91 protein-coding genes and 1 pseudogene (1 of these 92 running past the window's edge) are annotated in these 115,343 nt (G+C 69.1%); 37 read left to right on the top strand and 55 right to left on the bottom strand.

Annotated elements, in window-relative coordinates:
* Positions 1 to 5,301: the 5' portion of an Ig-like domain-containing protein gene (locus tag ACIBTM_RS31435; RefSeq protein WP_395880776.1), read on the bottom strand. 1,071 nt of this gene lie to the left of the window's left edge; 5,301 of the gene's 6,372 nt are visible here — the first part of the coding sequence; it begins with the start codon at positions 5,299 to 5,301; its stop codon lies beyond the left edge, outside the window.
* Positions 5,302 to 5,515: 214 nt separating this feature from the next.
* Here ACIBTM_RS31435 and ACIBTM_RS31430 point away from each other — a divergent pair, with 214 nt between their 5' ends.
* Positions 5,516 to 6,466, top strand: a complete 951-nt coding sequence (locus ACIBTM_RS31430; RefSeq protein ID WP_395880775.1) for a hypothetical protein — start codon at positions 5,516 to 5,518, stop codon at positions 6,464 to 6,466.
* On the opposite strand, the gene ACIBTM_RS31425 is transcribed toward ACIBTM_RS31430, so the two are convergent.
* From ACIBTM_RS31425 to ACIBTM_RS31410, 4 genes are all read right to left on the bottom strand, one after another.
* Positions 6,453 to 7,295 (bottom strand): alpha/beta fold hydrolase, encoded by an 843-nt coding sequence (locus ACIBTM_RS31425; protein ID WP_395880774.1) that lies wholly within the window; start codon positions 7,293 to 7,295, stop codon positions 6,453 to 6,455. The two genes, ACIBTM_RS31430 and ACIBTM_RS31425, sit on opposite strands and share 14 nt — an antisense overlap.
* A 123-nt stretch (positions 7,296 to 7,418) precedes the next feature.
* On the bottom strand, positions 7,419 to 8,957 hold the full coding sequence (locus ACIBTM_RS31420) for a S8 family serine peptidase (RefSeq protein WP_395880773.1): 1,539 nt from the start codon (positions 8,955 to 8,957) through the stop codon (positions 7,419 to 7,421).
* Between the two features lie 27 nt (positions 8,958 to 8,984).
* Positions 8,985 to 10,442 carry a trypsin-like serine protease gene (locus tag ACIBTM_RS31415; protein WP_395880772.1) on the bottom strand — a complete coding sequence of 486 codons (1,458 nt, stop codon included), beginning with the start codon at positions 10,440 to 10,442 and terminating at the stop codon, positions 8,985 to 8,987.
* A 172-nt stretch (positions 10,443 to 10,614) separates the two neighbouring features.
* On the bottom strand, positions 10,615 to 13,443 hold the full coding sequence (locus ACIBTM_RS31410; RefSeq protein ID WP_395880771.1) for a LuxR C-terminal-related transcriptional regulator: 2,829 nt from the start codon (positions 13,441 to 13,443) through the stop codon (positions 10,615 to 10,617).
* A 385-nt stretch (positions 13,444 to 13,828) separates the two neighbouring features.
* On the opposite strand from ACIBTM_RS31410, the gene ACIBTM_RS31405 reads away from it, so the two are divergent.
* Both ACIBTM_RS31405 and ACIBTM_RS31400 read left to right on the top strand, forming a co-directional pair.
* Positions 13,829 to 14,419 carry a papain-like cysteine protease family protein gene (locus tag ACIBTM_RS31405; RefSeq protein ID WP_395880770.1) on the top strand — a complete coding sequence of 197 codons (591 nt, stop codon included), beginning with the start codon at positions 13,829 to 13,831 and terminating at the stop codon, positions 14,417 to 14,419.
* A 4-nt stretch (positions 14,420 to 14,423) separates the two neighbouring features.
* A complete protein-coding gene (locus ACIBTM_RS31400) occupies positions 14,424 to 15,176 on the top strand; it encodes a hypothetical protein (protein ID WP_395880769.1) in 753 nt (250 codons plus the stop codon).
* A 38-nt stretch (positions 15,177 to 15,214) separates the two neighbouring features.
* Here the strand turns inward: ACIBTM_RS31400 and ACIBTM_RS31395 are convergent, their stop codons facing one another.
* Genes ACIBTM_RS31395 through ACIBTM_RS31385 form a run of 3 tightly spaced genes read right to left on the bottom strand, consistent with a single transcriptional unit; the run spans position 15,215 to position 18,485 of the window.
* On the bottom strand, positions 15,215 to 16,696 hold the full coding sequence (locus ACIBTM_RS31395; protein ID WP_395880768.1) for a flavin-containing monooxygenase: 1,482 nt from the start codon (positions 16,694 to 16,696) through the stop codon (positions 15,215 to 15,217).
* Positions 16,693 to 17,541, bottom strand: a complete 849-nt coding sequence (locus ACIBTM_RS31390; RefSeq protein WP_395880767.1) for an SDR family oxidoreductase — start codon at positions 17,539 to 17,541, stop codon at positions 16,693 to 16,695. The genes ACIBTM_RS31395 and ACIBTM_RS31390 overlap by 4 nt, the downstream gene beginning before the upstream one ends.
* Positions 17,538 to 18,485: a patatin-like phospholipase family protein gene (locus tag ACIBTM_RS31385; protein ID WP_395880766.1), complete on the bottom strand. Its 948-nt coding sequence runs from the start codon at positions 18,483 to 18,485 to the stop codon at positions 17,538 to 17,540. The genes ACIBTM_RS31390 and ACIBTM_RS31385 overlap by 4 nt, the downstream gene beginning before the upstream one ends.
* Before the next feature lie 48 nt (positions 18,486 to 18,533).
* Between ACIBTM_RS31385 and ACIBTM_RS31380 the strand changes: the two genes are divergently transcribed.
* Positions 18,534 to 19,166, top strand: a complete 633-nt coding sequence (locus tag ACIBTM_RS31380; protein WP_395880765.1) for a TetR/AcrR family transcriptional regulator — start codon at positions 18,534 to 18,536, stop codon at positions 19,164 to 19,166.
* A gap of 10 nt (positions 19,167 to 19,176) precedes the next feature.
* On the opposite strand, the gene ACIBTM_RS31375 is transcribed toward ACIBTM_RS31380, so the two are convergent.
* The 4 genes from ACIBTM_RS31375 to ACIBTM_RS31360 are packed head-to-tail and all read right to left on the bottom strand — an operon-like array spanning position 19,177 to position 23,100.
* Positions 19,177 to 19,998, bottom strand: coding sequence for an HpcH/HpaI aldolase/citrate lyase family protein (locus tag ACIBTM_RS31375; RefSeq protein ID WP_395880764.1), 822 nt, complete (start codon positions 19,996 to 19,998; stop codon positions 19,177 to 19,179).
* Complete coding sequence (locus tag ACIBTM_RS31370) at positions 19,995 to 20,783, bottom strand: mesaconyl-C4 CoA hydratase (protein WP_395880763.1); 789 nt, start codon at positions 20,781 to 20,783, stop codon at positions 19,995 to 19,997. Before ACIBTM_RS31370 ends, ACIBTM_RS31375 begins: the two co-directional genes overlap by 4 nt.
* Positions 20,780 to 21,934 carry a CaiB/BaiF CoA transferase family protein gene (locus tag ACIBTM_RS31365; RefSeq protein ID WP_395880762.1) on the bottom strand — a complete coding sequence of 385 codons (1,155 nt, stop codon included), beginning with the start codon at positions 21,932 to 21,934 and terminating at the stop codon, positions 20,780 to 20,782. The genes ACIBTM_RS31370 and ACIBTM_RS31365 overlap by 4 nt, the downstream gene beginning before the upstream one ends.
* 17 nt (positions 21,935 to 21,951) lie before the next feature.
* Positions 21,952 to 23,100: an acyl-CoA dehydrogenase family protein gene (locus tag ACIBTM_RS31360; RefSeq protein ID WP_395880761.1), complete on the bottom strand. Its 1,149-nt coding sequence runs from the start codon at positions 23,098 to 23,100 to the stop codon at positions 21,952 to 21,954.
* A gap of 86 nt (positions 23,101 to 23,186) precedes the next feature.
* Here ACIBTM_RS31360 and ACIBTM_RS31355 point away from each other — a divergent pair, with 86 nt between their 5' ends.
* The 4 genes from ACIBTM_RS31355 (at position 23,187) to ACIBTM_RS31340 (ending at position 26,907) form a co-directional block, all read left to right on the top strand.
* A complete protein-coding gene (locus ACIBTM_RS31355; RefSeq protein WP_360122997.1) occupies positions 23,187 to 24,134 on the top strand; it encodes a LysR substrate-binding domain-containing protein in 948 nt (315 codons plus the stop codon).
* Positions 24,131 to 24,913 (top strand): alpha/beta fold hydrolase, encoded by a 783-nt coding sequence (locus tag ACIBTM_RS31350; RefSeq protein WP_395880760.1) that lies wholly within the window; start codon positions 24,131 to 24,133, stop codon positions 24,911 to 24,913. Before ACIBTM_RS31355 ends, ACIBTM_RS31350 begins: the two co-directional genes overlap by 4 nt.
* A 64-nt stretch (positions 24,914 to 24,977) precedes the next feature.
* Positions 24,978 to 26,327 carry an MFS transporter gene (locus ACIBTM_RS31345; RefSeq protein WP_395880759.1) on the top strand — a complete coding sequence of 450 codons (1,350 nt, stop codon included), beginning with the start codon at positions 24,978 to 24,980 and terminating at the stop codon, positions 26,325 to 26,327.
* 70 nt (positions 26,328 to 26,397) lie between these two features.
* Positions 26,398 to 26,907, top strand: a complete 510-nt coding sequence (locus ACIBTM_RS31340; protein WP_395880758.1) for a GNAT family N-acetyltransferase — start codon at positions 26,398 to 26,400, stop codon at positions 26,905 to 26,907.
* 959 nt (positions 26,908 to 27,866) lie between these two features.
* On the opposite strand, the gene ACIBTM_RS31335 is transcribed toward ACIBTM_RS31340, so the two are convergent.
* Positions 27,867 to 29,027 carry a DUF222 domain-containing protein gene (locus tag ACIBTM_RS31335; RefSeq protein ID WP_395880990.1) on the bottom strand — a complete coding sequence of 387 codons (1,161 nt, stop codon included), beginning with the start codon at positions 29,025 to 29,027 and terminating at the stop codon, positions 27,867 to 27,869.
* Between the two features lie 142 nt (positions 29,028 to 29,169).
* Positions 29,170 to 30,228 carry an FAD-dependent oxidoreductase gene (locus ACIBTM_RS31330; RefSeq protein ID WP_395880757.1) on the bottom strand — a complete coding sequence of 353 codons (1,059 nt, stop codon included), beginning with the start codon at positions 30,226 to 30,228 and terminating at the stop codon, positions 29,170 to 29,172.
* A gap of 82 nt (positions 30,229 to 30,310) precedes the next feature.
* Between ACIBTM_RS31330 and ACIBTM_RS31325 the strand changes: the two genes are divergently transcribed.
* Positions 30,311 to 30,874 carry a TetR/AcrR family transcriptional regulator gene (locus ACIBTM_RS31325; RefSeq protein WP_395880756.1) on the top strand — a complete coding sequence of 188 codons (564 nt, stop codon included), beginning with the start codon at positions 30,311 to 30,313 and terminating at the stop codon, positions 30,872 to 30,874.
* Here ACIBTM_RS31325 and ACIBTM_RS31320 read toward each other — a convergent pair.
* From ACIBTM_RS31320 to ACIBTM_RS31295, 6 genes are all read right to left on the bottom strand, one after another.
* Entirely contained in the window at positions 30,871 to 31,866 is a 996-nt protein-coding gene (locus ACIBTM_RS31320; protein WP_395880755.1) for a TerC/Alx family metal homeostasis membrane protein, read from the bottom strand. The genes ACIBTM_RS31325 and ACIBTM_RS31320 overlap by 4 nt on opposite strands.
* A 39-nt stretch (positions 31,867 to 31,905) precedes the next feature.
* On the bottom strand, positions 31,906 to 32,820 hold the full coding sequence (locus tag ACIBTM_RS31315) for a LysR family transcriptional regulator (RefSeq protein WP_395880754.1): 915 nt from the start codon (positions 32,818 to 32,820) through the stop codon (positions 31,906 to 31,908).
* On the bottom strand, positions 32,817 to 33,998 hold the full coding sequence (locus tag ACIBTM_RS31310; protein WP_395880753.1) for a glycine C-acetyltransferase: 1,182 nt from the start codon (positions 33,996 to 33,998) through the stop codon (positions 32,817 to 32,819). The genes ACIBTM_RS31315 and ACIBTM_RS31310 overlap by 4 nt, the downstream gene beginning before the upstream one ends.
* Positions 33,998 to 35,029, bottom strand: coding sequence for an L-threonine 3-dehydrogenase (tdh, locus tag ACIBTM_RS31305; protein WP_395880752.1), 1,032 nt, complete (start codon positions 35,027 to 35,029; stop codon positions 33,998 to 34,000). The genes ACIBTM_RS31310 and tdh overlap by 1 nt, the downstream gene beginning before the upstream one ends.
* A gap of 70 nt (positions 35,030 to 35,099) precedes the next feature.
* Positions 35,100 to 35,780 (bottom strand): GNAT family N-acetyltransferase, encoded by a 681-nt coding sequence (locus tag ACIBTM_RS31300; protein WP_395880751.1) that lies wholly within the window; start codon positions 35,778 to 35,780, stop codon positions 35,100 to 35,102.
* Between the two features lie 55 nt (positions 35,781 to 35,835).
* A complete protein-coding gene (locus ACIBTM_RS31295; protein ID WP_395880750.1) occupies positions 35,836 to 36,519 on the bottom strand; it encodes a TetR/AcrR family transcriptional regulator in 684 nt (227 codons plus the stop codon).
* A 107-nt stretch (positions 36,520 to 36,626) separates the two neighbouring features.
* Between ACIBTM_RS31295 and ACIBTM_RS31290 the strand changes: the two genes are divergently transcribed.
* Positions 36,627 to 37,385, top strand: a complete 759-nt coding sequence (locus ACIBTM_RS31290; RefSeq protein ID WP_395880749.1) for a sigma-70 family RNA polymerase sigma factor — start codon at positions 36,627 to 36,629, stop codon at positions 37,383 to 37,385.
* 6 nt (positions 37,386 to 37,391) lie between these two features.
* On the opposite strand, the gene ACIBTM_RS31285 is transcribed toward ACIBTM_RS31290, so the two are convergent.
* A complete protein-coding gene (locus ACIBTM_RS31285) occupies positions 37,392 to 39,131 on the bottom strand; it encodes an ABC transporter ATP-binding protein (RefSeq protein ID WP_395880748.1) in 1,740 nt (579 codons plus the stop codon).
* 74 nt (positions 39,132 to 39,205) lie between these two features.
* On the opposite strand from ACIBTM_RS31285, the gene ACIBTM_RS31280 reads away from it, so the two are divergent.
* Together ACIBTM_RS31280 and ACIBTM_RS31275 are read left to right on the top strand one after the other, a co-directional pair.
* Positions 39,206 to 39,775: a TetR/AcrR family transcriptional regulator gene (locus ACIBTM_RS31280; RefSeq protein ID WP_395880747.1), complete on the top strand. Its 570-nt coding sequence runs from the start codon at positions 39,206 to 39,208 to the stop codon at positions 39,773 to 39,775.
* A gap of 52 nt (positions 39,776 to 39,827) precedes the next feature.
* Positions 39,828 to 40,709: a lysostaphin resistance A-like protein gene (locus ACIBTM_RS31275; RefSeq protein ID WP_395880746.1), complete on the top strand. Its 882-nt coding sequence runs from the start codon at positions 39,828 to 39,830 to the stop codon at positions 40,707 to 40,709.
* A gap of 64 nt (positions 40,710 to 40,773) precedes the next feature.
* Here ACIBTM_RS31275 and ACIBTM_RS31270 read toward each other — a convergent pair whose 3' ends face one another.
* Complete coding sequence (locus tag ACIBTM_RS31270; protein ID WP_395880745.1) at positions 40,774 to 41,823, bottom strand: NAD(P)-dependent alcohol dehydrogenase; 1,050 nt, start codon at positions 41,821 to 41,823, stop codon at positions 40,774 to 40,776.
* A gap of 89 nt (positions 41,824 to 41,912) precedes the next feature.
* Here ACIBTM_RS31270 and ACIBTM_RS31265 point away from each other — a divergent pair, with 89 nt between their 5' ends.
* Positions 41,913 to 42,515 (top strand): TetR/AcrR family transcriptional regulator, encoded by a 603-nt coding sequence (locus ACIBTM_RS31265; protein WP_395880744.1) that lies wholly within the window; start codon positions 41,913 to 41,915, stop codon positions 42,513 to 42,515.
* A gap of 89 nt (positions 42,516 to 42,604) precedes the next feature.
* Positions 42,605 to 43,960: an MFS transporter gene (locus ACIBTM_RS31260; protein ID WP_395880743.1), complete on the top strand. Its 1,356-nt coding sequence runs from the start codon at positions 42,605 to 42,607 to the stop codon at positions 43,958 to 43,960.
* A 6-nt stretch (positions 43,961 to 43,966) separates the two neighbouring features.
* On the opposite strand, the gene ACIBTM_RS31255 is transcribed toward ACIBTM_RS31260, so the two are convergent.
* The 6 genes from ACIBTM_RS31255 to ACIBTM_RS31230 form a co-directional block, all read right to left on the bottom strand.
* Positions 43,967 to 44,422, bottom strand: coding sequence for an ATP-binding protein (locus ACIBTM_RS31255; RefSeq protein ID WP_395880741.1), 456 nt, complete (start codon positions 44,420 to 44,422; stop codon positions 43,967 to 43,969).
* A gap of 101 nt (positions 44,423 to 44,523) precedes the next feature.
* Complete coding sequence (locus ACIBTM_RS31250; RefSeq protein ID WP_395880740.1) at positions 44,524 to 45,129, bottom strand: TetR/AcrR family transcriptional regulator; 606 nt, start codon at positions 45,127 to 45,129, stop codon at positions 44,524 to 44,526.
* Positions 45,129 to 45,962 (bottom strand): class I SAM-dependent methyltransferase, encoded by an 834-nt coding sequence (locus tag ACIBTM_RS31245; RefSeq protein ID WP_395880739.1) that lies wholly within the window; start codon positions 45,960 to 45,962, stop codon positions 45,129 to 45,131. The genes ACIBTM_RS31250 and ACIBTM_RS31245 overlap by 1 nt, the downstream gene beginning before the upstream one ends.
* Positions 45,963 to 46,034: 72 nt before the next feature.
* The gene (locus ACIBTM_RS31240; protein ID WP_395880738.1) at positions 46,035 to 46,772 is read right to left on the bottom strand and encodes a hypothetical protein; all 738 of its coding nucleotides are present in this window, start codon (positions 46,770 to 46,772) and stop codon (positions 46,035 to 46,037) included.
* A 286-nt stretch (positions 46,773 to 47,058) separates the two neighbouring features.
* On the bottom strand, positions 47,059 to 49,119 hold the full coding sequence (locus tag ACIBTM_RS31235) for a YhgE/Pip family protein (RefSeq protein WP_395880737.1): 2,061 nt from the start codon (positions 49,117 to 49,119) through the stop codon (positions 47,059 to 47,061).
* Positions 49,119 to 51,815: an MMPL family transporter gene (locus ACIBTM_RS31230; protein ID WP_395880736.1), complete on the bottom strand. Its 2,697-nt coding sequence runs from the start codon at positions 51,813 to 51,815 to the stop codon at positions 49,119 to 49,121. The genes ACIBTM_RS31235 and ACIBTM_RS31230 overlap by 1 nt, the downstream gene beginning before the upstream one ends.
* 116 nt (positions 51,816 to 51,931) lie before the next feature.
* Here ACIBTM_RS31230 and ACIBTM_RS31225 point away from each other — a divergent pair, with 116 nt between their 5' ends.
* On the top strand, positions 51,932 to 52,585 hold the full coding sequence (locus ACIBTM_RS31225; RefSeq protein WP_395880735.1) for a TetR/AcrR family transcriptional regulator: 654 nt from the start codon (positions 51,932 to 51,934) through the stop codon (positions 52,583 to 52,585).
* A 4-nt stretch (positions 52,586 to 52,589) separates the two neighbouring features.
* On the opposite strand, the gene ACIBTM_RS31220 is transcribed toward ACIBTM_RS31225, so the two are convergent.
* On the bottom strand, positions 52,590 to 53,060 hold the full coding sequence (locus ACIBTM_RS31220; protein WP_395880734.1) for a hypothetical protein: 471 nt from the start codon (positions 53,058 to 53,060) through the stop codon (positions 52,590 to 52,592).
* A gap of 217 nt (positions 53,061 to 53,277) precedes the next feature.
* Here ACIBTM_RS31220 and ACIBTM_RS31215 point away from each other — a divergent pair, with 217 nt between their 5' ends.
* Together ACIBTM_RS31215 and ACIBTM_RS31210 are read left to right on the top strand one after the other, a co-directional pair.
* Entirely contained in the window at positions 53,278 to 54,018 is a 741-nt protein-coding gene (locus ACIBTM_RS31215; RefSeq protein WP_395880733.1) for a carbonic anhydrase family protein, read from the top strand.
* Positions 54,019 to 54,122: 104 nt separating this feature from the next.
* Positions 54,123 to 54,563 (top strand): hypothetical protein, encoded by a 441-nt coding sequence (locus tag ACIBTM_RS31210; protein WP_395880732.1) that lies wholly within the window; start codon positions 54,123 to 54,125, stop codon positions 54,561 to 54,563.
* Here ACIBTM_RS31210 and ACIBTM_RS31205 read toward each other — a convergent pair.
* The 4 genes from ACIBTM_RS31205 to ACIBTM_RS31190 form a co-directional block, all read right to left on the bottom strand.
* Complete coding sequence (locus ACIBTM_RS31205; protein ID WP_395880731.1) at positions 54,535 to 57,417, bottom strand: BTAD domain-containing putative transcriptional regulator; 2,883 nt, start codon at positions 57,415 to 57,417, stop codon at positions 54,535 to 54,537. The two genes, ACIBTM_RS31210 and ACIBTM_RS31205, sit on opposite strands and share 29 nt — an antisense overlap.
* A 20-nt stretch (positions 57,418 to 57,437) precedes the next feature.
* Entirely contained in the window at positions 57,438 to 58,100 is a 663-nt protein-coding gene (locus ACIBTM_RS31200) for a response regulator (RefSeq protein WP_395880730.1), read from the bottom strand.
* Positions 58,097 to 59,263: a sensor histidine kinase gene (locus ACIBTM_RS31195; RefSeq protein WP_395880729.1), complete on the bottom strand. Its 1,167-nt coding sequence runs from the start codon at positions 59,261 to 59,263 to the stop codon at positions 58,097 to 58,099. Before ACIBTM_RS31195 ends, ACIBTM_RS31200 begins: the two co-directional genes overlap by 4 nt.
* Positions 59,264 to 59,374: 111 nt before the next feature.
* Entirely contained in the window at positions 59,375 to 59,746 is a 372-nt protein-coding gene (locus tag ACIBTM_RS31190) for an MmcQ/YjbR family DNA-binding protein (RefSeq protein ID WP_192741754.1), read from the bottom strand.
* Positions 59,747 to 59,860: 114 nt separating this feature from the next.
* Between ACIBTM_RS31190 and ACIBTM_RS31185 the strand changes: the two genes are divergently transcribed.
* The 3 genes from ACIBTM_RS31185 to ACIBTM_RS31175 are packed head-to-tail and all read left to right on the top strand — an operon-like array spanning position 59,861 to position 63,796.
* Entirely contained in the window at positions 59,861 to 61,075 is a 1,215-nt protein-coding gene (locus tag ACIBTM_RS31185) for an SGNH/GDSL hydrolase family protein (RefSeq protein WP_395880728.1), read from the top strand.
* Positions 61,076 to 61,120: 45 nt separating this feature from the next.
* Complete coding sequence (locus ACIBTM_RS31180) at positions 61,121 to 62,506, top strand: FAD-binding oxidoreductase (protein WP_395880727.1); 1,386 nt, start codon at positions 61,121 to 61,123, stop codon at positions 62,504 to 62,506.
* 27 nt (positions 62,507 to 62,533) lie between these two features.
* The gene (locus tag ACIBTM_RS31175) at positions 62,534 to 63,796 is read left to right on the top strand and encodes a class I SAM-dependent methyltransferase (protein ID WP_395880726.1); all 1,263 of its coding nucleotides are present in this window, start codon (positions 62,534 to 62,536) and stop codon (positions 63,794 to 63,796) included.
* A gap of 5 nt (positions 63,797 to 63,801) precedes the next feature.
* Here the strand turns inward: ACIBTM_RS31175 and ACIBTM_RS31170 are convergent, their stop codons facing one another.
* Complete coding sequence (locus tag ACIBTM_RS31170) at positions 63,802 to 65,412, bottom strand: thiamine pyrophosphate-binding protein (RefSeq protein WP_395880725.1); 1,611 nt, start codon at positions 65,410 to 65,412, stop codon at positions 63,802 to 63,804.
* Positions 65,409 to 66,185, bottom strand: coding sequence for a cyclase family protein (locus tag ACIBTM_RS31165; RefSeq protein ID WP_395880724.1), 777 nt, complete (start codon positions 66,183 to 66,185; stop codon positions 65,409 to 65,411). The genes ACIBTM_RS31170 and ACIBTM_RS31165 overlap by 4 nt, the downstream gene beginning before the upstream one ends.
* Positions 66,186 to 66,285: 100 nt before the next feature.
* Here ACIBTM_RS31165 and ACIBTM_RS31160 point away from each other — a divergent pair, with 100 nt between their 5' ends.
* Together ACIBTM_RS31160 and ACIBTM_RS31155 are read left to right on the top strand one after the other, a co-directional pair.
* Positions 66,286 to 66,762, top strand: coding sequence for a GNAT family N-acetyltransferase (locus ACIBTM_RS31160; protein ID WP_395880723.1), 477 nt, complete (start codon positions 66,286 to 66,288; stop codon positions 66,760 to 66,762).
* A 140-nt stretch (positions 66,763 to 66,902) separates the two neighbouring features.
* The gene (locus tag ACIBTM_RS31155; RefSeq protein ID WP_395880722.1) at positions 66,903 to 68,147 is read left to right on the top strand and encodes a DUF222 domain-containing protein; all 1,245 of its coding nucleotides are present in this window, start codon (positions 66,903 to 66,905) and stop codon (positions 68,145 to 68,147) included.
* Between the two features lie 49 nt (positions 68,148 to 68,196).
* Here the strand turns inward: ACIBTM_RS31155 and ACIBTM_RS31150 are convergent, their stop codons facing one another.
* The 3 genes from ACIBTM_RS31150 to ACIBTM_RS31140 all read right to left on the bottom strand — a co-directional run bounded on the left by ACIBTM_RS31150 (position 68,197) and on the right by ACIBTM_RS31140 (position 71,454).
* On the bottom strand, positions 68,197 to 69,549 hold the full coding sequence (locus ACIBTM_RS31150) for a deoxyguanosinetriphosphate triphosphohydrolase family protein (protein WP_395880721.1): 1,353 nt from the start codon (positions 69,547 to 69,549) through the stop codon (positions 68,197 to 68,199).
* A 117-nt stretch (positions 69,550 to 69,666) separates the two neighbouring features.
* On the bottom strand, positions 69,667 to 70,530 hold the full coding sequence (locus ACIBTM_RS31145; protein ID WP_395880720.1) for a sigma-70 family RNA polymerase sigma factor: 864 nt from the start codon (positions 70,528 to 70,530) through the stop codon (positions 69,667 to 69,669).
* A 9-nt stretch (positions 70,531 to 70,539) separates the two neighbouring features.
* On the bottom strand, positions 70,540 to 71,454 hold the full coding sequence (locus ACIBTM_RS31140; protein ID WP_395880719.1) for a glycoside hydrolase family 16 protein: 915 nt from the start codon (positions 71,452 to 71,454) through the stop codon (positions 70,540 to 70,542).
* Between the two features lie 121 nt (positions 71,455 to 71,575).
* Here ACIBTM_RS31140 and ACIBTM_RS31135 point away from each other — a divergent pair, with 121 nt between their 5' ends.
* Genes ACIBTM_RS31135 through ACIBTM_RS31125 form a run of 3 tightly spaced genes read left to right on the top strand, consistent with a single transcriptional unit; the run spans position 71,576 to position 76,027 of the window.
* Entirely contained in the window at positions 71,576 to 72,286 is a 711-nt protein-coding gene (locus tag ACIBTM_RS31135) for a GntR family transcriptional regulator (protein WP_395880718.1), read from the top strand.
* Positions 72,287 to 72,338: 52 nt separating this feature from the next.
* Positions 72,339 to 75,734 carry a TM0106 family RecB-like putative nuclease gene (locus ACIBTM_RS31130; RefSeq protein WP_395880717.1) on the top strand — a complete coding sequence of 1,132 codons (3,396 nt, stop codon included), beginning with the start codon at positions 72,339 to 72,341 and terminating at the stop codon, positions 75,732 to 75,734.
* On the top strand, positions 75,731 to 76,027 hold the full coding sequence (locus tag ACIBTM_RS31125) for a hypothetical protein (RefSeq protein WP_395880716.1): 297 nt from the start codon (positions 75,731 to 75,733) through the stop codon (positions 76,025 to 76,027). The genes ACIBTM_RS31130 and ACIBTM_RS31125 overlap by 4 nt, the downstream gene beginning before the upstream one ends.
* 1 nt (position 76,028) lies before the next feature.
* Here ACIBTM_RS31125 and ACIBTM_RS31120 read toward each other — a convergent pair whose 3' ends face one another.
* A complete protein-coding gene (locus tag ACIBTM_RS31120; RefSeq protein ID WP_395880715.1) occupies positions 76,029 to 79,109 on the bottom strand; it encodes a BTAD domain-containing putative transcriptional regulator in 3,081 nt (1,026 codons plus the stop codon).
* A gap of 117 nt (positions 79,110 to 79,226) precedes the next feature.
* Between ACIBTM_RS31120 and ACIBTM_RS31115 the strand changes: the two genes are divergently transcribed.
* Positions 79,227 to 80,096 carry an alpha/beta fold hydrolase gene (locus tag ACIBTM_RS31115; RefSeq protein ID WP_395880714.1) on the top strand — a complete coding sequence of 290 codons (870 nt, stop codon included), beginning with the start codon at positions 79,227 to 79,229 and terminating at the stop codon, positions 80,094 to 80,096.
* Here ACIBTM_RS31115 and ACIBTM_RS31110 read toward each other — a convergent pair.
* Positions 80,093 to 81,154, bottom strand: coding sequence for a hypothetical protein (locus ACIBTM_RS31110; RefSeq protein ID WP_395880713.1), 1,062 nt, complete (start codon positions 81,152 to 81,154; stop codon positions 80,093 to 80,095). The two genes, ACIBTM_RS31115 and ACIBTM_RS31110, sit on opposite strands and share 4 nt — an antisense overlap.
* Positions 81,155 to 81,310: 156 nt before the next feature.
* Here ACIBTM_RS31110 and ACIBTM_RS31105 point away from each other — a divergent pair, with 156 nt between their 5' ends.
* The 4 genes from ACIBTM_RS31105 (at position 81,311) to ACIBTM_RS31090 (ending at position 84,852) form a co-directional block, all read left to right on the top strand.
* Positions 81,311 to 81,805 carry a hypothetical protein gene (locus ACIBTM_RS31105; RefSeq protein ID WP_395880712.1) on the top strand — a complete coding sequence of 165 codons (495 nt, stop codon included), beginning with the start codon at positions 81,311 to 81,313 and terminating at the stop codon, positions 81,803 to 81,805.
* 147 nt (positions 81,806 to 81,952) lie between these two features.
* On the top strand, positions 81,953 to 82,642 hold the full coding sequence (locus ACIBTM_RS31100; protein WP_395880711.1) for a sigma-70 family RNA polymerase sigma factor: 690 nt from the start codon (positions 81,953 to 81,955) through the stop codon (positions 82,640 to 82,642).
* A 95-nt stretch (positions 82,643 to 82,737) separates the two neighbouring features.
* Positions 82,738 to 83,508, top strand: coding sequence for an SH3 domain-containing protein (locus ACIBTM_RS31095; RefSeq protein WP_395880710.1), 771 nt, complete (start codon positions 82,738 to 82,740; stop codon positions 83,506 to 83,508).
* A 171-nt stretch (positions 83,509 to 83,679) separates the two neighbouring features.
* Complete coding sequence (locus ACIBTM_RS31090; protein WP_395880709.1) at positions 83,680 to 84,852, top strand: PucR family transcriptional regulator; 1,173 nt, start codon at positions 83,680 to 83,682, stop codon at positions 84,850 to 84,852.
* On the opposite strand, the gene ACIBTM_RS31085 is transcribed toward ACIBTM_RS31090, so the two are convergent.
* Positions 84,849 to 85,232, bottom strand: coding sequence for a hypothetical protein (locus ACIBTM_RS31085; protein WP_395880708.1), 384 nt, complete (start codon positions 85,230 to 85,232; stop codon positions 84,849 to 84,851). The two genes, ACIBTM_RS31090 and ACIBTM_RS31085, sit on opposite strands and share 4 nt — an antisense overlap.
* A gap of 237 nt (positions 85,233 to 85,469) precedes the next feature.
* Here ACIBTM_RS31085 and ACIBTM_RS31080 point away from each other — a divergent pair, with 237 nt between their 5' ends.
* A complete protein-coding gene (locus ACIBTM_RS31080; RefSeq protein WP_395880707.1) occupies positions 85,470 to 86,504 on the top strand; it encodes a DUF3068 domain-containing protein in 1,035 nt (344 codons plus the stop codon).
* Here ACIBTM_RS31080 and ACIBTM_RS31075 read toward each other — a convergent pair.
* The gene (locus tag ACIBTM_RS31075) at positions 86,501 to 87,196 is read right to left on the bottom strand and encodes a methyltransferase domain-containing protein (RefSeq protein ID WP_395880989.1); all 696 of its coding nucleotides are present in this window, start codon (positions 87,194 to 87,196) and stop codon (positions 86,501 to 86,503) included. The genes ACIBTM_RS31080 and ACIBTM_RS31075 overlap by 4 nt on opposite strands.
* 163 nt (positions 87,197 to 87,359) lie before the next feature.
* Here ACIBTM_RS31075 and ACIBTM_RS31070 point away from each other — a divergent pair, with 163 nt between their 5' ends.
* The gene (locus ACIBTM_RS31070) at positions 87,360 to 88,592 is read left to right on the top strand and encodes a glycosyltransferase family 4 protein (protein WP_395880988.1); all 1,233 of its coding nucleotides are present in this window, start codon (positions 87,360 to 87,362) and stop codon (positions 88,590 to 88,592) included.
* A gap of 925 nt (positions 88,593 to 89,517) precedes the next feature.
* Here the strand turns inward: ACIBTM_RS31070 and ACIBTM_RS31065 are convergent.
* Both ACIBTM_RS31065 and ACIBTM_RS31060 read right to left on the bottom strand, forming a co-directional pair.
* Positions 89,518 to 89,697, bottom strand: coding sequence for a hypothetical protein (locus ACIBTM_RS31065; protein ID WP_037348252.1), 180 nt, complete (start codon positions 89,695 to 89,697; stop codon positions 89,518 to 89,520).
* A gap of 3 nt (positions 89,698 to 89,700) precedes the next feature.
* Positions 89,701 to 91,392, bottom strand: a complete 1,692-nt coding sequence (locus ACIBTM_RS31060; protein ID WP_395880706.1) for a hypothetical protein — start codon at positions 91,390 to 91,392, stop codon at positions 89,701 to 89,703.
* Between the two features lie 68 nt (positions 91,393 to 91,460).
* On the opposite strand from ACIBTM_RS31060, the gene ACIBTM_RS31055 reads away from it, so the two are divergent.
* On the top strand, positions 91,461 to 92,657 hold the full coding sequence (locus ACIBTM_RS31055) for a lipopolysaccharide biosynthesis protein (protein WP_395880705.1): 1,197 nt from the start codon (positions 91,461 to 91,463) through the stop codon (positions 92,655 to 92,657).
* Between the two features lie 8 nt (positions 92,658 to 92,665).
* Here ACIBTM_RS31055 and ACIBTM_RS31050 read toward each other — a convergent pair whose 3' ends face one another.
* Together ACIBTM_RS31050 and ACIBTM_RS31045 are read right to left on the bottom strand one after the other, a co-directional pair.
* Complete coding sequence (locus ACIBTM_RS31050) at positions 92,666 to 93,571, bottom strand: hypothetical protein (protein WP_395880704.1); 906 nt, start codon at positions 93,569 to 93,571, stop codon at positions 92,666 to 92,668.
* Between the two features lie 149 nt (positions 93,572 to 93,720).
* On the bottom strand, positions 93,721 to 97,638 hold the full coding sequence (locus ACIBTM_RS31045) for an alpha-(1->3)-arabinofuranosyltransferase (RefSeq protein WP_395880703.1): 3,918 nt from the start codon (positions 97,636 to 97,638) through the stop codon (positions 93,721 to 93,723).
* 40 nt (positions 97,639 to 97,678) lie between these two features.
* Between ACIBTM_RS31045 and ACIBTM_RS31040 the strand changes: the two genes are divergently transcribed.
* Positions 97,679 to 98,383 carry a class I SAM-dependent methyltransferase gene (locus ACIBTM_RS31040; protein WP_395880702.1) on the top strand — a complete coding sequence of 235 codons (705 nt, stop codon included), beginning with the start codon at positions 97,679 to 97,681 and terminating at the stop codon, positions 98,381 to 98,383.
* Here the strand turns inward: ACIBTM_RS31040 and ACIBTM_RS31035 are convergent.
* From ACIBTM_RS31035 to ACIBTM_RS31015, 5 genes are all read right to left on the bottom strand, one after another.
* Positions 98,377 to 100,122 carry a hypothetical protein gene (locus ACIBTM_RS31035; protein ID WP_395880701.1) on the bottom strand — a complete coding sequence of 582 codons (1,746 nt, stop codon included), beginning with the start codon at positions 100,120 to 100,122 and terminating at the stop codon, positions 98,377 to 98,379. The genes ACIBTM_RS31040 and ACIBTM_RS31035 overlap by 7 nt on opposite strands.
* Positions 100,123 to 100,130: 8 nt before the next feature.
* Positions 100,131 to 101,714 (bottom strand): substrate-binding and VWA domain-containing protein, encoded by a 1,584-nt coding sequence (locus tag ACIBTM_RS31030; RefSeq protein WP_395880987.1) that lies wholly within the window; start codon positions 101,712 to 101,714, stop codon positions 100,131 to 100,133.
* Between the two features lie 225 nt (positions 101,715 to 101,939).
* Complete coding sequence (locus tag ACIBTM_RS31025) at positions 101,940 to 104,054, bottom strand: EAL domain-containing protein (RefSeq protein WP_395880700.1); 2,115 nt, start codon at positions 104,052 to 104,054, stop codon at positions 101,940 to 101,942.
* Positions 104,055 to 104,159: 105 nt separating this feature from the next.
* Entirely contained in the window at positions 104,160 to 105,209 is a 1,050-nt protein-coding gene (locus tag ACIBTM_RS31020; protein ID WP_395880699.1) for an alpha/beta hydrolase, read from the bottom strand.
* A 76-nt stretch (positions 105,210 to 105,285) separates the two neighbouring features.
* On the bottom strand, positions 105,286 to 106,629 hold the full coding sequence (locus ACIBTM_RS31015) for a cytochrome P450 (protein WP_395880698.1): 1,344 nt from the start codon (positions 106,627 to 106,629) through the stop codon (positions 105,286 to 105,288).
* A gap of 171 nt (positions 106,630 to 106,800) precedes the next feature.
* On the opposite strand from ACIBTM_RS31015, the gene ACIBTM_RS31010 reads away from it, so the two are divergent.
* Positions 106,801 to 107,613, top strand: coding sequence for an SAM-dependent methyltransferase (locus ACIBTM_RS31010; RefSeq protein WP_395880697.1), 813 nt, complete (start codon positions 106,801 to 106,803; stop codon positions 107,611 to 107,613).
* 83 nt (positions 107,614 to 107,696) lie between these two features.
* Here the strand turns inward: ACIBTM_RS31010 and ACIBTM_RS31005 are convergent, their stop codons facing one another.
* On the bottom strand, positions 107,697 to 108,185 hold the full coding sequence (locus ACIBTM_RS31005; RefSeq protein WP_240593093.1) for a hypothetical protein: 489 nt from the start codon (positions 108,183 to 108,185) through the stop codon (positions 107,697 to 107,699).
* Between the two features lie 124 nt (positions 108,186 to 108,309).
* Between ACIBTM_RS31005 and ACIBTM_RS31000 the strand changes: the two genes are divergently transcribed.
* Positions 108,310 to 111,117 (top strand): BTAD domain-containing putative transcriptional regulator, encoded by a 2,808-nt coding sequence (locus ACIBTM_RS31000; protein ID WP_395880695.1) that lies wholly within the window; start codon positions 108,310 to 108,312, stop codon positions 111,115 to 111,117.
* Positions 111,118 to 111,137: 20 nt separating this feature from the next.
* On the opposite strand, the pseudogene ACIBTM_RS30995 reads toward ACIBTM_RS31000, so the two are convergent.
* Positions 111,138 to 112,031, bottom strand: a pseudogene (locus ACIBTM_RS30995) (MFS transporter); the annotation flags it as partial.
* Positions 112,032 to 112,255: 224 nt separating this feature from the next.
* Between ACIBTM_RS30995 and ACIBTM_RS30990 the strand changes: the two are divergent.
* On the top strand, positions 112,256 to 113,167 hold the full coding sequence (locus tag ACIBTM_RS30990) for a LysR family transcriptional regulator (RefSeq protein WP_395880694.1): 912 nt from the start codon (positions 112,256 to 112,258) through the stop codon (positions 113,165 to 113,167).
* Here the strand turns inward: ACIBTM_RS30990 and ACIBTM_RS30985 are convergent.
* Entirely contained in the window at positions 113,148 to 113,945 is a 798-nt protein-coding gene (locus tag ACIBTM_RS30985; protein ID WP_395880693.1) for an alpha/beta fold hydrolase, read from the bottom strand. The genes ACIBTM_RS30990 and ACIBTM_RS30985 overlap by 20 nt on opposite strands.
* 69 nt (positions 113,946 to 114,014) lie before the next feature.
* A complete protein-coding gene (locus ACIBTM_RS30980; protein ID WP_395880692.1) occupies positions 114,015 to 115,163 on the bottom strand; it encodes an epoxide hydrolase family protein in 1,149 nt (382 codons plus the stop codon).
* Positions 115,164 to 115,343: the final 180 nt, after the last annotated feature.

Here is a 115,343-nt window from a genome sequence, read left to right as displayed (position 1 = left end):
CGTGGTCGTCGCCCCGACCGGGAGATCGCCCACCCACACCAGGTTCGGCGCGGCGAAGGAGAACGTCCCGGCGACCGGGGCCGACGTGGCGTCGTCGGAGTAGTCGGCGTCGTCCAGTACCTCGGACAGGTCGTCCGTGACCCGTGCGGCGTCCTCGCCGACCAGGGGCACCTTGCCGGTGTTGGTGACGGTCACGGTGTAGGTGACGACGTCGCCCGGGTTCGCGGTCTGCTTGTCCGACGTCTTCTTGACCGTCAGTTCGCGGGACGGCACGTCCGCGACACAGTTCGGATCGGTCGAATCCGGCGGGCAGTTGTTGCCCGGCGTGTCCGAAGTGACCACATTGGACAGTTTCTTGTCGCCGGGGTTCGGGTTCTTGATCTTGACCGTGTAGGTGATGGTCGAGGTCTGCCCGATACCGAGGTCACCGGTCCACGTCAGCTTCGGCGCCGCGTAGGTGACGCCGCCGATGGTCGCCGCGCCGTCGTTCTGGTAGTCGGCGTCGTCCAGGACCTCGGTCATGTCGTCGGTGAACGTGGCGCCGGCCTGTACGGTCTGCCCCGTGTTGGTGACGGTGATCGTGTACTTCACCGTGTCACCGGGGTCGACCGACTTCTTGTCGGCGGTCTTCTTGATGAGCAGCCCGGAGACCGGGGTCGTCGTGCCGCAGTCCGGATCGGTCGACCCCGGCGGGCAGTTCCCGCCCGGTGTCTCCGAAGTGACCACATTGGACAGTTTCTTGTCACCGTCGCCCGGGTTCTTCACCTGGACCGTGTAGGTCACCGTGGCGGTGGCGCCGATTTCGAGATCGCCGGTCCAGGTCAGCTTCGGCGCCGCATAGGTGACACCGCCGATGGTCGCCGCGCCGTCGTTCCGGTAAACGGCGTCGTCGAGAACCTGCGTGAGATCGTCGGTGAACGTGGCACCGGTCAGCTTCGTCTGGCCGGTGTTGGTGACCGTGACCGTGTACTTCACGACGTCACCAGGGTTCGCGGACTGCTTGTCGACCGTCTTCTTGATCTCCAGGCCCGAGACCGGGGTCTCCGTGCCGCAGTCCGGATCGGTCGACCCCGGCGGACAGTTCCCGCCCGGCGTCTCCGACGTCACCGCGTTCTTGAGCCGGTTGTCGCCGGTGTTCGGGCTCTTCACCTTGACCGTGTAGGTCACCGTGGCGGTGACACCGACTTCGAGATCGCCGGTCCAGGTCAGCTTCGGCGCCGCATACGTGACACCGCCGATCGTCGCCGCACCATCGTTCTGGTAGTCAGCGTCGTCGAGAACCTGCGTGAGATCGTCGGTGAACGTCGCACCGGAGATCTTCGTCTGGCCGGTGTTCGTCACGGTCACCGTGTACTTCACGACATCGCCGGGATTCGCCGACTGCTTGTCCACCGACTTCTCGATCTTCAAGCCGGACACCGGCGTCGTGGTGCCACACTTCGGATCCGTCGACCCCGGCGGACAGTTCCCGCCCGGCGTCTCGGAAGTGACCGTGTTGATGAGCTTCTTGTCGCCCGGGACAGGATTCTTGACCTTCACCGTGTACGTGACCGTCGATGTGGCGCCGACTTCGAGGTCTCCCGTCCACGTCAGCTTCGGCGCCGCATACGTGACACCACCGACCGTCGCCGCACCATCGTTCTGATAATCCGCGTCATCGAGAACCTGCGTCAGATCATCGGTGAACGTCGCGCCGGTCAGCTTCGTCTGCCCGGTGTTCGTCACGGTCACCGTGTACTTCACAACATCGCCGGGATTCGCCGACTGCTTGTCCACCGCCTTCTCGATCGTCAGCCCCGACACCGGCGTGGTGGTGCCGCACTTCGGATCCGTCGAACCCGGCGGACAGTTCCCACCCGGCGTCTCCGACGACACCGCGTTCTTCAGCACGTTGTCACCCGTGTTGGGGTTCTTCACCTTCACCGTATACGTGACCGTCGACGTGGCGCCGACTTCGAGGTCTCCCGTCCACGTCAGCTTCGGCGCCGCATACGTGACACCACCGACCGTCGCCGCACCATCGTTCTGGTAATCCGCGTCGTCGAGAACCTGCGTCAGGTCATCAGTAAAGGTCGCGCCGGTCAGCTTCGTCTGCCCGGTGTTCGTCACGGTCACCGTGTACTTCACGACATCGCCAGGGTTCGCCGACTGCTTGTCCACCGACTTCTCGATCAGCAACCCCGAAACCGGCGTGGTGGTGCCGCACTTCGGATCCGTGGACCCTGGAGGACAGTTCCCACCCGGCGTCTCCGAAGTGACCACATTGGACAACTTCTTGTCACCGGTGTTGGGATTCTTGACCTTCACCGTGTACGTGACCGTGGACGTGGCGCCGATCTCCAGATCGCCGGTCCACGTCAGCTTCGGCGCCGCGTACGTGACACCGCCGATCGTCGCCGCACCATCGTTCTGGTAATCCGCGTCGTCGAGAACCTGCGTGAGATCATCGGTGAACGTCGCACCGGAAATCTTTGTCTGGCCGGTGTTCCGCACTGTGACCGTGTACTTCACCACGTCGCCAGGGTTCGCGGACTGCTTGTCGACCGACTTCTCGATCAGCAACCCCGACACCGGCGTCGTCGTACCGCACTTCGGATCCGTCGAACCCGGCGGACAGTTCCCACCCGGCGTCTCCGACGACACCGCGTTCTTCAGCACATCGTCGCCCGGGTTGGGATTCTTCACCTTGACCGTGTACGTGACCGTCGACGTGGCACCGACTTCGAGATCGCCCGTCCACGTCAGCTTCGGCGCCGCGTACGTGACACCGCCGATCGTCGCCGCACCATCGTTCTGATAATCCGCGTCGTCGAGAACCTGCGTCAGATCATCGGTGAACGTCGCACCGGTCAGCTTCGTCTGGCCCGTGTTCCGCACCGTGACCGTGTACTTCACGACATCGCCGGGATTCGCCGACTGCTTGTCCACCGACTTCTCGATCAGCAACCCCGACACCGGCGTCGTCGTACCGCACTTCGGATCCGTCGAACCCGGCGGACAGTTCCCACCCGGCGTCTCCGACGTCACCACGTTCTTGAGCCGGTTGTCACCGGTGTTCGGGCTCTTCACCTTGACCGAGTAGGTGAACTCCGCGCTCTGCCCGGCGGCGAGCGTGCCGGTCCAGGTCAGCTTCGGTTCCACATAGGACACCGAGCCGGGCGACGCGGTGGCGTCGTTCTGGTAGACCGCGTCGTCCAGCACCCCGGCCAGATCGTCCACGACCTTGAGGTCCGCCGCGGTCACCTTGCCGGTGTTGGCGACGACGACCTTGTAGCGCACGGTGTCGCCGGGGTCGGCGGACTCCTTGTCCGCGGTCTTCGTCACCGTGTACGACGGCGACGGCACCTTGGTGTTCACACACGCGGCCGCGGGATCGTCCGGGCAGCGGTTGTCCGGCGGGACGACCGGCGGCGGCCCGGTCGGGACATTCGCGCGGTTCACCAGTTCCTTGCCGATGGCGGCTTCCTCGACCTTCACGCGCAAGGTCAGCGTGGCGGTCTCCCCGACCGCGAGACCGTTCACGGCCCAGTCGATCGGCCCGGTTCCCGACGCGGTGCCCTTCGAGGGACTGGACGACACGTAGGTCGTTCCCGGCGGCAGCGTGTCGCGCACCGTGAGCGCGGGGACAGGGATGACACCGGTGTTCCGCAGGGTCACCTGGTAGGTCAGGGTGTCGCCGGGGATCGCCTCGGCGAGGTCGACCGTCTTCGTCAGCTGGTACCCGGGCGAGGCGACCGTGTTCCGCACCGTGTTCGACGTGCGGTCCTGCGGCCGTCCGGTGTCCTCGCCGCGGAAGGTCAGCTCGCCGGTGTTGTCGAGTTTGGTGCCATCCGGCACATCGAGCCCGACCTTGACCTTGAAGGCGACCTTCTGTGACTCCCCGGGCTTCAGATTCCGCAGGTTGCAGGTGACCACCTGGCCGGCGGCCGAACAGTCCGGGTTGGACCCGGCCACGAACGTGACGCCGTCGGGCAGGGTGTCGGTGAGCACGACGTTCGTCGCGGTGTCGAGGTCGGTGACGGAGCCGTCGGCGTGCCGGTTGGCGACATCGAAGGTGTACGTGACCTCGCCGCCCTTGGTGACGTAGCCCGGCGGGTTGTCGTCGGTGTTGCCGACCGGGTCGTTGGCCTTGGTGATCTGCAGGTCCGGTTCGAGCGCGTCGGTGACGAGCCAGATCGTCTGCGGGTACAGCGCGTCGCCGACGGTGCCGATCTTCACCTCCAGCCCGGTGGTCCCCGCGGGGACCTTGCCGGTGATGTCGATACTGCGGGCGTCGTACCCGACGTTGTTGACCGGATTGGGAGTCCGCGACGTGACGTTCGTGCCCGAACCGGTGGCCGTGACCCGGTCGATACGGCTGCTGAAGGCGTTGTTGGTCGCCACCCCGCCGGGGGCGGGCATGGCGATCGTCTGCAGACTGGAGGCGTTCGGGCCGACCTGGAGGTAGTCGCCGGCGATGGGCGCGTCGCCGTCGCCCGCGACGATGCCGAGCTCGACGTTGGGCTGACGCGAGGTCGGGGCCTTGATGCCGCTCAACACGATGGTGGCCGAACTCGGCGTGTTGCCGCCCGCGACCACCTGCATCCCGTCCCAGACCTGCAGGTACCGCAGCGGCTCGCTGGGCAGTTCGTAGGCCACCACCAGCGACCAGCCACCCCAGCAGCCGAGGTTCGTCCGGCTGATCGACTGACCCTGGCAGGCCTGGATGTCGGCGACCGTGTACTCCCCGGTGCCGGCGTTCGTCACGAGCGACGTGACGTCGGCCGCGCCGCCGTAGGCGTACAACGTCGGGGATCCGCCCGTGGTGGTGGCGGGGAACCAGTCATAGGTTTCGGCGGTGATGCGCTGGTACGCGCCGGAACCCGGGACCTTGACGGAGACCTGGTTGCCCCGGCTGCCGTCGCCGGAGGTCCCGCTGCTGGCGACCGGGTTGAACTGCCAGTACAGCCGTGCGTTGAGCACCTTCGCGCCGGCAGGGACGTTCAGGTTCGCCGCGGACGCGGTGTTGCCGGGCGCGGCCGGGTCGGTCTTGATCCACGACACCGGGCTCGCGTTGCTCGTGGACTCGTTGCAGACGACGCCGACGCCGCACTGCACGACGGAGTTGGCCGCCATCGTGATGCCGCCGTGCGCCAGCCCGGAGTACACCGGCTCCGGCCCGATCGGCCGCTCGGTGCCCGCTCCACGCGGCTGGATCCGGGCGCTCGCGGGCAGCGGGGCGCCCATCAGCAGGGCCACGACGACCACTGTGAGCAGTGCCACGCCCCGGCGCCACCGATTCCGCCCACGACGCTCCGCCATGCCGCCTCCGCCTCACCCCTCGCTCCCGTCGGCCCAGGTCGGGACGACGGGGACAGCGAGCCCGATTCACGGGTCATCCTGGGTCGGCAAGATCGTCGGCGGCAAGCGGGAACTGCGGTGTCTCCTGGATAAAACCCGTTAAGTGGCCCCGAAACCCCCGGACGGGTGATGAAAGACCGTCCACAACGGACAAAGGTCGAGGTGGCGTTTCGGCGTGAAATCCGGCATTGTCGAACGCGTGATCGAAACCCCTTATCGTGGCTCCGGCCCCTATTGCTATACCCATTCCCTCGCGATGCTGCTCGGTGCGGAGGCTCCGGGTGCCGACGTGCTCGAAACCGTGACCGGCAGTCCCTTCGGCATTCAGCTGATAGGCGGAACGCTGCCGTTCTTCGACGCCTTCGGCTGGGATCCCGATCTCGGTATCGGAGAAGCACTCGACGTCCTCGGCTGGAGCGCGGAAACGACGAGCGAGCCGGATCCGGACGCCGCGTTCGCCCGGCTCGCCGAGAGCCTTTCGGACGGGCCGGTCCTGATCGGCCCGGTCGAAATGGGACATCTGCGCCATCAGCCGGGAATGACCGGCCCGATCGGCGCCGACCATTTCCTGGTCGCGCTCGCCGCGGACGACGAGTCCGTCACCGTCCACGATCCGCAGGGATATCCGTACGCGCGGATCCCCCGGAAGGATTTCGCCGCCGCCTGGCTCGCCGAAACCGTCGCCTACGGCGAACCGCACACGATGCGGACGAATTTCGTGCGGCACACCGTCGTCGGGGAAGAAGCCGCGATCGTCGCGGCGCTCCCCCGGGCGATCAGGCGGCTCAGCGGCGAAAAGGACACCGGACTCCCGCCCGGCACCGTGGGCAACGGCGACGCCGCCCTCGCGCTCGCCGACCGGATCGGCAACGGCTGCGACCCGGAGCTGCGCGGCCTGCTCGTCCATTTCGTGGTGCGCCTCGGCGCGCGGCGAACGAACGACGCCGCGACGTGCCTGCGCCGGGTCGGCCACGAAGACGCCGCCGCCGTCCTCACCACGCAGGCGCGGCTGATCGGCTCCCTGCAATACGACCTCGTCGTCGAGGACGACGCACGTGCCGCCGCGACCCTCCGGACGCTCGCCCCGACCTATGAAGACCTGCGGCTGGCGCTCACGTCATCCTGACGATCTCGCGGACGATCACCTCGGGCTCGGTCTTCGGGACGTAGTGGCCGGACCGCTCCGCGATCACGTGCCTGCCGACCGGCGAAAGGGTCACCCGGTGGGCGTGGGACGCGTTCGCCCGCACTCTCATCCCGCCTCGGCCGAGCCCGCCGGACACGACCGTGAGCGGAATGTCGCCGAGCACCGGCGGATCGTGCCGCCAGCGAGCCAGTTCGTCGAGGAAGGTGCGGGCCTGCTCTCGCTGGGTCCGCACCGTCCCGGTGGTGAACGCCTCCCGTTCGAGATCACGGCGGACGTCGTCCGGGATGTCCCGCAGCAGACCACGGAAGACGACCTTGAGCAGGCCCAGCCGTGCGAGCACGGCACCGGCCCCGAGCATGACGCGTTCACCGGTGCGGAAAGCCCGGCCGAAGAGCAGTTCGGCCGCTTCGTCGGTCGGGTCGACCAGCACCAGCCCGGCGATCCGCTCCGGACGGCGGGCGGCGGCCTGCCGCACGATCGGCCCGCCCGCGCTGTGCCCGGCGAGGACATACGGTCCCGGGCCGAAATGGTCGAGGACGTCGTTGAGATCGTCGGCCATCCGGCGCAGCGTGCGACCGCCGGGATCGGGGGCGCTGCGGCCGAGCCCGGAGCGGTCGTAGGCGATCGCGCGGGTGTGGCGGCCGACCTCCGGCTGGACCGCCGCCCAGGACGACCGGGTGGCGGCCGCGCCGGCTTCGAACACGACCGTCGGCCCGGTGAAGCCCTCGGGCCCCGGATGCACCATCGCGTAGAGCCGTCTGCCGTCACGGGTGACGACCCATTCGGGCTCGCCTTGGGTGTGGGTCATCAGTGGGAAACTAAGGGTAGGCTTACCTCGTGTCAAGGCGTGTCGAACGGACACCGGCGGGGCCGCCGAAAGCGGCCCCGCCGGTGCTTTCCCTCCCCGCCCTGCCGGCGAGTCTCGGTGATTTCAGAACGTCACGGTGAACCCGTCGATGCTGCCGGTGTCGAACCGGTAGACGTCCTGGGCGCTCAGCTTCCAGGTGCCGTTGGCCGTTTCGGCGGAGGCGTCGACGGTGAAGGTCTCGTGCACGCCACCGGCCGAGCCGACACCGCCGGAGTTCTTGAGGCGGTAGGCCTTGCCGCTCGGTCCGATCAGGTCGAGGACGAGGTCGGCGCTGTAGGTGTGCGAAACGTCCACCTTGACCGACAAGGAAGCGGAAGCCTTGCCGTCACAGCCTTCCTGGGTCACGGAACTGGTCACGGCCGCCCCGGCGTCCGGAATGGACACCGGCGTGGTGTTCGCTTTGGCCCCGCAGTTCGGGCCGGGGCCGCCGCTGCCGATGAACGACACGTTCAGCAGCTTGTTCGGCGAACCACTGCCCGCGTTCTTGATGACGCCCGCGGTCGCGCCGTTCACCAGCGCGTCCCGCACCTGCTGCGGGGTGGCTCCCGGATTGGCCGACAGGTAGAGCGCGGCCGCCCCGACGACGTGCGGCGTCGCCATCGACGTTCCGTTCATCACCGCCGAACCGCCACTGCTCGGGCTCAGCGACGTGATGTTCGACCCTGGCGCGAAGATGTCGGTGCAGCTTCCGTAGTTGGAGAACGAAGACCGGTTGTCGGCGGAGTCCGAGGCGTTGACCGTGATCGCCTCGGGCACCCGCGCCGGGCTCGTGTCGCACGCGTCGGTGGAGGCGTTGCCCGCCGCCACCCCGTACACGACGCCCGACGCGATCGACCGCTTCACCGCGTCGTCCCCGACACCGGGGGCGTCCATGGTGAGGCTCATGTTCGCGACGGCGGGTTTCCGCGCGTTGGCGGTCACCCAGTCGACGGCGTCGATGATGCCCGAGTCCGGTCCGGAGTTGTTACAGCCCAGTACTTTCAGTCCGACGATCTTGACCTTCTTCGCGACACCGTAGGTCTTGCTGCCGATCGTGCCCGCGGTGTGGCTGCCGTGCCCGTGGCAGTCCGAGCCGTCCCCGCCCATGAAGTCCTTGCCGAGGCTGGCGCGGCCTTCGTATTCCGGGTTCGAGGGGTTGATGCCGCTGTCGAGGTCGTACGCGGTGACACCCGAGCCTTCGTTGGGATAGGTGTAGGCCTTGTCGAGCGGAAGACTCTTCTGGTCGACCCGGTCCAGCCCCCAGGTCGGGTTCTGCTGGGTGCCGGTGCCACGTGCGGTGCCGTCTTCGTACACCGCCTTGACCGACGGATCCGCGGCCAGCCGGCGCGCCTCGGCCGGGGTCATGCTCTTGGCCGAGAACCCGCGGAGAGCCGCCGTCCACACCGAACGGACCTCCCCGCCGTATCGCTTGGCCAGCTCGGCGGAAGCCGTCTGCCCGGCCGCCGCGACGTCGTGGAGGACGACGATGTACTGGTCGCCGTAGTGCTCCTTGGCGGGGATCACCGTGCCTTCGGCTTCGGCGGCGACGGCCGATCCGGCGCCGAGCGCGAGCAGCGGGCTCAGCAGACCGAGCGCCAGCAGCGTTTTCGTCTTGTCACGCATGGGAGATCACCTCTGTTTCGGCGAAGGTCACTGGACGGTGAGGGTGTACGTGGTGGTCGCGGTCTTGCCGCCGCCGTCCTTGGCGGTCACCGTGACCGGATACGTGCCGGGCTGGAACGGCGCGAAGACCTGCATGGTCGAACTGCCGCCACTCGATACGGTCTGCGGTGAGAAGAACGGGTTGACCGGCAGCCCGGAACCACTGGCGGACAACGTGATCGAACCCGTGCCGCCGGTCGCGGTGACGGTGGCGCTCACGAGCGAGCCCGCGCGGCCGGATCCGGACGACGGGTTCACCGTCACCTTCAGGTCACCGACGGGAGGTTCGCCCGCGCCGACGGTGAGCGAGAGCCCCGCGGTGGCCGTGTCGGTGGTTCCCTTCCCGGAAATAGTGACCTGGTAGGTCTTTTCCGGGGTTCCGGCGGCGGTCTCGATGGTCAGCTTGGCGACCTCGCCCGCCTTGATCGTCGCGGGCTGGAACGTGGCCTTGGCACCTTCGGGCAATCCCGACGCGGAAAGCGTGACACTCTCGGCGCCGTTCTTGCCCGGTTTGCTCGTGACACTCGCCGACACGTACTTGCCCGGCAGGACCTTCACCGACGACGGCGAAGCCGCGAGCGTGAAGACGTCACCCGGCTGCTCGCCGCCGATCTGTTGGGCGACCCAGTCCCCCATGTCGTTGTTGAGCCTGCTGTAGACGCTGTACCAGCGGAAATCGCTGCGGCTCCAGGAAGCGAGTCCGGTGACCTTCCCATTGACGACGAACGGGCCACCGCTGTCACCGGGGAGGATGGTTTTGCGGCCGTCGGAGTAGCCGGCGCAGATCATCGTCTTCGGGTCGACGCCGTTCTCCACGCCGGTGCACTGGCTCGCGTTCACGATCGGCAGGGTCAGCTTGTGCAGTGTGACGTCCTGCGTGGTGTCGTTGATGTCCTTCTTGCCGTAGCCGAGGCTGAACCCGTCCTTGCCGGGTGTCTCCAGTCCGGTGTCGGCGGAGGTGGCGACCTTCGCGTAGCCGCCGGGCGGCACCGGGATGTCACCATCGACGGTGATCACCGCGACGTCGTAGCCGTACCAGGGCTGGGTGAACTTGGGGTGGACCTGGTAGTCGACGGCCTTCAGCTGCGTGCCGCCCGCGCTCTTCAGGTCGTCGAGTCCATAAAGGACACTCTTCTCGCCGGCCAGCTCCTTGCAGTGGGCCGCGACCAGGACCTTCCTCGGGGCGATGACGGAGCCGGAGCAGCTCTGCCCCCTCGGCCTCGAACCGCCTTCCCGCAGGGCGGCGATGGCATACGGGTAGTCCTTGACCGACACGGGCGAGCCGCCGATGCTCTGCCCGTGGACGCCGCCGGTCGGCAAGGGCGCGGCGTCGGTCGGGGCGATGGCGCGAAGAGAGTCGGCCGGTTCGGCACCGGCGAGGCCCGCCGCCGGTGCCAGCGCGGCCATGGTCAGGGCGACCACGCCGAAGATCCGTTTTCTGCTCACGGTGATTCCTTTCCGGGAAATCGCGACTGCCCGACAACTGTCGATCGGCGGCGAAAGCGGAACAATAGTGGAATACGGCGGCCGCTCCACTATTTAAAGAAACCCCGTTTGACCTGTGGTTTCTCGCGTCGTACCCATCGGATCGACGAATACGTACCCTTAGGGAATGGCGTCAGGCGGTTTGGGAACCGTCGCCGATCAGGTCCTCGGTCAGGACGGTGCGCGAAGGCAACCCCAATTTGCGCAGTGCTCGTCCGATGTGGATCTCGACCGTCCTCGGCGAAAGGAACAACCGCTCCCCGATCTCCCGGTTCGTCAGGTTCTGGGCGGCGAGCCTGGCGACTTCGAGTTCCCTCGGGGACAACGCTTCGCCGTAACCCTTGCGGCCGCGCCGGGGCATCTCCGGATCGCATCGGCGCAACGAACGTCGGCAGCGGAGCGCGTCCACAGCGGCGCTGAGGCTCGCGTACGTCGTCTCCGCGGTGGTGAAGGAAGCGACGGCACGCTCCCGCGCCCCGGCTTCGGAGAAGCACCCGGCCGCGAGTTCGTCGGCGTAGGCCGCGAAATACGGGAGAGGCAGCGCGCTGTAGGCCTGCGCGGCACCCAACAGCAGCTCGCCGGCGGCCAGTGTCTCGCCACGCGCCTGCGTGAGCATGCCCCGGCACAACAGTGCCGAAGCGTTGGCGACCGGCGCGTCCTTCCCGTCGATGCCCTGCCGGTACTCCGCGAGCAGCTCTCGCGCCTCGACGTGCTGTCCCAGCCCGAGCATGGTGCGCACGGCGAACGGCATCAGCTCCGCCGCCCAGACCCAGTTGTTCTTGCGGCGCACCGTTTCCAGGCCGAATTCGGCCAGGCGCCGGGCGGCCTGCAGGTCCTTGCCCGCCTGATGGACGGCCACCCGCCCCGCGTACGCCGAAGCCTGCACCGGGACACTGCCCGCGGAAAGCGCGAACGCGGCGTCGAAACTGCGCAAGGCCGCCGTCGGCCGGTGCTGCCCGTACTCGTACCAGCCGAGCACCAGCAGCGGCTCGGCCGCCAGCGAACTGTCCTTGTCGACCCGCGTCAGCATCGCGCGCGCCTTCTCCGCGACGCTCGCCCATTCCCCCATCGCGAGGTCCAAGCGCAGCTCCGTACCGTCGGCGAGCGCGTCGAGATAGGGCTGGTGGTCGTCGCGGATCAGCCGCCGCGCGGTGGCGAGATAGGCGCGCGCCACCGGATAGTGCCCGTTCCACGCCACCGCGTCGGCCAGGTTGATGTAGGTGCGGGCCACCTGACGGCAGACCTCGGCCGACTCCGGAGCCCGCGGCAGATCGGCGATCTCGTGCCAGGCTTCCGGATCGGCGATCTGCATCCGCGCCGAAAGCCGGTTGGCGGTGATCGCGGCGAGCAGCCCGGCGTCGTGTTCCCCCTTGCTCACCTGCTCGGCCTCGTCGAGCCAGCGGAAGTTCTCCTCGACCGGGACCGTCCCGATATGCGGCAGCGCCAGGGTGACCAGCCCCCTGGCGAGCAGCGCCTGGCGCCTGCCGAGGTCGGCCGCGCCCAGTTCGATCTCCAGCCTGCCCGCTTCGACCTTGCCCACCTGATTGATCAGCACCTGCCCGAGGTGGACCCGGATCTCGCCCCGCGCGGCCTTGCTCAGCGGCCATTCACGAAGGATCTCTCGCAGCAGCCGCACCGTGCCGGCGTGCGCGATACTGCGCGGCAGTTCCCTCCCCAGCCGGACGGCGAACGATTCGCGCGCGGTGCGCGGCAGATCCGTGTCCCGCAAGGCCGCTTCGAGCAGACGGCCGGCTTCCTCGGTCCGGCCGTCCTCGATGGCGTTGTCGACCGCGACACCGGTCCATTGAGTCCACGCGGCGATGTCACCCGCCAGCCGTGCGTGACGGGCGATGAGCGACGCGAAGGGTTCGGCGCTCGCGGACAGCCGGGCGGCGGCGCGTCCGTGCATCGCGCACCGCTGAGGCCCGGGGAGCAACGCGTAGACCGCCTCGGCGATCAACGGGCTCCCCGAGACATAGCGGCCGCGGTCGAGATCCCGCAGCAGTCCCGTTTCCACGGCTTCGGTGACCGCGCCGTCGATCTCCGCGGACGGCGCCGCCGCGACCGCGCACAGATCCGGCTCCCCGGCGGGCGAACCCAGCACCGCGGCCGCGCGGACGACGTCCCGGGCGGCGGGTCCGATGGCCGCCATCAGCCCGGAAACCCGGCTCCGCACGATCGGTGGCACCGTCGCCGATGCCAGCCTGTCGGCCGAAAGCGCTTCGGCCGTGTCGCCGAGGCTCTGGACCAACGCCGTCAGGTCGACGGCGATCCCCGATGTCCGCCGGTGCGCCGCTTCGGCGAAATCCGGCGCGCAGCGGCCGAAGGAGGCGTCCAGCAACGTCCCCACCTGGACGGCGGTGAACGCCGTGAGCGAGATCTGCGCGGCGGTCTCGCGCAACGGCGGGAAACGCCGCGGCCCGCACCCGGCCGCGCTGACCACCACGCTCAGCGCCGCTGTGGGGGAAGCCGCGAGCCCGCGCAGGAACTCCCACGTGTCGTCGTCCGCGCAGTGGACGTCGTCGAGTATCAGCACCGCCGGACCACAGCCCGTCAATACCTCCCGCACGGCACGGAACTCCTGCTGCCGGACGGTCTCCGCGTCCGCGTTCTCCGGGAACGGTGGCAGCCACGGCGACCATTCGGGGACGAGCCGCCGCAGGACACCGGTCACCGGGGAGAAGCCCGCCGCGTGGGCGGCGGCCACGGCGCTCTTCCCGAGCAGCGCGTCGACCAATGGCGCCAGCCGGCAAGGCCGCGAGAAGGAACCGCACCGGGCGGACCAGACCACCCGGGACGCGATCGCGGGATGGGCGGCCAGTTCTTCGAGCAGACGGCTCCGGCCCACCCCCGGTTCGCCCTCGACGACGGCGACCGACGGCGGGCGTGAGGCGACGCGCACCAGTTCGGCCAGTTCGGTGTCGCGGGCCACGAACACCGGTGCCGTACCGATCGTCGGCATGTTCGGGACCATACCGAGCGGACACCCGCCGAAAGGTGGGAACACGAACAGTGACCACGAGCCGCGCGCTTTCCGCTGGTCCACACCAACGGAGTCACGACTTCGCCGCGCCGTTAACTCGATCGGCCGACGACGACCTGCGGTGACACCGGCTCCCGCGGCGGCAATACGGACCCTTAGGTATTGCCGCGAACCTTGCCATGAGTCCACCGGAGGGTGAATCTCAGACTGTTCGCAGTGCCCCTCCGTTATCTCACCACAGCGCAAGTCCCCCTGCTCGCGCCGGTCCGCCACCCATTCGGGTAGCCGAAGTCCCCACCTGTCCCTTTCGGGTAGCCGCCGCGCCTGCTTCGCGTTCGACCATCCAGTTAGGAGTGTTCCGACGGTGAAGACCTCGTTCAGGCGCGGGCTGGCCACGGCCTGCGCCGGTATCGCCGCGCTGGTCGCCTTGCAGGCGCCCGCCGCCGCGGAGCCCGCCGTCACGGCGGCCACCACGATCCCGATCAAGATGCAGGCCCAGGAGAAGAGCAACTGGTGCTGGGACGCCAGTGGCAACACCATCGCCGCCTGGTGGGGGCACTCCCTCACGCAGACGAAGTTCTGCCAGATCGCGCACAACGAGTCCGGTTCGGACTGCGCGAACAACCAGGGCTACCTGAGCGATCAGCAGCGCGTGTTCCGCTGGCTCGGGTTCAGCAACGTCGGCACCTACAGCTCCTCCGGCCAGACGTTGAGCTTCGCCTCCATCAAGAGCCAGGTCGACGCGCGGCAGCCGATCGGCACCCGGATCGGCTGGCGCAACGGCGGCGGGCATATGCACGTGCTCTACGGCTACGACAACACCAACGGCGCGACGACGGTGTACTTCGGCGACCCGTGGGGCTCGAACCCCCGCTACAACCAGATGAGCTACAGCGCCTACCGGTCCAACAACTCGTTCACCTGGACCCACACCGTCTACGGGATCAAGGACTGAAACCATGAAGCGAACCTTCCTCGGCGCCACGATCCTCGCCATCGGACTGTCACTGGCGCTCGGCGGGCAGTCCTCCGCCGCCGACGCCCCCAGCGGCGCGCCCACCGCCGCCGACCTCGCCGCGGTGTCCACAGTGGTCACCAGTGACGCGACCACCCAGCGGCTCGCCACGGCGCAGTTCCCCGGCGCGGCCAAGGCGGACACGGCCCTCGCGGCCAAAACCGCCAAGGCCGATCCGCGGACACCGGTGGCGGTCTACCAGCCGACCGCCGCCTTCATCGCCGGCACCTCCACCGTCCCGGCCGAACTCGCCTACGTCGCCACACCGGCGACCCTGGGCAACGGTGACGCCGCGACCGTGTGGTCGCAGCGTGAAGGCTCGGGCTGGTCGGTCTACAACGTCGCCTCGGGTGACGTCGAAAAGCGCCTCGCAGCGCAGGTCGGCAAGGGCTACCTCCTGAGCGAACCTCAGGCGGGCGCCTGGTACGCCGTCGACGGCGACACCGTGACCGTCCTCGACGGCTCGTCGGTGGTGAAGACCGGCGAGAAGATGTCGCTCGCCGCCTACCGCGAAGCCCTGCAGAGCCGCTACGGCGACAAACTGCCCGGCTCGACCTACGACCGCACCGGTGCCGCCGGCGGTTACGGTGCCGCCCCGGTGGGCGACACCGAAGTGCCGTGGTGGCCGTACGCGCTCGGCGCGGTCTTCCTCGCCGCCGCGGGCACGGCCGTCACACTGCGGCTCCGCAAGCAGTAAGCGCCAAGGGTGCCGGGACCACGCGGGGTCCCGGCACCCTACGCGAACGTGTAGTCCTCGATGGGGAAGCTCCGCGCCTCCTTGATGGCGTTCAGCGTGGAGGACGGCCGCAGCAGGGTCGCCTCCCCGTGCGGGTTGAAGTAGTAGCTGTTCGCCGGGGCACAGTTCCCGAGCGTGAAGATCGAGTCGCCGAGGCGTTCGGTCATCCGGTCGAGGAACGCGTCGTTGGCCTCCTGGGTGACCTCGAACTCCGTCGCACCACGCCGCCGCATCGCGCCGAAGAGCCGGTCCATATGCCGCATCTGCGTCTCGATGGTGGTGAAGTAGGACAATCCCGAGTAGGAATACGGGCTGTTGAGCGAGATGAAGTTGGGGAACTTCGGGATGGCGACGCCCTCGTAGGCCTGGAAACGGTTCTCCCGCCACCACTTCCCGAGATCCCGGCCGCCGCGCCCGATGATCTCGATCGCCGGGAAGTTCGCCTCCCACAGGTCGAATCCGGTCGCCAGCACCAGGACGTCGATCTCCCGCCGCCGCCCGTCCGCGGTCTCGATCCCGGTCTCGTCGATCTTCGCGATGGACGTCGTCTCCAGGTGCACGTGGTCCTTGGTGAAGGCCGGGTAGTACTCGTTGGAGAACGTCGGACGCTTGCAGCCGAACGAATAGCGCGGCGTCAGTTCCGCGCGCAGCCCCGGATCCCGCACCTGACGGCGCAGATGCGCCTGGCACCACAGCTTGCCGAGCCGGTTCGCCATCGGCAGCTGCTTGTAGTGCAGGACACCGGACACCATCATCAGTTCCAGCAGCGCGGTCCCGGTCAGCCGGGCGGCCCGCTGGGTGAACGGGAGCGCGGCGAACGCCCGCCGGACGGCCTTGGGCACGGGGAAGTCCAGTTTGGGGCTCACCCAGATCGGGGTCCGCTGGTACACGGTGAGTTCCCGCGCGACCTTGGCGATCTCGGGGATCAGCTGGACCGCGGTCGCGCCGGTGCCGATCACCGCGACCCGCTTGCCCGCGAGGTCGTAGTCGTCGTCCCAGGCGGTGGTGTGGATGACCTTGCCGCCGAAGGTGCCGATCCCGGCGATGTCGGGTTTCTTCGGCTGGGAAAGGAATCCCGTGGCGGTGAGGAGATACTTGGCGGTGACGGGGTCGCCGTCGGCGAGCGAGACCTTCCAATGCGCGTCCGCCTCGTCCCAGACCGCGCCGGTGACCACCGAGCCGAAACGCATGTAGCGCCGCAGCCGGTACTTGTCCGCGACGTGCTCCGCGTACCGCTTCAGTTCCGCGCCCGGCGCGAAGAGCCGCGACCAGTGCGGATTCGGCTCGAACGAGTACGAGTAGGTGGCCGACGGGATGTCGACGGCCAGCCCGGGATAGCGGTTCACATGCCAGGTGCCGCCGAGGTCGGATTCGCGTTCGAGGATGAGCAGGTTGTCGTAGCCGAGCCGGTTGAGCTGGATCGCCGCGCCCATCCCGCCGAAACCGGCGCCCACGACGACGGCGTCGTACTGCGTGGTCATGCGTTTTCCTCCCGGTGGGTGTCCTGGTCGAGGCGGGCGCGGTAGCCGTCCCGCTCGGGTGAATCGGGGCGCAGGGCCCGGTCGTCCCGCACCAGCCGGCGGAACGCGTTGAGCGCCGGTTCGGGGGTCACGGCCGCGAGGGTCGCGAGCGCGCCGACATAGCCGGGTACGGCGATCTCCGCGGCGCGGGTCCGGACGGAATCCACGACCGCGTCGGCGATCCGGCCCGGTTTCACCTTCGGGATCGGCCGCATGTCGAGCCCGGAAGCGAGCGCGGTGTCGACCGCCGACGGCAGCACGGCGGAGACGCTCACTCCGTGCGGCGCGTACTCCAGCCGGGTCGCCGCGGTCAGCCCGACGACGGCGAACTTGCTGGCGTTGTAGATCGCCAGGCCTTTCACCGGGAACTTCCCGGCCAGCGACGCGACGTTGACGATATGCCCGCGCCCGCGTTCCAGCATGCCGGGCAGGGCCAGCCGCATGCCGTGGACGACGCCGAAGACGTTGACCTCCATGGTCGCCCGGTTCAGCGCGTCGGAGAGGTCGAGGAAGCCACCGTTCGGCATGATCCCGGCGTTGTTGACGAGCACCGCGAGCGGCCCGTTCGCCTGTTCGGCCTCGCCGAGGAACGCGGCGAACGACGCCGGATCGGCGACGTCCAGGTGATGTGCGGTGCCGCCGATTTCGGCGGCGGTCCGTTTCGCGGCTTCGAGGTCGAGGTCGCCGATGGAGACACGCGCGCCGAGAGCGGCCATGCGTTCCGCGGTCGCACGGCCGATGCCCTGGCCCGCGCCGGTGATCGCCACGTGCGCGTGAGCGAGATCGAGGTCCGGGTACTTGGTCATGCGCGTACTCCTTCTCGTTCGAAGGCCGCGGCGACCAGGCCGGGCGCCGTCCTCGACGCCGTGGCGAGCACGTGCTCCCGCCGCCGTCCGTCCATGAAGTTCGCGCCCATGGCGGCGAGATCGGCAGGGCCGGGCTCGATCCGCACCACCCGGACACCGGCCGCGCGCAACCGCCGCGCCTCGTCGTCGACCCGCCTGGTCATCGCCGTCCGCAACGGCCGTTCCAGCCGGGCCGCACCACGCGCCGGAGCGCCGCCTTCGCTGCTCATCGGCGCGATCAGCACGACCTCGCCGACGTCGTGACCGAGCAGGAGATCGGCCGACGTCGGGGAGACCGTGCCGCCGTCGAGCAGGGGCCGTCCGTCCACAACGGACGGTGGGAACCAGCCGGGGATCGCCCACGACGCGGCGATCGCCTCGCCGAGGCGGGCGGGCGGCGCGTCCGGGGAGCCGAGCGCGACCCGCTTCCCCATCGGGTCCGCGGCCATCAGCCAGGTCGCGGGATGCGGAACCCAGCCGCCGGGCGCCAGTGCGTCCCCGAGCTCGCGAAGCCAGCCCGCGTCACCCCTGCCCCGGGGCAGGAGGCCCGCGAGACCGGCGAGCGTGTCGACGTCACGGCGCAGCGCCGCCCGGACCAATCCGGCCGCCGGCCAGCGCGGATACGGCACCGGCGGAAACCTGTCCGGAATCCGCCGGACGTGCGCGGCGACGACGGCGTCACCGCCAGGCGCGCTCGCCACCGCGTCGAGGATCGCCTTCGCCGGGATGCCCGCCCCGAGCATGGCCACCGCCTCGGCCCCCGCCGACGTGCCGACCAGGACATCCGCCTCCCGCGGGTCCCAGCCGGCCTTGGTGTGCAGCGCGTCGAGAACCGCGGCCGTCCAGGCGAACCCCAAGGTCCCGCCGCAGCCGAGCACCAGCGCCCTCGCGGAATGACGTGTCATTTCCGGAACGGTATGTCATTTGAACGCGTCAGGCAATAAGCTGGTGGGATGACGACGGAGATCCCGGTCAGCAGGGCCGCACGGAAGAAGCAGGAACTACGGCGCGAGATCGTGGAGACCGCGTTCGACTGCTTCGCCGAGCGGGGCTACCACGCGACCGGGATCGCCGACATCGCCGCCCGGCTGGGCATCGGGCACGGCACCTTCTACCGGTACTTCCAGAACAAACGGGACATCGTCGACCACGTCATCACGGACCTGGTCGAGAAGGTGGTCGGCGCGCTGGCCGCGGACAACGCGCCGGACGCGGTCAACAGCCTGGCCGAGTACCGCAAGCAGAGCGCGCGGATCGGCGACGCGCTCGCCCGGATCTTCGGCAGCGACCCGCGGATGGCCCGGTTCCTCCTGCTCGAAGCGGCGGGCATCGACGCCGAGATGCGGGAACGGGTGCTGGACTTCTACGAGACCGCCGCCGAGCTGACCGCCGGCTATCTGCACCACGGCGTCCGCCTCGGGTATCTGCACGAAGACCTGGACGTGGACTCCACCGCCCGCGCGATCAACGGGATGATCCTCGCGTCGGTGCTGTCCGAACTGCGCGATCCCGCACCGGAACGGCAGGCCGCGATGAGCCGGGCGGTCCGCCGGGTCATGTACGACGGGATCGCGACGCGCCAGTAGGCGGGGTCCGTCAGCCGGCCGGCCGGAATGGCTCACCCGCGCGATCGAGGATCGCCCTGGCCCGGGCTTCGACCGGCTTGTCGATCATCTGGCCGCCCGCCACCGCCACCGAGCCGTCTCCCACGAGCGCCGCCACTCCCCTCGCCCACTCGATTTCGCTCTCCGATGGGGCCAGCCCACGATCGGCGACCGCGACCTGGCGCGGGTGCACGCAGAGTTTTCCGGTGAAGCCAAGGGTTCTGGCGTGTTCGAGGTCGGCGGTGAGCGCGGCTTCGTCGTCGAGCGCCGTGGTGACGCCGTCGATCGGGGCCGCCCGGCCCGCGGCCGCCGCGGCGACGACGAGCGCGGACCGCGCGTACCGCAACGCCTCGTGCGACCGGTGATCGACACCGAGCTGCGCGGCCAGATCGACGCTGCCGAAAGCGGGCCGCACCACCGCGTCCGCACGGCAGACCGCCACCGCGTTCGCGATCCCGGCCGCCGTTTCCACCAGCGGCACGATCGGGATCCCGGGGAGCCGTCCGGCGAGGGCATCGATCTCGGCGGGATCCTCGGCCTTGGGCAGCATCACCGCGAGCGCGCGGCCGATACTCGCGACATCCTCGTGGTACCAAGCGGTTCCGGCGGCGTTGAGCCGGACGACCGCCGGATGGCCTTCTCCCAGCCACGCCCGGACGTGCTCCCGGGCGGCCTCCTTCCGCTCGGGCGCGACGGCGTCCTCCAGATCGAGGATGACGACGTCGGCGCCACTGGCCGCGGCCTTGGCGAACCGGTCCGGCCGATGACCGGGGACGAACAGGAAGGTCTTCGCGCTGGTCAGGATCTCGTTCATCGGTCGAGGCTCCGCACGGTCCCGGTCGCCGTCCGCCGTCCGTGCCGATCACGCACGGCGGTGCCGCTCTCGTCGGCCCGGACGATCATGCCCTGATGATCGAACAGGGGCGAGACGAGGCGGTAGTCGAAGGCCAGTCTCCCGCCGCACCCCCGCCGCCGGGCGGCTTCGGCCATCGCGAGCGCCTGCAACGGGCCGTGGGTGAGCAGCCCCGGATAGCCCTCGACGTCGCGGGCGTAGTCGCGGTCGTAATGGATGCGGTGAGCGTTGTAGGTCAGCGCGGAGAAGCGGAACAGCAGCGTCGGTGAGACGTCGATCGCCCATTCGTCCTCGGCCACCGGCACCTCCGGCTCCTCGGTGGCCGCCTCGGCCTGGCCGGAGGCGGCGTCGCGGTAGACGATGTCCTGCTCCTCTTCGACCACGATCTCGCCGCCCTGGACGATCTTGTGGCCGGTCACGACGAACGTCAGCCGTCCGGTGCGGCCCTGCTTTTCCCGGGTGGAAAGCACTTCCGTCCGCCGTTCGGCCGGCAGCCCGCACCGCAACGGTCCGAGCGTCCGCACTCGCCCGCCCGCCCACATCCGGCGGCGTCCCGGCTCCGGCGGCGCGGGGATCGCGCCACGGATCGGATGGCCGTCCGGGCCCAGATCGGCCTGCGCCGGCCGATCCAGCAGGTAGAACCAGTGCCACAGCAGGGGCAGTCCGTCGCGGTCCAGATCCGGCAGGTCTACGTCGAGCAGCGAGGCCAGCGCCTCCGCGGGGCCGGGCTGCAGGATTTCCTTCACGTTCGCACCTCCTGCCGGGCACCGAACTCGGCCCGGATCGACTCGTTGTGCGCGCCCAGCGCGGGCACCGGTCCCATGACCGGTTCGCGGCCGTCGACCTCGACCGGCGGGAGCAGCGCCTCCAGCGGGCCCGCCGGAGTTTCCACCGCGCGCCAACGGTTTCGCGCGACCAGCTGCGGATGCCGGGTGAACTGCTCCGGCGTCCGCAACCGGGCATTGGCTATCCCGGCCCGCTCCAGCAGATCTCCGACCTCGTCCGCGGTCAGGCCGGTGAAGGTCTCTTCCAGGATCGCGGTGAGCTCGCCGTCGTCGCGGACGCGGTCGTCGTTGGTCCGGAAGCGCGGGTCTTCAGTGAGTTCGGGGCGGGCAAGGACATCCCGGCAGAGCACGACCCACTCCCGTTCACTTTGGACACTCAGGAAGACCTTGTCGTCACCGGTGCGGTACGGCCCGTACGGTGAGATCGACGGATGCGCCGCCGCCGTGCGCCTCGGCGGTTCCTGGCCGTAGCGGGAGAAATAGGCGGGCTGACTCATCCATTCACCGAGCGAGTCGATCATCGCGACATGCAGGCCCGCCCCCTCGCCGGTGCGCTCGCGGTCGTACAGCGCGGTGAGGATGCCGCTGTAGGCGTACATCCCGGTGGCGATGTCGGCGATCGAGATTCCCGCCTTGGCCGGGGTCTCCGGCGTTCCGGTGGACATCACGAGCCCGGTTTCGCACTGCACCAGCAGATCGTAGGCCTTCTTCGTCCGATATGGACCTTCCGGACCGTAGCCCGAGATCGAACAGTGGATCAGCTCCGGACGTTCCGCGCGCAACGTCCCGGCGTCGAGACCGAGCCGTTCCACCGCTCCGGGGGCGAGGTTCTGCAGGAAGACGTCCGCCCGGCCGATCATCGCGCCGAGCAGCGCCCGGTCCGCCCGGTCCTTGATGTCGAGCTCGACGCTTTCCTTGCCCCGGTTGAGCCAGACGAAGTAGCTCGACTGTCCGTGCACGGTCCGGTCGTAGTCGCGGGCGAAGTCGCCGACGCCGCGGCGTTCGATCTTGATCACGCGCGCGCCGAGGTCGGCGAGCTGACGTGAGGCGAAGGGCGCGGCGACGGCCTGTTCCAGCGCGACGACGGTGATTCCCTCAAGTGGTTGGCGCATGAAGCCTTCCTCAGGGTTCAGGACGGGATGCGGTGCCGTTCGATCAGCTGGCGCGCGATCACGCCCCGCTGGATCTCGTTGGTGCCCTCGCCGACGATCATCAGTGGCGCGTCGCGGAAATACCGCTCGACGTCGTACTCCGTCGAGTAGCCGTAGCCGCCGTGGATGCGGACCGCGTCGAGCGCGATCTCCATCGCGGCCTCGGAGGCGAACAGTTTCGCCATCCCGGCCTCCAGATCCGCGCGTTCGCCCGAGTCGTAGCGGCGCGCCGCGTGGTGCACCAACTGGCGCGCGGCCTCGAGTTTCGTCGCCATGTCCGCGAGATGATCGCCGACCGACTGGTGCTGCCAGATCGGTTTGCCGAAGCTCTCGCGCTCCTGGGCGTAGCGCAGGGAATCCTCCAGCGCGGCCCGGCCGACGCCGAGTGCCCTGGCGGCGACCTGGATCCGGCCGATCTCCAGGCCCCGCATCATCTGAGCGAAGCCGCGCCCCTCCACGCCACCGAGCAGCGCCGTCGCCGGTGCGCGGAAATCGGCGAAGGAAAGTTCGCAGCTCTCGACGCCCTTGTAGCCGAGCTTGGGCAGATCCCGCGAGACCTCGAAACCAGGCCCTTTCTCCACCAGCAGGACGGAGATCCCCTTGTGGGCGGGTTCGGCGGCGGGGTCGGTCTTGCACAGCAGCGCGACCAGCTGGGACCGGCGCGCGTTGGTGATCCACGTCTTGCTGCCGTTGATCACGTACTCGTCGCCCTCGCGGCGTGCGGTGGTGCGGAGCGCCTGCAGGTCCGAGCCGCCGCCGGGTTCGGTGAGCGCCATCGTCGCCCGGATCTCCCCCGTCGCCATCTTCGGCAGGTAGGTGTCCTTCTGCTCCTGTGTGCCATACGTGACAAGGAGTTTCGCGACAACGGTGTGGCCGCCCATCGCGCCGGCGAGGCTCATCCAGCCGCGCGCGAGCTCCTCCGTCACCGACGCGTAGCACTGGGCGGAAACGTGGGTCTCGCCCCACGGCCCGGGTACGGCCAGCCCGAAGACGCCCATCGTCTTCATCTGGTCGATGAGTTCGCCGGGATAGGTGTTCGTGTGGTCGAGCTCCCGCGCGACGGGCCGGACCTCGCGATCCACGAACTCGGCCACGAGCGCGACGATCTCGGTCTCTTCCTCGGTCATGTGGTTATCATGGGCGATGATGAGACGGTATGTGAAATACCGAATCATGATAGCCGCATACCGGTCCGCGATGCGAAGGGACGACGGTGGACTTCAAGCAGCTCAAGGCGTTGGTGACGGTCGCCGAGGTCGGCAGCGTGACCCGTGCGGCCGAGCTGCTGCACCTGGTCCAGCCCGCGGTCACCCGCCAGATCCGCACCCTGGAGCAGGAACTCGGGGTGCCGTTGTTCGAGCGGACCCGCCACGGGATGCGCCCGACCGAGGCGGGCGCGACGCTCGTCGAACGGGCGCGCCGGGCACTCACGGAACTCGACCGGGCCCGTGCCGAATTGGCCCCGAAGCCCGGAGTGGTCACCGGGATCGTCACGGTCGGCCTGCTGGAGAGCGCCGCCGAACGGCTCGCCGCGCCGTTGACGACGGCCGTGCTGCGCGAGCATCCGGGGATCGAACTGCGGTTGCTCACCGCGTACTCCGGACATCTCCAGCGGTGGATCGACGACGGCGATGTCGACCTGAGCCTGCTCTACAACCTGACCAGCACGCCGTCGCTCAACGTCCGTCCGCTGGTCCGCGAACGGCTCTGGGCGGTCGCTCCCCCGTCGGCCGGACTCGATCCCGCGCGGCCCGTCCCGTTCGCCGAGGTCGCCGCGCATCCGCTGGTCATGCCGTCCGAGGGGCACGCACTGCGCACCCTCATCGACGGCGCGGCCCGTGAGGCGGGCGCCGAGGCGGAGGTCACCGTGCAGACCAACGCCATGACCCTGCAGAAACGCCTCGTACTCGGCGGGCACGGCTGGACGATCCTCCCCGGCATCGGTATCGCGGCGGACGTCGCGGACGGCACCCTGAGCGCGGCTCCGGTATGCGAGCCGGAGGTCTGGCGGACCGTCGTCCTCGGCACGCCCAGGACCGGGCGCGTCACGCCCGCCGTCGACGCCGTCGCCCGGGCATTGGTCCGGCAGATCCACCGGACCGTGCGCGAGGGCGAATGGCCCTCGGCGCGGCTCTGGGAAGACCGAACAGGAGAAGAATGAGCACGATCCCCCGCACCGGCCACGCCGTCGCCGCCGACGGCACCCGGCTGGCCTACCAGTGGCACGGCACGGGCAGGCCGCTCGTACTGCTGGCCGGGCAGGCGAACGACCACACGTGGTGGGACCGCACGCGCGAGGACTTCCCGAGCACGATCACCATGGACTATCGCGGCACCGGCGCCAGTGACGCACCCGATTCCGCATACTCCACAACGGGTTTCGCGGACGACGTGATCGCCGTGCTCGACGGACTCGGAGTCGGCGAAGCCGATGTCTACGGCACTTCCATGGGTGGGCGCGTCGCACAGTGGGTCGCCGCGAGGTATCCCGATCGGGTGCGGCGGCTGGTCCTCGGCTGCACCACGCCGGGCGGCACGCACGGTGTCGAGCGCTCGAACGACGTGCGGCTGGCCCTGGCGCGGCGATCCTCGGTGGAAGCGCGCGAGACGCTGGAAGACTTGATGTACACGCCGGCCTGGCGAGCGGCCAACCCCGGTCCGTACCGGGTGCTGGGCGCGCATGGCATGCCACCGCACGCGGTGCGCGGGCATCTCGTCGCGAGCAATACCCACGACGCCTGGGACGTGCTCCCGGAGATCACCGCGCCCACCCTCGTCCTGCACGGCGACGACGATCTGCTCGCGCCGGTGGCCAACGCGCCGTTGCTGACGGACCGGATTCCCGACGCGCGGATGCATCTCTTCGCCGGGGCGCGGCACGCCTACTTCGACGAGTGCCGCCCCGAGTCGAGCGATCTGGTGAGCGACTTCCTCGGGTAGACCATGCCGACCGGGTATGTGCCCATCGAGGATTTCTATTTCTCAACCGCAGGGATCACAGCTCATGATGGGCGGCATTCCCGGAGCAAAGGAGCTTCCCTTGCCGCACAAGACACCCGGCGTCGTCGCGAACGTGGTCCGCGGCTGCCTTGGAAACCTGGTCGAGTGGTACGACTGGTTCGTCTACGCCTCGTTCAGCATCTACTTCGCGGCCAGCTTCTTCCCCGAGGGAAACCTGACGGCGCAGTTGCTCTCGACGGCCGTCGTCTTCGCCGTCGGGTTCCTGATGCGCCCGCTCGGCGGCTGGCTCCTCGGCCTCTACGCGGACAGGTTCGGCCGCCGGGCCGCGCTGACCCTGTCCGTGACGCTGATGAGCTTCGGCTCACTGGCCATCGCGCTCACGCCCGGCTATTCGACGATCGGCATCCTCGCGCCCGTGATCCTGGTGGTCGCCAGGCTCGCGCAAGGCCTTTCGGTGGGCGGCGAGTTCGGTTCGAGCGCGACCTACCTGTCCGAGATCGCCACTCCGCGGCGACGCGGGTTCTACTCGAGCTTCCAGTACGTTTCGATCACCGTCGGGCAGCTCTCGGCCCTGCTGGTGATGATCGTGATGCAGTCGCTGCTCACCGAGGCTCAGATGTACGCGTGGGGCTGGCGGATCCCGTTCGTGCTCGGCGCGATCGCCGGACTCGTGGTGATGTACCTCCGCCGGAGCATGGTGGAATCGGAACACTTCCGGCGCTCTTCGGCCGCCGGTTCGCCTCCGCGCGGCGGCTTGAGGATTCTGCTGCGCGAGCACCGCCGCCAGGTCCTGGCCGTCCTCGGTCTCGCCATCGGCGGCACGGTGGCGTTCTACACCTTCACCAGCTACCTGCAGAAGTACATGGTGAACACCGCCGGTATCCCGAAGCCGACCGCTTCGCTGATCGGTTTCGCCGCCCTGTTCCTGTTCATCTTCATGCAGCCCGTCGCCGGCGCCCTTTCCGACCGCTGGGGCCGCCGCCCGGTCATGTTCGGCTTCTCCGTCGGCGGCATGCTGCTGACCGTGCCGATCATGACGCTCGTGGGGCGGACGGGGAATCCGTGGATCGCCTTCCTGCTCATGATCACCGCCATGGTCTTCCTCAGCGGCTACACCGCTTTGTCGGCCATCATCAAGGCGGAAATGTTCCCCACCAACGTCCGAGCGCTCGGCGTCGGCCTGCCGCACGCCCTGGCGACCGCGGTGTTCGGCGGGCTTTCGGAACCCATCGCGCTGGCTTTGAAGCAGGCTGGGCACGAGAGCGTGTTCTTCTGGTGGGTCACCGGGTGTATCGCGCTGACTTTCGTCGCGACTTTGGTGGTGCGGGAGCCTTCTCGGGGGTCTTCTTTGGAGGCCGGGGCGCTGCCTGTTCGGGATTCTGTTGTGAGGTAGCCTGACGGGTGATGTTCCGGGTGCGATACTGGCCTTCATGACTCCAGCGAACCGCCCGGACAAAGTCCACTTGAGGGCGTTCACCGAGGCCGACCTTGCCTTTCTCGACCGCCTCTGCACGGATCCCGATGCGCTCGGCGAGTTCGAGTGGCCCGGATTCGGTGATCCGAGGGCACGCCGCAAGCGATGGGAGACCGACGGGTACATCTCCGCCGAGTCCGCGGCGGTTGCGATCGCGCGGGCCGACGACACGGTTATCGGCATCGCCTCCTGGAAGCCCCGCGGCTTCCCCTCGGGTGTCACCTACGAGATCGGCGTGGGGGTGCTACCCGAGCATCGTGGACAGGGAGTGGGCACGGTGGCGCAGAGACTGCTCGTGGACTACCTGTTCGGCCGCACGACCGCGAACAGAATCGAAGCCCTCACCAATGGCGGTAACCTCGGCGAGCAGAAAGCCCTCGAACGCCTGGGGTTCCGCCGGGAAGGGGTCATGCGCGGCAGGTCCTTCTACCACGGCGAGTATGTCGATGTGCTCGTCTACGGTCTGCTCCGCTCAGAGCATCGTCCCGGAACGCCATGAGCCGCGAAATGGTGCCATGGCAGCGATATTCACCGTCGCGAACCCGTTGAGCTGTCGCCGGATTTCGGCGACGGGGTCAGAACGGTGGTGGTTCCTCGGCACGGGGTTCATGCAGCAGCGGATTGGAGTCCAGGGCGCTGCCTGTTCGGGATTCTGTTGTGGGGTAGGGCCTGTGTCGCGCGGGCTGTGGTGTGTGATCACGATCGCCGTCGAATTTCGGCTACGAGGGAAGAGTTATGCAGGACGTTTAGAGCCGTTGCCACATTTCGGCAAGGGCAGGCGGCGGTGATCACCGTTGCCCGGGCCAGCTTTGGAGACCCCGTCCGCCCCGGGCGGAGGCCCTGTCGCACAGAAGACCACGTGACGACCATCTCAGAGCTGAGCCGTGGCCGTATTCCGGCAACAACTCAGAACGGTGGTGGTTCCTCGGCACGGGGTTCGTGCAGCGGCGGATTGGAGGCCGGGGCGCTGCCTGTTCGGGATTCTGTTGTGGGGTAAGACCTGTGTCGCGCGCGCTGGTGCTGTGTGATCACGACCGCCGTCGAATTCCGGCCACGAGGGGGCGGCGGGACAAGGGACAGGCGGCGGCGATCACCGTTGCCCGGGCCAGCTTGGAGACCCCGTCCGCCCCGGGGCGGAGGCCCTGTCGCACAGAAGACCACGTGACGACCATCTCAGAGCTGAGCCGTGGCCGTTTCCGGCAACCACTCAAAACGGCGGCGGTTCCACGGCACGGGATTCACGCAGCGGCGGACTGGAGACCGGGGCGCTGCCCGTTCGGGATTCCATTGTGGGGTAGTTCGACAACGGGGGCCGGCGGGACAAGGGGCAAGCGGCGGCGATCACCCTTGCCCGAGCCAGCATGGAGACCCCCTCCGCCCCAGACGGAGGCCCTGTCGCACAGAAGACCACGTGACGATCTTCTCAGAGCTGAGCCGTGGTCGTTTTCCGGCAACAACTCAGAACGGTGGTGGTTCCTCCGCGCGGGGTTCGTGCAGCGGAGGAGGCGAACTGTCGTAACTCCGCCCGGTGGGCGTGGTGATGGTGAGGGTCCCATCCGACGCCAACCGGTAGTTCCAGCCGGGCTCGTCCTTCAACCGATGGTCCCGGCGGCACAGATCGACCAGCTCGGTATCCGCGGTATGGCCACCGTGCTGCCACGGCACCGAATGATCGAGATCGCACGCCTGCGCCACCCGGTGACACCCCGGTCTTCGGCACTCACGATCCCGCACCCGCACGAACTCGTCCAACCCCGCCGTCGGCCGGTACCGGTCCCGGCCTAGATCGAGGACTTGCCCGGAGAGTGGGTCGGTGATGATCCGCCGCAACACCGTATTCGAACCACCAGCGATGTGCCGGGCCAGCGACGCCGGAATATGCCCGTGCCCAGCCAACTCCGCCGGATCATCGTTCAACCCGAGATAAGTGTGGAGGTCCATATAGAGAAACACCTCCGACCGTTCACTCTTCCCACCCTGACCACCCAGCAGAAGATCAAGCGCGACATCCGCCCGCAACTGATCCAGCGTGCGGGTCTCCCCACCAGCCCGCAGAGCCCGTGCCTCACGGTCGATGCGCGTGTAGGCGGCGGCGACCTTCTCCACCGGGCCATCCTCGACCTCGATCGAGGCCACCCCGGTCTCTCCCTGCCGGATCGACAGCCGACGTCCGGCGCGAGTGCGTTCAGTCCGCCGAGCCGCACCCTCACGATCGGCCATCATCGCCGCATGATTCGCCGCCTTCCGGATCTGATCCGAGTTCCGATCCGGCAACCGATCCTCCAACACCGCATCCACCGCGCGGGCGTCCTCGTCGGAGAGCCACGCGGTGGCCGCGGCGACCTTCATCGCCCCAAAGCCACCCACCTTGCCTTGATCCAGCAGCCCCAGCGTGCGGGGCAGGCGAGACACCAACGCCTGAGCCGTCGACACCAACCCAGCCGCGTGACCATCCACAACAGACAGTTCGAACGCGACCTCCTGCACCACACTGGCGGCATCGTCACGATGACGACCCAGCTGCCTCAACGCACGAAACCGGACCGCCTCCAACCGCGCGATCCCCTCCGACGCCGCCACCGCAGCAGCGATAGCGTCCTTGTCCCCCAACGAATCCAACGAAGCATTAACCTCCCCAAACGCATCCGACTCGGTGATTTCCTTCAACAGCGCCACAGTGGCGTTAAGAGTGTCCACACCCAGAACCTACAACCGACCACCGACAATTTCCGGAAACCGTTACGTGGCAACAAAAGTGACGCTAATCGACCTCAAGCAACCCCTGGGCACCGTTCTCCAGCCGTCGCGCACAGTCCGCGGACCGCGGCAGCATCGTCGCCTCGTAGACTCGGACAGCCTCGCCGACAGTGGCCGAACCGGCCAGCGCGAGGGCGAGTTCGCAAGCGTCGAGCATGGCCAGATTGACACCGACACCCAGCGGTGGCATCAGGTGGGCGGCGTCGCCGAGGAGGGTCCCCCACGGCCTGTGCTCCCAGGCGTGCGGGACGGGCAGGACGAACAACGGCCGATCGACGTACGGCCCGTCGTTGTCGGTGATCATCCGCAACAGCGACGGCGACCAGCCGGAGAACGCGTCGAGCAGCCGGGCACGGATCTCCGAAGTGCCACCGCCGTCGACCCAGTCCGCGGGCATCCGCTGGATGATGTAGACCCGGATGTGATCCCCGCTGTTGCGCTGGGCGAACAGGCACCGCTCGCCGTCGGCCGCCATCGCGCTGCCCTGGCCGACGAGTTCGGCGAGTTCGGGGTGCGCGTTCCGGACATCGTCGAACCATGCCTCCAGGAAGGTGATTCCGGTGTATTCGGGCACGGCCGCCGACAGCGCCGGGCGGACCCTCGACCACGCGCCGTCGGCGCCGATGACCAGATCCGTCTCGACGGTCCCACCATCCGTGAACCGAAGACGCCCGGGAGCCTCGACCCGATCCAGGGTCCGTCCCCAGTGGACGGTGTCCGGCTTCAGCGAGTCGAGAAGCAGGCCACGCAGCTGACCGCGGTCGATCTCCGGTTTGAACAGCTCCCCCTCGGCCGGGACATGGTGCTCCAGAAGCCGTCCGGCGGGATCCAGTTTGCGCATCTCCTGCCCTTCCGGACGGGCGAGCGCGAAGAACTCGTCGAGGAGGCCGGCTTCGCGCAGGGCCACCTGTCCGTCGTCCGCGTGGAGGTCGAGGGTGCCGCCCTGATTGCGAGCACCGGGATGGGGGTCGCGGTCGTAGACCGTCACCGGGACGCCGTGTTGCTGCAGGATCCGGGCACAGGTCAGGCCGCCGGGACCCGCTCCGATGATGCTGATCGTCATGAACATCAGAAAAGCAGAACGAGTTAAAAAGTGCAACGAGTCAACTTAGTGACTGTGACAACTCATGGGGTAGAGTGCGCCCATGGAGACACCGGGACGGCGTGAACGCAAGAAGGCGGCCACCCGCCAGGCACTCGCGGACGCCGCGCTGAACCTGTTCCTGGAGCGAGGCTACGACCAGGTCAGCATCCGCGACATCGCCGAGGCGGCCGACGTCTCGACGACGACGTTGTTCAAGCACTTCCCCGGCAAGGAAGCGCTGGTCTTCGACGAGTCGCAGGACCGCGAGGCACGCCTGATCGCCGCCGTCCGGGAGCGCGAAAAGGACCAGGGCATCGTCGAGGCGTTGCGCGAATACGTGCTCGCCACCTGGCTTCCGCTCACGACACACCCCCAGTACGCCGAGTTCACCGCGCTCGTGAGCGGCACCCCCGCGCTTCAGGAGTACGGCGAGCGCATGTGGACCCGGCACGCCGCGGCCCTCGGCGCCGCCATCGCCGAAGAGACCGGCGTGGGCTCCGAAGACATCGCTTGCCGCGCGCTCGCCCGCTTCGTGCTGGACATTCCGGCCCTCACCCGTGGCCGCCCGGATCCACGGGAGGACGTCGAGAGGATCTTCGATCTCCTCGAACGCGGCTGGCGCTAGTCCTCTTCCGGACGGGAGCCGCGCAGCGAGCCAGGATGCGCCTTGGCGGTCGGATCCTTGCGGGTCTTGAGCAGGCTCGCCACCGTCACCACCACGAGGATGCCGATGATCACCGACAGGCTGACCGGCGTCGAGATCTCCGGAACGCTCTCGTCGATGTCCACGTGGGCCCAGTGCAGGATCAGCTTGATCCCGATGAAGCCGAGGATCACCGCGAGCCCGGCGGACAGGTACACCAGGCGATCGAGCAGGCCCTTCACGAGGAAGTACAGCGCCCGCAGGCCCAGCAGGGCGAACGCGTTGGCCGCGAAGACCAGATACGGCTCGTCGGTGACGCCGAAGACCGCGGGGATCGAGTCCAGCGCGAACAGCAGATCGATCCCGCCGATCGCGAGCAGCACCACCACCAGCGGCGTGCCGACGCGCTTTCCCGCCACACGAGTGACCAGCTTGCCGCCGTCGTACTCGGTCGACAGCGGCAGCAGACGGCGCGCGGTCCGCACCACCACGTTGTTCTCGACGTCCGGATCCTCGTCGCGATGCCGGAACAGCTGGATGCCGGTGTAGATCAGCAGCAGCCCGAACAGCAGGAACATAAAGGAGAACAAGGAAAGCAGCGTCGCACCGAGCGCGATGAAGATCGCGCGCATGATCAGCGCGACGACGATGCCGAACGTGAGCACCTTGTGCTGGTGTTCCTCGGGTACCGCGAAGGTACTCATGATGATCACGAAGACGAAGAGGTTGTCGACCGACAGGCTCTTCTCGACGATGTAACCCGCGAAATACTGCTGCCCGAAGTCGCCGCCGTGCGCCAGCGTCAGCCAGACACCGAACGCCACCGCGACCAGGATGTAGCCGATCGACCAGGCCACCGCCTCGCCGAAGCCGACCTTGTGCGGACGCACGGCCGCGAGGACGAGGTCGAGTGCCAGTAGCCCGAGCACCAGTCCGATCGTGACGATCCAGGTGAGGGCATCGATCTGGAGCATCCGGACCCTGTCTTTCCGTAGACGGCAGGTGCCAAGATCCTAAGCGGGACTTCCCCTGTCCGCATTCGCATGACCCGGCGCCGCGTCCAGCAACGCGGCGAGCACGGACTTGAGCAACGGGTGGTCCGCGCTCCCCCGCCGGACGGCGGCGAACACCCGGCGCAGCGGCGGTTCGCCGCGCAACGGGACGGCGACCGCACCGGGAACGGCGGCGAAAGCGTTGCGCGGCACCAAGGCCACGCCCTCGTCGGCGGCGACCAGGGTGGTGATCGCGTGGAAATCGTCGGAGACGTGCCGGATCTCCGGATTGGCGCAGACGATCATCAGCACGTCGCGGCAGGGATTCCCGGGTTTCGGCGCGATCCACTCGTCGTCGGCGAGTTCGTCGATGTCCACTTCGGACGCCCGGGCGAGCCGGTGCGTGGTGGGCAGCACGACGTCGAAGGGCTCCACGTACAACGGGAACCGGGTGAGCCTGCTTTCATCCGTCCGTGGCGAGAGCCGGTACTCCTCGGTGATCGCCAGGTCGACCTCTCCGTCGAGCAGCAGCGGGATGCTCGCGTGCCCTTCGACGTCCTGCACCTGCATGGTGACCCCGGGCGACCCGGCGCGCAGCGAGGCGATCGCCGGCGCCACGACCATCGTGATGGCGGAGGCGAAACTCGCCAGCCGCACCATGCCCTGTACGCCGGAATCGAGCGCGGCCAGGGTGGCCCGCGCCCGTTCCAGTTCGGCGGCGACGGCGTTGGCGTGCACCACCATCAGTTCACCCGCCGGGGTCAGCGAAACCCGCCTGCCCCGGCGGCGGAGCAGCTGCTGGCCGCACTCGGCTTCGAGGGCGGCCAGCTGCTGGGAGACCGCGGACGGCGTCAGGTGCAGCGCCTGCCCCGCCGCCGTCACGGTGCCGTGGTCGGCGAGGGCGCGCAGCACGCGCAGCCGTCGCGGATCGATCATTCGTCCATCATGGACCTTGCTGTCACGAACGCGTCGACGGCCCGGTTGACGTCCTCGGTCGAATGCGCCGCCGACATCTGCGTCCGGATCCGGGCCTTGCCATGCGGGACCACCGGATACGAGAAGCCGATCACGTAGATGCCCTGCTCGAGCAGCAGATCCGCCATCTTGCCCGCCTTGGCGGCGTCACCGATCATCACCGGGATGATGGGGTGCTCACCCGGGAGCAGATCGAAACCCGCCTCGGTCATCCGGCGCCGGAACAGCTCGGTGTTGGCGCGCAGCTTGCCCAGCAGGTCGCTCGAAGAGTCCAGCAGTTCCAGCGTGGCGAGCGCGGCCGCGGTGATCGACGGCGCCAGCGAGTTCGAGAACAGGTACGGCCGCGAACGCTGCCGCAGCATCTCGACGATCTCCGCGCGGCCGGAGGTGTAGCCACCGCTCGCACCGCCCAGCGCCTTGCCGAGCGTGCCGGTCAGCACGTCGACCTTGTCCTGCACGCCGAACAGCTCCGGCGTACCGCGACCGGTCGGACCGGTGAAGCCGACGGCGTGCGAGTCGTCCACCATCACCAGCGCGTCGTAGCGCTCGGCCAGCTCGCAGATCTCGTCGAGCGGGGCGAGGTAGCCGTCCATCGAGAACACGCCGTCGGTGGCGATCATCCGGTACCGCGCGCCGGACGCCTCCTTGAGCCTGGCCTCCAGATCCGCGACGTCGCGGTTGCGGTAGCGCATCCGCTTCGCCTTGCACAGCCGGACGCCGTCGATGATCGACGCGTGGTTGAGCTCGTCGGAGATGATGACGTCCTGGTCGGTCAGCAGCGTCTCGAACAGCCCGGCGTTGGCGTCGAAACAGGAGCTGTAGAGGATCGTGTCCTCGGTGCCGAGGAACTCCGACAGCTTCGCCTCGAGTTCCTTGTGCGGCTGCTGGGTCCCGCAGATGAACCGCACTGACGCCATGCCGAAGCCCCAGCGGTCCAGCGCCTCTTGCGCGGCCTTGATCAGCTTGGGGTGGTCGGCGAGGCCGAGGTAGTTGTTGGCGCAGAAGTTGAGGACGTCGCCGTCGCCGACGCTGACCGAAGCCCGTTGCGGTCCCTGGATCACCCGCTCGCCTTTGTACAGTCCGGCTTCCCGGATCTCGGCGAGCCCGGCCTTGAGGTCGTCGCGCATCGCGCCGTACATCAGTTCTCCGTCCAGTCCAGAATGACCTTGCCGCAGCGGCCTTCCCTGGCCGTCGCGAACGCCTTCTCGTATTCGGTGTAGCCGAACCGGTGGGTGATCACCGGCGAGATGTCCAGCCCGGCCTGCAGCAGGACGGACATCGAGTACCACGTCTCGAACATCTCACGCCCGTAGATCCCCTTGATCTGGATCATCTTGAGCACCACGGACGCGATGTCGACCGACACGTCGGAAGCGGGAAGGCCGAGCAGCGCGACCCGCCCGCCGTGCGACATGTTCGCGATCATCTCGCGCAGCGCCTCGGGCCGCCCGCTCATCTCCATGCCGACGTCGAAGCCCTCGGCCATGCCGAGTTTGTGCTGGGCGTCGGCGATGGTCGCGGAGGAGACGTCCAGCGCGAGGTCGACGCCGACCTTGCGGGCCAGTTCGAGGCGGTGCTCGCTGACGTCGGTGACGACGACATTGCGCGCGCCCGCGTGGCGCGCGATGGCGGCGGCCATGATGCCGATCGGGCCGGCACCGGTGACCAGCACGTCCTCGCCGATGACGGGGAAGGAGAGCGCGGTGTGCACGGCGTTGCCGAGCGGGTCGAAGATCGCGGCGATGTCGAGGTCGACCTTGGTGCGGTGCACCCAGGCGTTCATCTCGGGCAGCACGGCGTACTGCGCGAAGGCACCATCGGTGTGCACACCGAGGCCCTTGGTCCTGGCGCACAGATGACGCCGTCCGGCCTTGCAGTTGCGGCAGCTCCCGCAGACGAGGTGGCCCTCGCCGCTGACCAGGTCACCCACTTTGACCGTGGTCACCGACCGGCCGATCTCGACCACCTCGCCGACGAACTCGTGGCCGATGACCAGCGGCGCGGCGATGGTGCGCGCCGCCCAGTCGTCCCAGGAGTCGATGTGCAGATCGGTGCCGCAGATCCCGGCGCGCAGCACGCGGACGGCGACGTCGCCGGGACCGACGGCGGGATCCGGCACGTCGGTGAGTTCCAGCCCGGGTGCTCGGTCGGCTTTGACCAATGCCTTCATGGCGCGAAGTCTGGCCCGCCCGTGCTGTTCAGTCCATCGCGAGTTTCTGAAATCCCTCGTTAGCGTGTCTTCACAAGGAGCCCGGAACCCGGACCGACACGAAGTCCGGCCGCGGCACCACCTCGAACCCGATCGACCGGTACAGCCTGATGGCCGAGGTGTTCGCCGCCGCCGCGTGCATCATCGGGCGTTCGCCGCGGGCCCGGATCCCCGCCGCCACCGCGCGGATGAGCCGGGTCGCCAGTCCTTGGCCGCGATACGCCGGGTCGGTGCAGACGGCGCTGATCTCGGTCCAGCCGGGCGGGTGCATCCGCTCCCCCGCCATCGCGATCAGCTCGCCGTCGCGCCGGATTCCCAGATATGTCCCCAATTCGATGGTCCGCTTCCGGAACGGTCCCGGTTTGGTCCGCTCGACGAGGTCCAGCATCTCCGGGACGTCGTCGGGCCCCAGCAGGACCGCTTCGGGATCTTCGGCGGCTTCGAGCGCGACGTCGACCAGCCGGACTCCGGCGATCCTGCCGAGGACTTCCCAGCCGGGCGGGACGGGCAGCGCGTTGTGGACGGTGACCGTCTGGCCGGGACCCGCCAGCGCGGCGACGTCGGCCCACACGCTCTCGTCCGGTTCCGGCGGCAGGGCGAAGAACGGGGCGACGTCGACCTGGTAGCGCAGCACCCGGCCGGCGCGTTCGGCGAAGTGGGCGTGCGGCCCGGTCAGCGAAGCCCAGGCCGGGTCGTCGAAAGGGGTGACCATGACCGCTCCGACACCGGCGGGCGGGCTTTCATTCCCGCTCCCACATCCTGAGCGTTCAGCCGCCCGGCACGAGCAGCGGCGAATGCGGATCGAGTTCGATCCCGCGTTCCCGGAGCGTGTCGTCGATGACCCGCCAGATCCACCGCACGAGCTGGCTCGCGAGCTCCGGGAGCTCAAGGCCGCCTGGATTCTCCAGCCAGCGCGCGGCACTCGTGTCGACGAGGCCGACCAGCCCGAAGGCGAGCGGTTCGGCGATACGGTCGTCGAGGTCGAAGGTGTCGAGATAGTGCTCGAACAGGACGGAGAGCTGCCGGGCGATCGCCGTCTTGACGTCGGTGATGGCGTCGCCGCCGCGTCGCCCGGCTTGGGAGTGCCTGGCGAGATAGCGGTAGAGGTTCCCGTGTTCGGCGAGCCAGCCGGTGTGCGCGCCCACCGCCATGGTGATCAGCTGCATCGGTGTCCCGCTCGGATCCCACAGCGGGGCCAGTTCGGCGGTGATGAGGCGGACGGCGCGGTCGGCGATCGCGCGCTGCAGGTCGGCGGCGTCGTCGAAATGCTTGTACACCCGGGTTCTCGCCACCCCGGCCTCGTCGGCGATCTGTTCGGTGGAAACCTCCGGACCATGCTCGGCGATCGCGCGCAGCGCCGCGTCGACGAACTCCCGTCGACGGCGCTCCCGCTGTCCCGCCCAGCGCGCCGCCCGGCCGTCCGGCCGCGGCGCGTCGGCTTCAGACGTCATCCCCCGGAGTTTATCCCCGGCCGGTTAGCGGGTACACTGCCGTACCCGTTACTTTTGACAGCGAATGTCACTGAGGGTATTCAGATTGGCCCGTCCGGGAGACCGCGATGAGGGATGACGTCGACGCCGACACAGCGGACGCCACGCTGCTCGACGCCTTCCGCGCCGGTGACATCGCCGCGGGCGAGACGCTGTTCCGGCGGCACGCCGAGCCGCTCCGCCGGATCGCCGCGGGCTGGGTCGCCGAGCCCGCCGAGCGGGACGACCTCGTGGCCGAAGCCTTCGTTCGGGTCCTGAGCGTCATCCGCGACGGCGGCGGGCCGCGCGAGAACCTCCGCCCCTATCTCGCGGTCACCATCCGGAATCTCGCCGCCAAATGGAGCCGGCACCACCAACGGGTCGAGCTGTACGGCACGACCCCGGCGGTCGAAGAGGCCACTGGAGTCGTGGGCGCGGAAGAACTCCTCATCCTCCGCGCGAACGCCCATCTGGCGTGGACCGCCTATTGCGCGCTCCCCGGCCGCTGGCGGACCGTGCTGTGGCGGACCGAAGCCGAGGGCGATTCCCCGAAGGTGGTGGCGCCGCTGCTCGGCCTCTCGCCCAACGGCACCTCCGTCCTCGCCTTGCGGGCCCGTGAAGGGCTGCGCCAGGCCTTCCTGCAGGCGCAGGTCCCCGAGACGGGCACGCCGTGCTGCCGGGAAGCGCGGCGCCGGATGGGCGCATGGCTCCGCGGCGGCGTACCGGGCCGCCGCGCGGATCTGATCACCGCACATCTGGCGGGCTGCGAACCCTGCCGGACCGTCGCCACCCGGCTCGACGAGGTCAACCGCGAGATGCCGCCGGGTGTCCGCGCCGTCCCCGCCTGAAGAGGATCAACCCGGTACCGGAGCGGCTTCCCCCGCGATCCTCAGCGCCTCCACCAGTTCCCGGTACAGCGTGTCGGTCGCGAGCAGGTGCTCGTGACTTCCGCTCGCCCGGACGCGGCCCTCCTCCATCACCACGATGGTGTCCGCGTCGATCACGGTGGACAGCCGGTGCGCCACGGTGACCACGGCTCCGTCGCGGGCCAGCCGCCGGATGCAGTCGTGGATCGCGCTCTCGGTCCGGCCGTCGACCTGCGCGGTCGCCTCGTCCAGCAGCACCACGTCCGGCGTGCGCAGGATCGCCCTGGCCAGCGCGATCCGCTGGCGTTCCCCACCGGACACCGACGTCGACGAAAGCGGCGTGTCCAGTCCGTCGTCGAGTGCGGCGATCTTCTCGGTCAGCCGGACTTCGGCGAGCGCCCGCCGTACTTCTTCCTCTGTCGCGTCCGGATGGGTGAAGAGCAGGTTCTCCCGGATCGTCCCCGGCACGATCGGCGTCTCCTGCTCGACGTAGGCCAGCCGGGACCGCACGTCCGCGTACGGCAGGTCCGCGTACTCGCGTCCGTCCAGCAGCAGTGAACCCGATCGCGGCCGCACGAACCGCATGATCAGCGACAGCATCGTGGTCTTGCCCGCGCCGGACGGCCCGACGATCGCGGTGTGCCCGCGCCTCGGGATCTCCAGCGAAACGTCGCGCAGCGCGGGGTCGCCGCCGTAGCCCGCGGTCACGCCGCGCAGTTCCAGCACCGGGCCGTCCTGGTCACCTGCGGACGCCGCCCTGGCGGGCACCTGGTCCTCTTCCACCTCCAGCGCGTCCATCTCCCGGATCCGCCCGGCCGCGGCGACCCCCGCCTGCAGGGCGGTCATGTTCTGGCTCAGTTCGGTGATCGGCTCCATCAACGCGAACGCGTACAGCAGGAACGCGATGAGGCTCGACACCTCCAGCAGGCCCGCACCGACCCGCCAGGCGCCCAGACCGAGGATCACCAGGGTCGCGGCTTGGATACCCGTCCAGGCCACCACCCAGGCGACGGCCTCCCGGCGCACCGCGCGGACGCCGTGCACCGTGGCGGCTTCCGCGTCGACCAGGATCCGGTCGGCCTGCCGGGTTTCGGCGCGGCTGGCCTTCACCGTGCGGATCGCCCGCAGCGCGCCTTCGAGCACGCCGCCGAGCCGGCCGACGCGATCCTGCGCCTTCTCCTGTTCCTTCGCGATGGCGGGCATGAGCCAGGCGAACAACGCGATCACCACGAGCACTGCCGCCACCGTCGTCGCCAGCAGCACCAGGTCGAGCACGCTCATCAGCACCAGGGTGCCGACGAGCATCACCACACCGTTGATCAAGCCGATCACGCTGGACGACGCCGCCTCACGCAGCAGCACCGTGTCGGAGGTGACGCGGGTGACCAGCTCCCCCGTCGGGCGCTTCGTGATCGCCGGGATCGTCGCGCGGAAGAACCGCCGCACCATGGATTCCCGCGCCTTCAGCACCACCCGCTCGCCGACCGTGCCGAGCAGGATCCACTGCGCCAGCCAGATCATCGCGCCGACCACCATCAGGCCGGACAACGCCAGCACTGGGCCCGCCAGGGACGCCGACGAGCCGAGCGAGTCGAGCACCCATTTCGTGACCATGGGCGTGGCGAGACCGGTCGCCGAACCGAGCAGGGCGAGTACCAGGCCGATCGCGAGTGCCCCCTTGTGTGGTCGCGCGAAGGACCACAGCACCTTCAATCGTGGAGTCTTCATGGTTCTCAATGGAACATGCGTGTTCTAAAATCGTCAAGCGAGTTCCATATCGGGAGCGAGGTACGGTACCGGCCATGAGTGAGGGTGTGGTCACCGAGACGGGTGTCCGGGCGAGGACCCGGCGCGCGATCCTGGACGCGGCCATCGAGACGTTTACCAAGCAACCGAGCGCCACGCTGGCCGATATAGCGGCGGCGGCGAACGTCGGGCGCACCACGGTGCACCGGTACTTCGCGGAGCGTTCGGACCTCATCGAGGCCATCAGCCACGACGCCCTCGACAAGATCTCCCAGAGCACCCAGCGGGCCAGGATCGACGACGGCCCGGTCCCGGCCGTGCTGGCTCGGTTGTGCCAGGAGTACTTCGAACACGCCGACGTCTTCCAGCTCCTGTTCACCATGCCGGAGCTGATGACCCGGCCCGAATGGGAGGAGGAGAGCGACGACGACCGTCTCCTGTTGCGGCTCATCGAACGCGGGCACGCCGAGGGTTCGATCGATCCGGCGATGACGAAGGAATGGTTGCTGCAACTGCTCTGGAGCCTGCTCTACACGGCCTGGGAGCTGACGCGCGACAAGACGCCGAAGCACGAGGCGCTCACGTTGTGCCTGCGCAGCCTGGAAAAGGTCATCGCGGTCGGCTGAAGTCCTCCGAAGTGATGACGCGGACTGGCGCCGCTTCGAAGATCCTGGCCGGGTGACTGAAAAAACCGGCACCCGCCCGGGTGCCGCCTGGGGAATCCTCTTCGGCGGGCTCGCGGTGTTCGCGGCCGCACCCGCGCTGCTGCTGACCACCGGGCACGACGCGATCAAACCGTCCGCGGATTCGGCCAAGGAGCTTTCCCTCGCGGGCGCCCTGATCCCCGCGCTCGCCGGGATCCTGCTGATCCACGGGATCCCGCTCCACGCACCGAAGCTGCTCCCCCCAGTGACCGACCGGCGCGGACTGGGCAGACAGGCGACGGCCTTGGCGCTCATCGCGTTCCTGTGGCCGTTGGCGTTGTACCTGGTTTCGGCCGCGGGACAGCAGGCGCTGGTCCGCGACATCTGGGCGCTCGCCAAACCGCTGGTGTTCTTGGCGCTGCCGTTGATCCTGCTTAGAATCCTGCCCGCGCGGGATTCCTTCCGGCTCACCTGGCGGCCCCGGCAGACCTGGCAATGGCTCGCGCCGATCCCGGCGGTGCTCGTGTTCGGCTGGCTCTACGTCCTCGGCCCGCTCGCGCCGCCGCTTCCCGCCGCGGAGGACTACCCGGACCCGGTGTACCTGGCGGTCGGCGCGACACTGACCTTCTTCACCGCGAACGTCCTCGAAGAGGTCTTCTTCCGCGGCATGTTGCAGACCCGGCTGGAGGCGCTTTTCGGGCGGTGGCCGGGAATCCTGCTGTCGGCGCTGCTGTTCGCGTGGCTGCATCTGCCGACGCACGGACAGGGATCACTGCCGCTCACCCTGGGCGCGATCGTGGCGTTCCAAGGGTTCTTCGGCCTGTTCACCGGCTATCTGTGGTCGCGCTACCGCAATCTGTGGGCGCCGATCGCCGCGCACACCGCGATGAACACGCTGCCGCTGCTGCTGATGTAGCCGTCCGTGAAGGCCTCCTTCACTACCTTCAGGGTAGGCAAGGAGGCCTTCACGGACAGGGAAGTCAGGCGCCGATGGTCGCCGCGTCGATGACGAACCGGTACCGGACGTCGCTGTTCTCGACCCGGTCGTAGGCCACGTTCACCTGGTCGGCAGAGATCGTCTCGATCTCCGCGCCGATCCCGTGCTCGGCGCAGAAGTCGAGCATCTCCTGGGTCTCGGCGATCCCGCCGATCATCGAGCCGGCGAGCACCCTGTTCCCGCCGAGCAGCGAGAAGGCGTTGTAGGACAGCGGTTCGCCGGGCGCGCCGACGTTCACCATCGCGCCGCCGACCCGCAGCATGCCGAGGTAGGAGTCGACGGGCAGCGTCGCCGAAACGGTGTTGAGGATCAGGTCGAAGCGGCCGCGCAGCGCCTTGAACGTCGACGCGTCACCGGTCGCGAAGTAGTCCTTCGCGCCCAGTTTCAGGCCGTCCTCCTGCTTCTTCAGGCTCTGGCTGAGCACGGTGACGTCGGCGCCCATGGCGACCGCGATCTTGACCGCCATATGCCCGAGCCCGCCGAGACCGACGACGGCGACCTTCTTGCCCGGCCCGGCGCCCCAGCGGTTCAGCGGGGAGTAGGTGGTGATACCCGCGCACAGCAGCGGGGCAGCGACGTCGAGGCCGATCCCTTCCGGGATCCGGCAAACGAAAGCGTCCTTCACGACGATCTGACGGCTGTAACCGCCGTAGGTGTTCTCGCCGTCGAAACCGACTCCGTTGTACGTCTGGATGTTGCCCTTGAGGCAGAACTGTTCGGTGCCCGCGAGGCAGTATTCGCACTCACCACAGGAATCGACCATGCAGCCGACCCCGACGCGGTCCCCCACCTGGTACTTCGTCACGTCGGAGCCGACCGCGGCGACGACGCCGGCGATCTCGTGACCGGGCACCATCGGGAAGATCGCGCTGCCCCAGTCCTCCTTCACCTGGTGGATGTCGCTGTGGCAGATCCCCGCGTACGCGATGTCGATCAACACGTCGTCCGGACGCAGGTCGCGACGCTCGATCGTCGTCGGCGACAGGGCGGCGCCCGGGGACGGCGCGGCGATGGCGTGCGTGGTCGTCGTCATGAAACCCTCCGCTGAAACAGTGAGACCATGTAAGAGGTCACTTACAACTAGCGTAAGAGGCCTCTTACATATTCCGCGACCGGGACGGTGTGATCCACGACATGGGCGGCAAGTACCATCACGGCGACCTTCGCGCCGAACTCGTGCGGGTCTCGCTCGATCTGATCGCCGAACAGGGGCTCGGCGCGTTCTCCGTCGCCGAGGTCGCCAGGCGCGCGAAGGTCAGCCCCGGCGCGCCCTACCGCCACTTCCCGGACAAGGAAAGCCTGCTGGCCGCGATCGCCGCCAAGGTCGCCTGCCAGCTGGCGGACAGGGTGCACGACGCCATCGAGGCCGAGAGCGAACCGGTCGCCGCACTCGCCGCGGCCGCCGGCGCGTACACGGAATACCTGATCGAACGCCGGGCCGGGATGAACATCATCTACTCGGACGGCTTGCAGGGCCCCGAGCACGCCGCGCTGCACGAGCAGACCCGCCGCCTGACCGACCAGTTCGTCATGCTCTGCCTCACCGTCGCCGACCGGCCGGAGGACGGGCTCGAACTGATGGAGCAGTTGTTCACCCAGGCGCACGGTTACGGCACGTTCTACCTCGACGGAGTGTTCAAGAAACAGGGCTACTCCACGGAAGTCGTCGTCCGTAAATCGGTCGAGGCCGCTCGCGCCGCCATCGAAGGACGCACGAAAATGTGACGTGATTCACGTCTGTTTTGTCCGATTACCGGGGCTCCCCGCGCCGACAGGATGCGAAGCGCAATCCTTTCGACAGCGAGGAGAAACGCGTGAGCATCGGGCAAGACGTCGGGTCGTGGCGGGAACTGGGCCGCCATACGAGCACCGCGGCGGTATTGGCGGGTGGCGTGCTCGTCGGCGCGATCACCATCTACGTGGCGGCGAGCCTGCTGCCGACGGCGATCCAGGACATCGGCGGACGATCGTTGTACGCCTGGACCATGACGGCGTTCCTGGTCGCCCAGGTCGTCGCGACCATGCTGGTGGGCCAGGCGCTTTCACGCTTCGGCGGCAAGGGTTCCTATCTGCTCGGTTTCGGCGTCTTCGCCGCGGGCTCGGTGCTGTGCGCGGCGAGCCCGTCGATGCCGGTCCTTCTGCTCGGCCGCGGGACGCAGGGCCTCGGCGCCGGTCTGCTGACCGGGCTGGGCTTCGCCCTGATCCATTCGGCGCTGCCGCCTCGGTTGTGGAGCCGGGGCAGCGCCCTGATCTCCGCGATGTTCGGGGTCGGCAACTTCGCAGGCCCGGCGCTCGGCGGGTTCTCGGCACAGTTCGGTTCGTGGCGCTCCGCCTTCGCGGTCCTCGCTGTGGTGGCGGCCGCGCTGGCGGTCTTCGTGCCCCGGGCGCTCCGCGGCGGCGAACGCCCGGAGCAGGCACCGCCGGTCCCGGTCGTTTCACTGTCCCTGATCGTCGGCGCCGCCGGAGCGGTGAGCGTGGCCGGGATCCTGTCCGACGCCCTCGCGATGGCCGCCCTCATCGCGGCGGGTCTCGTACTCGTGGGCGCGTTCCTGGTGACGGAGAACCGTTCGGCGGCGAGTGTGCTGCCTGCTTCGGTCTACCGCCGGGGTTCGCGGTCGCGGTGGATCTACTTGACCATCATGGTGCTGGCGTCCGGCGTCGCGGTGGAGACGTTCCTGCCGCTGTTCGGGCAGCGACTGGGCGGGCTTCCGCCCGCGGCGGCGGGATTCTTCGCCGCCGCGCTGTCCTTGGGCTGGTCGGTAAGCCAGCTCGTGAGCGCTTCGGCAGGCAGGACACGACGGCTCGTGCTCGCCGGGCCCGCCTGTCTCGCCATCGGGTTCGCCGTGCTGGGACTGCTGCAGACCGAACAGCCGCCACTGCCCGTCGTGCTCGCCTGGCTGCCGGTGCTCTTCTTCGGCGGCACGGGAATCGGCATCGCGATGCCCCATCTGTCCGTCGCTGCGATGACCTCCGCCCCGGACGGCGAAGGCGGGCAGGCGGCCGCCGCGATCGCGACGGTGCTGACGATGTCGACCGCGTTCGGCGCGGCGGTCGCCGGCCTGCTGGTCAACCTCGGCGGTGCTTCGGTGGTCACGTCGGCGAGGTGGCTGTTGTTCGGCTTCGCCGCCATCTCTGCCCTCGGCCTGCTCACCGCACGCCGCGCCGTCTGAGGCCGGTCAGTTCCGGGAGCGCTTCACGCGCGGGAGCGCTTCCGGGCAGCCGCCGTCGCACCGTATGTGCGCCCAGACGATCTTCCCGCCACGCACCGGATCGCGCCGGACGCCCCATTGCACGGCCACCCCGTCGACGACGAGGAGACCGCGCCCGCGGGGATCCTCGATCTGCGAACAACGCGCCCGTGGCTGTTCGACACTGACATCCGCCACTTCGATGCGGACAGCGCACGGCGACACGCCGCGCCACAGCTGGATGTGGCGTGCCCCACCACCGTGCACATAGGCGTTGGCGACGAGCTCCGTCGCCGCCAGCAGGACGTCGTCGCGATGTCCCTCGCCGAGATCGGGAAGGCATCTGACCACCCAGGCGCGCATGTCCGGCAACGCCCGCGGCGTCGTGGCCCGCAGGTCGAGCACCCAGGTTCCCGGCACCGGATGCTCCGCGACGTTGATCATGGAGCCACCCTTCCCCTCGCGCGCGACCTCCCTGCTGAAGTCGCACAACCGGGTTACCCAGAACACCCGCTGATCAACCCGTGTCGAACCCGACACGGAGATCACCGGACCGCGATACCCTCCAGCACCGTCTTGACCACGGCTTCCGTGGCAGGCGAGGTGGTCACCTCCGGGCCGTGCGGGAGCAGCGCGGTGAGCACCGATTCGTGGCAGACACCGACCAGCATCGCCGTCGCGGCGTCGACATCGCCGCCCAGCCTGCCGAGCTCCTTTTCCGCGCGCAGATATCCGGCGAGGCGATCCCGCCAGGTCTCACCGGCCAGTTCCCCGAACCGCGCGAGCACGGCGGGACGGGCGAGCAGCCCGGCGAACGCGGGCAGGATCTCCTTGTGCAGAGCCAGCCCGTAGGCCAGCTGAGCACGGAGATTGCTCTCGACCGTGGCCGAACCTGGTACGGGAAGCTCGCCGAGCCCGGCCTCGACCCGCCGCACGTGTTCCGCCAGCGCGTCGGCCAGCAACTCCTCCTTGTCGGTGAAGTGGTTGTACAGCACGCCGTCGGCGACCCCGGCCGCCCGCGCGATGGCCCGTACCGTGAGTTCCGCGGTGCCGTTGGCGGAAATCAGGTCCGCGGCCGTCCCGATCAGATGCTCGCGCAGGCTCCGGCCGTCTTCGGTGTCGCGCAGCGCCGCCGCTTTCCTCGGTGCCATCAGGATTTCGCCCTGACCAGCCACGCCGCACCACGCAGCCGCACACCGCCGGGCCCGTCAAAGGGCTGGAGCGCGACCGAAAGCGCTTGTCGCGCGCTGTTCGCCGCTTCTTCGCCGGCCAGACCGAGGTGATACTTGACCGGCCCCCAGTCCGCGATGAACCCGGCGGCGTCGGCCACGTCGCTTCCCCAGACCTGATCGGCCTCGACTCGGGTGGCCGTGACCTCGCGGAATCCGGCGTCCGTCAGCACCGAGCGAGCCCGTTCGGGGTCGGCGAACGCCGTCGGCCCGGTGCCGTCCTCGCCGGTCGGGGTCGGCAAGAACGGTGCCAGTGCACCGAAAACGGTACCGAGATCGGTGCCGGCGAGTGCGGTCATGCACAGGAACGCGAGCCTGCCGCCCGGCTTCAGCGCCCGGCGCACGTTCGCGAAGGCGGCGACCGGATCCGCGAAGAACGTCACCGCGAACCGGCTGAGCGCGACGTCGAAAACGCCTTCCCCGAACGGGAAGACCTGGACGTCGCCCTGTTCGAACCCGACGTTCGCCACGCCTTCCGCCTCCGCGCGGGCCCGGGCCGTGGCGAGCATCGGCGCGGACAGGTCGATCCCGGTCGCGCCCCCGAGCGGGGCGCGACCGGCGGCGAGCCGGGTGACCTGTCCGTTGCCACAGCCGATGTCGAGCACCCGATCCCGCTCGCCGATCCCGGCGGCGTCGAACAGGAACTCGTTGAACCCGCTGTTCACCGCGTCGTAGCGCCCGTCGTGCTCGGCCCAGTGCCGCCCCTCGTAGCCGTTCCACGCCTCCGACTGGGCGGTGTTGACGATGCCGGGCATCCCAGAACCTCCTTCGTTATGAACCCACGTTCATGAACACGTGTTCATACTGAGCGAGACCCGGGTTCGCCGTCAAGCGGTGACGGTGAATTCGGCGGTGCGGACCTTGCCTTCGTGCTGGAAGTCGAGGAACAGCCGATAGGTTCCCGCCGTCGGGAACCCGGCGAAGAACGTCACCTCGGGCCCCGCCGCGGTCCGGCCGTCCCCGGGTTCGCCGTCGGGATGGACGTGCAGATACGCGAGGTCGCCACCGCGCAGCGCGACCAAATGCCCGTAGGCACCCAAGTACGGCTGGAGATCGGTGACCGCACGGCCGTCCTTCGTGACGGTGAGGGTCACCTTCGACGGCATTCCCGGCATGAGTTCGCCGTCGAGGTGGACCTGGTAGCCGTCGACCTCCGCGACACGCGAGGTCCGGTATTCGACGGGGCGGAAATCCCCACCGGCGAAGAGGTCGGCCCCCAAGGTGACCGCCTCGCCGCCACTGGGCCTGAAGTCGGCGAACACGCGGTAGACCCCGGCGTCGCCGACGATCAGCGGAACCGACCAGGTGCCGTCGTCACCGAGTTCGGGGTGGATGTGCTGGAAGCCCGCGGTGTCGCGGCGGACGACGATGAGGTGCATCCGCTTTTCGTGTTCGGCGTCGTAGGCGGTCACCGGCAAGCCGTCGGCGTCGAGGATCCGGAAGGTGAAGGGAGCCGCCTTTCCGGGGATGAGCGTCGTGGTGGTGGGCGCGAGGGTGTAGCCACCCTTGGTCGACGCGAGCCCGGCGGGTTCGTGGCCATGCATGCCATGCACTGCTGTGTTCATGACCCCAACATACATACCCCCAGGGGGTACCGGAAGGCGACGCTCGTCACTTGGTGCCCCGAGCCAGAAGTTCGCGTCGTAAGTCTCGGCATCCGGCCGTTGTGCGCCTGGGTCGTGAGTGCCAAAGAGCGTTCTAGTGAGGGGTGAGGCGAACGTGGCGTACGGAGTCACCCCGACGGCGAGGTGGTCGCCGCGGGTCAGCGGCCCGCCCGCGACCACGACACCTTTGACTTACCCCTCAATAACCCGCATTACCACTCAAGACGCGAACTAACGACGCTCGTCACTACGCCAGCCGCAGTTCCCGTCCCGGCAAGGACCGTCGCCGGTCCGTCACCACGATCATCGCCAGGGTCCCGATTCCCAGCCACACCACCAGCTGCACGATCCCCGGCGTCAGCCCGTCGGTCCCGGTCAGCAGCGACCGCAACGCCACCAAGGCGCCGTTGGTCGGCAGGATCCCCAGCACGGTCCCGAAAAAGCCAGGCACGGTCGAAACCAGCGAAGCACCGACAGTGAGCACGAGGATCGCCAGGGCGGCGAAGCGGCCAGGACGTTTGAAGATCGCCACCAGCGCTTGGTTGACGACGGTGAACGTCCCCGCCGCGAGCACGAGCACCACCAGCAGGGTCACCGCCTTGCCGAAGCTCAGGCCGAGGAACGCCCAGAACACCCCGGTCAGGATCAGGGCGGTGAGCACCGCCAGCGTCGCGCCGGGGACGGCCGCGGCGAGGATGATCCGCCAGCTCGGTTCGCGGGTGGTGAGCACGCTCGGTGGCACCGCCTGGATCACCTGATACGTCGCCAGCGCGCATACCCACAACGCCAGGACGAGGATCAGCGCCACCGCGCCTTCGCCGAACGATCCCGAGCCCGCCGTGTCGGCGATCGCGGGGGTGGCGGCGACCTGTTTGAGGTGGTCGCGTTCGGCCTGGGTGTAGTCGGGCACCTTCCCCCGGCCTTCGTTGAGCCCCTTGGCCAGCTCCGAGGCACCGGATTCGGCGCGCTCGGCGCCATCGGCGGCGGAGCGGGCGCCGGTGGCGAGTTCGCCGGCACCGGTGGACAGGGTCGTCGCGCCGCCGGCGAGCTGCCCGGAGCCATCGGCGAGCTGCCGTGCCCCGGAGTCGGCGGCCTTGACCCCGGCGTCGAGTTTCCGCGCGCCGTCGGCCGCCGTGCCGATGCCGCCCGCGAGCTCCTTCGACTTGTCCGCGAGCTGCTTGTTCCCGTCGGCGACCTTCTGCGAGCCCGCCGAAAGGTCTTGCACCGCCTTCTTCGTCTGTACGACGGCGTCGCGGATTTCGGCGCGTTTGCCGTCGAGGATCGCGGCGTCGGCCGTCAACTTCTCCGAAGCGGCCTTGAGATCGGCGCAGAACTTCGTGTCCTGATCGCATTTCCCGGCGAGTTCGGCGAACTTCCGCGCCGAGTCGCCCGCCGAGGGCAGCGCGTCGATGATCCGCACGACCTTGTCCGCGAGCGGCGCGATCTGGTCGGCCAGCTGCTTGTTGCCGTTCGCGACCTGCTGTGCCCCGTCGGCCAGTTCCCTGGTCAGCCGGGGCAGCTGCGCGGTGTCCTTCTCCGCCTGCGTCAGCCCGGAGGACAACTGGCCGGAACCGGTGGCGAGCTGTCCGGTACCGTTCGCGAGCTCGCGCGCGCCGTCCGCCAGTTGTCCCGCGGCGCCGCTGAGCTTTCCCGCCCCACCGGCGAGTTCGCCCGCGCCCGCGGCCAGTTTCCCGGTCCCGTCGGACAACTGCCGCAGTCCGACGACGAGTTGGTCGCTGCCGTCGGCCGCCTGCACCAATTGCTGGTGGATCGAGGAGAACCCGACGTACAGATTGTCCACATAGGTCTCGACGATCTGCCGGTTCAGCGCGGTGAGCGTCGCGTTCGCGACCTCCCGGCTCGCCACCGGGTCGACCAGGCCGGTGCGCTGCGACGTCTCGACGCGCATGATCGCCTGCTTCGCGTCGAGCGGCTTCCCCGACGTCGACGTGGCCTGCGCGGAGAAGTCCCGCGGAATCGTCACGACAGCCGAGTACGTGCCGTCGGAGATGCCCTCCTTCGCGTCCTCCGCGTCGGTGAGCACCCACGTGTACGCGGAATCCTCGCCGTGCACGAGGTTTCCGGCCAGTTCCCGCCCGAGCGGGATCAGCTGCCCGTTCACCGTCACCGGCTCGTCGTCGTTGACCACGGCGGCCTTCGCCGCACCGTGGTTGTCATCGGGCGACCAGAACGCCCACGCCAGCCCGAGCGCGACGATCACCGGGACGAGCACGATCCCGAGCCAGGTCTTCCAGGTCAGCGGGCCGAAGGCGGTCGCGCGGGCGGAACCGGTGAAGAAGCGGGACATCAGCGGACCTCGGCGGGAACTGGGGCGGGCGTCATGTCGAGACCCGCGACGGCGGTGGTGGGCAGCAGATCCCGCACGATGGCGAGGCTCTGGCAGGACACGGCGAACGTCGCGGCCCTGCTCGCGAACGCGGCTCGCAACCCCGCGCGCTGCGCGGTGGCGACGACGGTGTCCAGATCGTCGACGAAGACGAGTCCGACGCCGTCGTCGAGCGCGCGGCGGACCTCGCCCGCCGGATCGTCGGTCTCCTTGCAGGCGACGAAGGCGACGTTCCGCCGGACGGCGTGCGCGTGCTGCGGCAGCACCCGGCCGAGGACCTTCAGATCACCGCGGACGTTCGGCACCCGACCGGCGAGCGCGTAGAGCAGGGCGCTCTTGCCCGCCGGGCCGGAACCGTGCACGGCAAGGATCTCCCCTGGGCCGAGATGCAGTTCGACGTCGCGGAAGATCGTGCGGCCCCGGTCGTCGTCGACGCGGAGACCGGCGGCGCTGATCACTTCGGCCGAGCCGGGCGCGGGCCAGTCGGCGAGCCGGAGTTCGTGGACGAGACCGTCGCCCTCGGCGTCGAACACCGGGAGTTTTCGGTCCAGCCACGGCGGCAGCCCCCAGGCGCGCGGGCCCAGCAGCGCGAGGATCGCCGGGACGAGCGTCATCCGCACCAGGAAGGCGTCCACGAACACCCCGACCGCGAGGCTGAAGGCGATCGGTTTGATCGTGGCACTCCCATCGGGCACGAAGGCGGCGAACACGCCCAGCATGATCACCGCGGCCGCGGTCACGACCCTCGACGCGGACACGAAGCCCGTCTCGATCGCCTTGTGCGCGTCGCCGTGATGGACGTAGTCCTCCCGGATCCGGGACACGAGGAACACCTCGTAGTCCATGGCGAGTCCGAAAAGGACACCCATCAGGATGATCGGCAGGAAGCTGATCACGCTGCCGGTGCGGGTGACGCCCAGCGCCTCGGCCAGATGTCCCTGCCCGAACACGAACGACGTCGCGCCGAACGCCGCACCGATCGAAAGCAGGTAGCCGAAGGTGGCTTTGAGCGGGACGAGGATCGAGCGGAACACCATCGCCAGCAGCACGAGAGAGAGCCCGACGACCAGGATGCCGAACGGCAGCAGCGCGTCGCCGAGTTGCGTGGACACGTCGATGCCGACGGCGGTGAACCCGGTGACCGCGGTCTGCACGCCGTACCGGTCCTTGAACTGCCCTTCCATCGACCGCAGCCGTTCGACGAGGTCGTCGGTCGCCTCGTCGAAGGCACCGGTCGTCGGCACGACCTGGATGATCGCGGTGTCGCCCTTGGGGTTCGGCGTGGCGAGCGGGACGACGGCGACGCCGGGCACCTTGCGGATGTCGTCGGCGATACCGTTGGTGATCCCGACCGGGTCGGTGGTCGAAAGGATGTCCGCGGTGACCACGAGCGGACCGTTGAAGCCGGGCCCGAAATGCTCGGCGACGGCGTCGTAGGCGACCCGCGCCGGGGTGCCGTCCTCGTCGGTTCCGTTGTCCGGCAAGGCGAGCCGGAGATCCAGCGCGGGCACCGACGCCACCGCGAGCACCCCGACGATCAGCGCGATCGTGACCCACGGCGATTTCGTGGCGAGCCGGACCCAGCGGAGGCTGAACCGCGTCTTCTTCTTGGTCTTGCGGGTCTTTCGCGGCTTCTTGGGCCGCAGCCGCTCGCCGGCGAAGGCCAGCAGGGCGGGGATGAGGGTGATGGCCACGATCACCGCGACCGCGACGCCGCCCGCCGCCGCGATACCCATCGTCGTCAGGAACGGGATCCCGGCGACGAACAGGCCCAGCAGGGCGATCACCACGGTGAGCCCGGCGAAGATGACCGCGGATCCCGCGGTGGCGGTCGCCCTCGCGATGGACTCCTCGACGTCCAGTCCTTCGGCGAGCTGATCCCTGTGTCGCGAAAGGAGGAAGAGCGCGTAGTCGATGCCGACGGCGAGCCCGAGCATGACGGCGAGCATCGGCGCCGTGGAGGACACCGTCGCCACCGACGTCGCCGCGTAGACCAGCGCCACCGAGACCCCGACGCCGAGGATCGCCGTCAGCAAAGGCATTCCGGCCGCGATGAACGAACCGAACACCATCAGCAGCACCACGAGCGCGATGACGAGGCCGATCCCCTCGGTGGGGCTGAGCTTCGGCACCTTGTCCGAGAACGCGTCGCCGCCGGTGAGCACCTCGGTGCCGTGGCCGATCCGGTGCTCCAGGTCCTGCGCGATCCCGGCGAGCGCGGTCCGGGTCGACGGCTGGATGTCGGCCAGCCCGACGTCGAGCTGCACGGTGACCAACGCGGCGCGGCCGTCCTTCGACACCGCGTCGTGCACGGCCGGATCGAAGGGATTGACCACCGTCGAGACCTGCGGGGCCCCGGTCAGCTCCGGGACCACGGCGGCGACGGAGTCGCGCACTACGGCGGAGTCGGCCCGCTGCCCGTCGGGTACAAGCACCACCAACTGCGCCGAAGTCCCGCTCACCTGCGGGAAGACCCGACCGAGGTGATCGAGCGCCTCCTGTGACTCCGAGCCGGGGATCGCGAACGTGTCGTCGGTGCCCTGGCCGAACAGCAGCGCCGCGCCGCCGGAGACACACAACACGACCAGCCACAACGCGGTGACCAGCACGCGTCCGCGAGCGGCGAGCCTGCCGAGGCGGTAGAGGAATGACGACACGATCGGCTCCCGGCACTCGTTGGATACATGGCGTATCGTAATACACGCTGTATCCGATTCACGATGTATCCTGTCCCACAGCCGGGTGAACCGGGCCGATGCGAAAGAATGGCGAGATGACCGAGGAGCGGGGCGCCACCATGACCAGGCGCCGGGCGGACACCCGCCGACGGCTGATCGACGCGGCGTACGAGGCCTTCTCCGAACGCGGCATCCGGGACACCCCGGTCGAACTGATCTGCGAGCGCGCCGGCTTCACCCGCGGCGCCTTCTACTCGAACTTCAGCTCGAAGGAGGACCTCTTCCTGGCCTTGTTCCAGGAGGAGAACGCGATCCGGCTCGATCGGTTCCGCGAGGCCACCGAGAGCGTGCTCGGCGACACCGTCGTCGGCGCGCACGAAGACCTCTCCCCGACGCTCGGGCGGATCGCCGAACTGTTCATGGTCGCGCTCAACGCGGACAAGGACTGGTACCTGCTGTGCGCGGAATTCCGCACCCAGGGCCTGCGACAGCCGGAGATCCGCGACCGGATCGGCGCCGCGTTCCGGTATTTCCACACCGAACTGGGGACGATCCTGGTCGGCACCCTCGACCGGATCGGCCGGAAGCTGACGATCTCGGCGGACGACGCGGTGCTCGTCCTGGTCGCCTTGTACGAACAGGGACTACAGAACTACCTGCTGGAAGGCGGCGAGCTCCCCGCCGACGGCCGGTTCGTCAGCGAACTGATCCCCAAGGTGATGGCGTCGCTCATCGTCCCGGCGAACTGATCCGTCAGCACCGGGGCGGAAGCCACCCGGGCGTGGTCACGACCCGCTCGGGCGCCACGGGCATCTGCGCGGTCTCCGGCCCGAAGACGAAACCGACGAGCCCGCCAGGGCAGACACGCACGGCGCCCGGCCCGTCCCGGGTCCCGGATTCGCGCCAGGCCACCGGATCCAGCCCGACGCGCCACACCTTCCAGAACGACGCTCCGGCTCGATGACCGGTGCAGGGATCATCATCGGGCAGACCCTCGACGCGGCAGACGTAGCGGGAATCCCCGTACGGCCCCGATCCGCTCCCCAGCCGCACCGCGAGCCCGGAGCGTTCGAGCGCGGTCCGCGCGTCACCCGGTGAGCCGGGCACGCATCGCACGAGCCCTTCGACCGCGACGGTCACCCCTTCCGCTCCCTCGCAGGCACCCGTTCGTGAAACGGGGTCCACGGCGGGAAAGAGGGCCACCAGGCTGAGGAGCACAGTCAAGATCGACACCTTCGAATACTAGGGGTGCCTGCCCGGCTGCGCACAGTGAATCTTTACGAAATATCAACGCGGGCCACGCTCCGTTTCGCACCAAACGGGAGAATATGTCGGAAATTGCCCTGTTCAGGGGACTTGCGCATTCTTCGGCACAGGAAAAAGATGTGTTCTTCTCGCGCGCACCACTCCATCGGGTGCGGCTCTTCGAAAGGTTCAGAGCGTGACGCGCAGGCGCCTTGTCGCATTCGTCGTTCCCCTCGCCCTCGCCGGATTCCTGCTCACCGCGGGCGGTACCGCCCACTCGCGGCAGCCGGCACAGAGCCCGGTCGACATCTCCCCCGGCGCGATCAGGTTCGATCCGACCCTGCCGAGGCTCGACATCTCCTACGGTCACTCGGATCTGGACCTCGAATACATCCGAAAGGACGCTTCGGACGCCGACGGCTGCGGTACGAGGAATCACGAAGAAACCGAAGAGGCCGTGGTCAGGCCGGGCACCGGGCACGTCACACTCACCGGGGTCCGCTACGAACTCGAACAGTTCCATTTCCACACCCCGTCCGAACACCGTTTCCGGGGCCGCTCCGATCCGCTGGAAATGCATTTCGTGCACCGCAGCGCGGCCGGGAAACTCCTGGTGATCGGTGTGCCCCTGCGCTCGGGCGCCGAGTCGGCGGTGGATCGGGTCCTGGCGAAGCTCGCCCCGGAATGCGGCGAAACGGTGGCGTTGGAGGACTTCGACCTCGCCACGCTCCTGCCCCGCGACCGGAGCACGCTGCGGTACGACGGCTCGCTCACGACGGCCCCGTTCACCGAAGGCGTGCAGTGGTTCCTGATGTCCGAGCAGACCGTCTCACCGTCGACGATCGCGCGATTCCAGGGCCTGTTCGGTACGGGCAACGCCCGCGCTCCCCAGCCGCTCAACGGTCGGCGGCTGACCGTGGTACCGCAGATCTCGTGAGCTGACGCGGGGCATTCCTCGTTTCATCGGGATTTCATGGCTCCGCCCTACGGTTCCGGGCACGGATCCGCGGCCGCGGACCGGTGGTCCACGAGGAGACGTGCATGAGCCCGGCGAGCCGGACCCCGTACAACATGGTGTCGCCCCGGGACGACGCGCCGAGTCCTGGGCAACGGGACGGGATCGTCGGACCAGGCTGGAGCTGGGCGGCGTTCTTCACGCCGTGGGCCGACGGCCGCCCGTCGCCGAGGTACCGGTGGACGCTGTTCGACACCGCCGCCGACGCCGTCGAAGACCTCCGTCGCTGCCTCGAGGACAGCACCGTCGGCAGGCGCGGCGCCCTCTGCGCTTCCGTGCTCGGCAAGCGCGGGGCACCAAGGGAATTGGTGCTGTGCGACGCCGCGGAGTGGGCTTACGCCGTGCACGAGGTCCGTGCCGGGGTGCACTTGGCCGACGCCGCCGACACCTACTTCGCGCGCTGGCGGACGAGCATGGCGGGACACCGTTTCACGATCGTCAACGCCGGAGTACCGACTGTCTGGTGAGCTCCAGGCCTTCCAGCGCGAGGGTGCGCTGCTGGGGATCGCCGTCGGGTCCGATGGTGGTGAGCACCCACTCGAAGTGCTCCCTGGCGGCCACCGGATCGCCCGCCGCGAGATGGGTACGGCCGAGCCGGTTGCGGATCTCGGACTCCATCCCGACGATGGTCTCCTCGGTGACCGCCGTCAGCGCCCGCCGCTGGAGTTCGAAGGCCGCGTCGAGATTCCCCAGTTCCAGTTCCGCGGCGCCCAGCCGGGCCAGGCTGGACGCGATCAGCAGGCCGTCCGTGGTCTCCTCGGCGAGTTCGACGGAACGCCGGAGATCCAGCACCGCTTCGGCGAACCTGCCGGTTTCGAGGCGGACGGTGCCGCTGTGGCAGAGCACCCTGGCCAGCATCCCGGGGCTGCCGATCTCCTCGCTCAGCTCACGTGCGCGGCCGAGGTGGCCTAGCGCTTCTTCGTGCTCGCCCTTCAGATAGGCGAGATAGCCGAGCGCGGACAACGCTCTCTCGGCGAGCCAGCGGTCCCCCACCTCCTCGGCAAGGACCATCACCCGCCGCATGCCGGGGATGGCGAGATCGTGCCGTCCGGCGATCAGGTCCACCATGGTGAGCCCGCCCAGCGCCCGCGCCTCCAAGCCGCGGTCTCCGGAGGCTTGGCCCGCCTGCAGCGCGTCGTCGAACCAGCCACGCGCCCGGTCCAACTGCCCTTGCATGCCGTAGGCGTAGCCGAGGCAGAACCGCAGCGACGAGACGAGACGTTCGTCCCCGGCCCGTTCGGCCAGCGGCAGCGCGATCTGCAACGCCGTCCGGCATTCGTGGTACCGCTGCTGGCGCGCGAGGTAGTCGACCAGGCCCTCGGCGACAGAGCACGCGAGGTCGTCCAACCCGGCTTCGGCCGCCTGGCTCACCACCTCCGGCAGATCGCCGACCGCGTCGAGCCACGCGGAAGCGTCGCGCTGGCCGGTGAAAGGACCGCCCTTCTCCAGCGGGAACCGCGCGACACCCCATTCGCTCGCCCGCCGAGCGGCGCCGAGGTACAACCCGTACACCCGTTTCCGTGCCGTTTCGGCGGCCTTTTCGGGCATCTCCCCGGCGAGCCGCCGGGCGTAGACCGCCACCAGGTCGTGCAGCCGGTAGCGGCCGCTCGCCGGCTCCTGCACGAGGCTGGCGTCGACCAGGCTCTCCAGCCGCCGCTCGGCTTCGGCGGGCGAGCAGTCCAGCAGGGCGGAGACCGAGAGCCGGTCGAACTCGGCCGTCGGTGACAGGCCGAGCACGCTGAACGCGTCCTGCTCGGCGGGGCGCAGCTGTTCGTACGACAGGCGCAGCGCCACCTCGACGCTGCGGTCCTCGGCGGTCAGTTCGCCGAGCCTGCGCTCGTCGTCCGACATCCGGTCCACCAGGTCCTTGAACGTCCACATCGGACGGTTCTGCAACCGGGCGCCCGCGATCCGCAGCGCGAGCGGCAGCCGTCCGCACAGCCCGGCGAGCGCGCGCACGGCGAACCGTTCCCCCTCCGCCCTCGGCGCGCCGACGATACGGCCGAGCAGCCGTTCCGCCGCTTCGAGGCCGAGCGCACCGAGGGAAACGCGGCGGTCGGCGTCCAAACCGGACAGACGACGGCGGCTGGTCACCAGCACCCGGCTGCCCGGCCCGGACGGCAGCAACGGCCGCACCTGCCCGGCGGACTCGGCGTTGTCGAGCACCAGCAGCAACCGCAGTTGCGCGGTCGCCGCCCGCCACGACGCGGACAGCTCGTCGAGATCGTCCGGCATGAGCCCGTCTTCGACCCCGACCGCGCGCAGCAGCCGCCGCAGCGCGCGCTCCGGCGTCACCGGCTCACGGCCTTCGGTGTAGCCGTGGAGATCCACGAACAACGCACCGTCCGGATAGGACTCGCGGAGCCGGTGGGCCGCGCGTACCGCGAGCGTGGTCTTCCCCGCGCCCGGGACACCGTCGACGGCGTCGACCGAGACCGACTCCGGATCGCCGTCCTCCACGAGCAGCGCGAGTTCCCGGTCCCTGCCGACGAGTTCGCCGTTGGTGGCGGGCAGTTCGTTGCGGATCCGGCGGGCGGGCTCCCGGCGCGGAGAGACACCGAGCAGCGCTTCGTCCCCGCGCAGCACCGCCTCCTGCACCTGCCGCAGCTCCTCACCCGGCTCGACGCCGAGCTGCTCCACCAGCCGCTCGCGGACGTCGCTGAACACCTCCAGCGCCTCCGCCTGCCGCCCGCCGCCGTAGAGCGCCCGCATCAGCAACGCGGCCAGCGGCTCGCTCGGCGGATCGGCGGACACCAGCGCCGAGAGCTCGCCGATCACCTCGTCGAACCGTCCGAGTTTCAGCTGGGCCCGCAGTTTCCGGCTCAGCAACAGCAGTTTGCGTTCCTCCAGCCGTCGCCGCTCGCCCTGGACGAACGCGCCGGGCAGTCCCGTCAGCGGCTCGCCGTGGAACAGCCGGAGCGCGTCGGCGAAGGTGTCCACCGCGGCGACGAGGTCGCCCGATTCCTCGGCGGAAGCCGCGACGGCGGCGACCTCTTCCAGCCGGGCCACGTCGAGACGCACCCCACCGCTGGCGAACCGGTAACCGCCGCGGTCGGACACGATCACCGAGTCCCGCGGCTTCTCCCCCGAGGTGTCCAGGCATTGCCGCAGCCGCCGGACGTACACCGGCAGCACGTTCGACTCCGGCGGCTTCTCCCAGAGCCCGTCGGTGAGTTCGTAGTGGCTGACGGTCACGTCCGGGCGCAGCAGCAGCGCGGCGAGAACGGCCTGCTGGCGAACCGGACCGAGGTCCAGCCGGGTCTCGCCGTGCCAGGCCCGCAACGGGCCGAGCACCTCGAACCGCAGCTTCGAATCCGACATGATCCCCCCTTCGTTCCGCACTAGCCCGGCACCACGATCCCGTGATCGAACGCGTACACGATCGCCGCCGCCCGGTCCCGCAACTGGAGTTTGGTGAAGATCCGGCCGATATGGCTTTTCACGGTCACCTCCGAAATCACGAGGGTCGCGGCGATCTCCGCGTTGGTCAGCCCTCGGCCGATCGCCCTGAGCACGTCCTGTTCCCTCGGTGTCAGCAGTTCCGGTGAGCGCCCGCCGCTGCCGTTCCCGGCGGCCTGCCGATAGGCGGCGAGCACCCGCCCGGTGACCCCAGGGTCCAGCCAGGCGTCGCCCGCGGCGACCGCCCGCACGGCCCGGATCAGGTCTTCGGCGGGAGAATCCTTGAGCACGTAACCTGCCGCGCCCGCCCGCAGCGCGTCGGCCAAGAGGTTGTCGTCGTCGAAGGTGGTCAGCGCGAGCACGGGCGGATGCCCGCCGGTCCGCCGCAGCCGCCTGGTGGCCTCCACCCCGCCGACGTTCTTCATCCGCAGGTCCATCACGATGACGTCGACCTCGTGCGCGGCCACCGCCGCGGGCACCTCCGAGCCGTCGCCGCATTCACCCGCGATGACGAACCCGTCGCGCCGCCGCAGGATGCGCCGCAGCCCGGACCGGACCAGCTCCTGGTCGTCGACCAGCAGCACCTGGATCTCGGCGGCGGTCACGGTTTGACTCCCGGCACGGTGACCCGCACGATCCACTGCCTGCCGCTGGGCCCGGCACTGAGGTCGGCGCCGAGCTGGGCCGCCCGGACGGCCATCCCGGCCAGGCCCGAGCCGTCCTCGGCCGCGCGCCGGACGGTCGCGGGGAGGGTGTTGCTGACGACGAGGTGCAAACCCGAACGGCCGGCGTTCAGCCGGACCTCCGCTGTCGCGCCCGGGGCATGCTTGACGACGTTGACAAGTGATTCCTGCACGATCCGGTAGAGGCCCAATCCTTCCGAGGCGCCTACCCGGCCGAGGTCGCCTTCCTGTGTATAGCGCACCGCCAGACCGGCGCTGCGGGTGCGTTCCACCAGCGTCGCGATGTCCTCCACGCCCGGCAGCGGGGCGCTGCCCGACGGGGAGTCGGCGAGCAGGCCGACCGTGCGGCGGATGTCGGCCATCGCGGCCCGTCCCACCTGCTCGGCTTCGGTCAGCGCTTCGATCGCCTCGTCGACGTCGCGGTCCTGCTGCAGCGCGTGCCGGGCACCGGTCAGGTGCAGCAGGGTGATGCTGAGCGAATGGCCGACGACGTCGTGCACCTCACGCGCGATGCGCTGGCGTTCGGCGAGCAGGGCCTTGTCACGGGAGGCGTCGCGGTTGTCGCGTTCGGCCTCCAGCGCCCGGGTGTACCAGCGGCTCACGAGCCCGGCGCTGAGGCCGAGCAGGACCGCGACCATGTACACCGGCCCGCCGATCAGCCCGCCCCAGATTCCCGCCACGAGCAAGACCGCCTCGCCCACGACCGTGACGACGGCGATTCCCCACGTCGTGCGCAGGACGCTGCCCGCTTCGGTGGCCGCGACCAGCAACAGCAGCGGCGCGAAATCCGGGAGCGCGGGCTCGGTGAGCAGGACCGCGGCGGCGGCGATCAACGCCGCCACCCGCGCCCACGGCACGACCCAGCCGGTGACCGCCCAGGCCAGCGGTGTGGCGATCACGAGCAGCCCGCCCAGCGCGACCGGCTGCGGCGGCGCCACGGCATCCCGCTGTGCCACCGCGATCACGGCGAACACCACGCTCACGAAGGTGGAGGTCACCGGAGCCCACCAGGGCAGGCCGAGCCCGGCACGGGTCAGGCTCGCCTGCGCCCGTGCCCGGAACCGGTCCCGCAAGATCTCCAGCACGGACATCAGCCTAGGAAGTCACGGTGAGCGAGTCATCGTGCGGCGGGCGGCACTCGTCTCCGCCCACGGTAGGAGGCAGGGACCGATGAAATCCGGATGAAACCCGCGCGCTCATTCCTGGCTGAGCGCGACCCAGTTCAGCTTCTCCTGTTCTCGTTTCGGCAGGCCGGCGACGACGAGGTCGTAGGAGTCCTCGATCATCTCCCGGACGAAGTCGTCGGTCAGCGAACCGTCCAGCTCGACGGTGTTCCAGTGTCGTTTGTTCAGGTGGTAGCCGGGGATGATCGCCGGATGCTCGGCGCGCAACCGGACGGCCAGGTCGGGCTCGCATTTGAGGCTGATCCGCAGCGGTTTCGCCTTCAACGGACCGAGCGCGAACACCTTGCCCGCGACCTTGAACACGTTGATGTCCTCGCCGAACGGGAACTCCTCCCGGGCACCGGGAAGGCCGAGGCAGAGCTTCGCGAGCGCGGCTGGCTTCATGGCGTTCAGGCTAACGGCGCCCACCGACAAAAACGTGTCCCGTCCGGGACGTTGACCGGCTGTCGGTGATTCACTGACGATGGGTGGAGCCGACTGGGTGGAGGCGAAACCGACATGCGCGTGAAGCATCTCGCCGTAGCGGGAATCCTGTTCCTGGGAGTTGTTCCGGGGGTCGCCGCGGCGGCCCCGCCGTCTCAAGTGGAAAGCGCCGCCCCGAGCGGCTGGGTGGGCACCTGGGCGGCGGCTCCCGCGGCCGGGGTGGCCGGTACCGACAACGGCTACCCGAACTTCTCGATCCGCAACATCGTGCACACCAGCGTCGGCGGGCACGAGGTGCGTGTGCGGCTGTCCAACGCCTTCGGCCGGACTCCGGTGCTGTTCGGCCGGGTGACCGTCGCGGTCGCCGCCGGCCCGGACACCCCGCAGGCCGTGCCCGGCTCGATGCGCACGCTGACCTTCGGCGGAGATCGCGAGGTCACCGTGCCGCCGGGCGCCGATGTCGTCAGCGACGGCGCGGCGCTGACGGTACCGAGGGACGGCGATCTCCTGATCACCACGTACACGCCGACGCCGTCGGGTCCGGTCACCTACCACCCGCTGGCGATGCAGAACTCCTACTTCACCCGGAACGGCGACAAAGCGGCCGATGAGTCGGCGGCGGCGTTCCCGGAGAAGACCGCGGTCTGGCACTACGTGTCCGGAGTGGATGTGCGGGGCCGTGGGCTGCGGGGCAGCGTCGTGGCGATCGGCGACTCGATCACCGACGGGGCGAATTCGACCTGGGGCGCGAACCTGCGCTGGCCCGATCAGCTCGCCGACAAGATCAGCGCGCGGACGGGCGTCCTCAACGCCGGGATCAGCGGAAACCGGCTGCTGCTAGACGGCGGAAACTACGGCGTCAACGCGCTGGCCCGGCTGGACCGGGACGTGCTCGGCCAGTCCGGCGTGCGGACGGCGATCGTGTTCGAGGGCATCAACGACATCCAGCAGACGCCGCACCAGGCCGATCCGGACAAGATCATCTCGGCGCTGAAACAGATCGCGGGCCGGGCGCACGACCGCGGTCTGCGGGTGCTGGGCGCGACGATCACGCCGTGGAAGGGCTGGGGTTCGTACACGCCGCAGCTCGAGGAGACCCGGCAGGCGGTGAACCGGTTCATCCGGACGAGCCGGCTCTTCGACGGCTACATCGACTTCGACGCGGTGATCCGCGACCCCGCCGACCCACAGCGGATGAAACCCGAGTCCGACTCCGGCGATCACCTCCACCCCGGTGACAAGGGCTTCACCGCCATGGCGGACGCCGTCCCGCTGGCCGGGCTCGGGTAGGAAGCAAGGGCTGCGCCAGGCGGTTTCGTGGGGCACGATGAACTGATGGCGAGCAGCGACAGCGGTATCCGGGAGACGGCGCGGCTGGTCCGGTTCGCCGAACACGAGGCGCGTGCCGAAACCCTCCGGGCGCAGCTCGCCGGTCTCCACGGCACCATCAGGCTGGCGAAGCGGACATCGAACCTGTTCCGGGCACGGAAGGCGACCAGCACTCCGGGGCTGGACGTCTCGGGATTCACGCACGTGCTCGACGTCGATCCCTTGGCGCGCACGGCCGACGTCGAAGGCATGGTCACCTACGAGCAACTGGTGGACGCGACCCTGCCCCACGGGCTGATGCCGCTGGTCGTGCCGCAGCTCAAGACGATCACGCTCGGCGGCGCGGTCACCGGCCTCGGCATCGAGTCGTCCTCGTTCCGCAACGGGCTCGTGCACGAGTCGGTGCTGGAGATGGAGCTGCTCACCGGCGACGGCAGGATCGTCGTCGCCCGGCCGGACAACGAGCACAGCGATCTCTTCCACGGCTTCCCGAACTCGTACGGGACGCTCGGTTACGCGCTGCGGTTGAAGATCGAGCTGGAGCCGGTCAAACCGTACGTTCGGCTCGACCACGTCCGGTACGAAGACACCGGGGAGTACTTCGCGGCGCTCGGCGAGGCCTGCCGGAGCGGATCGGCGGACTTCGTGGACGGAACGATCTTCGGACCTGGCGAGCAGTACTTGACGCTGGGCACGTTCACCTCGTCGGTGCCGGTGACCAGCGACTACACCTGGCTCGACATCTACTACAAGTCGATCCGCTCCCGCCAGACCGATCACCTCAGCGTCCGCGACTACCTGTGGCGCTGGGACACGGACTGGTTCTGGTGCTCGCGGGCGTTCGGCGTGCAGCACCGGCTCCCCCGGCTGCTGCTGGGCAGGCGGCTGCTGCGGTCGTCGGTCTACTGGAAGGCGGTGGCGCTCGACCGCCGGTTCGGGATCGCCGCGAAACTGCTCAAGCTGCGCCGTCTTCCGCCGGAGGAGACCGTGGTCCAGGACATCGAAGTGCCGCTGTCGCGGGCCGCGGAATTCCTGGACTTCTTCCGCCGCGAGATCCCGATCAGCCCGGTGTGGGTCTGCCCGCTGAAGCAGCGGCCGGGCGGCGTGAACTCGCCGCTGTACGAAATGGCCCCCGAAACGCTCTACGTCAACTTCGGGTTCTGGTCCGCCGTACCACTGGCCCCCGGCGAGGCGCCGGATACGCACAATCGGCTGATCGAGGCCGAAGTGACCCGGCTCGGCGGGCGGAAATCGCTGTACTCCGACAGTTTCTATGCCGAAGAGGAGTTCTGGCGGCTGTACAACGGCGACGCCTACCGGAAACTGAAGACGGCCTACGACCCCGATGGCCGCCTGCTCGACCTGTACGCGAAATGCGTGCGGCGGCGGTGATCGGGCCAGGGAAGAAGAGAGACGACCATGGCTGAGACGACCACCGTCGGGAAGATCTTCGAGCGGTTGCTCGGCCCGAGCGCCGAAGTGTCCATCACCGCCTACGACGGCAGCACGAGCGGCCCGGCGGACGCGCCGGTGTCGATCCAGGTGCGGTCGCCGCTGGCGCTGACGTACCTGATGTCGTCGCCTGGCGACCTCGGGCTCGCCCGTGCCTACGTCGCCGGCGCGCTCGACGTGGACGGCGATCTCTACTCGGCGTTGCGCGCGCTCGTGGCCCAGGTCGACCAGCTCAGCGCCGCGGACCGGTTGTGGCTGCTGCGCGAACTCGGGCCGAAGCATCTGCGCCGCGTCGCCCCGCCCGCCGAAGAACTGCCGAGCCGCGCCAAGCGCGTCTTCGACGGGCTACGGCACTCGAAAACGCGTGACAGCAACGCGATCTCGAACCACTACGACGTCTCGAACCGCTTCTACGAACTGGTGCTCGGCCCGTCGATGGCCTACACCTGTGCGGCGTATCCGTCCGAAGGCGCGTCACTGGAAGAGGCGCAGGCGCACAAATTCGACCTGGTGTGCCGGAAACTCGGGCTCCGGCCCGGGATGCGGCTGCTGGACGTCGGCTGTGGCTGGGGCGGAATGGTCGAGCACGCCGTCGCGAACTACGGCGTCGAGGCACTGGGCGTCACCCTTTCGCGCGAGCAGGCGCAATGGGCGCAGAAGGACATCGTGACCAAGGGGCTCGCGGACCGCGCCGAGGTGCGGCACCTCGACTATCGCGACGTCACCGAAACGGGCTTCGACGCGGTGTCGTCGATCGGGCTCACCGAGCATATCGGCGCGCGCAACCTGCCGTCGTACTTCCGTTTCCTCGCCGGGAAACTGAAGCCGCACGGGCGCCTGCTGAACCACTGCATCACCAACCCGGACACCTCTGTCCCGCACCGGTCACGCGGGTTCATCGACCGGTACGTCTTCCCCGACGGCGAACTGGAATCCGTCGGCGAGATCGCCACCGCGATGCACGACAGCGGGCTGGAGGTGCGGCATTCGGAGAACCTCCGTGAGCATTACGCCACCACCCTCGGCGCCTGGTGCGCCAACCTCGACGCGAACTGGGACGAGGCCGTCGTCGAAGCGGGCGCCGGCCGCAGCCGCGTCTGGGCGCTGTACATGGCCGCGTGCCGCCTCGCCTTCGAACGACGGGAAATCGAACTGCACCAGGTGCTCGGGGTGAAGGTCGGCCCGGACGGCGACGCGGGCATGCCGCTGCGGCCGGATTGGGGTGTTTAGAGGACTCAATGCCGGAAGGCTTCGGCGAGCCACCATGAGCCGCCGTCGTCGGCGATCTTGGCGTCGACGACGAGCGGCGCGTCCCGTGGCCCGTCGAGCCATTCCTCGACGGCGGCGAGATCCTCGACCGACCGCACGGTGACCCCGGCGCAGCCGAAACCGCGGCCGATCGCCGCGATGTCGGTGTCGGGGAACCGGACCGTCGCCATGTCCGCGGCGCCGAAATGGTGGATCTCGGCGCCGTACGCCGCGTCGTTGTAGACGATGACGACGAGCGGGATCCCCAGTCGTACGGCGGTTTCCAGCTCGGAGAGGGCCATGTGGAACCCGCCGTCGCCGACGCCGAGCACCGGCAGTCGCTCCGGCCGGGCCAGCGCCGCGCCGATCGCCGTCCCGAGACCGAGCCCGATACTTTGAAACGCCTGGGTGAAACAGAAACCGTTCTCGTCGGGGACGGACAGGTACGCGCTCGGATAGCCCATGAAGTTGCCGGAGTCGATCGAAACCACCCGTTCGGCGGGCAGGATCTCGTCGAGACGGCGGCTGAGCGTGCGCGGATCGATCCTCCCGCCGCCGGATAGGTCGTTATACGGGACGTCGTTCCATCGTGTGCTTTCGGGGGCTTCGCGGATCCTTTGGTGGCCACGCCTTACGAGTTCGGCGCGCACGTCCACGGCCGTGCTGGTGACGTCGCCGACGACGCCCAGGTCGATCGGCCGGTGCGCACCGAGCGCCGCCTGGTCGACGTCGACCTGGACCAGCCGGGCGGCCGGGCCGAGCAGCGTGCCGTGCCGGGTGGTCCACATGTTCAGCGCGCAGCCCCAGCCGATCACAAGGTCGGCGTCCTTGATGAGGTCCGCCGCCGCCGGCGACGAAAAGCCGCCCGAGATCCCGATCGAGAAGGGATCGTCGTGGAAGAGACCGTGCGCCACCGCCGAGGTCGCCAGCAGCGCCCCGGAGACCTCCGCGAGTTCTTTGAGTGGTGTGGCGCTCGCCCGCGCGCCGCGACCGGCGATGAACACCGGCCGCCGCGCTTCGACGAGGAGGCCGGCCAGTTTCGCGATCGCGTCGGAGCTCGGACGGATCGGCGCCGGGCCGGGGATCTCCGGAACCGGGACCGCTTCGGGCGCTTCCAGGGCTTGGACGTCGAGCGGAAGGTTGAGCAGGACGGTCCGTCGCTGCTGCACCGCCGTCCGATAGGCCCGGACGGTGTCGGCGACCGCGGTACGCGCGCCGTGCACGCGTTCGGGCACCGCGCCGACCGCGGTCGCGAGCGCGTCCTGGTCGACCCGGAAGTTCGACAGCACCGCCGATGCCGCGGTATCCCCCGCCAAGACGATCATCGGAGTCCGGCTCTTGGCCGCCTCGGTGATCCCGGTGAGCGCGTTAGTCAGCCCGCAGCCCTGATGGAGGCTCAGTACCGGCACCCGGCCGCTCATCCGGGCGTACGCGTCGGCCATGCTCGCCGCGCCGCCCTCGTGCCGCGCGGCGACGAACCGCACCCCGCCCGCCCGCAACCCGTTGGTCGCCTCGAAGTTGCCGCTGCCCACCACCCCGAACGCCACGCCGGCACCGAGTTCCGCGAGCGTGCGGCCGACCAGCTCCGCGACGTTCATACCCGCTCGACCAGCGCGTACACCCTGGCGGGACTGCCGGAACCGCCGACGATCGGGAGCGGGCTGACGACCAGCAGCGCTCCGGTGGGCGGCAGGTTCGCCAGGTTCCGCAACTGGGTCAGGCCGTGTTTTCCCGCGCCCAGAAGGAGTTCGTGGCAGGGGAAGGCCGGTTCGATGGCGAGGGCCTGCCCCGCGTCGGTGCCGACGGTCTCCACCCCGAACCCGGTGATCGGCGCCTCCTCCGCGAGCCAGCGAGCGCATTCCCCCGAAACACCGGGGCTGTGCGGACCGTTCTCGTCGTTGTTGAGGAAGGCCTCCTGATCGTGCGAGCGAGCGTCCCAGCCCGTGCGGTAGAGCAGCCAGCCACCATCGGGCAAGGGCCCGTTCACGCGCTCCCACTCACGGATGTCTTCTATGGAAAGCAGGTAGTCCGGGTCTTCGGCCGCGCGGGCCGACGCGTCGAGCACCACGGCCGGGGCGACCAGCGTGCGCAACGGCACCTCGGAGACGTCGTGGCCGTCCTTTCCCGACACCCAGTGCACGGGGACGTCGAGATGGGTCCCGGTGTGCTCGCCGGTGTGGATGTTGTTCCAGTACCAGCGCGGCCCGCGTTCGTCGTACCGGCTGATCTCCTCCAGGCCGAACGGGATCGTGTTCGCGAACGGCTCCGGCAACTGGAGAATCGGGGTGCTCGCGCTCAACGGGGCGGTGAGGTCGACGACCTCGATCGCGCCCGTGGTGATCGCGGAGTTCAGCTGGGCCAACAACGACATGCGTGCCTCCCGGGAGTGACTGCGGCGTCTCGGCCACCTTAGGCGGATTTCGGGTTAGATGGCTGCCGGAGACGTCGCCGATACGCTGAGGAGGAGATCGATGGTCGAGGTGGCACTGCGGTCGGTCGAGGATCCCGACCTCGACGCCTTGTACGAGCTGATGCGTGACCCCGAGTCGGTCCGGATGGCCGCGTTCATCGCCAGGGATCCCAACGATCGCGAAGCGTTCGATCTCCACATGGCGAAGTTGAGGACTTCTCCGGACCTCATCCTGCGTGCGGTGACCGGTGATGGACGCTTCCTCGGCACCATCGGCAGGTTTTTCGTGGAAGGCGACGCGGAAATCACCTACTGGATCGACCGTGCGGTTTGGGGGCGAGGTGTCGCCAGCGGCGCCCTCGCTCTGTTCCTGGAGATGGTCGAGGACCGGCCTTTGTACGCCCGCGCCGCCAGCGACAACCTCGGATCGCTTCGGGTTCTGCAGAAGGAGGGGTTCTGTGCCATTGGGACCGAGGTCGCGTACGCGTCCGCTCGGGATGCCGAAATCGAAGAAACCATTTTGCGCCTTGACTGTTGAGGGGGTGTTGATCCTGCTTTCGCGACGTTGAAGGTTGCGAAAGCGGCCTTCGCAACGTGAACCCGTGAACACTATTCGAATACCTTTCGAGAAATCCTTTCGCATTCGCACACTTGTTCGATTATTGGTATTCTTGCGAGGTGTCCAGCCGACGAATCCTCGAACCGCCGCAGGAGCTGTGGCGTGCCGGTGCGCGGGAGCTCGCGCACGGTGTGGTCGAGCGGTTGTCGGTGGCACGTCAAGCGTTGGCGGAGGTCGGTCAGTTCCTGGTCGAGATCGAATCCCGGGGTCCGATGGAGTTGTTCGGGCACGGGTCGACCGCGGGCTGGTTCGCTGAGACCGCTCGCATCAGCCCGAAAGAAGCCCGCGACACCGTGGCGCGTGCGTTGGCGGTGAACGAGAGCCGGAACCTGGACGGCACCCCCGCCCCGGCGTTCGCCCCGATCGCCGGGGCCGCCGCCGCGGAAGGCGACCTCGGGCACCAGCAACTCGACCCGATCCTCACGGTGCTGAAGAAAATCCCGGACGACGCCTCGGCCGAGGACCGGACCGGCGCGGAGCAGATCCTGGTGACCCTGGCCCGCCACGCCGGACCACAGGAGATCAGCAACGTCGGTGCCGATCTCTTGGCGCATTTGGACCCTGATGGCAGCGAACCCAAAGACGAGGACCTCAAACCCCCGTCACGCGAAGTGCATCTCCACAAGCGTGACGACGGCTGGTGGCGACTCAACGGCGTACTGGACCCCGAATTCGGCGCCCGGGTCAACGCTTTGTTCGAGACCTGGGGACAACGAAGACCTGTCGACGAGGACGGCAACCGCGATCCTCGCACGCCGGGTGAGCGCCACGGTGACGCGTTGTTCGACGCGATCCATTACGCGATGACCAACGACAAAGCCCCCACCCTCTCCGGAGACCGCACCACCGTCGTGGTCACGATTCCCTTGGAGACTCTGACTTCCGGGCTGGGGGCGGCCTGCGTGGACGGGGTCACCCAGATCACCGCCCGGCACGCCCGGATGCTGGCCTGCGACGCGAAACTCATCCCCGCCGTCCTCGGTTCCGAGAGCGAGCCTCTCGACATCGGCCGCGCCGCCCGCACCGTCACCCCAGCCCAACGACGCGCCCTCAACCTGCGTGACCACGGCTGCGCGTTCCCCGGCTGCCGACGAAGACCCAAACACTGCGAAGCCCACCATATTTTGCCGTGGGGCCAGCTCGGCGACACCGACCTCGACAACCTCTGTCTGCTCTGCCGCTACCACCACATGGTCATCCACGGACAATCCGGCTGGAAAGTCCAGATGACCGGCGGCCGACCGGAATTCATTCCACCGCAGTATTTGGATCCGCTACAACAGCCCCGCCACAATCACCGCTGAACCCGAGGGAGCCCGCCGACCACCAGGCGACGGGCCCCTCGGCATGCTCTCAGTTGAACCAAGTTCCGAACATCGAGCTTTGAGACCGGCCCTCCAACCGCTTCCCGAGATCGACGGCCTGCGCCTCGGTGAGCAGACAGATGTAGTCGGTGACAGCCCGAGCGCACCGAGCCTCCTTGTTATCGTCGAAGGTCCCTTTCGCTTCATCGTCACGCTTGATGTCGCGGTAGATCACTCGGAGCTGGATGGGGATCTTCGGACTGTTCGGCGACTTCACCAGGCAGGTGAACAATCGATCGAAGAGAGAGCCGATGATTCTCTTCTGACCTTCCTGCTGGATTGCCAGCGGCGGCCTGTCGATCACGTAGAACCACGTGAGCTCCTTCAGCGCGGCGACCCGGTACTGACTGTCCTGGTCGACCTCCACGTACGGAGGTTCATCGAGGAGGTGGACCGCATCGACGAATCCGGTGAGATGGTCACTGGTGATCTTGTTCATCCGAACACGGTTCTCACGGGTGTCCCAGCACTGCGACTTGAGGCTCTTGCCGAACTCCTTGATGATCGCGTCAATCTGTTCCTGGAAGCGGAACTCGTTGAATCCGTTCACCTTCTTCAGACGGCGACGACCATGCTTGACGATCCGCTCTTTGTCGACCGGCAGGTTGTGCAAGGGGATCAGCCCCGCCCGGAAGTAGTCCTCGAGATCATGCGTCGCGTAGCTGATGTCGTCGGCCCAGTCCATCAGAATCGCGTTCGCGGACCTCAACCCACCGCGACAGGACTCCCTCGCCCACTCGAAGTCCTTCCGTTCGGTCTGATAGGCGCCCCATTTCTCGCCGTAGCCACGGTCGATCCACGAAGTCGCAGGCTTGGCCGAATCGCGTGGTTTGAGGCGCGGGTACTTGAGGACCGCGTCCAGGGTCGCCCGGGTCAGGTTGAGCCCCATGTGCTCCTCCTTCCGCCGCGCGAGTTTCGTCACCACGCGGAAGGACTGTGCGTTCCCCTCGAAACCTTCCAGCCCGGCGACCTGTCTGAGGCGCTGATCGAGCACCTCCTCGGCGATGTGCCCGAACGGCGGATGCCCGATGTCGTGCACGAGTCCCGCCGTCTCGACGACATCCTCATTCAGATTCGCCCCCTTCGGAAAATCCGCGCCCCTCGATCTATAGCGCAGGTGCTGCACAAGTCTTCTGCCCATCTGCGCGACCTTCAAACTGTGCGTGAGCCGGTTGTGCAGCACCAGTTGCTCATTGACCGCGGCGACCTGCGCCACCCCGGCCAGCCGCCGGAACGCGGACGAGTACAGCACCCGGTCCCGATCTCGCTGATATGCGTCGCGATATGCCCGCCGCTTTTCCACTGTGTGGCGTCGAGCAGTTCCGGACTTCCCCTCCGACATGGTCGCCTCCTCGTCCTGGCTCTCAATGAGCTTTGAAAAGAAAGCGGACCACGAAAGAAGACCGTTAACGACTCAAGCGAAAGGGTATTCGTTCGCGACCGAACCGAAACCCCCGGATCAGTCCACCATCACCAAATCCAGCTCCCGCACCCGTTCCCGGTCGGCGATGACGTCGATCTCGCTGATCTTCCCGTCCACGAACGCGAACGCGAGCACCACCGAAGGCCGTCCTTCGTCGGCCATCACGAGGCCGATGCCGCCGTTCACCAGTGCGAGCTGGGTGACCGCCGCCCGCACCGAAGCGGCCGCCGCACCGCGAGCCACCACACTGGCGCCGCGCAGGAAGATCGGCTCGCGCGAGGGGCCGGCCGCCTTGTCCGCGCGGAGGACGACGTCGGGGTGCAGGAGTTCGAGAAGCGCCGCGAAGTCTCCGCCGCGGGCCGCGGCGAGGTAGGCGTCGACGACCTGGCGCCGTCGCGAGAGGTCCGGTTCCGCGGCGGTGGAGCGACCCTGGACGCGGCGCCGGGCGCGGCTCGCGAGTTGCCTCGCGGCGGCCGGGGTGCGGTCGATCAGCGGGGCGATTTCGTCGAACGGGACCGCGAACATGTCGTGCAGGACGAACGCGAGCCGTTCGGCGGGGGCCAGCGTGTCCAGTACCACCAGCATCGCCAGCCCGACCGAGTCGGCGAGCACCGCGTCGGCGGCGGGATCGGCCGAGGTGTCGCTCGGTTCGGCGAGCTGGTCGTCGAGCGGTTCCTCCCGCCGGTGGTCGCGCGAGCGCAGGACGTTCAGGCACACCCGCGCCACCACCGTGGTCAGCCAGCCGCCGAGGTTCTCGATCTCCTCCGCGTCGGTGCGGTTCAGCCGCAGCCACGTGTCCTGGACGGCGTCTTCGGCCTCACTGGCCGAACCCAGCATCCGGTAGGCCACCGCCCGCAGCCTGGTCCGATGTTCCTCGAAACGCTCCGTCAACCGATCCACCGCTCATATCTAACAGCCACCGAGATCGTCGGTGAACCGCACGCCCGAAGACCGGTACGACGCGGCCCGATCGGCGGCGGCCTGCGGCGTCAGCACCTCGTTCTTCGCGTAGTAGACCCAGTCCACCTGTTCGAGATAGGTGCTCGTCCCGCCGCTGTGCTGCGTGAGGTCGATGAACCACTGGTTCACGTTGAGGGACATGTTCTGCCGCGGGTACACGTCGAACGGTCCGCCGCGGTCGTGGTCGGCCACCTGGGCACCGTCGATGTAGTACCGCACATGGCCGTCGGACACCGTCGCGACGACGGAATGCCATCCGTCGATGCTGCGGCGCTGGCTGTCGCTCTTGTTCTCGGCGTACCAGGGGTCCGGCGTGTAGGTGTGCCAGCTGGTCTGGAAGTTCACCGGCCCCGCCTCGCCCCATCCGCCGTTGGGCAGGTACTCCGAGAAATCCAGCTCGCTGTAGATCGGGTCGTTGTCGTAGCGGAGCGGGCTGATCGTGAAGAACGTCTGGTTGATCCGGTCGCCGTCGGGGCCGGACGCCGGCGCGTCGGAGAAGCGGATCCGCGCCGCGTACGTCCCTTCGAAGAACCGCCGATCGGGCTGCATGATCTCGGTCTGCGTCGTCCCCGCGGGCGTGCCGTCGGTGGTGGAGGCGAGTTGCAGCACCTTGTCCCCGTCGGACGCCGGGAACGTGATGCCCTCGGGTGCCCAGCGCGCGCCGCCGACACCGGGACCGCCCGCCCCGGAGCGCACCTGCCAGCCGTGCTGGGCAAGGAGACCATCGGTGTGCGAGCCGTAGTGGAAGTCGTCGAACAACGCTCCGCAACCGGCCGCTCCCGAAGCGGCGCCCGGCGCCAGACCCAGTGCGGCGACCGACAACGCCGCGACGGCGGCGGCGCGGAACTTCCCTGAAGTCGACATCTCGTCTCCTTTACCACTGGTAAGTTTCTTTCCACCGTCGCGTGGTGAAGTGGTAAAGTCAATAGGTCTAGACAACCTGTCCACCAGCCAATTCACGGTGACCACTGGGTAGGCTGTGGTCATGCGGCGAACAGAGGTCAAGGATCGGCTACGCCAGCTCATCGAGCGGCGGCAGCCGGGTGAGGTCCTGCCTTCGGAACGCGCGCTGAGCACCGAAATCGGCGTCTCGCGCCCCACCCTGCGGGCCGCGATCGACGAACTGGAGCGCGACGGTCTCGTGGTCCGCGAGCACGGCCGCGGCACGTTCACCGCGCCGCGCAAGATCTCCCAGGACCTCATGCCCGCCACCGGCGGCGAGCAGTTCGCCCCGCCCGCCGAGGGCCACTGGACGAGCCGGGTGATCGAGTTCGCCATCACACCGGCGGGCGCCCGGCTCGGCAAACGGCTCGAAGTCTCCCCCGGCCACACGCTGGTGGCGGTCACCCGCGTCCGCGTCGTCGAAGAGGCGCCTATGGCGATCGAACGGATCCTGGTCCCGCGCGACCTCGTGCCCGACATCAAGGCCGCGGGTTTCGAGTCCGGCTCGTTCTACGAACTGCTCCGCACGCGGTACGAGGTCGTGCCCGCGACGGCCGTGCAGATCATCGAACCGACCGTCACCGACCCCGACGAATCCGGCCTGCTCGGCGTCCCGCAGCACTCCCCCGCGCTGCTGTTCGAACGCACCACCCGCGACGACGGCGGCCGCGTGATCGAGTACACCCGCTCGATCTACCGGGGCGACCGCTACCGGATCACCTCGCACCTGACGTTCGACCACACCTCGGGCTGACTCCGGCGTGCCGGGGCGGTCGCGGCCGGAGTCCATGTAAGACTCCCGGGCGATGTACACCCCGTCCGATCTCGCCGACCTGCTCGAATGCGAGCACCGCAGCCTGCTCAACCAGGCGCTGGCCGCCGGCCTGCCGGGCGCGCCGCGGCCGGGCTCCGGGCCGGATCAGCTCGCGGTCACGCACGGACGCGCGCACGAGGCCGCGACGCTGGACAAACTACGCGGCGAGCGGAGCGCCGTCGTCGAGATCGACGAACGCGACCCGGCGGTCGCCGCGAAGGCCACCGAAGAAGCGCTTCGGGCCGGTGCCCCGGTGATCTACCAGGCGGTCTTCCACGACGGCGAGTTCTCCGGCCGGGCCGATTTCCTGATGCGGGACGACGAAGGCCGCTACGAGGTCTACGACACGAAGCTGGCCAGGCACGCGAAGCCCGCCGCGGTCGTGCAGCTGACCGCGTACGCCGACGCCCTGCGCAGGGCGGGCTGGCCCGCCGGTCCGCGGATGCACCTGCTGCTCGGCGATCACAGCACCCGCTCGTTCCGCGTCGACGACTTCCTCCCGCTGGTGAACCGGCTCCGCGCCCGGCTGCGGAACCGGCCGCCCACCCTGCCGGTCCAGCTCTGGGCCGACGAGCGGCCCGCGTGCGGCGGCTGCTCCTACGCCGCGCACTGCGCGAGCGCCCGCGAAGCCGACCGCGACCTTTCGCTGGTCGCGGGGATGCGCGGCGATCAGCGACGCAAACTCGTCGCCGCGGGACTCGGCACCATCGACGCGCTCGCGGCCGCCGCGCCGGAAGACCGTCCACGCGACATCTCGACGACGTCGTTCACCACACTGCGCGCACAGGCCGCGATCCAGGTCCGGCAGGACGCCACCGGGCAGATCGCCTACGAGGTCATCGATCCGGACACGCTGGCCGAACTGCCGCCGCCCGCGCCCGGTGACGTCTTCTTCGACATGGAAGGCGACCCGTACGCTTTGGCGGGCGAAGGGCTCGAATACCTCTTCGGCGCCGTGACCGCCGACGGCGGCACGAAGTTCACCCCGTTCTGGGCGCACAACCGGTCGCAGGAGAAGCGGGCCTTCGAAGAGTTCGTCGACTTCGCCACCGCAAGGCTCGCGGAGCATCCCGGCTCGCACGTCTACCACTACGCGCCGTACGAGGTCACCGCGATCAAGCGGCTCGCCGCCGTGCACGGGACCCGCGAGGACGCCGTCGACCAGCTGCTGCGCAGCGGCGGTCTGGTGGACCTGTATTCCGTGGTGCGCAAGGCACTCCGGGTGTCCCAGCGGTCGTACTCGATCAAGTATCTCGAACCGCTCTACATGCCCGAGGCCCGCGACGGCGACGTCAAAACGGCGGTGTCCAGCATCGAGGCCTACGAGGAGTACCTGACGCTCACCGCCGCCGGCCAGACCGAACACGCCGACGAAGTGCTGCGCGGGATCAGCGACTACAACGAATACGACTGCGTCTCCACGCTGCGGCTGTTCGAGTTCCTCCACAAGATCCGCGTGGACGAAGGGATCGCGCTCGCCGAGCCGCCCGAAGAGTCCGATGTGGACGCTCTGCTCCGCCAGACCGAAGCGGACGTCGCCGCCCAGAAACGCGCCGAACGCGCGGCGCAGCTGGCCGCGCTGGTCGATCCGCTGCTGGACGGGCTGCCCGACGATCCGGCCGAGTTCACCGGTGAGGACCGCGCCCGCGCGCTGCTGGCCGCGTCGGTCGGCTATCACCGCCGCGAGACGAATCCGGCGTGGTGGGAGTACTTCCGCCAGCTGGCCGCCCCGCTGGGCGACCTGGAGACCGACAACGCCTGCACCGTCCCGGTTTCGCTGGAGGCCGGGGAATGGGTCCCGCCGTCCGGCCGGGTCCGCAAGGCGAAACGCTCGCTGAGCCTCCGCTGTGACCCGGACCGGCCGCATCCCTTCGCGCCCGGCGACGACGTCCGCCTGCGGTACGGCGCGGCCGCGCGCGACGCCAAGGTCGTCTCGGCCACCGCCGTCGAACTGACCCTCGAAGAGAGCTGCCCGCCCGACGAGACCACCGCCGACCGGCCGGTCGCGGTGCTGCCGGGCAGCCCTGTCCGCCCCTCCCCCAAGGACGACGCCGTCGCGGACCTCGCCCGCCTGGTCGTCGACGCGCTGCCGTCGCTGCCCGCTCATCCGGGCGTCGACCTGCTCCGGCGCACGACACCCCGGCTTCGCGACGACAAGCCCCTGCCCGAACCCGGGACCGACCTGGTGAACACGGTGATCGAGGCTGTCGAGGCGCTCGACGGCTCCACGCTCGCCGTCCAGGGCCCGCCGGGCGCGGGCAAGACCTATCTGGCCGGCAGGCTGATCGCGAAGCTCGTGCGCGCGGGCAAGACGATCGCCGTCACCTCGACCAGCCACAAGGCCGTGGAGAACGTGCTGTCCGCCGCGCTGAAGAACGCACCGGATCTGCCGTGCGCGAAACGTGCCAAGCGCACCCCGGATCCGGCCGCGCCCTGGGAGCAGCCGAAGACCAATCCCGCGCTGGTGAAGTGGCGCGAGGAACACGACACCGGTCATCTGGTCGGCGGTACCGCCTGGACGTTCGCGAATGCCGCGATCCGGGAAGAGCCCTTCGATCTGCTGATCATCGACGAGGCAGGCCAGTTCGCCCTCGCCGACGCGCTCGCGGTGTCGATATGCGCCAAGAATCTCCTGCTGCTGGGCGATCCGCAGCAGCTGCCGCAGGTCGTGCAGGGCACGCATCCCGCGGGCGCCGAGGCGTCCGCGCTCGGGCACCTGATCGGCGAAGCCGACATCATCCCGGCCGAACTCGGGTACTTCCTCGACGAGACCCGGCGGATGCATCCGGCCGTCTGCGCGCCGGTGTCACGGCTGTCCTACGCCGGCCGTCTGCACTCGCATCCTTCGGCCGCCGAGCGGGCGATCGACGGCGTCGAATCGGGCCTGTACCTCGCCGAGGTCGACCACCACGGCAACACGACACGGTCGGTCGAGGAGGCCGAGGCGGTCACCGCCCTCGTCGCCGAACTCCACGGCCGCTCCTGGACCGACCACGGCGAGCCCCGGCCGCTCGGCGACGAGGACATCCTGGTCGTGGCGCCGTACAACCTGCAGGCCCGGGTCGTGGCCCGCGCGCTGGACGAGGCCGGGCATCCCGGCGTGCGGGTGGGCACGGTGGACCGGTTCCAGGGGCAGGAGGCGCCGGTGGTGATCACCACGATGACCTCGTCCTCGGCGGTCGATCTGCCGCGTGGCCTGGACTTCCTGCTCTCCCGGAACCGGCTCAACGTGGCGCTTTCGCGGGCTCAGGCGCTCGCGGTCGTGGTCTGCTCGCCGCGGCTGGTCGAGGCCGACATCCGCACGGTCGACCAGATGCGGCTGGTTTCGGGCATGCTCGGGTTGATGACCGAAGCCGTGCCGTGGCACGCAGGACGGAGTGGACGATGACCGAGAACAGCCCGGACAAGAAGCCGGAGATCCTCGACGCCGAGATCGTCGAGGAGTCCCCGACCGCGCCGATCGAAGTCCCGGAGCCGGATTACAGCGAGGGCGGCGTGCCCTCGTTCGACCATGTGCGGGACCGGATCGAGCAGCGGTACACGACCTCGCTGGGCTCGACCGAACTCGCCGGCCTCGGCGGTAAGGAAGACGTCGCGTCGCTGGACAAGAAGATCGCCGACCGGGACAAGGCCGCGAAGGACAAGCTGGCCGAGATCCGCCGCGCGATGCGGGAGCAGTGAGCTAACCCCAATGTGGTGAACCGGCCTTCACCGCGATGGCCCGTGCCTTCCGGTAGTGCTCGGCCGCTTCCGGCAGGCCGAGAGCCGTGGCCAGGTCACCGAGGTAGCGGGCGACCGGGCGGAGGGTGAGCATCCCGCTCCCGGCACCGGCGATCTCGTCCTCGGCGGGCAGAAGCTCCGCGTACAGCCGTTCCATCGCCGACCGGTCGCCGAGTTCGATCGCGACCACGGCGTGCAGACAGGTGCGGGCCTCGAACAGCAGATCCCGGGGCGAGTCCGGGATCGGGAGCGTCGGGCGGCACCAGCTTTCGTAGGCGCCGTAGCTCTCTTCCAGTGCTTCCGGTGGCAAGCCTCGCTGGACCCGGTCGCAGAACAGGGCGAGCGCGAGGATCCCGTTGTCCACTCCGGACATGGCCGTTCCGGCGAGCCCCGCCGCCGCGGCACGATAGGCCGCTTCCCCGCCTGGGCCGGTCATCGCGGTCCGCATCGCGCGATACCACCGGGTGAACACGCCGACGAGCGGAAGGCCGTACTTCTCGCCGAGCCCGTCCGCGGCCGCGGCGTGCCGGTCCGCGGCCGCGAAATCCGCGAGCGCGCTCTTCGCCTGCAGGAGCACAAGATGTCCGAGCACCTCGAACGTCACCAGCCCGTGCCGCGTGGCGAGGTCGACCAGTTCGGCGCCGATCGCCGCGCGCTCGGGGGCGAGCCCCGCGCGGTCGAAGGACTGCAGGAACCGGGCGTTGAGCGCGAACGCGAGCAGCTCCGGATCGTCCAGCCCGCGGGCGAGCGCCTCGGCATCCCTGGCCGCCTCGCGAGCCCGCCGTCCGCCCGCGTTGCGCAGTTCGACGGCGAGGGTGGCCAGCAGACGGCACCGCTCGGCCCGCCGTTCCCCGGGGAGCGCGGCGAGGGTCCGCTCGACGGCGCCCGCGATCCGGGAAGCGAGTTCCCTGTCGTCGCTTTCGGTCCAGATGGCGGGGACGTCGAAGGCGCCGATCATCCGCGCGGTCAGCAGCGGATCGTCCAGTTTTTCCGCCAGTTCCAACGCTTCGGCCCGATGCCTCCGCGACCGGCCGAGACCACCGGCGACGGCCGAAGCACGTGCCTTGCCCATGATCAGCTCCAGCCTCGTCTCCGGATCGGAGCCGCCGGATCGGTCGTACGCGACGAGCGCGGCCTCCCAGAGCCGGGCTGCTTCCGTTGGAGCGAAACGACTTTCGGCCCGTTCCGCGGCTGCCCGCGCGTACCGTGCGGCACGGTCGCCGTGCTCTCCCGACAGCAGGAAATGGTGTGCCAGCGCGTCGACGTCGTCCGGGCGAAGACGTTCCAGTGCCTCGGCGATCCCACCGTGCTCGCGGGCCCGCCGCGAACGGGAGAGGTCATGGTAGAGCGTGTCCCGCACGAGCGCGTGCGCGAACCGGAACACCTTCGGCGCCCGCTCGGCCAGGATTCCGTGCCGGGCTGCGATCTCCACCGCGTCGAGCGCGGTTTCCCCCACCAGGGCTTCGAGTACGTCCAGGTCGACGTCCGTACCGATCACCGCCGCGCGCCGCACCACACCACGGACCTCGTCCGGTAACGCGTCCACCCGGTGCCGGACGACGTCGCGGACTCCCGGCGGCACCGCGGCCAAGGCGGCGGGCCCCTCCTCGGCCAGCAGCCGGGCGAGTTCACGGACGAAGAACGCGTTGCCGCCGCTGCGCCGATGGATCACCGCCGCGGTTTCCGGCTCGACGTCTTCCCCGGTCGTGGCTCTGACCAGCGCGGCGACCTCGGTCTCGGGCAGGCCTCGAAGATAGATCCGCACCGGCTCGTGGCGAGCGGCCCGGCCGAGGAAATCCGTCAACCGCGCGGGCGGGTCGATGCCGCGATAGGTCGCGACGATCAGCACCGGCTCGCTCAGCACCGAGGCCAGCAGCGCCAACGTCTCCTCGCCCGCCCAGTGCAGGTCGTCGAGGACGAGCAGCAACGGGGTGGCACCGGACAGATAGGAGGCGACCGCCCGGTGCCATCGCCAGCGCGCGGCCAGGGGATCCTCGGTCGCCGGGTCCGCGGTCGGCGCCGCGCCGTACCCGGCATCGGCGAGGGCGGCGAGGATCCGGGTCCAGGCGTAGGCGGGCGGCGCGCCCTCGTCGTCGGGGTTGCTCCCCCAGGCCGTGGTCCAGCCCCGCGCGGCGAGACGGGCGGAGAACGCCTCGGCGAGCGCGGTCTTCCCCACCCCCGCCTCGCCCGACACGAGCACCAGCCGCGACCCCGCCGAAGCTTCTTCGAGCCTGGCCAGTTCCGCGTCCCGCCCGATCAGTGGCCGCTCGGGGATCCCGGGCACGGACGGCTCCAGCCGGGGCGCTTGCGCCAGGATGTCGGCTTCCAGCTCCCGCAAGGCGGCGCCGGGGTCGATGCCGAGCTCGTCGGCGAGCCGGTCACGCGTGGTGCGCAACACCGCCAGGGCGTCCCCTTGCCGTCCGGAACGGTAAAGCGCCAGTGCCAGCAGCCGGGAACCGTTTTCCCGCAAGGGATACTCGCGTACATGTGGTTCCAGCTCGGGGATCACCTCGGCGGCCCGGCCGAGCGCGAGCATGGCTTCGGCACGGAGTTCGCCCGCCAGCAACCGGAGTTCGGTCAGCCTGGACACCTCGCCGAGCGCCCAGCCTTCCTCGGCGAACTCGGCGTACGCGGGACCTCGCCACAGCGCAAGCGCGGTGTCCACTTGCGACAGTGCCGCGTCCGCCCGGCGAGCGTCGAGGAGCTCACGGACCGTGGCGACGGCGGCCTCGAAGTCCCACGCGTCGACGGAATCCGCGCGCAGTGCGTAGCCGCGGGCGACCGTGACGAGCAGCCGCGCGGGCTCACGTGGCGCGCGATCCGGTTCCAGCGCGCGGCGCAAGGCACCGACGAAGGTCTGGACGGCACCGACCGCCCCCTCGGGCGGGCGTTCCCACAGGTCGTCGACCAGGCGTTCCACCGGCACGACCCGGCCGCGGGCGATCAGCAGCCTGGCCAGCACCGCGCGGTGTCGCGGGCCTTTGAGCCCGACGTCGCCGCGCGCGTCCTCGGCCACGAGCGGGCCGAGCACCCCGAACCGCATCGTCACCTCCTTCACCGACGGTGATCATCGTGCCCCGGCCGCTCGGTCGTCGCTGACCGGGTGCTGATTCAAGCCGGGAACGCTTGTGGTCATCACGGAACGACCAGGAAGGTACCCATGCGCATCACCGGATTCGACTACCAGCGTGTGCCCGTGGCGGACGGCGTGGCACTCGACGTCGCCGTCGCCGGGACGGGCAGCCCGATCGTGCTGCTGCACGGCTTCCCCCAGACCCATCTCATGTGGCGGCACGTCGCGGCGGATCTGGCGGCCGACCACACCGTCCTCTGCCCTGACCTGCGAGGATACGGCGAAAGCGACAAGCCCGCCGACACCGGCGAGACCTACTCGAAGCGGTCGATGGCGGCCGACGTCGTCGCCGTCGCGAAGGCCTTCGGCCACGACCGGTTCGCCCTCGCGGGGCACGACCGGGGCGCGCTGGTGGCCCTGCGGGCGGGGCTCGACCACGCGGACAAGGTGAGCCACCTCGCGATCCTCGACGTGCTGCCGACGCTGGACATGTGGGACGTGCTGCACGGCACCGGCGCCGCGGTCGGCTTCCATCTCTACTTGATGGCTCAGCCGCCAGGACTGCCCGAACAGCTGATCGCCGCCGCGCCCGACGCGTTCTTCGGTCACTTCCTCGACGCGTGGACGCGGAACGGCGACGCGATCCCCGCCGACGTCCGTGCCGCGTACCTGGAAGCGTCACGGAACGCGGTGACCTCGATCGTCGCCGACTACCGCGCGTCGGCGGGCATCGACGTCGAGCACGACAAGGCGGACCGCGCGGCGGGCAACCGCCTCACCATGCCGCTCACCGTGCTTCAGCAGGACTGGGGCGCCATGCTCGGCTACGACGCTGTCGCGCTCTGGCAAGCGTGGGCGACGGATCTGGACCACCGGACGGTCACTTCGGGGCACTTCATGGCCGAGGAGTCGCCGTCGGAGGTGGCGAAGGCGCTTCGCGACCTGCTCACGCGTTAGAACTTGGGCTTCGGCATGGACTTGCTCGGTGCGACGGTCGCGATGCGTCCTTGCGTCTCGACCGGCGCCCGAGCGTTCGGATAACCGGCGTAGTAGCCGGGAACAACCCGTCCCACCACCAGCTCTTCGAAGGGGACGAACTCCACTTCGGCCGACTTGAGCCGTTCCAGCGTCGGACTTTCGACCCGCTCCGCGGCGAGCGCCACGGCGAGATTCCGCTCGGCGGCCGCCCACGACGACGAGCCGAGATAGAGCAGCTTCACGGGCACGAGCAGGGCGGGCAGGCACCACGGGCTCACTCGCCAGGCCAGAACGGCGACCAGGAACGCGAGCGGCAGGAAGAGCCCGATGCGCAGCGATCCTTCGGCGTTCTGCCGGTCGTATTCGCCGTAGAGCTGGTCCTCTTTCCCCAGCAACCTCGGCCCGACGTAGTCCAGATCCTCCTTGGCCGATTCGACATAGACGTCGAGCCGTACCACCGTCCGGAGGAGATGCCACCGATGGAGGTAATCGTCCATGGCCCGGCGCCGGTGTTCGCCACCTCGGACGGCCGCGATGAGCTCCGGTGGTTCTTGGCCGGCCCGGCGGGCGAAATCCTGAAGACCGCGTACATGGGCCAGCACCTTTTCCTGGAACTCCTCGTCCGCCAGGAACCGGTCCGACAGCTTGTTGACCACGGCGTCCCGCAGTGCGCGCAGGATCCGGCGCCTGCCGCGGTACTTGGGCTCCAGCCAGGCGACGCTCCGGAGTTTCGACCGGCGGAACAGCGGGGTGACGACGGCGTCCAGCCAGTGCGTGACGGCCAGTGACATCGTGCCGAGCAGATAGGCGGCGAAAGTGGCGGCGGCGAACACAGCGGCCTTGCCCGCCCAGGATCCCAGTTCCAGCAGGTCCCGATAGACGCCGGAAGCCTGCCCCGACGCCGGCAGGGCGGGCCGGAAAGCGAGCCAGAGGCCGAGGAGCCAGACGTATCCGGCCGACAGCGGTGCCCGCAGTTCCCGCAGCCCCGGGAGAAGACTCGACAGCATGGCCCTCCGCCCGCCGACGACCGGTCGCACCAGGCGTCGTCCTCCGGTCGCCCGCCGTTACAGAACTCGCGAAGTGAGCCGAACGGCGCAACCCAGGCCGCCACCCGTGCCAATCCGGCGGCTCCCCGGGTTTAGCGCGCGGCCTGCGGGGTATCGGGAGGCGGCACACCGAATGAGGGGTCCGAAATGAAACCCACCGCAGAACGCGCGCACACCGTCGCACGCGATCTCCTTTCCCTCACCAGATCGGGTGAAGCCGACCGGCTCGCCACCGCACTGGTGTCCCTTGCCACCTCCACCCGGCGACGACCGGCGCTCGACGACGTCGTCGGACGACTGGTCGACACGTTTTCCTTGGCGGCCAAGGATCGCCGTCGTTCGCTGCGGATCGGCGAACCATTCACCCTGCGCCTGCGGGATCACGCGGGCATGACGGTCCGGCCCGACCGCCTCGACCCCGGAGTGGCCGCGATCGTCCGGGCCATCAGCGCCAGCGTCCGCGACGACCGGGAAACCTGCGCCGACCAGATCGAGCAAGCCTGTGAGAACGCCGATCTCGACCAGCGGATCCGGGTGCTCGCGCACTGCCTGGTCTGGACGGCCGATCTCCTCGGCACCGACACCACCGCCTATCCCCCGGTGCTGTCCTGTCTCAAGGCATCGTCAGGTAACAGTCCATAGTAGACATTGCGCGGTTCGGATGACTTCCGGCCCGTCGTATGGACATCCCCTGCAGGGAACGGCAAGCTGGACAACCGCGCACGAAGTCCCGGCCCCCGATGACGGGCGCACCTTGGTGGCCAGTTCCCCCGAACCAGGAGTGCAGACTTGGACGAGGTAGCGCCCTCGACGGTACCCGCGGACTCCCGTGCCGCCGCCACGGCGGGACGGCTGCCCAACCCGGACAGCAGGTTGGTCCGGGCGGCCGTGGCCGGTGACCCGGACGCGCTCCGGGACTTGACCCGTTTCCTTTCCCCGCACGTGTTCCGCTACTGCGCGAGCAGGCTCGGGACCGCCGGAACGGGTGCCTGCGACGCACAGGACTGCGCGCAGGAGGTGCTGCAGGCGATGCTGATCGCCTTGCCCCGATACCGGTACCGCCCGGACCGGTTCCTCGCGTTCGTCCTCGGGATCGCCGGGCACAAGGTGGCCGACCTGCACCGGCGCCGCTCCCGCGAACCGGTCGCCTCCGTGCCGGAGGTCGGCGACGGGCTGACGGCGTGGGCACGCCGCGATCCGGACGATATCGAACGGCTGGAGCACCGGTTGCAGGCCGGGGTCCTGCTGGCGAGGTTGCCGATGCCGCACCGGCAGGTGCTCGCGTTGCGGTTCGTGTTCGGGCTTTCGGCCGAGGAGACGGCGGAACGGCTCGGCCTGCCGAGCGCGGGAGCGGTCCGCGCGGCGCAGTTCCGCGCGCTCGCCCGGTTGCGGGTCCTGCTCACCGAGCGGAACGCCCGTTATGCGAGTGATGTCCCGATCATCGGACAGGTTCCCGAACCGGAGCTCGTCCCGGTATAGAAAGGTCCACTTAGGACGATCGTCTTCTTGTACGGCGCTTGTACGACGATCCTCCATCCTGGCTCCCTATTCGGGGAAACCACTGGAGGACACAGATGAAGATCCGATCGAGGATCGCCAGAGGCGCCGTGGGCACGATCGCGCTGGCCGGGGCGATCATGCTCGGCGGCGCGGGCGAGGCGCTCGCGGCGACGGGCACGGTGAACACCGACTCCGGGGCGGCGGTGACCGTGCGGTCGAGCCCGAGCACCAGCGCGAGTTCGGTCGGCACCGTCGCGAGCGGCACCGCCGTCACGATCGACTGCCAGACGAACGGCACGACGGTGACCGGGAAGTACGGCACCACCGACATCTGGGACTACGTGCCGTCGAAGGGCGGCTACATCAGCGACGCCTACGTCTACACCGGCTCGGACGGCCGGGTCGCCCCGGACTGCGCCGGCAGCACCCTCTCCTGCTCCACCGCGGGCACCGGCAACCCGAGGACCTGCGCCGAAGCCGTCGCGTGGGCGAAGGCACACGTGCACACCAACAACGACCCGGACTACTACCGCTGGTGCGACCGGATCAACTCGTGGGCCTACGGCTGGTCCGCGAGCGGTTCGGAAACGGCCTACGTGCACTGGACCCAGATCCCGGGTTCGTACAAGCACCCCGGTGACACCCAGGTCCCCGCGGGCGGGCTCGCGTTCTTCAGCAACGGCGGTACGGGACACACGATGATCTCGATCGGCGGCGGCAAGTTCCTGTCGAACGACATCCACGGCCCCGGCAGCTTCACCGAGACCACCATCTCGGAGATCAAGAACGCGTGGAACTACACCTACCTCGGCTGGTCGCAGCCGTGGTTCAAGATCAACCACTGACCGACCGAGTGGCCTCGAAACGCTGCCGGACGAAGGGGTCCTCGTCCGGCAGCGTTTCCTCCGCCCGCCAGGAGCACGCTGCGCAGGTTGTCAACCACGCTCAGCTCGTGAAACCGCCCTTTCGTCGCATCGTGATAAAAAGTGGCCGCTTCGTCGGGTTAGAGTTGGCGGATGGGCACCGAAGCTCTCGCTACTCCCGCACCCCGGGAGCAGCGTGTGCTCATGCAGGCGATGCTCACCCGGCTGCCCGAGTTCAGTGATCGCCTCGCCCAGCTGCTCAGCGACGAGGACGAGTTCTATCACCAGGTGGACAGCACCGCACCGGACGAGTTGCGCAAGGTCTGCCGGGCGAATCTCGAACGGGCGCTGACGGCGCTCGTCGAGGGACGGGGGCTGCCGCTCGACGCGGCCCGCAAGACCGGACTGGCCCAGGCCAGGCAGGGTATCCCGTTGCCGTCCGTGCTCCGCGCGTTCCGGATCGGCGGGATCTTCGTCTACGAGCGTCTGCTGGAACTGGCGGGCCCCGGCTTCATCAACCCGGCGCGCACGGTGGAGATCAATTCCAACGTATGGAAGACCATCGATCTCTACTCCGACGCGCTGACCACCGCGTACAGCGAGGTCGCCGCCGAACTCTCCCAGGAGAAGCTCGCCCTGCTCGACGGTCTGCTGCAGGGCCGGTTCGCCGGCCAGCCGGAGCTCGAGAACGCCGCGAAGGAACTCGACCTCCCGGCCGCCGGCACGTTCGTCGCCGTCGTGACCGAAGCCGTCGAGCCGGAGGAACAGCCTGGCGTCGAGGCGCTACTGCGGGCGCGGCGCTGGAAATCGGCCTGGCGGCCGGGCGCCGAGGTCGGGCTCGTGGTGATCGACCGCGTCGAGGACGTCCGGCGGCTGCGTGACCTGCTCGGCACCCTGCCGCTGGCGGCAGGGATGAGCAGGCCGTTCAACGGATTCCTCGAAGTACCGGACGCGGTCCACCGGGCCAGGATCGCCCGCCGCTCGCTGGCCACCGGCGCCGCCGGTGTCGCCGTGTTCGGCGACTCCCCGGTCACCACGCTGGTCGCGAGCGCGCCGGAGATGTCACGGGACGTGCTGCGTTCGGTGCTGACCGGGCTGCTGGTGCTGCCCAAGGCAGAACGGCAGGTCCTGCTCGACACCCTGATCGCCTGGTTCGCCGGGCACGGCTCGGCCAAGGAGGCCGCGGACCGGCTGATCGTCCACCCGAACACGGTCCGCTACCGGCTGCGCCGCGTGCAGGAACTGACCCGGCGCGACCTGTCCGACCCGGTCGACGTCGGCGAACTCTACGTCGCACTGGAAGCGGTCCGGCTGACGGAACCCTAGACCTTTCTTTCCGGCGCCATGTCGGCGTCGATGATCCTCGCGAGGTCCAGCAGCGTGTGCCCGAGACCGGGCCGCGCGGTGAGCCGCACCGCGAGGGTACGGCCGCGCGCGGTCGTGGCGACCGGGAGGGTGACCTCCGGATTCGCGGACCTTGTCCACTGTGGACGACGCCCGGCCGCGGACAGGACGATATCGGGATGCGGGGAGCGCCGCCCGGGACGCCACCGTGATCTCCTGGCATCGAGATCACGGATCACGTTGCCGTGCAACGAAAGCAGCGCGGCGACGTCGGCGACGGCGTCGCGGAGCTCGACGTCGGTGATGGAATCCGAGTAGGCGCCGATGTCCAGCGCGCGGCGATCGTTCGGGTCCTGCGGCACAGAGTTCCTTTCCACGCACCGGAAGTCGTCCGATGGTGGTCCCCATCACGTTGTTCCGGGGAACAAACATGTTTGGCTGACTGCGCCGAATGGCGGCGCCGGTACCGCCTTCCGGTCGCAGCGCGTGACTGTGACCGCCGGTCACACCTTTGACGCGGACCGGCGGGCGGGCCAGTATCTGGCGACTGATTACCGATGGGTAATGAGCATGTTTCCGTGGTTTCACCAGGAGGACCGTTGCGTCGAGCGTTGAGCCTGATCTTCTTGGCCCTAGGGGTGTTCTCCGTCGCCGGCGCGGTGTTGCTGCCGACCTACGTGAAGCCCGAACTCGCCAAGGTGCCACTGAACCAGGAATCGACGTCGGTCCTCGAAGGCACCGCGTCGAAGGTGCTCGCGGTGAAGAAGGTGGACGGCAAGACCGTCACGGAGATCCGTGACGACGCCAAGCTGAAGGCGACCGCCCACGTGGTGGCGAACTTCTCCCCGCCGGAGATGCGGGAGGGCACGGACGTCGCCGTGTGGCTGATGGCCGTCTCGGTCGTCGACACCGCCGACCAGACCGTGGTCAGCGCGAGCAAACGCCAGGTCTGCTTCGACCGCCGCACCGCGGAAGGGTACGTGCCGCCGGGCGGCGACCAGGAGGCGAAGTGCTCGGCCAACAGCAGCTTCGTCACCAAGCTCAAGGAGAAGGCCGAGAAGGAGAACGAAAAGCCCGAGGAGATCCAGGAGTACAAGCCGCAGCCCGGCCTGAACTTCAAGTTCCCCTTCAGCACCGAGCAGAAGGACTACCAGGTCTACGACGACAACACCGGCCGCGCCGTCCAGGCCCGGTTCAAGGGCGTCGAAGACATCAAGGGGGTCGAGGTCTACAAGTTCGTCCAGGAGATCCCCGACACGAAGATCTCGACGAAGAAGGTGCCGGGCTCCCTGATCGGAGCCACCGGCGATTCCGTCGAAGCGGGGCAGTTCTACCGGGGCACCATCACGAGCTGGATCGAGCCGGTGACGGGCATCCAGGTCAAGCAGGAACAGCAGTCGCACCAGGAACTGCGGTCGGCCGCCAACCCCACCCCCACGGTGGTCTTCGACGGCAAGCTGGCCTTCACCGACGCGACCGTCGACGCGATGGTCAAGCAGGTCGACGAGAACAAGGGCAAGCTGGACTTCATCGGGAGCACCGGGCCGATCGTGCTCGGGATCGCCGGCGCGGCCTTCCTCGCTCTCGGAGTCTTCCTGCTGGTGAAGCGCCGCCCCACCCCTTCGCGCCACTAACGCTTTCGCAGCACCATCACCAGATTCCACGACGCGAACTCCCGGACACCCGGGACATACGCGATCCATTGGGCCCAGGAAGGGTGGTAGCGCGGATAGACCGCTCGGAGATCGGCGAGCGGTGCGGCCTTCCCCCACCGGATGGCCGCACCGGCCGAAAAGGCGAAAAGGCTCTCGCCGAATTTGTTCTTCGGCTCCCTTCCGTTCTTTTCGGCATAACGCCGCCGGGCGTAGTGCCCACCGAGGAAATGCCACGGCGCCGTCTCGTGCCCGCCCCAAGGCGAATACCACGGCGTGAACGAGGCGAAAACCGTTCCGCCGGGTTTCGTCACCCGGCACATCTCGGCCAGCATGACCTCGGGTTCGGAAACGTGTTCGAGGACGTTCGACGAATAGCAGACGTCGACGGACGCGGTGCGCACGGGCAGTTTCGTCCCGCTGCCGCGCACCATGTTCTCCCCGGCCTCGCCCCGCGCCGTCAGCTCGCCGACATCGGGATCTATGCCGAGATACGTGGCGCCGGCGGCGCGGAACGCGTCGGAGAAATAACCAGGCCCGCCCCCGACATCGACGATGGTTCGGCCGTTCAACGGAGTGTGCTGCGCCAATTGCCGGACCGAGTCCTCGGCGAGCACCGAGTAGAAACCGTCCGGATCCGTCTGTTCGGTGAGAAAAGCCCGGAACAACGTCACCGATCTGCGCAAGGTGGCGCGATGAGGCATCGTTGCTGGGGTCACCGACCGATTACCGACCATCGAACCATCGCTTTCCGAGAATGATTCATCTACCGTGTACGCACCGGTAACCTAGCATTGTCGCTAACAGGTTGGGAGAACCACGATGGAAAGGCCACGTGTGCTGCTCGTCAACTGGCGCGACACCGGGCATCCGGAGGGCGGCGGCTCCGAGCGGTACGTCGAGCGGATGGCCGAGGGGCTCGCCAAGGCCGGATACCGGGTGGAGATCCAGTGCGCGGCGTACCCGGGCGCGAACGCGGGGGAATGGCGCGACGGCGTCCGCTATCGCCGCCGTGGCAACAAGTTCGGCGTCTACCTCCACGCGCTCCGGGCGATCCGGAAAGCGCACGCCGACCTCGTCGTCGACGTCCAGAACGGGATGCCGTTCTTCGCCAGGCTCGTCGCGGGCTGCCCGGTTCTCGTGCTGGTGCACCATGTCCACAAGGAGCAGTGGATCAGCGCGCTCGGGGAGACGATCGGCCGCGTCGGCTGGTGGATCGAGTCGCGGCTGGCGCCGTGGCTGTTCCGGCACTGTCGCTATGTCACGGTTTCCGAGATCACCAAAGGCGAACTGGCGGGCCTCGGCATCGAGGGCTCGCGGATCACCGTGGTACCCAACGGGTTGGACACTCCCCCGCGCGGCAAGGCCGTCCGGGAGACCGAACCGACGCTGGTGGCGGTCAGCAGGCTGGTGCCGCACAAGCGGATCGAGCACGCGATCGACGTCGTCGCGGAACTGTCCCGGCGCTGGCCGACGCTGCGGCTTGAGGTCGTGGGCCAGGGCCCGTGGGAAGAGGTCTTGCGCAAGCACGCCCGCGGCAGGGGCGTCGAAGACCGTGTGCGGCTGCACGGGTGGGTGGACGAGGACGAGAAACACGAGATCCTGGAACGCTCCTGGCTGCACCTGTGCCCGTCGGTCAAGGAGGGCTGGGGCATCGTCATCATGGAAGCGGCCGCGCACGGCGTGCCGTCGGTGGCCTACCGGTCGGCAGGCGGGGTGGCCGAGTCCATTGTGGAGGGCAAGACCGGGCTGCTGGCCGACGACTTCGCCGATTTCACCGCGCAGGTCGACGGGCTGCTCGCGGACCGGGTACGGCGGACCGAAATGGGCCGGGCCGGCGCCACCTGGGCCGGTCTGTTCGACTGGGAGCACAGCGTGAACCGCTTCGAATCACTCGTGCGCGACGTGGCCGGGGTGGCCATCCCCCACCCTCGGGTCCTGACGCCGCAGGGCTTCCACGATTCCGTCGGCCAGGTCGGCCGTGGCGGCGTCGTCGAAGTCCTTGCGGCGTGCGCGCACGGTGACGGTGCTCGTCTCGCCGACGGTCACCGCGCCGAACGCCACGCCTGAGCGGCCGCTGGCGGCGGGATAGAACGCGATCGAGGTGACCGCGTCCGCCGCCGAAACGACGCCGAGATTGGAGACCAGATAGGTCGAACCGAGCCTGCCCGCCAGCAGCCGGGTGCCCAGCCGGGCGATCCTGCTGCTGCGAGCGGGGAAATCCGGCTCCGGCGGCTGCGTGGCCAGCAGCGCGCCGACTTCGGCGACCGCGGGCCTCTTGCCGAGCCTCAACCGGAAGAACGCGCTGTCGTGCCGGGGTTCCGGGGCGGCTCCGCCCCGCCACGAGGCACCGACCGCGGCCACCACCCGTGCGGTTTCCTCGCCATGCCGGGCGTTCCACGTCTCGGTCAGGTCCGCGGCGGCCGCCGCGAAGGCGGAGGACCCGAACCGCGAGCGCGGGAGAATCCTGGCGCTGAACACGTCCCCAGGGCCGCTTTCGGCCCGCTCCGGGGTGATTCTCGCCGGAGGCGCGAAAAGCGCTTCAGCGAGCCTGTGGAAGGCGGACAGGAGAAAGGACCGGTCCGCCGTGCGGGCGCCGATTCCCTTGGCGGCGGACGAAATCGGGATGTCGAGGGCCAGCCCGAGAACGGCGAGGAGGCCGAGGCCGTCGAGCGCGCCGTGGTGCGCGGCGATCAGCACGAAAGGTTCGTCGACGCCGACCGCGACCCGGAGCAAGGGGGCGCCGCGTTCGTACGCCGCCTCGGCGAACCGATCGCGGACCGCCGGAAGTTCTTCGCCGGGAACGGCTTCGACGTCCGGAGCGGCGCCCAGCCACGGCCGTTCCCCGACCGCGACCGCCAGCCGCATCCGTGCCTTTTCCGGCGTCAGAGCCGAAGACAGCCTCGCTTCCAGAAGGATGCTCCAGGAAACGGTGGGGTCGCCGTAGAGCCCGACGACCCGGCCGGCGTGGTCGGAAGCGAGCTCGGACACCGGCTCAGCGGTTGCCGTAAATGACGTGCTCGGGGCTCGAGTTCGGGTTGAACTGCTCCTTGATCTTCGCCTGCACCTGGGGTGCGGCGTCAGGATCGGCGGAGTTCGTCAGCGCGTAACTCCCCCCTGCGGCCGTTGCGAGCCCGATGATGACGGCTGCGGCCGCGCCGATGAGGGTGCCCAAGACCTACTCCTTCCGCGACAGGGAATTCCTGCGTCGGCTCAATGTACGCACCGGTAACTTGAGGCACAACAGTGCGGCCGCGATCGACACCAGCGCTACTCCGTTTGCCAGCACCACAAGGACCGGTGATCGCGTCCCGGTCACGGCGGGCTCACCGGGAGTGCGATAGAGCGTGAGCCAGTCACCGGACCACACCGGTTCCGCGCCGGTCAGCAACCGCGGATCGACCCGCCCCGGCGTCCCGTGTTCGACCAGGATCCAGCCGATTCCCGCCGCCGACAGGTCTTCCGGTGACTTCGCGGCACGGACACGGTCCATTCTGGAATCCTCGCCCGCGATCTCCTCGCCGCCGACACGCAGTATGTCGTCGGTGAGCACGGTCTCGGGCAGCGCCCGCGGCGCCGGGTCCAGCTGGGTCCGGTGGTCGTTCCAGCCGAAACTCCGGAACGTGGACAGCGGCAGCGCGACGACGTCGCCGGGCCGGTCGTCGTCGGCGAGCAGCCGGTGGACGGCGTTCCAGTCGTCCGGATAGCGCACCGCTTCGAGCCTTCCCCAGCCACCCCAGGCGAGATCGGGCATGGTGAGCAAGGGAAAGAGCGCGGCGGCCGCGACGAGCGCCCCACGCGCCGCCCCCGTCCGCAGGCGCGTGGCGGCGGCCTCGACCGCGAGCGCGAACCCGAGCGCGACCGGAAGCGCCCACCAGGCCACCCATTTCTGCGCGTCCCGCAGGAGTCCCGCGCCGGGCACGTGCCCCATCGCCCAGGACAGCACGGGCTCGCCGAACGACAGGGTCGCGAGCGCGGCGAGTACGACACCGAGAACACCCAGCGACAGCAACGCTCTCGCCGGCGGTGTACCCCACTTTCGAGCCAGCGGACGGAGCCCGGCCAAGGCCACGGCGACCGTGACGAGGATCAGCACCGGCGCCATCGGCGCGCCCCGGCTGCCGGGGACGACGTCGCCGTTCCAGATCCCGCCGAGCCCGAGCACGCTGAGGATGGCCGGACCCCAGCTTTCCGCACGGGCGCTGAACGCGGCCACCCCGGCGGGATCGGACAGCGTGCCGCCGCCGTGCAGGAAGGTAGGGACGAGCCAAGGCAGGTTGAGCACGACGGCGAGCCCGAGGGTGTGGCCGAGTTTTCGTGGCCCGGCCAGCGCGATCGCGGTGAGCGCGGCCAGCACTCCGCCGGGCGGGGTGAGCATCGCGGGGGCGCAGGCGAGCACGAGCCGCGCGAGCGCCCTCGGTTCGTTCCGGCGCAGGGAAAGCGCGGCGCGCACGATCCACGGGAGGCAGGCGTAGGTGAGCAGGAGCGGCCAATGCCCGATGAACAACCGCTCCGCGAAATAGGCCGTCCACGCGTACCCGGTGGCGGCGACGATGCGCGTACCGAGTTGCTCCGTCGGGACCAGCCGCGCTGCGCCGTATGCCGCCACGAACAGCGAAAGCAGCAGAATGATTTTCTGGACGATATCGCCCGGAACGACTGCGGTCGCGAGCGCGATCACGGCATCGGCGGGAACCGATCGCGGTAGCGCGGACCCGAGTCCGAGCGCGTCCGGGATCAGCGACTGACGCTGGGCGAACACCATGTCGTAGCTCAAGACGAAGCCGCGTCCGAGTACCGGCAGGAACACCAGCGCCGCCAACCCGGCCGACACCGCGGCCAGTACGAGACGTTCGCGCCGTGCGTCCAACTGCTCTTCCCTTTCCGCCTCGATCGCGGTTATGGTCGCGAGATTACTCGCCGGTAATGGGAGCTCCGTTGAGCGTAGACGTCGAGGTCGAACAGACCAGGACCGACAAGCGTGTCGCGGCGATCCTCGTTTCGCTCGCGCTGGCGGCCAACAACGCCGGCGCCTACGTGCTGAGCATCATCGCCGCCCGGCTGCTCGCGCCGAGCGCGTTCGGTGAGCTGAGTTCCCTGCTGGCGGTGCTGGTGATCGGCGTCGTGCCGGCGATGGGCCTGCAGACCGTGGTCGCGCTGCGAGTGGCCCGCAAACCGCAGGACAGCGGGACGCTGCTCGCGCTGGGCCTCACGACGAGCGCCATCGTCGCGACGATCGGCCTGATCCTGGCGCCGGTGCTGGTCTTCGTACTGCATCTGGATTCCGTGGTACCCGCGCTGCTGCTCGCCGTCACGCTCGGGCCGCTCACCCTGCTCGGCCTCTTCCACGGCCTGCTGCAGGGCAGTGGCCGCTTCGCGCTCTTGGCCGGGCTCATGTCGCTCGAAGGCGCCGGGAAGGTCGGCGGCTCGCTGATCGGACTGCTGATCGGCGGCGACGCCACCGGCGCCCTTGCCGGAACCGCGATCGGCTCGTACCTGGTGATCTTCTGCGGCTGGATCCTCTGTGGACGGCCGCGGCCACGCAAGACGGGCTGGCACGCGGGCGAAGTCCTGCACGCGGCGCAGGCGATGCTGGCGCTGGTCCTGCTGGTGAACCTCGACCTCGTGCTGGCGCGCCACACCCTCCCCGCGGCCGAGGCCGGCGAATACGCGCTCGGCGCGATCGTCACGAAGATCGCCTACTGGCTCCCCCAAGCCGTCGGTGTCCTGGTGCTGCCCCGCTTCGCGAACAGCGACGACCGGCGACGCATCCTGCCCGCCGCCCTGGCCGTCTGCGCCGCCCTCGACGCCTTCGTCCTCCTTGTCTCCCTGGTCGTCGGCCCCCGCCTTCTCTCGTTCATCGGCGGCTCCGGCTACGCCGCCAGCACCATGCCGGTCTGGCCGTTCGCCCTCGCCGGTTCGATGCTCGCGCTCGTGCAGATCCTGCTGTTCTCGCGCCTCGCCGCCGGCGACCGGCGGGTGACCGTGCTGATGTGGACGACCGTCGTCGTGGAGACGGTGCTGGTGACCACCTGGCTGCACTCGTCGGCCACGCAGGTGGTGACCGTCGCCGCTTGCTGTGCAGGGGGTTTGGCGTTGTCGGGTGCGGTGTTGGAGTTGCGGTCGCGGCGGTGACTCGGGACTCACCCGAGGTGCACGTCGGGTCGCGGACGACGCTGGGCACTGCGAAACGCGGCTCTGAGTTCATGCAAAACCGCGTCGGGCTCGGATCGGAGACGGGACGGCAACGTCTGGAGAACGACGATCCCGGCCGCGGCGTAGCGCGCGTTCCGCGCGAGAGTCGCACGGAAGTGGTCACCCTTGGCGTGATGGCCACGGGAATCGACCTCCCAGGCGAACCCGACCTCATCGCACCAACCGTCCGGCTTCGCGACGAACCGGCCTGTCGCGTCGAAGACCTTCACATTCCACTGGAACTCCGGCAATCCCGATCGCCTCCACAGGCTCCACGCGTCGGCCTCGGCGACCGAATGCGCGCCGCCCAGGATCGGCGCCAGCGCCCGTAGCAGTCTCCCGTCGAATCGAGACCGCTCGTCGATCTCGACGGCGAGCGCCTGCGGCAGGCAACGACGTTCTTGCACCGCTTCGGCCATCATCGCCACGATCGAGTCCGTATCGGAAGTTCGGCGCGCCGCGTCGATCACCGCTCGCGGCACGGGAGCGGTGGGGACACCGGCTCTGCTCAGCGGCGTAGGCAGGCGCCGCGTCCGTTCGATATGGACGAACCCGGTACTGGCGATCGCTCGCCCGGCGGGTACGAGGACATGCACGTCGTCGAAATCCGGAAGTTTCCTCAGCCCGTACCGCCTGAGCGCGGGCACTCCGGTGAGCACCGAACCGTCACGCGCCAGGAGCAGGCCCGCCTCGATCCGCTGTTCCTCGGTCGGCTCGCCGTTTCCGAGCAGCACGACTCCGGGCAGCAGCATCCGCCAGACCCCGCCGGGCTCGCACCTGCGCCAGATGGTCCTTCTGGGCACGCCGAGTTCTTCGAGTCGCTTGACCGCGGCCACGGTCGGGCCGTTCGTCATCAGTGGGTGCTGTGCCCACTCCCCTCTTCGCACTTGATCAGCTTGAACCCGGCCACCGACAGAAACCGCGGATTCACGTCGTGACCGGTCCGGTGAAGCGGGGGTGTGTGGAAATAGGGACATTCAACGTCCCTATTTCCACACACCCCTCACGTGCTGTCACCTTCGGGCTCGCGTCCAGCGAACCAAGGCACACACGTCGCCACCATCGCCGCCGCCGCCAGCAGCAGCGAAGCCTGGGTCACCGGACCATAAGCCCATTCCTGACCGTGCCCCAGCAGCCGCCCCACCACCGCGACGAGCGTTCCCACGACCATCCCGCCGAAAGCGAGGTATCGCGGCGCGCGTTCGCTGAACTGGCGGGCGAGCAGGACGGCGATCAGCAGCACGATCGGCAGCATTCCGCCCAGCACCGCCAGCAGTCCGATGAGCACCACCGGGACGACGGCGCCGGAACCCGCCTCGACGGAGACGCGTCGCCGTCGGACCGGCCACAGCGCCCCGATCAGTACCAGCAGGATCGCGACCGCCCCGATCAGCAGGCCGGACCGGTACTTCCAGTCCGGCGTGAACTCCAGCCGCACGACACCGCCGGAGCCCGCGGGCAGGATCCACGCCTGCTGCCAGCCGTCGACGCGCGTCTTCACCAGCGGAGTCCCGTTCAGCGAGGCGGTCCAGCCGGCGTTCGCGTTCTCCGGAACGGCCAAAATGGACTCGTCACCACCGGCCACGGTGACCGATCGGGACGTCGCGTCCCACGAGTCCACGGTGACGGCGCGATGCGTGGCGGGCGAAACAGCCTGCCCGACAGGTTTGAGCCAGAGGTCTTGCACCACGAACGACTCCGACCGGTCGGTCCGCAGTTCGTGCCCGCCCGCCGCCAGGTCCACGCCGCCTGCCGAGTCGGGGCACGCGGACAACGTCAGCGGCCGGTGCGCGGTGAAGTCGGCGAGCGTGCCGCGCACGGAGGTGTCGTAGTCGAAGCCATCCAGGCGGACGTTCGGACCCGATCCGCAGGGCAGGGTGAATTCCGTGGCCGGGGCGGGAAGTTCCGCACCGGTCAGGGAAAGACTCCCGATTCCGAGCGAGTTCCGGGTTCGCTGGTCGTCGTCGAGGCCGGCGAACGCGATCTTCAGCTGCGCGGTCTCCATGGGCGGGAACGTCGCCGCACCGGACGCGTCGAGTTCGACAGACCGGCTCGACGTCGGTGTGGTCAGTTCCAACCGCGCGGGCGCACGCGGGTCGGCGGCGACGCGGATTCCGGAGATCGTCTGCGGTTTCGCCCAGTCCAGGGTCATCGTCGGCCGCAGGTCGGTGATGTCGGGTTGCCAGGCGGTCGCGGGATTCCCGTCCACCGCGGCGAACGCGCTCGCGGACGGATCCCCGCCCAGCTGGGAGGTCGCCGACACCTGCACGCCAGGCAGCGTCACCGGGACCCGCCCGCCGCCCGCGGGCAGCACGGTGCCGCCGAACTCGTAAGCGCTTTGCGACGTCGTCGAGAACAGCCGCCGGATCCCGTCCGGTTCCTCACCGTCACGACCCGCGTTGGCGTCACAGCGGTCGGGCACGCACGCGTACCTAGGCTGCGGCCCGCGGGTGAACGCGAACCCCGGAGCCGTGCCCGCGCCGAGATCGGCGGGGACTTCCAGCGCGCGTTGCGGTTCGACGCCGGGGATCTTCAGCTCCGAGATCCCGACGTTCCCGTCCTGCCTGCCGACCACGAGCGACAGCAACGTGATCCGCACCTTGCGCGTCACCCCCGCCGGCACCGGATAGGTGTGCGCCCCCGCACCGCGGACGACCTGGTGATCGACGGAACCGTTGTCCGTGGTGATCCTGATCCTGGTCGGCGGCCAGCCGACGCGGATGTCGTCGACCATCGCGAGATCGACCGAGTTCACCAGCCGCGGGGTGTCGAGTTCGACTTCGAGCCATTCCCCGATCGGTCCGGTGAAGCTCGACGAATGCCAGGCGGTACGCGGATCCCCGTCCAGCGCGGCGAACGGCTGATGGCTCGGATCCGAACCGCCGAAGGCGTCCGCGAACGACGCCGCCGTCGACGCGGTGACCGAGCGGATCCCCCGGTACGCGGCCACGGTCTGGTGCTGCTCACCCGGAAACGGCAGGACATCCAGTGCGGCTCGTTGCTGGCGCGGCGATTCCCCGGCGGTCAGCGTCTGGCTCAGGTTGTCCCGCACCCCGCCGACGTTGCGTTCGGCGCGGCGCAGCCCGTCGGTGACCAGCCTCGGCCCCGTCGGCGAACCGCCGTCCCCGGTCAGCACCGTCGGCGTCCCCGGGTCGAGCTGCCCGGAGTTCATCAGCGGCAACAGATTCTCCGGGCCACCGCTCACCGTCGGGACGTCCTTCGTGGACGTCGCGGTGACGAGCGGTACCGGGCGTTTCACCTCGAAGACCTCCAGCGGCCCGAACTGGGCCGACTTCTCGATCCCCGGCGATCCCGCCAGCCCGGCGCGCAACGTCGTGAAGTCGGGCGCGCCGACCTTGGCGCGGTCGACGTCGCCGCGCAGCATCAGGAACCGGTAGCCCGACCGCGCGAGCAGCGCCGCGAGCCCTGGATCCCCTCTGCCGTCGGCCAAGGCCGCGTCGATCGAGTCCATCAGGCGGGTGTTGCCCTCCGAGCCCAACGGGACCTGGTTGCGCACCGCCCACGGGCTGTCCGCGATGGCCTGCGCCGGTTCGTCCACCGTGCGGCCCCAGTCGTACTCGCCGAAGCCGGTCGCGGGCAGCAGCAGCGTGCGCGCCGTCGCGTCGGTCTTGGCGACGTATCCCATCGCGTCGTACCAATATCCCGGTACCTCGTCCCAGCCCGGCCCCGGCCGCAACGTCAGCAGCCACACCGGCGCGGCCATCGCCACGACCAGCAGGGCGCCCAGCGCGGGCCGCAGATTCCGGCGCAGCGCGGGCGCGGCGCTCGTGATGCCGTACACGAACGCCAGCATCAACGGCAGCCGCAGCACCGGTTCGAACTTGTGCACGTTCCGCAGCGGCGCGAGCGGGCCGTCGAGCAGATGCCGGACGGGTTCCGCCAGCGGGCTGTCGAGAGTCCCGACATAGCCGACGGTCAGCAGCGTCAATCCGGCCAGCACGCCGAGCACCAGGAACCGCCGTTCGGGCAGCCCACGCCGCGCGAGACCGAGCAGCCCGACCGCGGCCACCAGCCCGGTCGCCGCCATCAGCACCGGATTGTCGATCAGCGCCCAGCCCGAAGGCCACCACGGCGTGCCCTGCACGACGTAGGCGACCCACTGGTTCGTGCCGCGCAGCACCTCGAACAACGACATCGGCGCCGTGGTGTTCGTCGCGGATTCGATGTAGTCGAGGAACGGCAGGCTGTACTGGCCGAGCAGCACCAGCGGCAGGAACCACCACAGCACCACGCCGACGACGAAGACGAACCACCAGATGACCAGCGCGACATGCGTGCTCCGCCATTTCCGGGTCAGCAACCACAATCCCGGAAGCACGAGCGCCATCACGACCATCGCGCCGTTGATCCCGCCCATGCACAGCACGGCGAGCGCGGACAGCCCCGCGGCTCGGCGCGGCGAGCCGATGCGATCGGCGAGGATCAACGGCAGCAGGACCCACGGCAGCAGGACGGCGGGCAGCATTTCCGAGGACAGCGAACCGATTTCGGTGACCATTCTCGGCGCGAGGGCGTAACCGACTGCTCCGATCAGCCGAGTCCGTTCGTTCCCTATTTTCAGCGCGCGGGCCACGAGCAAGGCGCCGCCGAACGCGACCGAAAGCAGGATCGCGCACCACAGCCGCTGCGCGATCCACACCGGTACGCCGACGGCTTGGCAGGCCGCGAAGAACGGCCCCATCGGGAACAGGTAGCCGTACGCCTGGTTCTGCAGCTCCCCCGCCGTCGCCTGGGGATTCCACAGGTGCAGCGCCCTGCCGAGGAAGGCCAGCGGGTCCACGGCGAGATCGAGTTTCGTGTCGAAGGTCGTCCTGCCGGGACGCTGCACAAAGGACAGCACGGTGAGTGCCAGCACGATCCAAGTGCTCGGCCTCTTCACCAGCGCGCCGGGGGTTACCATCCGGTAGATACTAGGCGGAAACGTGGCTACTATGCGCCCTATGACAGACGGTTTCGAAGAAGCGTGGTCGCTCGCCGAACCCGTCAAGGGCTGGATGACGCGGGATCAAGGCCTCGCCTTGTGGAACGCCGCGTGCCGGCTGGACAAGGGCGATCTCATCGTGGAGATCGGCAGCCACCAGGGCCGTTCGACGATCGTGCTCGCGAGCGCCGCCCGCACGGTCGGGGCGAGGGTGGTGGCCGTCGACCCGTTCGTCGACGGACGGCTGTTCGGCGGATCGCCGACACGCCAACGGTTCGAGGCGAACCTGAGAAAAGCGGGCGTCGAAGACGTCGTCGAGCTCGTGGCGGAGTACAGCACGAAGCTCCGCCCACGCTGGGACCGCCCGATCCAGTTGCTCTACATCGACGGCAAGCACGACTACTGGACCTACACCGACGACCTGCGCTGGTCGGCGAACCTGGCCGACGGTGGGGAAATCCTGGTCCACGACTGCTTTTCCTCCATCGGTGTCACACTGGGCACGATCGCGAAAGTCCTCTTCGGACGGCGTTACACCTATCTCGACCGCGCGACGTCGCTGGCCCGGTTCCGGCTCGCCCCGCCGTCGGCGAAGGACAGGTTGCGCGTGCTCGCCCAGTTGCCGTGGTTCGTGCGCAACGTCGGGATCAAGATCCTGCTGCGGCTGCGTCTGGCCCCCGTCGCGAAGATCTTCGGCCACGACAGCCCGTACGACCCCTACTGAGTGAGCGGCCTGCCGACTTCGACCTTGGCGACACAGACGGGAGCCCCCTTGGCGGACAACTGAAAGCCGATCTTGTCGAACAGGCCCTCGATCGGCAGGTACATCGTGTGCAGTCCGGGCTGGAACCACACCGGCACACGTGTCCCGTCGCGGTCCACGAACCCTTCGCCGCCGTCCGAGGTGAAGTAGTCGATCCGGAGCAGGTATCGGCCGAGAACGGGCGTGTCCAACGGAACCCGGACCAGTTGCTCGCCGACGGCGTACCCGCAGCCCGTCACCGGGCCGGGCAGGCCGCGGGAAACCGGTTCCACGCCGGTGATCGTCCGCGCGGTGCCCGAATCGTCCAAAAGGGATATCCGGCTCGTCGGCCGGTCGAACTGGAAACCCGGGATGAGGCCGACCACCCGTGAAGCGCGGGCGTTCTCGCCGAACCAGCCGTGCAGGATGTCGTTCGGCACGGCCGTGTCGAACAGGACGAGGTCCGGATCCCGTTCGATCGAAGCGCGCGCGTTGGCGAGGAACTCCCGGGAATGTTCGAATCGTAGTCCGGGCGCCAGCCGGGAGAAGCCCACGGCGGAACTCGCGATCAAGGCGAGGCACAACGCCAGGGCGAACGGGCGTTTCGCCGAGGACGGCACGGGATCCGAAGACCGGTCGAGCGGTTTGGGCTCCAGGAAGGCGAAAGCGAGACACAGCGCCACGACGAGCGCCAGGTCGGCGACGTAGCGGGGATCGCTGCCCAGTTCCGGGCCGACCTCGGTGAGCCTGGTGGCCGCCGAAAGCCCGATGTCCGCCGCGAACACCAGGCCCAGCAGGATCCACGCCTTCCTGGCCCGGAGCCCGCCGATACGGATCCCGTAGGCCAGCACCGCGACGGCCACGAGCAGCAGTGCGATCCGCACCACCACCGGGGAAGCGGCGAACGTCGCGCCGGGGCCCGGCCCCGTCCAGGGCCCGCCCACCATCCCGGGGATCAGGGTGTCGCCGAGCATCCGGCCCGTCATGTCCGCGACCGTGCCGACGGTGACCGGACCGCCGCCTTGCCCGACCTGACTCGTGGTCAACGCCAGGAAAACGGCGGCGTAGCCCGCGAGGACGATGGCGAGGGCACCCATCAGCACGAGGTGGCGGCGCAGGGAAACCCCGAGCAGCACGGTGATCCCGGCGATCAGCACCGGGATGAACACCGCCTTCTCGTAGAAGGCGAGCCCGAAGACGGTCCAGGCCACGGTGGCGATCGCCCAGCGACCGCCGTCGGCGAGATACCGCACGTGTGCGTGCAGGGCTGCTGTGGCCGCCAGCAGCACGGGCGCGATCTGGATGGCGTACGCCCACCACAGCGTCGGGACGAGCAGCAAGGTCGACGTCGTGAACATCGTGAACGGGACGAGAATCCCCCACCGGCGCCCGAAACAGCGCACCAGTACCGCCCACAGCAGCACCGACGCCGCCGCCTGCATCAGCAGGACCGGCGCCATCAGCACGGCGAAGTTCAGTGGCGCCCACGCGGTCAGCACATCGGCGAGCAGAAATCCGCCGGGCGCGAGATGTCCGTGGTAGTCCTGGAAAAAGTAACCGAAGTCGAACGGGCCCGACTTCGCGGCGAGATAGGTGATGACGAAGTCGTCCTGTGCGAGGCTGCCGCGCAACGCGGCCCACGTGTGCAGGACGAACGGGATCACGCCGGCGGCGAACGCGGCGAGCGTGACCGGCGAAGGTCTTTTCCCCCGGAGTGGCACGGGTCGCCTCAATTCTTGCAGGTCGGCGGCTGGCACATGATCTTGCTCAGCGCCTGGTAGAAGACGTCCGAGATCTTCCTCGGATCGGGGGTGGTGAACGATTCCCCGCCGGTGGCGGTGGAAACCTGCCGCAGCTCGGACGCGTCGATATCCGGCCCGATGCCGATCCCGATGACCGGCAACGGTTTCCGCGGATCCTGGAGTTTCCCCAGTTCCTCCAGCAACCGGGGCAGCCCGATCGTCTCGCTGTCCTCGTTGCGCCCGTCGGTGAGGACGACGACCAGGTTGATCCGGCCGGGTTTCCAATTCTGCCTGGCGTTCTGATACGCGGCGAGGATCGAATCGTAAAGCCCGGTCGCACCGCCGGCTTTCGGCCGCACTGCTTGGAGTTGCGCGACACCGCCCGAGGCCGTCTGCTCGGCGATCGTCTTCATCGGCAGCAGGACACGATGGTCCTTGTCACCGTCCAATTTGGTCGAGAACAGCCACAAACCCAGTTCTGTCGTGGGTTTGAACAGGCCGAGCCCCTGCGTCGCGGCCTGCAGGGTGAGTTCCATCCGGCTCTTCCCCGTGCCGGGCACGGCGGCGGCCATCGAACCGGAGACGTCGAGCAGCACCTGGACCCGGGCGCTCAGGTTCGTCCCCGCCCAGGCCTGCAGTACGGCGTACAGCTCCGTCACCGGCGGGGCCCCCGGCGGCCGCGGTGCCGGATCGGTCCGGCTGTCCCGCGCCCGCGGAACGGCGAACTGGCCGCTGGGCGCCCGGAATCCCGCGTCGGCGAAGATGCCGCCGGCGAGCGGTTCGAGCAGCAGCCGCAGAAAGCGTTCCGCCGCGGCCCTCGACGCCTCGGACGCCTTGGGCAGCACGACATACGGGTAGTCGAACCCCTGCACCGGGACGCCGGGATAGGCCGCCACGAGGTTCCGCGCGAGGACGGACTGTTCGGTCGCGGGGAAGGCGTCGGGGAACTGGCCGGGCGTCGGGTTCAGCTTTCGCATGGCGGCGGTGAAGGCCGCGGCCGGGTCGGGTTCCTTCTCGGTCAGCTTCCGCAGGGCGAGCAAGGTGCCGACGCCGAGCGGATCGCGCGCCGGATCCGGGATCCCGATCGGTGCGCCGTCGAGGATCTCCTGCCACGAGGGAGTTTTCCCTGGCCAGCCGAACCTCCGCGCTGTTTCGTCGGGAAGTCCCAGTACCACCGGGGAATTCGCCACCGACTGACCGGATTCCGGCAGGTTCCACGCGCCGGCGTCCCTGGCCTGCGACAACATCGTGCTCGACTCGGGGATCCAGACGTCGGGCCCACCGGAGGCGGTGGTCCCGAGCAGGTCGGCGGTTTTGGCCGACTCGCTCGCGGTCACGTTGACGCTGAAGCATTCTTCCTGCTGCACGGTCTTCGCGAGCCGCGTGAGCACCGGCGCCACGTCGGGCGCCGCGGTGATCTCGACCGGCGTCAGCGCATCACAACCGTTGCCCGCCAACCGGGCCCGCAGATAGTCCACGCCCCACCAGGCGCCGAGCGCGATCACCAGCAACAGGCTCAAGACGACCACGGGCGCGTTGAAACGCCCGCCACGCCTCGGGCCTACCTGCATGTGCATGCCTCCGAGGTGCGGGGTGAGGACCTGGGATGTTGCCCAATCCGCCCGCGAACGTCAACCCTCGGGTAACTTAGCGCCTTCCACTGCGGCAAACGGCCTAACCTAAGTGGACGGCACGCGTGATCAGACGGACGCCACGCGTGCTTGGACGGACGGCACGCGTGACGTCCCTCCAGACACATGTGCCGTCCATCTGATCACGCGTGATGAGCATCCGGGCTAGCCGAAATACCTTCCGGCGCCGATGTGGGCACCGGCGGACTGCCACCAGCCGGCGTCGCCGGTCGAGTCGATGCCGTCCGCGATCACCGTCGCGCCCGCCAGGGTCGCGGTGTCGATGAGGTTCCGCAGCGCACGTTCCGCCAGTGGTTCCGTCCGCCGCTCCGCCAGCCGGGGAGCGATCCGGACCGTCCGCACGGGCACGTCCGCCAGGCAGACGACGTCACCGCTCCCGCCGAAGCCCTGCAGCTCCGCGTCCACCCCGATCTCGGCGAGGAGATGCAGGTTGTCGACCGTCTCGCCGCGATCCGCGAGCACGGCGTCGGTGGGAAAGCCCAGCCTCAGCCGTGACGGCCCGAGCCCGGTCGAGGTCAGGATGTTCCGCACGGACCCGACGAGGTCGGGATCGGCGGCCTGATGCGGGGTCAGTCCCACGACCATCGGGAGCCGGTCGTCCGATTCCTCGCAAGCGATGCGGATGAGCCATTCGCCGAGCGGCGCGATCAGACCGGTCTCGTCGGCGAAGCGGACGCAAGTGTCGTGACCGATCCGGCCGTGACGCGGATGGTTCCACGCGAGTCTCGCCTCGATGCCCGCCGGCCTGCTGTCCGCGAGCCACGTCAGCGGCCGGAAGCCGACCTCGATCTCACCGGTCTCCCAGGCTCCCGCCATGGAGACGGCGAGGCCGAACTCGTGCCGTTCCCTGGTGTCGAGCGCGGAATCGGACAGCGCCCACTGCCGGTATCCGTTGGCCTGCGCCCGGCGCAACGTCATGTCCGAGACACGAAGCAGTTCGTTCGGCACGATATCCCTCGGCGGCCGGTGCACGACGCCGACACAGGCCGAAACCGCGACGCCGCTGCCGCTTTCGAGGTAGACCGGCTCGGACAGCTCCTGGTTGATCATGCCGATGACGGTGGCGACGTCCGGGCTGGTCGCGGTGTTCTGGATGAGGATGCCGAATTCGTCGCCACCGATCCTGGCGACGAGCGCGTCCTCGCCGCCGACGACGGTCCGCAGCTTCGCGGCGACGTTCTTCAACAGGTCGTCGCTCTGCTTCTGGCCGAGCCCGCCCGCGATCAGGGAGAAACCGTCCAGGTCGAGGTGATAGACCGTGATGCCGAAGGACGGGTCGGCATGCCGTAACGCCTTCTCCAGGCGGGTGCCGAAGCATTGCCGGTTCGGCAGGCCGGTCAGCGGATCATGCAAGGCTTGACGGCTCAGCTGCCGCTGCAGCAACGAAACGTCCGTGTCGCCGTCGACCAGGGTGATCAACTGCTGGGCTTCGCCCGCCGGGTCGCGGATGACGGCGCCGGTGAAGCCGGCCCACGTCGGCTCCTCGTCCTCGGTCACGAGTCTTCGCGACAGCTCGAGCCGCTGGCTGTCGCCTTCGAGCAGTTTCCGGTAGCCCTCGCGCAGGCCGTCGGCGTCGTCCGGATGCACCAGGTCGTAGAGGTTGAGCCCGATCAGGTCCGCGACGGGCCGGTTCAGCATTTCGGCGAACGCCGGGTTCACCCGCTGGACGCGGCCGTCGACCCTGGTGACGGCCACGCCGGTCGCCGAGCCGGTGAACAGCTGCTCGAAACGCGCCTGTGTCAGCACCAGCTCACGCCGCGTCTCGCGTTCGAGCGTGACCAACGTGCGGCTCAGATCCTCTTGCTGCGTCTGGATGCTCTCGCGCAACGCCTCGCCGTAACCGGACGCGAGCGCGCCGAGCACCTGCAACACCCGTTCAGGGAGCGACTTCACGCTCCGCAACTCCGGTTCGTGCAAGAGTCCCTTGCCGAGTACGTCCATCGTGCGACGCAGGCTGTCCGGGCCGACGCACCTGAGCGCGACGAGCCGCGCGCCGGCTTCGGCGGCCTGCGCGGGATCGGCGTCCTCACTCAGCACCGCCTCGAAGATCTCGTCCAGCAGAGCGGCGAAATGCTCTTCGATCTGGGCGTGGGTATACGGAAGATACGCCGTACCGCTGACCAGGTAAGCCCATTTGCGGGCCAGTGTGGCGCGGGTCGGCGCGGCGTTCTTCCGCTTCGGCGCTGCGGAGGATGAAGTTCTCTTCGGGGCGTCCGGCGATACGGGGAACTCGTCGCCGTCCGGAAGTGGGGCAGTCACGTCCGCCGGTCCTGGGGTCGCTTTCGTATTCCGTGGTGGAGGAACATCCTCCACGATTCTGAAGCCGTACTCACGGTTTAAGGGTCACCCAATCGGGTGGTCACCCTACGGTACTGCAACACCGACCTTTTCCCTCAGCCAATCGCGTGTGGCGTCCCGGTACTGGGACGCGTTGCGATGTAACGCCAGCGAATGTCCGGCACCGGACAGAACATACGTGGAAAGCTCGGCCTCGGGCCGGTAGAACGGCGCTTCCGCCGGCTGCAACGACTCCGCGCTCGAACAGTCCCGAAGCGCGAAAAGCCCGCAGAACAGGATGTCCTTCGACCCGATCGCCTGGAGAACCGGCACCCGGATCTCTTTCGTCGCGGGCAGCACGATGCCGAACACGGCGACCGTCCCCATTCCCGGGACCGAAACCTGATCTTTGGTCGCCTCGTCCGCTTCGACGACCTGGGGGTCGGCATTTTCCATCGCGTAGAACAGTCCGGCACGCGCTCCCGGTTTCGTCGTGAAATAGAGCGGATCACTGCCCAGCGAACCGAGTCGCCCATCGGTGAAGGCGGGCTGCAGGCCGAAGAGCACCCCGAACGTCAGTGCGGGAACCGACGGCAGATGCGTCATCCCGGTGAGGATCACGCCGTCGACGTCCTGATACGTCGAGGCCTCGGCCGCGACGATGCCCGAACCGACCGAATGCCCGACGATCACGATCTTCTCGAACGGCGTGCCGCCGACCCGCCCCGCGCGCAGATGACCGATCACCTCGTGCATCGACCGCGCCAGCGCCGGCAGCAGGAGCGGCAGGCTGGCCGGTTTGCTGCTCCCGCCCGAACCGAGCTGGTCCGCGGCGAAGGTCGCGTAGCCGTGTTTGGCCATGTCCCGTTGGTAGGAATAGCGATCCGGGTCGTAGGGCAGGTCCCAGTAGGCACTGTTGTAGGTGCCGCCGTGCACGAGCAGCTGGACCGCCTTGGGCGCCGGGCCCTCGGGCAGGCAGAACCGGCCGTGCACCGTGGCCGGTTCGCCGAGCGGGCCGGTGACCGGCAGATCCAGATCGGAGCAGCGGACGTCGACGGCCTCGGCCGGGGCCACGACCAGGAAGCCACCGAGGAGCACGCAGCAGGCGGCCACCGCCGTGGCCAGTTTGAGCGGCATTCTCACAGAACCCTCTCCGGAATCGGGACGCTCGGAAGGAGCACGAACCCTACACCTGGTGATCGAACGCTCACCGTCAGCCTCGCGCTCGCGGCCGCACGATCATCGGCAACCGGTTCGGCTGCATCGTCGCTTTGATCTTGGGGAACACCTTCACCCCTGGTACCGGTTCCAGCCGCCATCGGGCACCGATCGTCGCCGCCACCAACGCGATCTCCGTGGGAGCGAACTGATGACCGGGGCACAGCCGGGCACCCGCACCGAACGGGATGAAGGCTCCCTTCGGCACTTCGGCGGCGCGTTCGGGCTCCCAGCGATCCGGGTCGAACCGTTCGGGATCGGGGAACCAGCGTGGATCGCGATGCAACGTGTGCTGGCTGACCGCGACCTCGGTACCGGCGGGAACGCGCACCCCGCCGAGTTCGACGTCCTCCCGTGCCCGCCGCATCAGGATCACCGGCGGGGTCCGGCGGACGACCTCGTTGATGATCCGTTGCGTATAGACCAGCCGTGGCAGGTGCTCGAACCGCGCGGGCCCGCCCGCCAGCACTTCGTCGACCTCGGCGTGGAAGCGGCGCTCGATATCCGGCCTCGCCCCGATCTCGTGGAAGAACCACGCGAGCGCGACGGCCGTGGTTTCGGCGCCGGTGGTGAGGATCGTGATGACCTCGTCCTCCACCTGCCGGTCGGTCATCTTCTCGCCGGTCTCGTCGTCCTTGGCCAGCAACAACATCGACAGCAGATCGCCCTGATCACCGCCCTTCTCGCGGGCTTCGAGGACGGCGTCGCCGATGACCCGGCGCAGCCGCGCGGCCGCCGCGTCGAACTCGCGATTCGCCGGGATCGGCAGGCGTTCCACGAACTTCGGCGAGAACGCCCGGACCATGACGTACTTCAACATGATCGGGATCGACCGCTGGATCTCGACGAGCGCGTCGTCGCCGAGTTCGGTGGAGAACAGCGTGCGGCCGGAGATGGTCAGCGTGAGGTCTTGCATACGCCGGTCGAATTCGACCACCTCGCCTGGTTTCCAGGTGTCGGCAAGTTCGACAGCGAGTTTCGTCATCGTCGTCTCGGCGTAGAGCGCGATCCGGCTTCGCTGGAACGCCGGCAGCATCATCCGTCGTTGCCGCTGGTTGAAGGCGCCGTTGGAAGTCGCGAGCCCGTCGCCGAACAAGGGCCGCATCTTGTCGAACACGATGCCTTTGTCGAACTTCCCCGCGTCGGCGGCGAGCAGCCGCCACGCCAGCTCCGGAGTCGTGACCAGATAGACCGGCATCGGGCCGAAGTCGAGCCGCACGATATCGCCGTACGAGCGCAGTGAGGACAACAGTTTCAGCGGGTCACGGAGCATCGGCACGGTATGGCCCAGCACCGGCCACCGGCCCGGTGCGACGGCTACGTCCGGAGGTGCTGCCATCGTGCTCGTCTCCCGGTACCTGGACGCTGAACCCGGCAACCTTAGGACCACGAGACCGCGGAGCGGCTTCCGCCGCCGCACATCCACACGATCGGACGATGGCAGCCAGGTCCCGCGAGGCCGCTAGACTCCTGTGCCCCAACGGATTCCAACCGAACGGCGGCGACGACGGTGACTTCGAACCTGAGCTGGGTACCCCCCGAGGTCGACACGAACGTGCCGAATCCCGCCCGGGTCTACGACTACTGGCTCAACGGCGACCACAACTTCCAGGCCGACCGTGAGCTGGGCGAGCAGATCCTGAAGATCATGCCGGGCATCCGCGACGCGGCCCGGCTGAACCGTGCCTTCCTGCGGCGTGCCGCGCTGCACATGGTGGAGGCGGGGGTGCGGCAGTTCCTCGACATCGGCTCCGGTATCCCGACCGTCGGCAACCTCCACGAGATCGTCCAGCGAATCGACCCGTCCTGCCGGGTGGTCTACGTCGACCGCGAATCGGTCGCCGTGGCACACGCCAAACTGCTGCTGCGCGGCAACGACCGGTGCGCGGCGATCCAGGCGGATCTCCGCGACGTCAACGGCATCCTCGACGCGCCCGAAACCAGGGAGCTGCTGGACCTCGACCGGCCGATCGGCCTGTTCATGTTGCTGCTGCTGCATTTCGTGCCGGATTCGTGGGAGCCGCACGCCATCCTGGCCCGCTACCGGGAGCGGATCGCCCCTGGCAGTTTCCTGGCCGTCTCGCACGTCGCCGCCGACGCGAACTCCAGCGGCCTCGACGAGGCCATCGAGGCGTACAAGAGCACCCAGAACGACCCCATCCCCCGGACCCACGAGCAGGTCCTTTCGTTCTTCGAGGGGTTCGACGTCATCGAGCCCGGCGTCGTCGGCTGCGCGATGTGGAACCCTCAGGGCGCCGGTGACATGTCGGAGGACCCGGAGATCAACTCGCTGCCGTACGCCGGGGTGGGCCGGAAACCCTGAGGCCCGGATGTCATGAAAGGGTCGTTCAGGACATATTTCGTCCTGAACGACCCTTTCATGACGTTCCCCCCTCGCCCCCCGGATCAGGGCAGCACGTCGGTCACGGTGTCCTTGATGACCTGCCACTTGCCGTGCTCGCGTACCAGCGTCAGGCTGATCGTGTAGTGCCGGTTGATGTTCTGCGACGGCACCTTGTAGTACGCGTCGAGGATCGCGAAGCCCATCTTGCAGCCCTCGACGACGGTGTGGGTCACGGTCCACGGCATGCTGTACTCGTAAGGGACCTTGAACTGCTCGTTGACCACCGGGTCGACGTTCGCGTCGTAGCCGATGAACAGCTGTCCCCGGCGGCCCACGGTCACCATGTTCTGGTGGATGATCGCCCGGTAGCGGGCCTCGTCGCGTTTGTTGAAGCTGTCCATGTCCTCCCAGACCGCGCGGTCGAACGCACGCTGACAGGCCTGCCGCTCCGACTCGGCCCGCTGGTCGCTCGCCGCCGCCGCGGCGGGCACGCCGATTCCCGCGGCTGCCACGATCAGCCCGGCCAACGCCGCGTAATACCGCTTGCGCATGGGATTCTCCTCATCACGTCCCGTATTCCGTCCACCAGCAGGTTCGCCGGGCGGCGCATCACAGCTGCATCACTTCCGCACCGGCACCGCCGTGCGGCCGGTTAACCTCGCGTGAGGGGGTGCGATGGAGTTCCGGATCTTGGGGCCGGTGCAGTGCCGGAACGGGGCACGGCCGGTGAAACTGGCGGGCCCTCGGCAGGAGCGGATCCTCGCCGCGCTGCTGCTCGGCGCCGATCGGGTCGTCTCGGTCTCGCGGCTGGTGGACGTCGTCTGGGACGAGGATCCGCCCGCCACGGCCACGCGCCAGATCCGCAATCTCACCACCGCGCTGAAGCGCACGCTCGTCGCCGAGGGCGCCGCCGATGACGTCTTGACCGCCGAAGGGCCGGGCTTCGTCCTTCGCCCAGGCTCCTTCGACCTGCGCTCGTTCGAGGAGCACGTCTCACGTGGCGAGTTCCGCGAAGCGCTCGCTTGCTGGAGCGGACCGGCTCTGTCCGGTGTGGACAGTTCCGCACTGCGAGGCGAAGCCGAGGAACTCGACGAGCGCCGTCTGTCCGTTGTGGAACGTTGCCTCGACGAAGAGATCTCCGCCGGGGAAGACTCCGTCGCGGAGCTGACGGCGCTGATCGCGGAACACCCGCTTCGGGAGCCGTTCGCCGGTTTGCTCATGCGCGCGCTGCACCAGCAGGGCAGGCAGGCCGACGCGCTGAACGTCTACCGGCAGACGCGAACGAGGCTGGTGGAGGAACTCGGGATCGACCCGGGGCCGAAGCTGCGTGAACTCTACGAGCGGATCCTGCGCGACGAGCCCGAATACGGCAAGACCCGCTGCTTCCTCCCCTACGACGTCCCGGATTTCACCGGTCGCGAGGCCGAGATCGGCCGCCTGGCCGACGCCGTCCGGCTCGGCCGTCCGGTCGTCGTCGACGGTATGGCCGGTGTCGGCAAGACCTCGCTCGCCGTCCACGCCGCACATCGGCTCGCCGCCGATTTCCCCGACGGGCAGCTGTTCGTGGATCTGCACGGCCACTCCCCCGCCCGCGAACCGCTTCCGCCCGAGGCCGCGCTCGAAGCCCTGCTCGGACAGTTGGACGTTCCGGCTTCGCGGCTTCCCGGCGGTGTGGACCGGCGGGCCGAACTGTGGCGGACCAGAACGGCGGGCCGGTCGCTGCTCGTGGTGCTCGACAACGCCGCGAGCGCGGAACAACTGCGGCCGCTGGTGCCGGGTTCGGCGACGGTCGCCCTCCTGGTCACCGGGAGGCGCCGCCTGGCCGCGGTCGACGGTGCCGCGTCGATCAGTCTCGAAGTACTGCCGGACGAAGAGGCGGGCGCCCTGTTCGCGGCGGCGTCTGGGCGGCCGGACACGGGCGTGGCGGCGTTGTGCGGGAACCTGCCGCTGGCGATCCGCATCGCGGCTGCCCGGCTGCAGAATCGTCCACAGTGGACCGTCCAAACCCTGGCCGAGCGGCTGGGCTCCGAACACGACCGGCTGGCGGAGCTGAAGGTCGCCGGACGCGACGTGGCCGCGGCCTTCGCACTGTCCTATCGGGAACTCGATGCCGCGCAGCAGCGTATGTTCCGTTTGCTGGGGCGCAATCCCGGTGCCGACATCGGCGTGCCCGCGGCGGCCGCGCTGGCCGGCACCGGGGAGCGCGAGGCCGAACGCCTGCTGGAGGATCTGCTCGACGCCCACCTGCTCAGGCAGCCGGCGCTGGGCCGCTACGCGTTCCACGACCTGATCGCCGAACACGCCCGCAACGCGGCACGCGACGAGGAATCCGGCCCGGCCGTGCATCGGCTCCTCGATCACTACCGCGAGGGCGGCGACCCCGGCTGGTACCGGACGGAACGGGCGAACCTGGTCGCGGTGACCCGGCACGCGCTCGACGCCGGTCTCGACGAGCACGCCTGGCGGATCGCCGCGGACACCGCGGAACACCTCCGGGAGAGCGGGCACCTCGACGAACTGCTCGCCGTGGCACGGGCGGGGATCACCGCCGCCCGCCGGATCGGCGACCCGCGAGCGATCCAGCTGAGCCTGGCGAGCCTCACCCTGGCGTTCTGGGAGAACGGGCGGCTCACCGAGGGAATGGCCTGTGCTCTCGAACGCCTGGACGTCGTCCGCGCGTCAGGCGACCGCGCGGCCGAGGCGATCGCGCTGTCCAGGGCGGGCGCGCTGCACGGCATGCTCGGCCGCTACCCCGAGGCGATCCGGTTCTATCGGGACGGCCTGGCCGTCGTGGACGGGACCGGCGCCGCCACCCTGTGGACCAATCTGAGCAACGCGCAGGAGGTCCTCGGCAGGCTGGACGACGCGCTGGTCTCCGCCCGGCGGGCGGTGGAGCTGCGCGAGGACGACCGTGGCGCGATCCTGAGTTCGGCCCAGCTCGGCCTCGTCCTGTCCCGGCTCGGCCGGTTCGACGAGGCCTTCGAGGTCATCGAACGGTCGATCACCGCCTCGCGGGATCTCGACTACCTGTTCGGCGAGGCGTGGAGCCGGATCGACCTCTCCGACGCCCTGTTGCTCGCCCACCGGCCGGGCGACGCGCGCGAGCAGGCCGAACGCGCGTGCGCGATCCTCACGCGGCTCAACCATCCACTGCTGCTGGCGATGGCGGCCAACAGCCTGGGCACCGCCTGCCTCGCGCTCGGCGAGACGGCGACGGGCCGCAAAGGGCATCGGCTCGCGCTCGAAACGGCGAAGCGGATCGGCTACCGGCTGCAGGAAGCCCGCGCGCTGGCCGGGCTGGGGCAGGCCCGGGCCGCGCGGGACCACTACGCCGCGATGGGCCTGCCCGCCGAACCCACCAGCAGGGAGACCATGGCGAGCGCCGCCGCACTCCACAGCAGCAGCACGACACCCGCCCCCTCGACGACCAGGCCGCCGACGAAAGCACCGAGGGCGATAGAACCGGTGAACACGCCGACGTAGAGACCGGTGACGTGCTCGACGCGATCCGGCGCGAGGGCGGTCATCCACAGTTGCGCGCCGACCGACAATCCACCGTAGGCCAACCCCCACAGTGCGATCGCGACCCCGGCGATGAGCGCGGAAGCGCCGAAAAGCGCCAGAAGCCCGAGTGCGACGGCGATACCGGCCGCCAGTAGCAACACCGTCGCCCGGGGCCTGCGCCCGGCGGCGGCTCCGGCCACGAAGTTGCCGATCAGCCCGAAGACGCCGTAGACGAGCAACAGCGACGCGATCGCGCCCGCCGGCATCCGGGACAGTTCTTCGAGGACCGGGCGCACGTAGGTGTACGCGGCGAAGTGCGCGGTCACCAGCAGCACCACCACGGCGAGGCCGGTGACCACGGCGGGACGGAACAACGAGCGGCGGCGTCCGGCGCCGGTCTCTTCGACGACCACAGGACGGCGCAACAGGGGCAAGGCCAGCAGCAGCGCGGGAACGAGCAGCAAGCCGCACACCGCGAGCGACCAGAAGGCCGCTCGCCAGCCGAAAGCGTTCCCGACGAACGTGCCCAGCGGCACTCCGAGCACCGAAGCGGCGGCGACACCCCCGACGGTGAACGAAACCGCCAATGCGCGGTCGCGAGACGCGACCAGCCTGACGGCCACGGCCGAAGCCATCCCCCAGACGGCGCCCATACCGATACCGAGAACGATCCGCGCGACCATGAGCAGCCCGAAATCGACGGCGATCGCGGTCAGCCCGTTGCCGACGGCCAGCACCGCCACGGCCGCGGCCAGCACCCGGCGACGATCGAGATTCCCGAGCAGCCGCGGCACCACAGGAGCGGTGACCGCCGAAACCAGACCGGTGACGGTCAGGCTGAGACCGGTCGCCCCCGCAGAGACACCGAGACCGTCCGCCATCGGGGTGAGCATCCCGACCGGCAGCATCTCGGAGGTCACCACCAGGAACGTGCTCAGCGTCAGCACGCCGACGGCGGCCCATCGCGGCAGGGAAGTCCGCTCCCGAAGGACCGGATCCGGGTAAGAGACAGAGGAACTCATGCCGTCCAGCCCATCACCGCGCGACACCCGGAACAACGACGCCTTCCTCATCGATCGATGAGGAAAGCTCATCGATCCGGGGGTATCGTCCGAGAATGCATCAGGCGCATCTGCAGCAGATCGAATGCCTGCTCACGCTGGCGGAGGAACTGCATTTCGGGCATACGGCCGAACGGCTCGGCTACTCGCAATCGCGAGTCAGCCAGCTCATCGCCACCCTGGAGACACGGGTCGGCGCGCGGCTGGTCGAGCGCACCAGCCGCAAGGTCGGACTCACCCGCGTCGGCGCGCAGTTCGTCAAAGAGATCCGGCCCGCCTATCGCTCGCTGCTCCGCACCTTCGAGCGCGCGCGTGAGCGGGCGATGCGCGGTGCCCTCGAAGAACTGCGGGTCGGGTTCACCGGCATGGTCTACGAGGAGGTCACTTCGACCTTTCGCGCGCTGCGCGATCGGCACGGCGTGGCCGTGCACACCCATGACGTCCCGCTCGGCTCACCGTTCAGCGCCGTACTCGACGGCGAGATCGACGCCGTCATCGCCGAACTCCCGGTCCACGAACCCGGGCTCACGGTCGGCTTCCGGTTCCCGCCACAAGACCAGTACGTGATGGTCGGCGCCGATCACCCCATCGCGGAGCGCGAGTCGATCGATTGGGAAGATCTCGCGAAACTCGACCTGCTTCACCGTGCCGGTGACGGCCCCGGCTACTGGAAGGCCGCGCGCACGCCGCCCGCCACCCCGTCGGGAACGCCGATTCCCTCGACCGCGGGGATCACGACCGTCCAGCAGGGAATGGCGCTGGCGGCGTCCGGGATGCACGCGATGCTGGTGTGCCGTCCGTTGACGGAACAGCACACCCGCACCGATCTGCGCTACGTCCCGGTCCGCGGCTTGGAAGCGTCCAGCCAGCTCGGTCTCGTCTGGCGGACCGGCCACGTCAGCCCTCCGCTGACCGCGCTGGCCGAACTGCTCGAACAGGCCGGACCTGTCAGCCGAAAAACCCGGTGAGCAGTTCGCGCAAGGTGTCCGGCTGGTGGAGGACGCCGTGGTCCTGCCCTTCGACGGTGGCGTACCGCGCGCCGGGGATCGTGCCGGCGACCGCGCGGGTGCCCGCCCGCATCCAGGCGTCGCTCTCCCCGCCGTCGATGACCAGCGTGGGCACCGAGATCTTGGCCAGCCTGTCCGCGGGCAGCACGTTTCCGGGGCCGCAGAGCGCGAGGTCGTAGGGCAGCGTGTGGGCGAGCCCGGTGAACCACGCCCAGAACGGGTCGTCCCGCATCCCCTTGACGACCTCTTCCGGTGTCGCCGTCCCCTCGACCAGGAACAGTTCCGCCGCGCCGTCACGGTCGCCGTCGGCGATCAAGGCGCGGACGCGGTCGAAGAGGTCGGCCGCGGGCCTCTCCCGGCTGTCGTCGACGACGTACGGCGGCTCGTACACGGCGAGGCTGGTCATGGCGACGCCTCTGGCGGCCGCCTCCAGTCCCAGCACCGCACCCGACGAGTGCCCGAACACCGCCGCCGAGCCACCCACGTGCTCGATCAGCGCGGCGAGATCCTCGACCTCTCGCTCCACCGAGTAGACCGCCCCGGCTCCGCTGTCACCCCGGCCGCGCCGGTCGTAGGCGATCACGGTGTGCTTCGGCGCCAGGATCGCGGCCAGCCCGGCGACGGTCGTCCGGTCGTTGAACGCGCCGCCGGCCAGGATCACCGGCGTGCCCTCCCCGGTGCGCTCGAAGGCGATCGGGGTGCCGTCGGCCGAAGTCACGGTCTCGAACGAGGTGGTCATCAGGTCCTCCGCAGGGTCGCTTCACTCTAGCTTCGACCCTGAGTCGGAGCCGATGACCACCGCTCGACATCACTTCCGGAGATTTCCGAAGAATTCGCGGAGTTCGGCCACCACGTCGTCCGGCACGGCCATCGCGACCATATGGCTCGGGCTCTCGTGATCCGCCCAGCGCACGACGTCGTTCTTGCGCGAGGCGATCGTGCGCAACGCGGACGGCCCGCCGTGGGAGACGCCGGTCGGCACCACTGTCTGGTCCATCGGCATCGCGGCCTGCCCCTCGTAGTACGGCCACAGCGCGGTACCGCCGGTCCCGGTCAGCCAGTACAGCGTCGCGTTGGTGAGGAACAGGTCGCGGTCGATCGGCTCGGCGGGCGCCGCGCCGCCGGGCCAGCCGTCGAACTCCTTGAACCGTTCCACCAGGTACGCCAGCTGCGCGACCGGCGAATCGAGGAAGCCGAAACTCAGCGTCTGCGGCCTGTTCGCCAGGTACGGCGCGTATCCGCTGCCGCCCGCGAAACGCTCCAGCAGACCCGCGAGATCGGCCTGGTCCTGCTGGGTGAGCCCCTCGAACTCGGCCGGATCTCCGGTCGGCACCCCGAGTCCGGACGTGATGTGCGAGCCGATGACCTGCTCGGACGCGTGCACCGCGAGGCAGGGCGTCACCAGCGCGCCGGCGTCGTTCCCATGCGCGCCATAGCGTTCGTAACCGAGGCGGCTCATCAGTTCCGCCCAGGTCCGCGCCACCCGCGCGATGTCCCATGGGCGTTCGTCGGCCGGCTCCGGGAACGGCGAGAAACCGAAGCCCGGCAAGGACGGCGCGACGACGTGGAAGGCGCGCGAGGGGTCGAGACCGTGGGCCCGCGGGTCGGTGAGCGGGCCGAGGACGTTCAGGAACTCGGCGATCGAGTTGGGCCAGCTGTGCGTCATGATCAGCGGGATCGCGTCCGGTTCCGGCGAGCGGACGTGCAGGAAGTGCACGCGCTGGCCGTCGATCTCGGTGAGGTACTGCGGGAATTCGTTGAGCTGCTTCTCCCACGCGCGCCAGTCGTAGCCGTCTCGCCAGTATTCGGCCAGATCCTTGAGGTACGCGACCGGGACGCCCCGGCTCCACTCGGCACCGGGCAGCGCCGACGGCCAGCGGGTGCGGGCCAGGCGGTCGGTCAGGTCGTCCAGATCGGACTGCGGGATGTCGATGCGGGACTGCTCGATGTCGGTCATGAGGTGACCGTAGGGGCCATTCAGGCCAGATCCTGACCTAAATGACCGGCGGGCTCGTTCGGCCGTGAAGGCGTGTCGCGAAAGCCACTTTCGCGACGTCTGATGTCCCGAAAGTGGCTTTCGCGACGCCCCCGGTGCACGCCCGACAGCCCGCATTCAGTCGACTAAACGCCGCCCATG

It is taken from the genome of Amycolatopsis sp. NPDC049868, from assembly GCF_044461365.1.
Lineage (GTDB): Bacteria > Actinomycetota > Actinomycetes > Mycobacteriales > Pseudonocardiaceae > Amycolatopsis.
Note: the sequence above shows the minus strand (reverse complement) of the source record. Positions and strands in the feature narration are given on the sequence as shown.

Coding starts and splice junctions, on each gene's coding strand:
- ACIBTM_RS31045 (WP_395880703.1), bottom strand. CDS start 97,638: ATGGTAACCCCCGGCGCGCTGGTGAAGAGGCCGAGCACTTGGATCGTG.
- ACIBTM_RS31300 (WP_395880751.1), bottom strand. CDS start 35,780: ATGGTCACCCCTTTCGACGACCCGGCCTGGGCTTCGCTGACCGGGCCG.
- ACIBTM_RS31425 (WP_395880774.1), bottom strand. CDS start 7,295: ATGACCCACACCCAAGGCGAGCCCGAATGGGTCGTCACCCGTGACGGC.
- ACIBTM_RS31180 (WP_395880727.1), top strand. CDS start 61,121: ATGGCGAGCAGCGACAGCGGTATCCGGGAGACGGCGCGGCTGGTCCGG.
- ACIBTM_RS31160 (WP_395880723.1), top strand. CDS start 66,286: ATGGTCGAGGTGGCACTGCGGTCGGTCGAGGATCCCGACCTCGACGCC.
- ACIBTM_RS31105 (WP_395880712.1), top strand. CDS start 81,311: ATGAAACCCACCGCAGAACGCGCGCACACCGTCGCACGCGATCTCCTT.
- ACIBTM_RS30990 (WP_395880694.1), top strand. CDS start 112,256: ATGCATCAGGCGCATCTGCAGCAGATCGAATGCCTGCTCACGCTGGCG.
- ACIBTM_RS31135 (WP_395880718.1), top strand. CDS start 71,576: ATGCGGCGAACAGAGGTCAAGGATCGGCTACGCCAGCTCATCGAGCGG.
- ACIBTM_RS31360 (WP_395880761.1), bottom strand. CDS start 23,100: ATGACCGAGGAAGAGACCGAGATCGTCGCGCTCGTGGCCGAGTTCGTG.
- ACIBTM_RS31115 (WP_395880714.1), top strand. CDS start 79,227: ATGCGCATCACCGGATTCGACTACCAGCGTGTGCCCGTGGCGGACGGC.
- ACIBTM_RS31175 (WP_395880726.1), top strand. CDS start 62,534: ATGGCTGAGACGACCACCGTCGGGAAGATCTTCGAGCGGTTGCTCGGC.
- ACIBTM_RS31165 (WP_395880724.1), bottom strand. CDS start 66,185: ATGTCGTTGTTGGCCCAGCTGAACTCCGCGATCACCACGGGCGCGATC.
- ACIBTM_RS31315 (WP_395880754.1), bottom strand. CDS start 32,820: ATGATCGATCCGCGACGGCTGCGCGTGCTGCGCGCCCTCGCCGACCAC.
- ACIBTM_RS31205 (WP_395880731.1), bottom strand. CDS start 57,417: ATGTCGGATTCGAAGCTGCGGTTCGAGGTGCTCGGCCCGTTGCGGGCC.
- ACIBTM_RS30980 (WP_395880692.1), bottom strand. CDS start 115,163: ATGACCGACATCGAGCAGTCCCGCATCGACATCCCGCAGTCCGATCTG.
- ACIBTM_RS31345 (WP_395880759.1), top strand. CDS start 24,978: ATGATGGGCGGCATTCCCGGAGCAAAGGAGCTTCCCTTGCCGCACAAG.
- ACIBTM_RS31095 (WP_395880710.1), top strand. CDS start 82,738: ATGAAGATCCGATCGAGGATCGCCAGAGGCGCCGTGGGCACGATCGCG.
- ACIBTM_RS31140 (WP_395880719.1), bottom strand. CDS start 71,454: ATGTCGACTTCAGGGAAGTTCCGCGCCGCCGCCGTCGCGGCGTTGTCG.
- ACIBTM_RS31255 (WP_395880741.1), bottom strand. CDS start 44,422: ATGATCAACGTCGCGGAGCATCCGGTGCCGGGAACCTGGGTGCTCGAC.
- ACIBTM_RS31410 (WP_395880771.1), bottom strand. CDS start 13,443: ATGCCGACGATCGGTACGGCACCGGTGTTCGTGGCCCGCGACACCGAA.
- ACIBTM_RS31190 (WP_192741754.1), bottom strand. CDS start 59,746: ATGAAGCCAGCCGCGCTCGCGAAGCTCTGCCTCGGCCTTCCCGGTGCC.
- ACIBTM_RS31285 (WP_395880748.1), bottom strand. CDS start 39,131: ATGAAGACTCCACGATTGAAGGTGCTGTGGTCCTTCGCGCGACCACAC.
- ACIBTM_RS31400 (WP_395880769.1), top strand. CDS start 14,424: ATGAAGCGAACCTTCCTCGGCGCCACGATCCTCGCCATCGGACTGTCA.
- ACIBTM_RS31120 (WP_395880715.1), bottom strand. CDS start 79,109: ATGCGGTTCGGGGTGCTCGGCCCGCTCGTGGCCGAGGACGCGCGCGGC.
- ACIBTM_RS31235 (WP_395880737.1), bottom strand. CDS start 49,119: ATGTCCCGCTTCTTCACCGGTTCCGCCCGCGCGACCGCCTTCGGCCCG.
- ACIBTM_RS31185 (WP_395880728.1), top strand. CDS start 59,861: ATGCGCGTGAAGCATCTCGCCGTAGCGGGAATCCTGTTCCTGGGAGTT.
- ACIBTM_RS31250 (WP_395880740.1), bottom strand. CDS start 45,129: ATGGCACCGAGGAAAGCGGCGGCGCTGCGCGACACCGAAGACGGCCGG.
- ACIBTM_RS31090 (WP_395880709.1), top strand. CDS start 83,680: ATGGGCACCGAAGCTCTCGCTACTCCCGCACCCCGGGAGCAGCGTGTG.
- ACIBTM_RS31280 (WP_395880747.1), top strand. CDS start 39,206: ATGAGTGAGGGTGTGGTCACCGAGACGGGTGTCCGGGCGAGGACCCGG.
- ACIBTM_RS31245 (WP_395880739.1), bottom strand. CDS start 45,962: ATGCCCGGCATCGTCAACACCGCCCAGTCGGAGGCGTGGAACGGCTAC.
- ACIBTM_RS31375 (WP_395880764.1), bottom strand. CDS start 19,998: ATGAACGAGATCCTGACCAGCGCGAAGACCTTCCTGTTCGTCCCCGGT.
- ACIBTM_RS31385 (WP_395880766.1), bottom strand. CDS start 18,485: ATGACACGTCATTCCGCGAGGGCGCTGGTGCTCGGCTGCGGCGGGACC.
- ACIBTM_RS31170 (WP_395880725.1), bottom strand. CDS start 65,412: ATGAACGTCGCGGAGCTGGTCGGCCGCACGCTCGCGGAACTCGGTGCC.
- ACIBTM_RS31210 (WP_395880732.1), top strand. CDS start 54,123: ATGAGCCCGGCGAGCCGGACCCCGTACAACATGGTGTCGCCCCGGGAC.
- ACIBTM_RS31295 (WP_395880750.1), bottom strand. CDS start 36,519: ATGACGTCTGAAGCCGACGCGCCGCGGCCGGACGGCCGGGCGGCGCGC.
- ACIBTM_RS31225 (WP_395880735.1), top strand. CDS start 51,932: ATGACCGAGGAGCGGGGCGCCACCATGACCAGGCGCCGGGCGGACACC.
- ACIBTM_RS31030 (WP_395880987.1), bottom strand. CDS start 101,714: ATGCAGGTAGGCCCGAGGCGTGGCGGGCGTTTCAACGCGCCCGTGGTC.
- ACIBTM_RS31365 (WP_395880762.1), bottom strand. CDS start 21,934: ATGCGCCAACCACTTGAGGGAATCACCGTCGTCGCGCTGGAACAGGCC.
- ACIBTM_RS31125 (WP_395880716.1), top strand. CDS start 75,731: ATGACCGAGAACAGCCCGGACAAGAAGCCGGAGATCCTCGACGCCGAG.
- ACIBTM_RS31020 (WP_395880699.1), bottom strand. CDS start 105,209: ATGCCGCTCAAACTGGCCACGGCGGTGGCCGCCTGCTGCGTGCTCCTC.
- tdh (WP_395880752.1), bottom strand. CDS start 35,029: ATGAAGGCATTGGTCAAAGCCGACCGAGCACCCGGGCTGGAACTCACC.
- ACIBTM_RS31290 (WP_395880749.1), top strand. CDS start 36,627: ATGAGGGATGACGTCGACGCCGACACAGCGGACGCCACGCTGCTCGAC.
- ACIBTM_RS31395 (WP_395880768.1), bottom strand. CDS start 16,696: ATGACCACGCAGTACGACGCCGTCGTCGTGGGCGCCGGTTTCGGCGGG.
- ACIBTM_RS31005 (WP_240593093.1), bottom strand. CDS start 108,185: ATGCGCAAGCGGTATTACGCGGCGTTGGCCGGGCTGATCGTGGCAGCC.
- ACIBTM_RS31380 (WP_395880765.1), top strand. CDS start 18,534: ATGACGACGGAGATCCCGGTCAGCAGGGCCGCACGGAAGAAGCAGGAA.
- ACIBTM_RS31000 (WP_395880695.1), top strand. CDS start 108,310: ATGGAGTTCCGGATCTTGGGGCCGGTGCAGTGCCGGAACGGGGCACGG.
- ACIBTM_RS31390 (WP_395880767.1), bottom strand. CDS start 17,541: ATGACCAAGTACCCGGACCTCGATCTCGCTCACGCGCACGTGGCGATC.
- ACIBTM_RS31325 (WP_395880756.1), top strand. CDS start 30,311: ATGGAGACACCGGGACGGCGTGAACGCAAGAAGGCGGCCACCCGCCAG.
- ACIBTM_RS31330 (WP_395880757.1), bottom strand. CDS start 30,228: ATGACGATCAGCATCATCGGAGCGGGTCCCGGCGGCCTGACCTGTGCC.
- ACIBTM_RS31420 (WP_395880773.1), bottom strand. CDS start 8,957: ATGCGTGACAAGACGAAAACGCTGCTGGCGCTCGGTCTGCTGAGCCCG.
- ACIBTM_RS31130 (WP_395880717.1), top strand. CDS start 72,339: ATGTACACCCCGTCCGATCTCGCCGACCTGCTCGAATGCGAGCACCGC.
- ACIBTM_RS31015 (WP_395880698.1), bottom strand. CDS start 106,629: ATGGCAGCACCTCCGGACGTAGCCGTCGCACCGGGCCGGTGGCCGGTG.
- ACIBTM_RS31320 (WP_395880755.1), bottom strand. CDS start 31,866: ATGCTCCAGATCGATGCCCTCACCTGGATCGTCACGATCGGACTGGTG.
- ACIBTM_RS31270 (WP_395880745.1), bottom strand. CDS start 41,823: ATGACGACGACCACGCACGCCATCGCCGCGCCGTCCCCGGGCGCCGCC.
- ACIBTM_RS30985 (WP_395880693.1), bottom strand. CDS start 113,945: ATGACCACCTCGTTCGAGACCGTGACTTCGGCCGACGGCACCCCGATC.
- ACIBTM_RS31150 (WP_395880721.1), bottom strand. CDS start 69,549: ATGTCGGAGGGGAAGTCCGGAACTGCTCGACGCCACACAGTGGAAAAG.
- ACIBTM_RS31240 (WP_395880738.1), bottom strand. CDS start 46,772: ATGAACACAGCAGTGCATGGCATGCATGGCCACGAACCCGCCGGGCTC.
- ACIBTM_RS31050 (WP_395880704.1), bottom strand. CDS start 93,571: ATGACGAACGGCCCGACCGTGGCCGCGGTCAAGCGACTCGAAGAACTC.
- ACIBTM_RS31040 (WP_395880702.1), top strand. CDS start 97,679: ATGACAGACGGTTTCGAAGAAGCGTGGTCGCTCGCCGAACCCGTCAAG.
- ACIBTM_RS31350 (WP_395880760.1), top strand. CDS start 24,131: ATGAGCACGATCCCCCGCACCGGCCACGCCGTCGCCGCCGACGGCACC.
- ACIBTM_RS31310 (WP_395880753.1), bottom strand. CDS start 33,998: ATGTACGGCGCGATGCGCGACGACCTCAAGGCCGGGCTCGCCGAGATC.